Origin of the sequence: Nostoc sp. XA010 (genome assembly GCF_020829625.1) — a bacterium.
Classification (GTDB): domain Bacteria; phylum Cyanobacteriota; class Cyanobacteriia; order Cyanobacteriales; family Nostocaceae; genus Nostoc.
The window spans coordinates 115,343-230,685 of record NZ_JAIVFX010000006.1 but is presented as its reverse complement, the minus strand read 5'-3'; the positions used below and the strand labels follow the sequence as shown (position 1 = coordinate 230,685).

The window sequence follows — 115,343 nt, the reverse complement described above, 5'->3', positions numbered from 1 at the left end:
GTTTTGTATGTGTTGCTTTCCTGGACACCGATCCCCAAAGTAGCTAGTGCCATTGAGGGAGTTTGGTATTTAGCCCAAGATGAAGAAGCTTTTGATCAAAATTTTAATCTGGGCAAGTCAGCAACAAGAAACTCACAAAAGGCGAGTAATCAGGTAGGAGCGATCGCTGAGGCAATGCGGGAATTAGATGCTTTGCGCCAGGATGGGCTAATTTCAGAGTATGAATTTGAGCAAAAGCGCCGCCAATTGCTAGACCAGATTTCTTGAGGTAAGCGACAACATGAATAACTGGCTACCTTTGAACCCCAGGCTGCAAAAACTCCGGGTCAAGCTCCTCAACGATCCCTACTATCGCCTACAATCTGGGGAAGAAATTCAGCTAGCGGCTAAATTAGGTATCCGCATTGATGCTAATCAAGCAACTGTAGATGATTGGTTACGCTTACCAGGTTTGTCAATTCACCAAGCGCGATCGCTTGTAGAACTTTCGCGTTTGGGTGTTAAATTTTACTGTATTGAAGATATCGCTGCGGCTTTGGCTGTACCAGCGCCGCGCCTGGAACCATTAAAACCTCTGCTGAATTTTATTTACTACGATCACGAATCTCTAGAAAGTCCGGCCCATTTAATCAATCCAAATACAGCAACAGTTGAAAAGTTAGCCCAAATTCCATTTATAGATTTGTCCCTAGCGCAAGCAGTGATTCAAAATCGGCAATCAGCCGGGCCTTACCGTAACCTGGCTGATTTCCAACGGCGCTTGGAGTTACCTGGTGATGCGATCGCTCAACTGATGTATTATTTGAGGTTTTAAGTTAGAAGTTTTAAAATAACTCCTAACTCCGCCAATTTTAGATTTTGAGTCGCACCTTTGATGCGTTTACAGTACAACTTGGATTTTCGATTGAAGAAAAAATCTAAAATCTAAAATTAATTAAATGAACCCGATGCGATTAAGAGGCCAAAAGCGAAACGCTGCTCGACCGATGACATTTTCTCTCGGTAAAAAGCCCCAATAACGAGAGTCATTACTATCGTTGCGGTTATCTCCCATGACAAAAAACTCATCCCCTGGAACTTTCACTGGCCGATATGGCTGATTTGGCGGTTCAGCGATGTAGTCTTCTGCCAAAGGTTGACCGTTGAGATAGACTTTGCCAGAAGCAACACTAATTACCTGACCAGGCTGGCCAATAACCCGCTTGATGAAGGCTTGGTCTTTGGGATATCCTCGACGTTGTAGTTCTGCGGGTGGCTGAAAAACAATAATATCCCCAGTTATGGGAGGGTGAAAATGGTAGGATATTTTTTCAACTACCAAGCGATCGCCTGTATGTAAGGTAGGCAGCATCGAATCAGAAGGTATATAGCGAGGTTCGGCGATAAAAGTCCTGATTATAAATGCCAAACACAATGCGATCGCAATTAAAATCAGATTTTCTTGCCAATTACGCCATACTTTTAACGACGCACGCTCTTCTTTTGCATCACTTTCGTGAGGAATCATAAAAGTTTCTAGCCAGTTTAAGAAGTGGAACAAATACCTTGATTATTTTGACTCAAAAGGTATACTAATAAAAATGATGGATTCTGCATAAATCCATACTAAATATTAAATAATACAATTATCGCATCTACCAAAGACAAGCAAAACTACTGTAAATCAACTATGACCTGTTTAAGGCAATATAAGCTGATGATTAGGATTTTTAGATAGATAATTAAAAATCTTAATTTTAATTGCTGCCATTGTAAGGCAAGTTATCAGATGATTTTCAATTTTGCTTCCTACTGCTAAAAAAGCAATTACCGATTGGTAGAGCGATACAACCAGTCGGTTTTTTCTTTGAGCAGAAAATTGCTAATTGAAAGGCAAATACAGTTTAGGGACTTCCAACAAATAAATTACCCAATCTTGTGGGGTGGGCGACACGAGCGCCCGTAGCCCAAGGCGGGCTTTTTGGCTCACCCCACAACAAAGAGTCAAGTATTTTTTTATTTGGAAGTTCCTTAGCGAATGCCTTAAATATAGTAATCCAATTTGATTGCGTGAAAAAATCTAAGTAGATGTAGTGGCGTAGCACAGCTAAATTAGAGCAATAAATTTTGTAGCTTGGGTCGTTAGCGTTACCGCCGCGCAGCGAAGCATGAGATCCAACACCCCAATGAATGTTGGGTTTCGCATTGTATCATTTTATCTGTATCACGCGAATACGTGTATTTCAAAAATCTTGCATATTCTGAATTTTACGTCAACTGATTCTACTGAATTATTATTTTAGTATAGATATATACTATTCAACAACTGCTTTAACAGTATGGCTATAAAAATGTGAATAAATTGCGTAATTTTACTGTGACAGTATATACTAGATTGTACTATTAATAATATATATCTCCCTTACTATCAAGAAGAAGATTAACAGACAAAAAGCTACTAGTAATTTAGGCTGAAGTATCAGCATCAAAAACAGAGTTAAGCTGCTGATAAAATCATTTTTGCTGAATGATTTAAAAGTATCTAGATTAACGAATAAATGCCCCTTGGCAATGAGAAACTATATTTAATCAATTTTCGTCTGTCTATTTCATAGAAAGTTCAAGGCAACATTCTGTAAGTTAAAAATTTAACTTTTTCTTAAAAAGGAAGGAATGGCAGCAGGCAGTAAGATATATCTTATCAAGAATAGAGGTAATAGTTTATTAGACTCTTTTCTGACAGCTACCCTGCTCCTTGTAAGTAGTTTTGTATATTAATTAAATAATCTACTCAGCTACAACTTATACAGCTTTCCTGTCAGAAAGTCTTGCTATAAAAATTTCAGCTCACAAAAAATGCAAATTGTAGGCATGAGAGTTGAGCTACATCTTTTTTGCAAAGTTATAAAACTTAAAAGGATAATGCTGCCTTAGCCGTGAAGTGAAATACAGAAACTAATTCAGAACTTCGATAAAGAGGATTTTGGGGTGTCATTAATTATTCGATTGTGCTCCTTCTTAGAGCTAGCGGTCAAAATGTGCAAGTTCACACCTCGCCTTTTATAAATGGATTGACATTAAACAGTATCAATTATTGTATAAGCGTTCGTCCAAATCTAGACCATCTAGATTTCAGTTAAAGCTGTATAGTCTGTCTTCTTGATTTTGAATTGTCGTTATTCCCAATTCCAATTTTCAGGATTACTAGAAAGCAGATGGTATCTAAGATATCTAAAAAAATGTGCTATAACGTACCGTCATAACGTGGTTGAGGGTTCGATATTTGAAGGAGCTATGAGGTGGAAAAGAATAAGTCGTTTCTTTGGCCAGAAGGAATATTAATTGCACTGCTTGCCTTATGCGGTGTTTTTAGCCTTGCTTTCATGATGCTTCTAAGGCCAAATCCTTCGGAGGCTCAGAGTAGACAGAGTATAAATGTCAAGCATGTAGCTGCAAACGCAGGAACTCAGCAGCGCATTGAGAAATTAAAAGCGGCAATGCTTACAAGTTGGCAGCAAGAAGCACAAGTAAAGGGACTAGGCTACTCTCTACCATCGCGTTTTCAAGGGGCAATAATTAAGGCTGCAAAACTTACTAAAGGGGAGAAAGTAATTGCTCTCACCTTTGATGATGGCCCTTGGCCACAGACCACAGAGCAAGTGCTAGATATTCTGAAATCAAATAATATCAAAGGGACGTTTTTTGTCGTTGGGCAGAACCTAAAAAATTATCCAGAATTAGGAAAGCAAATTGTAACTCAAGGTCACGTCATTGCCAACCATACTTGGCATCACTGGTATCACTTCATGAATCCACAAGCTGCTGCTTTTGAAATAGATCGCACAACAGACCTCATTTATCAAGTTACAGGTGCTAAAACAAATATCTTCCGACCGCCTGGTGGCATCCTGCACAATGGATTAGCTACTTACGCGAAAGGCCGAAAATATGTTGTGGTGATGTGGTCAGCTGACTCTACAGATTACAAATTGCCAACTGTACCAAAGTTGATAAATAACGTGATTAGAGATTCAAAACCAGGTGGTATTGTCCTAATGCATGATGGTGGCGGTAACCGTTCCAGAACTGTGCAAGCTTTACCAGAAATTATTAGCAACTTTAGAAAGCAAGGCTATCGCTTTGTTACTATTCCAGAGCTTTTAGAAATGGAAGATGCAGACCAAAAGTTGATTGCTAACAAAAACAAAAAGTAATAATTATTAATTATAGGTAAATAGTCAATAGTAATTGGCTAAAAACTAAAATTATATTTTTTGCTTAGAATGCATTATTTATTTATGACTGTACTTTAGACTCGTTGCAGGTCGAAACTAAATAGGACTTACGCAAAAACCCTTTCAAACTCTCATTCCTCCGTGATCTCTGCGCCCTCTGTGGTAGCCTGCGGCAAGCCGAAGCGTCTACGTTTTCCGTTACCCGTGCGTAAGTCCTACTAAAGAAAAAATCAATTTAAAAGTTTATGAATAATCTTGGCTATTAAGTAGGTAGGCATAATTAAACATAAGATCAAACCTCACCATCAATCCCTCTCCGTGAGTTCGGAGAGGGAAGCCGGAGGCAGGGTAAGGTTTTATAGTTAATTTGACCCTCTTACTTAAAATGACGGTTTAGCTTAGTGATGGAGAGGCAATAACTGTCCAAGTTGCCATATATGTTCCAGCGTACTTATTGGAATGCTCAGTAGTGCTATCGGGAACAAACCAGTCAGGAGTTGTCTTCTGCTGCCGAACCTTTTTGTCCAAGCCAATTTGTAGGGAAATATTCTCGTAAACAATTTTTGCTTTTACTGTTTCTAGCAATTTTTCTATAAAGTTTTGTAGCCATTCTGCGCGAGCATAAAGATTATGCGATGGATGGTCACCATAAGCGAAAGGTACAATAAGTACCAAATATCCTTTGTCGCTTATTAGTTTGTCCAAACAGAATTGAACGAGTTCTTGATCGTTCTTTTGTTCTTCTGTTTCCTTATCGACATTGTGAAATAGCAAGCCAGCTAGGATAACGGCATCAAATTTTTTATTTTCTGAAGCCAATTCTGGCAGTATTACCGATAAATCTTTGGTAGTAAACTTTTTGTTAGGGTATAGCTTTGAACAATACTGAATTGCAGCTTCACTGTGGTCTATCCCAAGGTAGTGACATCGCTCAGGTAGATATTTGTTCAAAGCCCCATTGCCACATCCTAAATCTAATAAAGAGAATGAACGTTGCTTAAAAGCCTCATCAAGATACCAAACAGATGGTGTGTATCTGGTACTGTTTTCAGGAGATTCAAAGTATGAAAAATAATCATTTTGGAAACGTTCTTCTTCAGAACTTTTGCGTTCGGGAGCTTGCTGTTCTATAAGCATTTTGATAGAAAAATTCTACTTTTTAGTAAACATTTATATGGAAGTCTACCAGCATTTAGATAATGCCTTCTATAGCCAATTAGGTAGATTTCAGAACAGTGCTGATCTCGACTTTATTACCTGGACTTTCATAGGATCTGATTGCTCAGTCACTTTTGTTGGCTTAGTCTAAGAGGATGTTTTAAAAGTTATTTCGTAGGTAGCAAAGCGTTATTGATCCCCCCAACCCCCCTTAGAAAGGAGGGCTTTAATTCCGGTTCCCCCCTTAAAAGGGGGTTTAGGGGGGATCGATAAGTGCCTAAAAAAAATCACAGTAAACGACTTTTCAAACAATCTCTAAAGTCCAGTTATGAAAAATTGAGTGATATTCCCCCTAAAATAGGAGGAATATATTTTCTCTCTACAGCCTTCTTAAGGGTTAAATTCAGGCGACTGTTTGAGGTATCCAAAGAGGTTTTCCCAGAGTACTTGTTTGTGCAACTTCTCCGACGGGAGAATGGCTTAAGGCTGATTATGAGAATGTTACAGTTACTAATGACTGCTGACTAAACTGAACTCAGTTGTTTTTTGTTCAGGATTGGCTTCTGGACTATCAACTTCAGAAGGCGGAACTAACTGCCAGAATTTCGGCAAAAATTCTTGCCAGTTTTGCAGAATTTTCTTTGCCTTTGGTGAACCAGTGCGTTCCGCATGAGTTTTGATTAACTCTTGCAGTTGTTTTGCGCCTGCTTCTGTAATCACCCGTTGGATTTTGACAATTTCCGGGTTGACTAACTCACGAAATGAGTCGTCTTCATCTAAGAAGTACGCCAGTCCACCAGTCATTCCAGCTGCTACGTTACGTCCTACTTTGCCGAGGACGACAATCACACCACCAGTCATGTATTCACAGCAGTGATCCCCAGCGCCTTCAATGACTGCTATGGCTTTAGAGTTTCTCACAGCAAAGCGCTCTCCTGCTAAACCGTTGGCAAATAACATGCCACCAGTAGCACCATAGAGGCACGTATTGCCAACTATCACGTTTTCTGATGCGTTATAGGTAGCATCAGTTGAAGGTTTGATGATGATTTCACCACCATGCATTCCCTTACCTACGTAGTCGTTTGCCTCTCCTGCCAGGGACAGAATTATACCAGGGAGGTTGAACGCACCAAAGCTTTGCCCAACACTACCTGTGAAATTGAGATTAATTTGTCCTTCAAAGTCGCTGTCACCGTATTGAGAAGCGATCGCTCCCGCTAATCTTGTGCCTACTGTTCTGTCAGTATTGACAATAGGGTAAGTCTTGGTAACAGTGGACTGATCCCGAATGGCAGTCTGAATTTCGGGATCGGCAAGCATCTTGTCATCCAAAACTACGCCGTTACTGTGGACTTCTTCATGCACTAACCAACTACGATTGTCTCTGGTATCTGGTAGCTTAAGTAAACAGTCCAGGTTCAATGACTGCGTTTTGGTGAGTTTTGCCTCTGGGCGCAGTTTCAACAAATCTGCACGTCCTATGATTTCTGACAAAGAACGGTAGCCTAGTCGTGCTAACAAACTACGCACTTCTTCGGCGATGAAGTAGAAGAAGTTAACAACCTGTTCCGGCATTCCCGTAAACCGCTTGCGGAGTTCTTCTTTTTGAGTAGCAACACCCACAGGGCAGGTGTTCATGTGGCAAACTCGCGCCATGATACAGCCTTCAGCAATCATGGCGATGGAGCCAAAACCGAATTCTTCACCGCCCATCAATGCACCTATTACCACATCCCAGCCACTCTTGAGTCCGCCATCTACGCGCAAAATCACGCGATCGCGCAGGCTATTTTCCATCAAGACGCGATGCACTTCACTTAAACCCAGTTCCCACGGTGAACCAGCATGTTTAATCGAACTGAGTGGCGATGCACCTGTACCACCATCATGTCCAGAAATCTGGATAATATCAGCGTTTGCTTTGGCTACACCAGCTGCGATCGTGCCAATGCCAACTTCTGCAACTAGCTTCACCGACACCTTGGCTTTGGGATTAATTTGGTGCAGGTCAAAAATCAGTTGTGCTAGGTCTTCAATAGAATAGATATCGTGGTGCGGTGGTGGTGAAATCAGCGTCACACCTGGCTTCGATCGCCTTAACATCGCAATGTATTGGCTCACCTTGGGCCCTGGTAGCTGTCCACCTTCCCCAGGTTTAGCACCTTGGGCAATTTTGATTTCAATTTGTTTGGCGTTGACTAGGTACGCTGGCGTGACACCAAAGCGTCCCGATGCAACTTGCTTGATGGCACTATAGGCTTGATCACCATTCCGCAATCCTTTTAAATGAGGTAGGGTTGGCGAGTGACCAGACTCGTCTACATCATCTAGAACTGTATAGCGTACTGGGTCTTCGCCGCCTTCTCCAGAGTTAGATTTACCGCCAATGCGATTCATGGCGATCGCTAAAGTTTCATGGGCTTCTCTTGACAAAGCGCCTAAAGACATGCCACCGGTGCAGAAACGCTTGACAATTTCAGCTACCGACTCCACTTCTTCTATAGAAATTGGGGTGTGATCGCCTTGGAAGTCTAGCAAGTCACGCAAGGCTGTTACTGGCCTACCTTGAAGATGCTTTTTGTAAACTTCGTAGTGGTCGTAGTTTTTGCCATCTAAAGCCTTATGCAGCGCCTTAACCATTTCTGGGCTATTCATGTGGTACTCGCCGCCAGGACGGTACTGCACAAAGCCCAGGTTTTGTAACTTATTGGCCGTCACTTCTGGGAAAGCTTTGCAGTGGAAGGAAAGCACTTCATCAGCTAGTTCGCTAACACTCAAACCACCGATACGGGAAGTCGTACCACGGAATCCCAGTTCGATTAAATCTCCACCGATGCCAATAGCTTCAAAGATTTGGGCTGCTTGATAGCTGGAGAGCAGAGAAATCCCCATCTTGGAGAGAATTTTTAGCAAACCTGACTCTACTGCTTTGCGATAGTTTCCTAAAGCTTGTTCTAGGGTGAGGGTGGGAATTTTTTCTACACCCATTAACTTTTGAGTTTTGGGATCAGACCACCAATCACGCACCGTATCTAAAGCCATATACGGACAAACTGCACCAGCACCGTAGCCAATGAGACAAGCAAAGTGATGAGTACTCCAGCATTGAGCAGTATTGACAATTAGGGATGTTTTCATTCGCAACCCTTCCCGAATCAGGTGATGATGTACAGCACCCACTGCTAACAGGGGAGGAATGTATGTATCTTCTGGGCTGATACCGTCATTTGCCTTATCGCTTAAGATTAAAATCTTTGCACCTGCGCGGACTGATTCAGCTGCTTGTGCTTGTAAAGATTGGACTGCGGCCTTTAATCCTTCAGGACCGGTAGCGATCGCAAATCGGGTTGACAACTCAGCCGTGGCAAATCCTGACAGCTTAATTGCCTCTAACTCACCATCAGTTAACACTGGCGATTCCAGCTTCAATCTTCGAGCATATTCTGGCTTGGGTTCTAATAAGTTACCCCGTTCACCCAGTTCTACTTTCAAAGACATAACTAGCTTTTCCCGTAGGGGATCAATTGCCGGGTTCGTCACCTGAGCAAAGCGCTGTTTGAAATAGTCATACAGCAGGTGGGGTTTTGTTGACAGTACTGCTAAAGGAATATCATCACCCATGCAGAAAGTGGGCTCTGAACCTGCGATCGCCATTGGATGAATCACCATTTCCACATCTTCTGTGGTGTAGCCAAAGGCAGTTTGTAGCTGAAGCAATGTTTGCTTGTCAATTGTCACTTGTCCTTGGTCATTAGTCATTTGTCCTTTACCGTTGCCATTGCCATTTGCTAATGACGAATGACCAATGACTAATGACTTTAATTCTTGACGGTACTGTTGCAGCCATTCACCATAAGGGTGCTGCTTGGCGATGCGCTGCTTAATCTCCCAATTTTTCAGGACTTCATGATTTACTAAATCTACGGCAATCATTTGTCCTGGGCCGAGTCTACCTTTCTCGACAATATCGGCTTCTGGAAAGTCCACTACACCAGCTTCGGAAGCTACAACAATGTAGTCATCTTTGGTGATCACGTAGCGAGCTGGTCTTAAGCCATTACGATCTAGTGTTGCACCAACTTTTTTGCCATCACTAAATACTAAAAGTGCTGGCCCGTCCCACGCTTCTTGCAGACCACTGTAATATTCGTAGAAATCAACAATTTCTGGAGAGTCACGTAAAGAAGGCTGATTTTGGTAAGCCTCTGGAACCATAATCATTAAAGCTTCCAAAGGGCTGCGTCCAGAGCAGACCAGCAATTCCACAACGTTGTCTAAGGTAGCTGAGTCGCTGTTATCAATATGAACTAATGGCTTGAGTTCCTTGATGCGATCGCCCCATATAGGATGATTCAGGGTAGCTTCTCGTGCCATCATCCAGTTGATGTTACCCAACAAAGTATTGATTTCGCCGTTGTGACCCAAAAGCCGCATTGGTTGGGCTAGCGGCCACTTAGGCATTGTGTTGGTACTAAAGCGGCGGTGATAGACAGCAAAGGCACTTTTGTAAGCTGGATTTTTTAAATCGTCATAAAAGTCGCCCAATACGGCAGAACGCACCATGCCTTTATAGACAATTGTGCGGCTTGACAACGAGCAGATATAAAATTCTTCTGAGATGTTGGTTGCAACTTTACTAATTCGGCGGCGGGTAATGTACAACTGCCGTTCTAATTCATCGCCGCTTTTGTCAACAGAAGCTAACAAAATTTGTTCAATCTGGGGTTGATTTTCTCTTGCTTGTACTCCAAGTAAATCAGGTTGCACTGGCACAACTCGCCAGCCAAGTACAGTGAATTTTTCTTCAGCAGCTACCTGCTCAACTGCCGCTCTAGCTTTTTGTGCTGCTTCCTGGTCTTGTGGTAGAAAGATCATCCCAACAGCTATATTATTGATGGATGGAAGTTCCTTTCCACTTTCGGCAAAGTCTTGTTGGAACAACTCCCAAGGGATAGCTGTCAATACTCCAGCACCATCACCAGAATCCTGATCGGCGCTACAACCTCCCCGATGTTCTAAGCAGGTTAAAGCAGCTAAGGCTTTTTCAACAATTTCGTGGCTGGTATGATTTTGGCGATGAGCAATAAAACCTACACCACAGGCATCTCGTTCCTCTACTAACCACTTTTGCCCCTGATAGGTATCTCTTGAGTTGATATTCGCTGTGATTTGTTGGTTTTGATTCATCGATTTATTATTCATACCCTGTTCCTGAAGTATTGAGTTACCAATTTTGCCACTACGTTATGGGAAAAAATTTCTAAATTCAGCGATGGAAAAATATACAGACACCGAAATTTAGGGAAAAAAAATTTTAACTTCGGTTTTACTTTGTTAGTTAACCCGTGTTAAAATTTTTGCGTATTTCTTATGTATTTATGCGGTGTTAGACAACTTACCTCCGCCAAGACATCTTTTTTGCCCTGACAGTTTCTTTTTTATATTTTGAAGCTAAGTATTTTTTCAATTTCTTTTTCCAGATGCACGCTAGCTACTCATAGAGCCTATTTCGGCTCACCTGAAACAAAACTAAAACTGAACGCTGCACTATTTTTTAAAGCCAAAGTCAAAATAATTCGTAATTGATCGTGACAATAAAGACTCGCTCTAAGCGTTGGCGCAAGGTCTCCCTTTCTCCTAAAGGAAGACGCTAGCGCCAAGGGAGAAGAGAAGGCTTTAAATTACGCTACCTTAATTCGTAGTTGCAATCAGTGGGGGGTTGTACCCTCCATTGTCTTGTTAACCACTAAATCTTTAATTTAGTGTGGGCTGCTGTACCCTTCTAATTACGAATTAGTAATTATTTAGTTATCCTGATCCAGCAATAAAATCAGCGTATTACAATATATACCCATTTGACAATTCCCAAATATCTTTGTTGTCTAGAGTTTTGCCGCTTACCAGTTGGCACATGTATTACTATTAACTAGACCTTACTGAATTTGCAATATTCAGTCAGGGTTAAATATCTTAATCCAGTTTTGATAATCAAAACTACCGTGTATAGTGTGGTTAAATTCGTGCCAGTTAAAACACTTGATTGCAGTGGCTTTAGCGTCTAAATAAATTGATTAGTTTTTAAATAGAGATGACTAGCCAATATATATAATAGCATGTTTTTTCAAAAATAAACTCATGTTTTTTTTATATTTCCAAATAATTAGTTAGTTTATACCTTGGCTGATAGTTTTCAAAAAACCTAGTAAATTATGGTAAAAATGCCGAATAATTGCCAATCAGGGAATGGCGATCGCAAAGCCAACGCCAAGGGGAAACGCAGATTTTTCCGGGCTACTGTGTCACCAATATTTTTAATAACACTATGCTTAACTACTACCTGTGCTGCCAACGCCCAGGAGTCTCCAAAAAACGCCCAATCAATACCAAGGCTTATCTCCCAGTCACCTGCACCTGCTTTAACAGGCGTAGTATCCTCTGGTAATCAAATTTCCCTCAATGGTCGTACTTTACCAGCAACTTGGTTACAGCGAACTGGAAAAGCTGGTCGGATTACAACTCATCTGAGTGATGGGGCGTTTAGGCAGTTAATTGGAGTAAATTTCTTAAACAGTAGTAACTCAGCAAGGCAACCAATACAGTGGTTTTCATCGGTGACAAAACCACTGGTTTTAACCACCAGGCTACTAGGCGCATATCGCTATCTTGATATTACTAATTTTGCTCAAACATCTGGATGGGAAATCCGAACCAATGGCAATATTTTGGTGATTGCTATCCCAAAAGCACAAATTACAAATATTGTTCAGAGCCAGGAACGTCTAGAGGCAAGTGCCCCTTTGCAACAAACTCGGATTCTTGTCGATTTAAATCGTCCAACTCCCTGGCAAGTTGCACAAGGGTCAATTATTAAAAAAATTGAAACTCCATCCCTCGATCCAGACACGCCAACCCCAAAATCCACTGTACCGCCAAATAGAAAGTGGACAATTACCCTGGATGGAATAGCCGATCCCCTTTTGATAGAACGCTATACCCCCCAGCCACCAACAGTACCAGCAACACCACCAACATTGCTGCCAAACTTGCTCAAACAATTATTACCAGTTACACCAACACAACCAATACCACCACCCCCAGCTCCTGAACCACTGATTCAACAAGTGGAGGTGGTGAAAAACCAAACTATTATTAGTCTGAGCATTCCCTTTGGTTTATCGCCTCAAGTTAGGACTGTAGCTAACCCCAATCGCCTGATTATCGATATTCGACCCGATCCCCTAGAAGAGCGAGATATTACTTGGGTCCCAGGATTGCGCTGGCGCCAGCATTATGTCAACTTAGGCACAGAGCGCTTTCCGGTGGTTTGGTTAGAAGTTAATCCCCGTAAATTTGGGCTAACACTGAAACCTATGTGGGCTAGTCCTGATGGGCTTGCGGGTACTGCTCCCTTAATTCAAACAGCACAACGTTACTTAGCAGTAGCTGGAATTAACGGTGGTTATTTTAACCGCAATAACAAATTCCCTTTGGGTGCAATTCGTCGGGATGGTCAGTGGTTATCAGGCCCCATTCTCAACCGAGGTGCGATCGCTTGGAATGATTCTGGTCAATTTTACTTCGGTCGTCTCACCCTAGAAGAAACTTTAATTACGGCAAATGACCAGCGCCTACCAATTCTGTTTCTCAATAGCGGCTACATCCAGAGTGGCATTGCCCGTTACACCCCAGCTTGGGGATCAACTTATACGCCCTTGACGGATAACGAAATTATCCTAGTGGTAGAGAAAGACCAAATTACCCAACAGTTACCAGGCGGCAAAGTTGGTGAGACGCCCGTTTCCATTCCCCCGGATGGCTACCTACTAACCTTACGCGCCAAGGCTGCTAGTGGTGCCTCACAGCTACCTATTGGAACCACAGTAAGTATTTCCAGCGCCACTACTCCGGCTGATTTTAGTCGTTATCCCTACATTATCGGAGCCGGGCCGCTATTAGTCCAAAACCGTCAAATTGTCCTTGATGCCAAAGGCGAAAAATTCAGCAATGCTTTTATTGCCGAAAAGGCTATCCGTAGTGGTATTTGCACAACAGCAACAGGCACATTGATGATTACTGCTATCCATAATCGTCCAGGCGGTTATGGCCCTAATTTGGCAGAACATGCCCAATTGATGCAACAGATGGGCTGTGTGGATGCCCTAAATTTAGACGGAGGTAGTTCTACCAGCCTTTACTTAGGAGGACAACTACTCGATCGATCGCCTAGTACAGCTGCTCGTGTTCATAATGGAATTGGTATTTTCCTGAAACCACAATAATAAGGGAGTAGGGAGTAGGGAGTAGGTAAAAAACTCAATTACCAAGCACCACTCACTACTCCCCACTCATTTTTTAAAGTTTAGAACAAGCTGCTATTTTGCCTGATGAAGACTTAGTGTAGATGCAAGGGTTTTAGTAGTGATGATTTACACCGTCACGTTTGATTTTGCTATCTTTATCAAGGTGGGACAAAATTAATGATTTTCAACGTTGCAAGATAGCGCCAGATTTTTTATCAATACTAAGAGTATCAACGGTTTGTTATGTCTTCAAATGAGGTGACTATGGCTCGATATCAAGAAACTACACAGACTGAGACTCTACACATACCTTCAAGTATCATATCCAAAGGCGTTGCTGCAACTGAATTACGTCCTTGGGGTGCTTTTACAGTTTTGGAAGAAGGGCGCGGATACAAAATCAAGCGCATTGAAGTTAAGCCCGGACACCGCCTCAGTCTACAAATGCACCACCACCGCAGTGAACATTGGATTGTCGTATCTGGTACAGCTAGGGTAACTTGTGGCGAGAAAGAAGTTCTACTGAGCAATAATGAGTCAACTTATGTACCCCAATGTACATCTCATCGTTTAGAGAATCCTGGCGTGATCCCCTTGGTGTTGATTGAAGTGCAAAATGGCGAATACTTGGGAGAAGATGATATTATTCGCTACCAAGATGACTATGCCCGTACCAAAGATTAAAGCTCTAATCTAAAAAACTGAATACATTTATTTTTGTGCAAACCGTCTTTAGGAACCACCGCACCCCAGAAGTCCCTACCTAGTTAAGGTGGGGACTTAAGCATGTTGTGCTATAAATGTAGTAACAAGTAGTAATAGCGATCGTCCTCATAGCTTCGATGATTTGGAATTTTCAAGAAGCTAGGATTAACCCATCTTGTCTGTAAAATGAAGATAGGGTCTTCAATTACAAAAAACGAGTTCCATGATTCATCTGAGTCAAGCAGCCGCGAGTGAGATTGGGCGAATAAAGTCCAAGCAGCAGCCAAATGTCTTATTTCGATTGGCAGTAAAATCAGGTGGTTGTTCCGGGTTGTTTTATGATATGTCCTTCGATGAAGCAATAAAAGTTGGCGACCAGATTTTCAACTTGAATGAAATTCAAGTAGTCATAGATGCCGCAAGCTTAAATTACCTCAACGGGTTGAGGGTGGATTATTCAGAAGACTTAATGGGTGGTGGTTTTCGCTTCCAAAACCCTCAGGCGATCGCAACCTGTGGCTGTGGTAATTCATTCTCCACAACTAGTCAATAGTCCTTAATTAGCGATCGGTTACTAGTAACAAAGGAAAAAAGACTAAACTAATTAAGGAAAAATTAAAGGAAAAATTACAATTGACATAAAACCGTAAAAAACGATATAATTAGGATTTGTTAAAACTTAGACATATAAGCAGCTTTACGCGCTGTAACTCATGCCAACAATACAGCAGCTAATACGTAACGAGCGCGAACAAGCGCGTCAGAAAACCAAGTCCCCGGCTCTGAAACAATGCCCCCAACGTCGGGGAGTTTGTACCAGAGTATACACGACCACACCCAAAAAGCCTAACTCAGCTCTACGTAAAGTAGCGAGAGTCAGATTAACCTCTGGATTTGAAGTCACAGCTTATATTCCAGGTATTGGTCACAACTTACAAGAACACTCAGTTGTGATGATTCGTGGCGGTCGGGTTAAGGATCTACCAGGCGTGAGATACCACATTATCCGTGGCACCCTAGATACAGCCGGAGTCAAAGACCGTAAACAAGGGCGTTCCAAGTATGGAACCAAGCGTCCGAAAGAAGCGAAGAAATAGGATTAGGCGATTAATCGCATCCAACACGATTAATCGTCTAGCTTAGAAGCGCTTAAGGACAAAAAAACTATCAGGGTCTGTGTACTAAGAGCAGTTACGAAAGCTGCTCAAGTCTGTTAAAAAAATCAAGCAAGCTACACCTACACTAAGCGAGCAAGTGTAGAAGTTCAGAAGAGAACGCTGTAACCCACAGCAGAAATCTAATCTGGACGTTAAAGTTTAGAATCTTGTCGCCTTGAGTATTTAGTTGCAGCTAGCAAGTCAATGAATTTTAGATTTTAGATTTGCGGTTTTGGATTGGTCGAACCCACAAGGGGATGAGGCTTACAGAATTTTGATTTTTCCAATCCTTGTGGTCGGAACATCTACCAAAAACTCTAATCCAAAATTGGCAGTCAATAAGTCAGCCTTGCTGCAACAGTCGAAAACAAAATTGAGAAAGTCTGAGGGTTGAGTTCCACAGCTTTTAGTTTCCAGCGTCTGATAGCATATAATTTCGTTGCCAATTCCGAATTAAAGGTGAAGTATGTCTCGTCGTGGTGTTATTCAAAGGCGCCCAGTTCCGTCTGACTCTGTATATAATAGTCGCCTTGTGAGCATGATTATCAGGCGGATCATGCGTCATGGCAAGAAATCACTTGCCGCACGGATTGTTTATGATGCATTAAAAACTATTGAAGAACGCACTGGTGCTGGTGCCTTAGAAACCTTTGAAAGAGCAGTGCGAAATGCCACGCCTTTAGTAGAAGTAAAGGCTCGGCGAGTTGGTGGAGCAACCTACCAAGTACCAATGGAAGTGCGTACAGAACGCGGCACTACCCTAGCACTGCGTTGGTTAGTGCAATATTCCCGCTCCAGACCAGGCCGGACAATGGCAAGCAAACTGGCAAATGAGTTAATGGATGCTGCCAACGAAACTGGCAATGCGATTCGCAAACGTGAAGAAACGCACCGGATGGCGGAAGCTAATAAAGCATTCGCACACTATCGTTATTAAGTAGAAAAGCGATATATCGCCTTGCCCAAGCGGTATATCGTAGATTTACAAAAAGAAGACGGTTTTCCGTAAAAGTATAGAATCTTAACAAAGAGTAATATACAAGATATCATGAGGCAAAAACTATAGGAGGTAGCTGTGGCACGCACGATCCCGCTAGAGAAAGTACGCAACATTGGTATTGCGGCGCATATAGATGCGGGCAAAACAACAACAACAGAGAGAATATTATTTTACTCTGGGATAATTCATAAAATTGGCGAAGTTCATGAAGGAACTGCCGTCACAGACTGGATGGAGCAGGAGCGGGAACGGGGAATTACCATTACGGCTGCTGCTATCAGTACCAGTTGGAAAGATCATCAAATTAACATTATCGATACTCCGGGTCACGTAGACTTCACAATTGAAGTTGAGCGTTCCATGCGCGTTTTGGATGGTGTAATCGCAGTATTTTGTTCTGTGGGCGGCGTGCAACCGCAGTCTGAGACAGTGTGGCGGCAAGCAGAACGCTACAAAGTTCCTCGGATAGCCTTTATCAACAAGATGGATCGCACCGGAGCGAACTTTTATAAAGTTCACGAGCAAATCCGCGATCGCCTACGGGCAAATGCGATCGCCATTCAATTACCAATTGGTAGCGAAAACGACTTCCGAGGTATCGTTGACCTAGTAGGGCAACGTGCGTATATTTACGCCAATGACCAAGGTACTGATATCCAGGAAACCGATATCCCGGAAGAATTGCAAGCGCAGGTAGAAGAACACCGCACCAAGCTAATAGAAGCCGCAGCAGAAACCGATGATGCTCTGATGACTAAGTACTTCGAGGGCGAAGAGCTTACAGAGCAGGAAATTCGGACTGCCCTGCGTAAAGGCACAATTGCGGGGACGATTGTACCAGTACTTTGCGGTTCAGCATTCAAAAACAAAGGCGTGCAGTTGATGCTGGATGCCGTTGTAGATTACCTGCCAGCGCCAAGTGAAGTACCGCCAATTCAAGGCTTACTGCCCAATGGCGATACTATTGAGCGGCGGGCTGATGACAACGAACCCCTAGCAGCTCTGGCGTTTAAAATTATGGCTGACCCTTACGGTCGCCTGACATTTGTTCGCGTTTATTCTGGTGTCCTGAAAAAGGGCAGCTACGTTCTCAACGCTAGTAAGAATAAAAAAGAACGGATTTCCCGCTTAGTTCTAATGAAGGCAGACGATCGGCAAGATGTTGATGAACTGCGAGCGGGTGATTTAGGAGCAGCTCTGGGATTGAAAGACACCTTGACAGGTGACACCCTCTGTGATGATGGATCGCCAGTAATTCTGGAATCCCTATTCATTCCTGAGCCTGTGATCTCGGTGGCGGTTGAACCCAAAACCAAGAACGACATGGACAAACTGTCCAAGGCTCTGCAATCTCTCTCAGAAGAAGACCCCACCTTCCGTGTCCGCGTCGATCCGGAAACAAACCAGACCGTGATCGCGGGAATGGGAGAGCTACACCTAGAAATTTTAGTAGACCGGATGTTACGAGAATTCAAGGTGGAAGCGAATGTAGGTGCCCCACAAGTAGCTTACCGAGAAACAATTCGGAAGGCTGTGAACAAAGTTGAGGGCAAATTCATTCGCCAAAGTGGTGGTAAAGGTCAATACGGTCACGTTGTGATCAATTTGGAGCCTGGGGAACCCGGTACTGGGTTTGAATTCGTTTCCAAAATTGCTGGCGGTACAGTACCTAAAGAGTACGTTGGCCCCGCAGAACAAGGAATGAAAGAAAGCTGCGAATCCGGTGTTCTAGCTGGATATCCGTTGATTGACGTTAAAGCGACGCTAATTGATGGGTCATACCACGATGTAGACTCTTCAGAAATGGCTTTCAAAATCGCTGGCTCAATGGCGATGAAAGAGGCTGTGCTGAAAGCTTCACCTGTCATCTTAGAGCCTATGATGAAAGTTGAAGTTGAAGTTCCTGAAGACTATATGGGGAACGTCATTGGCGACCTCAACACCCGCCGAGGGCAGATTGAAAGCCAAAGCACCGAAAAGGGACTCGCTAAGGTAACATCCAAAGTTCCACTGGCGAGCATGTTTGGCTACGCCACTGATATTCGGTCAAAAACGCAAGGTCGGGGTACCTTCACGATGGAGTTCAGCCACTACGAAGAGGTGCCTCGCAGCGTAGCTGAAACTATCATTGCAAAAAGCAAAGGGAACGCTTAGTTAAAATAAGGAAATGAGCATTCATGGCACGCGCAAAGTTTGAAAGGAATAAACCCCACATTAATATCGGTACAGTTGGCCACGTTGACCACGGTAAAACTACCTTGACAGCAGCCATCACCATGACCTTGGCAGCTATGGGTCAGGCTGTAGCTAAGGGCTACGACCAAATTGATAATGCCCCAGAAGAAAAGGCACGGGGTATTACCATCAATACCGCTCACGTAGAGTATGAAACCGCAAGTCGGCACTATGCTCACGTAGACTGTCCAGGACACGCTGACTATGTGAAGAACATGATCACCGGTGCTGCCCAAATGGACGGAGGTATCCTCGTAGTTGCTGCTACCGATGGCCCTATGCCCCAAACCCGCGAACACATCCTGTTGGCAAAACAGGTAGGCGTTCCCAGTCTGGTTGTCTTCTTGAACAAAGAAGATTTGATGGATGACCCAGAACTCTTGGAACTAGTAGAACTAGAACTTAGAGAACTGCTTTCTAGCTACGATTTCCCTGGCGATGATATCCCCATTATCAAAGGCTCTGGTCTGCAAGCTCTGGAAGTAATGACCAAGAATCCTAAGACCCAACGCGGTGAAAATCCTTGGGTAGACAAAATCTACGAATTAATGGATGCTGTAGATTCTTACATCCCCACTCCTGAGCGGGATGTTGATAAACCCTTCCTGATGGCTGTAGAAGACGTGTTCTCAATTACAGGTCGTGGTACTGTCGCCACCGGTCGGATTGAGCGGGGTGTAGTCAAAGTTGGCGATAACGTTGAACTAGTGGGTATCAGAGATACTCGCGCCACTACCGTAACTGGTATTGAGATGTTCAAGAAGAGTCTCGACCAAGGTATGGCTGGGGATAACGCTGGCGTACTACTCCGGGGTATCCAGAAGGCTGATATTGAACGGGGTATGGTCATCGCTAAACCTGGTTCGATTAAACCTCACAATGAATTTGAAGGTGAGGTTTATGTCTTAACAGAAAAAGAAGGTGGTCGTAAGACTCCATTTTTTGCTGGCTACCGTCCCCAGTTCTACGTGCGGACAACTGATGTAACTGGTACCATCAAAGCCTACACTTCTGATGAAGGCAAAGAAGTAGAAATGGTAATGCCAGGCGATCGGATCAAGATGACAGTAGAATTGATCAACGCGATCGCTATTGAACAAGGAATGCGCTTCGCTATCCGCGAAGGTGGCCGCACCATCGGTGCTGGTGTCGTCTCCAAAATTATCAAGTAGCACCTTTTCGCTCATAACAAAGGAGCAGAGATGGTCTTTATTGTGCCTCTCTGCTCCTTTCTCTTCCTTTTTAATTAAAAGGAGTAGGGAATAGGAAGAAGCCAAGTAAATTTTGTCTCCCTTAACCCTCACTCCCCATTCCCCATTCCCCATTCCCCTAATTACGCAGAACCTGGAAAATTAAAGATGGCAACTCTACAGCAGCAGAAAATTAGAATTCGCTTACAGGCTTTTGACCGACGCTTATTAGACACATCTTGCGAGAAGATTGTAGATACAGCTAACCGCACCAATGCTACAGCCGTAGGCCCAATTCCTTTACCAACAAAACGCCGGATCTATTGTGTACTGCGATCGCCTCACGTAGATAAAGACTCACGGGAACACTTTGAAACCCGTACTCATCGCCGGATTATTGATATTTACCAGCCCTCTTCTAAGACTATTGATGCCCTGATGAAATTGGATCTACCATCGGGTGTAGATATCGAAGTCAAACTTTAATTTAGTCATTAGTCATTGTCATTTGTCCTTTGCTAATGACTAATGATCAATAAAATTTGTATAATTTTTTACATTGCCCTGAATAAATATATCTCAGGGCTTTTATTTAGCTAGGAAACAAATGATAGAATGTAGACAAAGAACGGGAAAAGCAGAGAAAAATTATTTTTAAGATTAAGTTTATACCAAAGTAACAATGACATCATCTTCTAAAATTGCAGTTCGTGAACTACCTCTGTTCCCGTTACCCGAAGTAGTTTTGTTTCCTACCAGACCATTGCCTCTGCACATCTTTGAATTTCGCTACCGAATCATGATGAACACGATTTTGGAGAGCGATCGCAGGTTCGGTGTTTTGATGGTCGATCCTGTTAAAGGTACAATTGCAAACACTGGTTGCTGTGCGGAAATCGTTCATCACCAACGGCTGCCAGATGATCGGATTAAGATGTTGACTTTAGGGCAGCAAAGATTTCGTGTATTAGAGTATGTTCGTGAAAAACCATACCGCGTTGGCTTAGTGGAGTGGATTGAAGACCAACCACCGGCTAAAGATTTGCGACCTTTATCAACTGAGGTAGAACAATTACTGCGAGATGTTGTGCGTCTATCAGCCAAATTAACCGAACAAAATATCGAACTGCCAGAAGATTTGCCTGACCTACCAACAGAGTTATCTTATTGGGTAGCGAGTAATCTTTATGGTGTCGCCGCAGAGCAGCAGTTATTGCTAGAAATGCAAGATACTGCAACTCGTCTTGAGCGGGAAGCGGAAATTTTAACCTCTACTCGGAATCACTTGGCCGCTCGCTCTGTTCTTAAAGACACGTTTAATGAAAAGTGAGGAGTTAGGAGTAGAGACGCGATTAATCGCGTCTGTACAGGAGGGAGGAGTGAGGAGTTAGGAATAAATAACAAAAAATAAAAGATTGGCAACTTATAATTTATATTCCCTACCTGATAACTAATAACTGATAACTCCTAAATCCTAACTCTTAACTTATAAAGTAACAGCGCTGATCGGCAAAACATTGTAAGCGCCAAGAATTTTTAAAATTTCTGTGTGCATAGCTAATTCTGCTAAAGCAGATTGCATTTGTGCTTCCTTGGCATCCGCTTCTAAATCCATGAAAAACAAGTATTCGCCTAGCGATCGCTTCGTCGGACGAGATTCAATCCGGCTAAGGTTAATTCCTAATTGAGCAAATATTTGCAAGGGTTTGAGTAATGCTCCGGGTGTGTTTGCAGGCATACTAAGAGCTAGCGATGTGTGGCTAGCACCTATTGTTGATGATCGGTATCCAGCGTCTCCTTCACCCTGACTTACTACCCAAAAACGAGTACAGTTTTCTGGATAGTCGTTGATGCCACTAGCTAGTATGGGCAGGTTGTAGAGTTGAGCTGCTCTACTAGAAGCGATCGCTGCTGTTGTTGTCTCTTGCTCCAATCGCTGTAGTGCTTCGGTTGTAGAATTGCTGGGAATAATTTGTACAGTCGGGAGAAACTGCTCTAACCATCCCTGACATTGTGCCAAAGCTTGCGGGTGAGAGTAAACAGTTGTAATTTTATCTAAGCTAGACGCGCAAGAAATTAACGTATGGACAATAGGTAATACCAAAGCCAACTGAATTCGCAAACTGTCTAACTGCCAAAGTGTATCCAGTGTTGTGGTAACACTCCCTTCAATAGAATTTTCCACTGGAACAACAGCTATGTGAGCTTTACCATCAGCAACAGCGTGCAGTGACTGAGAGATGGTGGGATAGGGACATAACGTAGCTTCAACTCCCGTACTTTTAGTTAGCCAGTTGACATAAAAAACAGCTGCTTGTTCTGCATATGTGCCGGGAGGCCCTAAATGTGCGATCAATAAAGTCATGCCTTTAGCCTTGAGTTGCAAGTTTAATCGGTAAACAGAGATTATGATATTTTGAGTTTGGCAAATATATCCAACATTTACTCTTATTAAACGAATAGACCGAAATATGTATCAGGAAAATAAGTTATGGAAATTAGTCTTCTAGCAGATAGATTTCCTGGCAGTTTTTTTGCTAAATTCCTCTGAAGATTTAAGAGCAATTATATTAGTTTCTGACCAAATAACAATTCATATTCTTGATTTTGTGTCAAGAATTAAATTTTAATACCAATTCAAAAAATGTTTGCAATAGATAGGACATTCAAAATGTAGTCATAACCAGTCAGGGAAGCAACAAGTTCTGGGGGAAGTAGGCGTATTAAGGGTTCAGAATTAATCGGTAACGCGATAGAGCCGGAGTTAGTGTTAAACTGAGTCGCAGTTAAAGGGGACTTTCCAATGGTTGAGCAACTTAGCTTAAACAATTACAAGGAAAAAATCGCTGATTTATACAACCGGAGAAGTCAGACCTATGACGATACGAATTGGCATTTGCAAATTTGTCGTCGTTTACTTGAATATTCACAAGTCAGTTCTGGTCATCAGATTTTAGATATTGGAACGGGGACAGGGCATCTTCTACTCGAAGCATCTCGAATTGTTGGAAACTCAGGTCGAGTCATTGGTGTAGATATTTCTGCTGGGATGCTAGAACAAGCAAGGGACAAAGCTGAAGCTTTAGATTTAGGCAACGTTGAGTTTCAACTGGCCGACGCTGAATTACTCAATTTTCCTGCCAACAGCTTTGACCGAATTTTGTGTGCCAACACATTCCCTTGGCTAGAAAACAAAGCAGCGACATTACGCCTCTGGCATCAGTTTCTTAAACCAGATGGACTGATTGGCGTTCATACTCCTGCTGAGACAGCCTATGTCGGCTATGTGGTGTTTCGGGAGGTACTTGCGAGGTATGGAGTAGTGCTAGAACCAAGTAATCGCCTTGGAACATTTGAAGAGTGTCGGAAACTGTTTTTAAGTGCGTGCTTTGAAGTGGTTGAAATCAAAACTGAGCAGCACGGTAGCTACCTGAGCTTAGACAAAGCAAAAGCAGCTTGGGGCGGCAATTCTTTTCCAACCCCCGGACAACCTGAAAAACCCTTATCAAGACTTTCTGAAGCGCAGTTAGAACAAGCCAAAGCTGAATTTGAAGCAGAGTTAGAGGCGCGACAAACAAAGCAGGGCGTGTGGGATGATGTTACAACTTGGTATGTGATAGGTCGCAAGCCAAAAAATAGCATCTTACATACTAGTTGATCGTACCCTTAATCTATATTTATTGAACTAAAGATAGTAATAAGCGTACCAACTTTTTGCTAGTGATGTATAGCTGACAAACAAGAATCATTTTTATGGTCAATAAGTTTTGTAATTTTTTAATAATCATATTTAATTTATTAAAAAATATTAAAATTAAGAAACAGATATTTTTATCCGCTCATGGCTACCCGGTTTACTGCCTCCCAATCGGTTGAAATCGCTGTTCCAGAGCAGCCTATTCCCATTCAGCACTACTTGCGCCAGCCTCAACGTGTAGTTAAGGCTTTGGCTGACAACAGTAGAATTGAGCAGCTTTCTGAAGAAGTATTTCGTTTGAAAATGCGTCCGTTAAGTTTTATGTCATTGAGTATTCAACCTACTGTAGACATGAGAGTTTGGGCAGAATCAAATGGAATAATTAATTTGCGATCGCTAGGCTGTGAAATCCTGGGCTTCGAGTATATTAACCAGCGTTTTGCTCTCAATTTAAAAGGACATTTGTCTCCCAAAGAGTTAAGCACTGGCACTCGCCTGCAAGGAAGGGCTGATTTAGAAGTGCTGGTGGATTTGCCACCGCCATTTTCTTTTACTCCCAAGCCGATTTTAGAAGCTACTGGTAATGCTTTGCTCAAAAGCGTACTGTTATCAGTCAAGCAACGGTTATTAAATCAACTTTTGGCGGATTATCGTTACTGGGTGATATCACAAACCAAAGATAAAGGACTTAGTGGTAATAGTACTGAATTGCCAATACTGAATGCTGAGTAATTATTTAATTACTCAGCATTCAGTATTTTGATTTGGCAAGGACGAAAAGACTGACGATGTAGGGGCGAGGGCCCATATTGTTGCAAAGCCAGCAAATGCTGCTGGCTACCATAACCCTTGTTACACTCCAAGTTGTACATAGGGTATTTTAATGCTAGACGCATTACCAGTTGGTCACGCCAAACCTTGGCAACAATACTAGCAGAGGCAATGGCAAGCGATCGCTCGTCCCCCTTAATTATTGTTTGTTGCGGTAATAGCAAGTCTTTGATTAACTGATTACCATCAACCAGGCAGAGTGCAGGCTGTACCTTTAATTTCAGCACAGCCCGCTTCATTGCTAACAGCGTCGCTTGCAAAATATTTATCTTGTCAATTTCGGCAGTAGAAGCAAACCCAATTTTCCAGTCTATAGCTAGCCCACTAATCTGCTGCGCTAGCTGAGTTCTACGATAACTAGATAACTTTTTACTATCTTTGATTTTAGCTGCCATCAGTATCGGCAAAGCATGATCTGGTAGGATCACTGCTGCCGCCACCACAGGGCCAAATAGAGCGCCTCGCCCTACTTCATCCACACCTGCAACCAACCCTGGAATCCCTGACAAGGTAGAAAACTCCAGCCAATTGGATTGTTCCAAGGGCGTTGGCGACGTTTCTACCATAAAGCAAACTAATTATCCTCGATTGCTGAGGAACGACGGCGGCGGCGACGGCTGGCAGTGGCGGCGCTGCTGTTTGCATCACTTTCATCTTCGTTGGCGGAAGCTTTCGCAGACAAGCTACCCGTTGGGCTATCAGTCAACTCAGATGGTTCAGTTGTGTCTTCTATCAAAGGTTTTGGCTCTGGCTCAATAAGTTTTGGTATTGGTATCTTGCTTGGGATTATTTCAGGTGTTGCTTTTTGGACAATAGTTGATTCTGAGGTTGATTCAATTGGAGTCGTTGGCTGTTGACCAGGTTGAATCACATTAATAATCACAGACTTGGGATTTTTAACCTCTTGCTCTAACTTCACCAAGGGAGATATTCCCATCAAAGCAAAAATATCCTGTTCCTGGAGGCTCATTTCTACAGTTCTAATCTCCGGTGGTTCTACCACTGGTTTTACTGGGTCTGGCTTGATAATTTTAGCGCGTTCTACAGTCCGATCTATAGTGCGATCTACTACAGTGCGCTCTACTCTTTCACTCCAACCTGGTTTACCAAGGGTGGGTGAGGGAATCTCTGGTGCAACTCCTAGTTCTGGTTCAATATCAAGGTCTAAGTCTGGCTCGTTGACAAAAGCCAGTGGATTGGCTACAACCCTAGCTTCATCTTTCCCGTTTAAGCCATTAATGGCAATTCGACTGCGGCGAGTGCGGGTACGACGCTTATTATCATTAAGGTCTTGATAACTAGGATGATTCATCAGATTTAAATTAGCCGATTCTAGATCGCCGTCAAATGCTTCTGAAAATCCATCATAAGTTTCTCGTGGTTCCGGGATGCGGGCAGATGGCTGACGTGGTTCTCGGTGAGGCAGGGATACAAAACGCTCACGCTCACGCTCTGGTGTTTCTGCTGGTATTGGTAATCGGTTTTCGATTTCTCCAGGCAGACGCACAGTATGTCCTAAACCGCCACAGGTGGGACAAGTATCACCAAACAATTCGTAAATGTTTTGACCTTGGCGTTTGCGGGTCAGTTCTACTAAACCCAGTTCGGTTAATTGAGCAATCTGCGGACGAGCTTTGTCTGCTTTGAGTGCTTTATTAAAGTGTTCGAGGACTTGCAGTTGATCGCGTCGTGATTCCATATCAATAAAATCAACAACGATCACCCCAGCGATATTCCGCAGACGCAACTGGCGAGCAATTTCTGTTGCAGCTTCGCAGTTTGTCCACAAAACTGTTTCTCTAGCTGTTGCCGATCGCGTGAAGGAACCTGAGTTAACATCAATTACGGTTAATGCCTCTGTCGGCTCAATGATGATGTAGCCTCCAGAAGGTAGGTCTACTCTCGGTTTGAGGGCTTCTCGAATGGCGGCACTGATGCGGAAGTACTCTAAAATTGGAGAGCGATCGCGGTGATGGTCAATCAACAATCCCTGCGGTGTTTGACCTCCGCTCCAGTTCTGCAAGTACTGCTTCACTCGCTTCAAACCAGTACTGGAATCCACGACAATCCGATTTACATCCGCGCCGTACATATCCCGCAATACGCGCTGAATGAAGTCATCATCCCGGTTGAGTAGTGCTGGGGCACGGGTGGAATGCGCTTCCTGCTGAATGGCTTCCCATTGCTTTTGCAGCAATTCCAAATCTTCCATAATCGCTTCTTCGGGTTTGCCTTCTGCTTCTGTACGCACAAGCAAACCCATTCCCGCCGGTTTGACCAAAATTGCTAGTGCCCGCAAGCGGTTGCGCTCACTTTCACTTTTAATCCGTCGGGATAAATTTACACCTCTCCCATAAGGCATCAGTACTACGTAGCGTCCGGGTAAAGTAATATTACCCGTAAGCCGGGGGCCTTTTGTTCCCGTTGGCTCTTTCATTACTTGCACCAAAACTTTCTGCTGTGGTGCAAGTAGTTCTGTAATTGCTGCTGCGCTACGCTTTAGCTTCAGTGGCCCTAAGTCGGTGACGTGAATAAAACCATTGCGCTCTGGATCGCCAATATTGACAAAAGCCGCATCTATCCCAGGTAATACATTTTCTACTACTCCTAAGTAGATATCACCTATTTGGTGATGACCCGTAGCAACAACTAGTTCCTGTATTTGATCTTCCGAAAAGACAGCAGCAATTTGGTGCTGCTCCGCGATGATAATTTGTTTTGGCATTCAATTTCCTCAAAATTGGCAGCACCAATAGGTCTGGAGGTTTGTTATACCTTTGTTGCCCCTGCAACCCTCAAAAGGCGCTGCTGATAATAAAAATCGCAAACCTGAGCTTCTAAATTAAATAGCTATTGGCGCTCTTAAGAGCATTTTTACGGCGGATTATTCCAGAACGGGTTGCATGTTTAAGCAATTAAATCAACCATCCGTGGTTGATTTGTGATGCAATACCCTCAATAAAGAGAGTTCTGAGCCAAAAGTTCTCAATCCTGAGTGAGTTTTTAACTCAGGAAGCTTTATTTGAGAGTAACCTACTGATGTCGTTAAGAAAAAGAAACTATTTCTATTTTCCATTCCCCGGATTTATCCTTAGGGTTATACTCAGCAACGCCAGCTGCTACCCTACTTTAAGCCGCGCTTTGCGCGTCTGATGAACGTCTGCAAATTCGACCTAACCGAGAGCAGTTGTTTAACCTACGGGAACGCCAAAGGCGAACAACTCTAGAAAAGTAGCTCACTAGCTCTTTGGCACTACTGGGGATTAAACATTCAGCAGCTGTTTAAAAAGCATGGATTTAGAGAATCTAAGCGAGCCTGCTGTTAGTTACTGATTCACAAGGTAGCTATAGAGAGAGTGTGTAGTTCTTTAATCTGCCTCAGTTTGTCTGGGATAAAATCCTAGAATTCGCACTCTAATATCTTTGCTTTCGCCCCCTGAGCACCAGGGTAGTGAACCAGCTAATTCAATGCAGCGCCAGAAAATTTCTCTTCACCCCATTCTAACGCAACCTTGCTAAAAATCAATTCCAACGATATAGCCATGTTAGGACAGCTACTAGCAAGCTGCCCTAAAGGGATTATACCCCTAAAATTAGCCGATTGCGGTGGATGTGCAGGAGTTGAAATTCTCCACTAGCCACCATCCCTAGCATAAACAGGATTTGTTCAGGACGCAATAGAAAACCATCTTGGCGATAGCTACCTACATAACGAATAACAGATATAGATTCTGCAATACTTTTGTAGTTTTCTACTAATTCCAGTTCAAACAAGCGATCGCGCAGATTTATTAACTGGCTCTTGCCTGACTTTGTTGTATGCTCGTACCACAGTTCGTCTTTTGCTTTGATGGTATCAATCCATTCTTGCCATTGTATAGGTGTTACTTCTTCGAGTGCTGCTACGGTAATTAAATATTCTGCTGTTTCTAGCAGTTGAGTCGCTGCCGGAGTTTTTAAATCTATCTGCTCCACATCATATATAGGTATGTCTGTGGGCATTTCCCGAACCAACTGTTCTCGAAAAGTATCGACTGCCACTGGTACAGTTAACTCAAAATCCGCAATTTCACCACTACTAGTAGCTCCTAGAGCCAAAGCAGTTGCTACAGAAATTCGCGGCATTGGATGAAATCCACCAGTGAAAGCGATTGGTAAGCCTGCTCGCCGCACAACTCGGTCAAACAGACGGATTAAATCTAGGTGGCTTACCAAAGCCATATTACCCTGTTTCCCAAACCAAACTCGTAGTCTTTGTACCTTAGTTGTGTTGGGGACAAACTCGCCAGCGAACTTCGGAATAGCTGGTGATTCAATCACAATATTATGGCCAAAGTCGGTTCCACATACGCCACAGTGGGAACAACCTTCAAAAGAGCAATCGGGTACAATTGCAGCTTCTAAGGCGCGTTGCAAGTCTTCTTTGAGCCACTTTTTGTCAATCCCGGTATCAATATGATCCCAAGGGAGGGGAGTATCGAGGGAGTGGGGAGTGGGGAGTGGGGAGTTGGGAGTTAGGAGTGAGGAGTTAGGAGTTAGGAGTGGGGTATTTTCCGCATCTGGCGATCTCGTTTGATCTTGTGCGTGAAACAAATTCCATTCGCCATTTTCTACTTGGCGGTATTTCCAGTCTAGATCGGCTTGAGCGATCGCATCTCCCCAAGCGCTAAAAGCCTGATCTAAATTTTCATACCAGGAATCCATACCTGCACCCAATTCCCAGGCACGCCGGACTACTTTGCTCAAATTGCGATCGCCTCGTCCCACAAAATCTTCCATTGCCGAAATGCGAACATCGGTAAAATTTACCTTCACTCCCTTTATTCGGCGGAATTCTTGCCGCAACAGGTTTTGTTTGCGTTTAAATTCAGTGGTAGAAACTGAGTGCCATTGGAATGGTGTATGCGGCTTGGGCGTAAAGTTAGAAATCGTCAGGTTAAAGTTTAGGGGTTTTCTGCCTTTGCCCCGACATTCTCGTTGTAGCCAACTTACTGTTTCGGCAATGCCTAAAACATCAGCATCCGTCTCACCCGGCAAGCCAATCATAAAATACAACTTGATTTTATCCCAGCCTTGCTCCCAAGCGGTTTTTACCCCCCGCAACAATTCTTCATTTGTCAAACCCTTATTCACGATGTCTCGCATCCGCTGAGTTCCAGCTTCTGGAGCAAAAGTCAGTCCACCTTGCCGCGTACCTCCAAGGATATTGGCAATATTTTCATCAAATCTATCTACCCGTTGGCTTGGTAGGGTCAGAGAAATATTTTCATTTTTTAAGCGATTTTTGATTTCCATCCCCACTGCTGGTAGGGACAAATAATCAGAACAACTCAGAGATAATAGAGAAAACTCATTGTAACCAGTTGCCCGCATTCCCTGTTCAATTGCATCTACAACCTGATCGGGTTCCACGTCCCGTGCTGGTCGAGTTAGCATTCCTGGTTGACAAAAGCGACAGCCACGAGTGCAACCACGCCTAATCTCAATGGTTAAGCGGTCATGCACCGTTTCCACGTATGGAACTAACCCAATGGAATACGCGGGTATGGGAGTTGCAACCCGTCGCAGAATTCGTTTGGGTACGTCTGGACGACTAGGATGAACTGAGCCATCCTCTGCCATGTCGTAAAACTGAGGGACATATACACCTGGTATCTGTGCCAAATCCAGTAACAGATGTTCCCGACTCAATCCTGCTTGTTTGCCTTCTTCCAATACCAAGCCAATTTCTGGCAGCAGTTCTTCTCCATCTCCAAGGGCGATAAAGTCGAAGAAGTCGGCATAAGGTTCAGGATTAGATGTTGCTGTTTGCCCACCAGCAAAAATCAATGGAAACTGGGACTGGAGATTCGTAAATTCTCCCCCTGCTTCCCCTGCTTTTTGCCGTTCTCGCCACGTCAAGGGAATTCCAGCCAAATCCAACATTTCTAGGATATTAGTTGCACCCAGTTCGTAACTGAGGCTAAAACCTAAAATATCGAATTCTGTGAGCGATCGCTTTGACTCTACAGCAAATAACGGCGTATTAGTTTCGCGTAGTTTGGCTGCCAGGTCTTTTCCTGGGAGGTAGGCGCGATCGCACAATTGACGCGGTTGGGCATTCAAAATGTTATAGAGAATGATGTGCCCTAAATTGGATGCACCGACTTCATATACTTCTGGATAACTTAATACCCAGCGTATTGCTGCCGTATCCCAAGGTTTGTGTACTGCTAAACGCTCATTACCCAGGTAACGCCCTGGTTTTAAAATATCCGATGTTATTAATTTTTCAACTGCAACAGCCACTGTGCTATCTTCTAGCTACCTTAATTACAGCTACTCAAACCCAACCTTAGCATTGAATTAGGTCTTCTAACCGAGTTTACCGTTGCAACTTATAACTCCTTTACATAAAGTCCCCTTCATACCCAAAACTTGGTGCTTTTATATAAAGTTATGTTGCAGCCAACTCAACTTCATCATCCAATATTTCAAACACCCTATCGAGTTGCGTTAATTCAAAAATAATTCTAATTGACGGAGCAACAGCGCAGAGTCGGAAACCCCTTTCTAAACTAAGAGCCAGCTTGTGTATAGATAACAATGCCATCAACCCAGCGCTGTCTAACGATTCTACTGCTGCGAGGTCTACTACCAAGATGGAAATATCATTTTGTGCTAACGCTGTGGTCATATCTCGTTCAAATTCCAAGGCGTTTGTAGCATTCAAAAAGCCTTGGGGGCGAATCACTGCAATCTTTGGATAGTTAAGCACTGCCTGCATAGTTACATCCTATTGAGAATTATTAAAGCGTCGAGCTAAGAATTATTTGAACATAAACTCTATTTTGTTGCATCGCCCATATGTCTTACTTCTCTTTGCTGAATCTTTATTGCTTTAGTATCTCTGTTTAAAGATTGTCATAATTTAAAGTTAAAATGTGCTTATATATACTTTTTTTTTATGCTAGTTCAAAAACAATCAACTATAGACAGCCGAGAAACGACAAATCATCAGTAAGTATGCTGAGAAAACTTGCTTAGTCTATAGCTAAAGCTAATTTAGCCAAGTCTTAACGGTAAGTTAAAACCCTCATTTTAGCGTTGCTGATGGCATCTGACATCCTCATAGCGAATTATTTCTAATTAATTAAAATGTGCTCTATATGACTCTTAGATCACTATTTATGCTTAGATAAATCGGGAATAATTAGTATCATATAAACTTAGGTTATTATTTATGAGAACTAAGTACGCTATTCGTAAATTAGTAGAAAAAGCTCTTGACATCAAAAAATTAACTCCTGAGATAGAAAATGAAATCAACTCAGAATTGACGGAACTGGGTTACATTTCTGACGTTGATTACGAAGCTCTGGAATTATTAATGGCAGAGATGGATGCTGGTAGAATTCAGTTGGTTCCTAACTTAGGATATTCCTAATTGCATAGGTATAGAAGCTTTTTGCCCATATCAAGTGAATTTGATTATGGCTGAAGCAATCAAAATTTCAAATAGGTAAAACAAGTTTTAGTAAGAGGATGTTTGAAAAGTATTTTTATTAACATCAAAGCTTCAAAAACATCTTCTCTACAAGGGAATGGGGAGTCGGGAGTGGGGGGATGAGGGAGCAGGGGAAGCAGGGGGAGCAGGGGAGAAGAATTAATAACCAATTCCCAATTCCCAATTCCCAATTCCCTATTGGTATGCTTGCCAAAGTTGGTGAATAAATTGATTGAGTTGCTGCTTGGCGGCTGAGTCAGGTTCCGTTTTCGGTTCTTTTGCTAAAACTTGGCTCAAGAAGGTAATTACTTCTGTGTCTAATGCTGGCCGAAATAAATTGGCAGGCCAAAGCAGGTCAGATGCATCTCGCAAATCGGTAATTAGCGGCGATTCTTGAATGAAAGTAACCATTAATAAAGGACGTACCCAGCACAACTGGCGGGAAACTACGAATTGAATGACTTCTGCATACAGATTCCTGTCGCCATGCTCTAAAGATACAATTTGTCCTGGTTGAAGAAAATTTAGGCTAATGTCCATCATTATGCAGTTTGGGCAGCGACAACGATTGTTTGGTAACTTGTTTTAATTTAAAAGTGAGAATGCGCTACTTTTAAAGGAACTTCTGTAACATTAGGGTAGCACTCTCACGGCAACCATGTCTTAAGACATGTGCCTCACAAGTGCCTACGCAAAACTAATACGACCAATCCTTGGCAGCAAAGGGTTTTCCTAGCATAGTATCTCAACAGAAATACTATAGAATAGGTAAATAACTGTTAAGCGATCGCTGGACAGAAACTTTGTTGTAGTGAATTAACGAGAAAGAGCAGAGAGCCGTGTCAGTTGAAACTATTGAAAAGCCTTCCACAACCCGTAAGCTCGCGCCTCGGTATCGCGTTTTGCTCCATAACGACGACTACAACTCGATGGAGCATGTTGTACAGTCACTAATAGCCACTGTACCTAGCCTTACCCAACCACAAGCTGTGAGCATCATGATGGAAGCCCATACTAACGGGCTAGCTTTAGTTATTACTTGCGCTTTGGAACACGCTGAGTTCTATTGCGAAACATTGAAAAGTCACGGTTTAAGTAGCACCATTGAACCTGATGAATAGTCATTAGTTATTGGTCATTGGTCAAAATTTAGAGTATTGACTGGTGATTGGTGACTTATTTAGTATGAAAAAAAACCTTGTCCGTTTAGCTGAACGCCCTGCCCCTATTAGGCTGGGTTCTTTTATTTTGACTTTATTGCTGCTATGGTTGCCATTGGCTGCACCAATATACTTTCTAGTGCATGATCTAAACTTAGAAAGTATATTGACATTGGTGTTGTTATATGCAATATTTATTTTTCTCCTGAGACTATGGGGCAAATATGTTTACCAACAGCCCCAAATTTTGCGGCATTATGGCTTAGAATTCACGCGGCAAAATGGTGTGGATTTACTGCGTGGCTTGGCTATGGGGATAATTAATATTCTGATACTTTTTGGAGTAGAAAGTTTATTGGGTTGGTTGGTGTGGCAACAACCGAAAGTTTTCTTGCTGAAAGTAATTTTAGAGGGTTTACTTGTTGGCTTGGGCATCGGTTTTGCTGAAGAATTGTTATTCCGAGGCTGGTTGTTAGATGAATTACAACTAGATTACAGTCCGCGTGTGGCACTGTGGACAGATGCAACTGCCTTTGCTACATTGCACTTTATTAAACCTTTGGAGGCAATTATTCATACACTGCCGCAATTTCCAGCTTTAGTACTGCTGGGGTTAACGCAAGTATGGGGAAAGCGTTGGCGGAGGGGACTCTTAGGTTTTCCAATTGGTTTGCATGGTGGTTTAGTTTGGGGTTACTACATTATTAATGTGGGTAAATTAGTGAAATATTCTGGTCAAGTTCCTGATTGGGTAACTGGTGTGAATAATAATCCCCTGCAAGGAGTGATGGGGGTGTTGTTAATGAGTGTACTAGCTTTGTGGATACGAGGGCGAACGGTGAAAAATTAAAAATGGCTAATGAACTTGTAGAAAAATAAAATATCGGCTAAAAAAAACTACATTAATATTCCATTTAGGCAAGGTGTCAGAGTGCAGCCAAAAAGCTTTTAGAGATTCAACATCAAACAAATATTGAGGGTTAAAAATAATGGATTGTAGTCGTCTGGAATATATCAAAAATGCCAATGATGATCAAGCTTGGGCGTATGAAGGCTATCCTATTGGAGCTTACTTTCGGTTAAACTTTAAAGAGAGTAAAGATACAAGTGTAGATACTCACACCTTTAAATTACCAAAAGGATCTCTGATCATCCTTTCTCAAAGACCACCTGGGAACGAGCGATACTTGACGCACGTAGTTGAATTAGTGAACGAGGGAAGTGAAGATAAACCTCAACGCGAAACAGGTACATGGGGTATTTTCCGATGGGTTAAGGTTTATTGGATTTCTGATTTCAAGAATCCCAACGGTATTCCTCTTGATCAGAAGGAAATGAAAGCCGATTGGGGTTGGTATGACACTAAAGCTAAATTGTTATCTAGTGAAAACTTGATGAAGCAGTGGGGTAGTATTGATAAATTAAGAGCGCACTTAGAAAAAGTCTTTAATTAATCGCCATAATTCACCTTGCGCGATCGCACCTAAGCCACATTTTTGACTGAGATAATTCCTTCACCAACCACTGGATCAGTAGCCATCTGTCAGAATCTTTATCCAGTGCTGGCTTGAGACGGAAATTAAAAACCTCTTACCATACCTCTACGCCATACTGGGATACAAAATTTGCCTCCAGTTCTTTAAACTGTTTCTATTGCCGATTTGCGATCGCGCTCAACATGGGAATGATCGCGGTGATTGAGACTTGTGCAGCGACGGGTGTCATTGTGGGTAGTCCTCAAAAATATAAATAATCGGCATAGGTGGCTTTTTGGTGCAATCTTTACGCAAGCGTCTCAACCACTGTCCCCACTACACACGCTTTATTCAAATTAACGCCGCTCAAATTTGCACCTTCTAACTCTGCACAGAGTAAATTCGCTCCCGTCAAATTCGCCCCTGCCAAATTCGCCCCTCGCAAATCAGCTTCTTCAAGGTTTGCTTCACTCAACAGAGCACCCTGCAAATCGGCGCGACTTAAATCTGCACCTTTGAGGTTTGCCCCAGTCAGGTTTGCACCACGCAAGTCAGCACCGCGCAAATCAACGCCTTGCAAGTTCACATTCATCAAATTGGCACCACTTAAAAAAGCACCCACCAATGACACATCACTGAGTCTGGCTCCCATCAAGTTAGCGCCACGCAAATTACTACCCCGCAAGTCAGCGCCCGTTAAATCTGCTTGCATCAGGTTCGCTCCCATCAAGTTCGCCCGCAAGTCCGTTTCTTGGAGGTTCGCCCCCATCAAATTTGCTCCCTCCAAATGCCCACCTTCGAGTTTGGAAGCAGCGAAATTAGTGCCAACAAGGGTAGCACCAGCAAGATTAATCCGGCTTAAATCCAGTCGAGAGAGTTCCTCGTCTTCTAAATTTGCCCCTGGAAGTTGTTTGAGTTTTCCTAATTTAATGGCTTCAATATTCATGTAAAGTAACTATCAATCTCCTCACTGATCTTGCTGTGGCTATCCCATTGGGAATCAAGTATCCAGATACCGGCGCTGACTTTGGGTGTCATGATGGGTAAGTCGAGTCCCTGTTGTAAACCCATAACTAATAAAGTTAGGGTATCTACAAGTTTAGGGTCAAAGCGGTTAGATTGTTGCTGTTTGCACTCATCTAAAGCTTGAGTAAATATCTGTTCCCGGCTTTGATTTGACGATTTTCGCTGATTGACTCGCCACTGAAAATCTGCTAATAATGACAAAATTCTCGACTCTAAGGGAATTTCATCTCCAGCCAAACCTGCTGGTTCCCCTGTACCATTCCACCACTCGGTTTGGTGAGTGATAATTTGGGCAACTGCTCGTAGTCGTGGCATAGTTCGCAATACTTGTGCCCCCGGTACTAAGGGACAAGTTAAGGGACTACTGGGGGCATCTTCTTGGTAGCGTGTGGATATACCATCTGTGAGAACGCTTTCTGCTTTTTGTAACGGATCTATGCGATGTAACAAAGCCGCTAGCCGCAATCTCTTAATCTGCCATGCGGGAAGATCCAAAAGTTGACCGATCGCTTCAGCAAGAACTACTACTTCCGCAGCTGCCATTGGATTGTTGACATCTGCCATATCCATCAGTTGTGCCATTCGCAAAAAGGCTTGGATTTCGTTAGAAACCAAGTTGCGATCTAGGGTTTGTTTCTGAAGCGCTGTGGGGATGGATAAATTATCTTGCCCAGTCTGGAGGTAATCTACTACACGGGAGACAACTGCACCTAAATTTTGGGATCTGTCCATTGACGGTACAATTTGTTGTTTATCGGCTGTGAGTTTTTCCGCCAATTCTGGGTTGTATTTTTTGATGTGAGCGATCGCTATTTCTGCTGTCTCTTGCACTAACTCTGGCTCAAATGTCCACAAGCCATAGAATTTACGCTCTAAGTCTGATGTCGGGACTCCAGTGCTGCCATAATCAGCCTCTGATAATTCTTGACAAATTACCATTGCTGTGTATTTAGGCGATAAAATAATTAAGTGCCACTCCTGAGCGACTGGATCGACTGAATCTAATGCCACTAAGTCTACATTGGGTAAAAGGCTTGTGCGATGTTCAGCAAAGCCGGATTCAGCAGCAGCCATAATAACAATTTCTCTGCTGCGCTGGGCGATATGCAGATATCGCCCGGCTTCTTGTAGATACCATTTACCCTGTTGGAAGGCTGAGATTACTAAGGGTGTACCGTCGTCGGTTAAGATATGGTCTTCAAGAGCATGACACAGGGCAACTAAGGTATTTTTGTAGTAAACACCAAATCGAATTGGCCTGGTGGTGTGGCGATGGGCTGCTTCTAGCTTTTGTAGGATTGAACCTTCTAACATGGGATTGGGTGAAAATAACCGCAGAGGGGGAGTGATTCGGGTAGGGGTAGGCGCGAGACAAGGAGATGAAATTTGCTCTTGTCTAATTCTGTAAATTTTATCAAACAGCTGCTAACTGTTTGTCTTTTGTCTCTATTGGTGCAGAAAGTGCTGCTTCTAAGTCGGCACAACCTAGTTTTTCTTCTAAGATTTTCATGACTTCGCGTCCGAAATCGTTAGGGTTTTGTTGCCAAGCTTGCAAGCAGACTTCTCCAAAGAATGAACCAAGAGGTTCGGGATTCCAGAGGAGTTTTTTGGCTGTCCACGGCATCAAACTCATTGGATCATACCCTGGTTTGAGGATGCCTTCTTTGAAAGCATATTCTTCTAAATGGGTATGGGGTTGCAATCCAATAAAGAAAATGGCAGGTTCGACTTTATCAGCACCAAAAATCCGTTCTAGTTCTCGGTGGTAGGCGATGGTTTGGCGGATGGTTTCGGGACGTTCGTCAATGACGTTAAAGGAGTAGTTGACGGAAACTAAATCGTTGAAACCAGCTGCTTTCAAGTCGCGGCAGTTTTGCAAAACGGTTCGCAGGTTATACCCCATCCGCATTTTCCGTACAAGTTCTTGAGAACCACTGGTAATGCCGATTTCAAAATAGTTCATCCCGGTTTTCGCCATCAAGTCGCACAACTCTGGTGTCAAATTGTCGGCTCTGATATATGCTGCCCAGTGAATGTCTGTCATACCAGAATCGACGATTTTTTGCAAGAGTTCTATGGCATCGTCGATAAATTTTCTGGCTGGGATGAATTGGGCATCGGTAAACCAGAAGTTGCGAATGCCGCGATCGTATAATTGGCGCATCTCAGCCACTACTTCATCTGCTGGGTTGATGCGGACTTGTTTACCTTCGACGACAGTGTAGACGCAATAGCAGCAGTTATGAGGACAACCACGCTTAGTTTGTACACCTATATAAAAGTCTTCTTCTTGCAGGTAAAAGTTAAATTCCGGCCAGATGCTTTCGATATAGTCGTAGTTACAAGCTGTTTTTTCTAGTGGAGTGGGTTGTTCGTGAATTAGCCGTTCCCGTGGTTGAGTTTCTCCGGCAACGTAACAGCGTTCATCTCGAAAATCTTTGCCACCTAAAAGTTTTTCTAGGAGAGTTTCCCCTTCACCCACAGAAATAATTGTCCCTTGGGGTAAGCTTTTGCCCAACTGTTGGTAAAATACACTGACTGCACCACCACCGACAACTACACGGGCATTAGAATTATATTTTTGGGCACGCTTTAAACCGCGTTTGATTAAGCCCTGATTGCGCCACAACTCTACATAGTAAGCGATGAAGATTCGTAAACCGCCCAATCCCCCACGTAGTTTTAATAAAGGATTCTTCGCGTAGTAAAATTCAAAGGCGTTTTGTAGTGGGTTGCCACCACGTCCGCCAACTGGGGCATAGATTTGAATATCACGCCACGAAAATACTAGCAGTGTCGGTTTAAATTCATCGATACAGCGATCTAGAGCAGAACTGTAGTCTAAAGGTGGCACTGTTCCTAAATCAAAAATTCGCTGTTCAATATTAGGAAACTGTTTGTGGACGTGATCGCTCAGGTAGACAACCCCAATGGGAAAGATAGGGTTACAAGGAAGGCGAACGTAAAGAATTCGATTTTCCATCATGGGTGTTTTGACTTCCATCTTGCCAATCTTTGGGGAAAGCGAGATAAATTCCAGTTTTAAAGGGTGTTTTTCTTTTGTCTACTAATCTCTGACAATCTTGCTTGACATTAAAGCAAATTATTGATATGCGTGAAACTTGTGTTCACAGATGTAAAAATCAATAAAATTGCTTTCTATACCAAACGCATGGCATCAAGAGAAGTTTTATGAAGACATTTTTCATATAGCTTTACGATAACATCGAGTTCATTCATTAAGCGATGATCCCAGGCTTTTAATCCTGCGATAGATGAAACACGAAAATACACTCCTGAACTAGGCTCAAGCTAAGGGGATCTTCACCATACCTACCCTGTAACTATCTGCCCTAAAGAAGTTAAAGATTTTTTGCCATATTAAAAATTAAAAGATGTTCATATAGTGTAAAATTGCAGACAAAGCAGAAATTTTTACAAAATTTTTAGAAACTGCGATATATATTATTAAGTTAAAAATAATCTATAAAAGTTCAGTTGGTAGTCGGAGCTACAGCAACTGGGGATCAGGCAATGCTAGGCTTGGCTAGTGTAATGTAAAATTGTGGCGTAAAGCTCCTCAGCAGTTATGGCTCAAATATTAGATCCTCTACCACCTGAGCAATCGGGAAAAATTCTCTGCTGCTACATTAATGCCACCAGCAAAATACAGATAGCTCGCATCTCCGATATTCCCAACTGGTACTTTGAAAGGGTTGTTTTCCCTGGGCAACGTTTAGTGTTTGAAGCTCCGCGAGAAAGTCAAGTGGAGATTCATACAGGGATGATGGCAAGTGCAATTTTATCCGATAAAATTCCGTGCGATCGCCTAATGCTCGACGAACCCAGCGTTTATGAGTTTGATACAGACTCATCAGATGAAAAAGACCTTATTAATACCAGGTCTATAGTGCAGCAAATTAATACAAAAATCGGAGATACTACAAAACCCTTACAAATCGTTGGTTTAGCATCGGTTGATTAAAAAAAAATTTACTACATTTAAGGGTTGCTAATTCAGCAGCCTTTTTTGTTTATTGAGAATTGGGCATTGAAAAGAGGCAGAGGGGCGGGGGGCAGGGGGCAGAGGGGAAATTCTTCTCCCTTGCTCCCTGCCTCCCCTGCTTCCCCTGCTCCCCCATCTCATTTACAATCAATCTTATGAATCTGCCTTCATTTCTTTGGTTGTGGAAAATAGCCGCCTGGTCAATGGGGTTGTCCCTGCTGGCATATCTGATGTTAGCAGTCACCGGCGTTTGGATGTTTCGGGCGAGAACTTCGCAGCAATTCCCTTTTATCACCCCATTTATGGGTGGAAATAAAGGGGTGCGATCGCTCCACTATACAATGGGCATCAGCATGGTAAGTTTAGTACTACTACTGCTAGCGATCGGCATTGTTGGAACTCTCGGTCATTTTGGTTCGTTGGGTCACTCATCACATTTAGTTGCTGGATTGATAGTAGTAGCATTAGTTTTACTATCTGCTTTCAGTGCGACGCAAATTAGTGCCGAACGACCTTGGGCTAGACCCTTACACATCGGCGTAAATATTATTCTATTTATAGGATTTGCCTGGGTATCCTTTACTGGTTGGATTGTAGTGCAAAAATATTTACCCTAAAAAATTACGAATTACGTTAGCGTAGCGGTAGCGAGTCCGCGTACCACTTCGTGGAAGCAAGCTACGCGCAGCGTCTCGTAGAGAGCGTCATTACGAATTACGAATTACGAATTACGAATTATTAAAGTGGCATAGCTTATATACGGCAGTCGAGGTATGACATAGACCTACCGTACAATGAAGAAAAGCATTGTAATTGAGCCGTGACAGCAAACTCAGCCAATATTTCAGCTTCTGTATTTCGTCTGTCTCCTTTGATTCGGATGACGCTACTGAGTCTATACATAGCACTCACAGTCCCATTACCCTTCTTATCGCAGGTAACAGCTGCACCAGTACCCCCAGGGTTATTGTGGATAGGAATTAGCATCGGCTTCGTTGCCTTGTATGCTGTATTGACTGAACGAGTAACGGTAGATGACCAGGGAATTCAGGTTACTTACCCCGCCTGGGTACCTAGCTTTTTTCGTAAAGGCTGGTTTTTACCTTGGTCAGATGTGAAAGAGTTAAAACCCCGCACCACTGGTCAAGGAGGAATAGTTTATTACTTTGTCAGCCAGGATGGGAAAGGTTATTTACTACCGATGCGTGTAGCCGGATTTGCCCGTTTCGTGCAAATTGTCCAAGCAAAGACGGGTATTGATACTACAGATGTTCGCCCTTTAGCGCAGCCGTGGATGTACTTAATTTTACTAGGATTCACACTGCTGTTACTATTGGTCGATGGCTGGGCGATCGCTACAGCATTAACTACCAAACAATTAACTTAAAATTGGGCATGGGATATTGGTTATTTCTTCCCCATCTCCCTACTCCCCGCTCTCCACTCCCTACTCCCCACTCCTTTGAATACAGCAAAAGCCACATTCAGGCTAGAGCAAATTAACCTGTTTACGAAGCTGAAAACCCAACTTCCAGGCAATCAGCAAGGATACCCCATATTGCAAGATATTTCCTTAGAGGTATTCCAGGGCGAACGCATTGCCATTGTAGGGCCAGTAGGTGCTGGAAAAACTTCGTTATTACGACTCCTCAACCGCCTCATTGAACCCACTACTGGCAAAATGTATCTAGAAAACCAAGAATATCGCCAAATTCCCGTCATCCAGCTACGCCAGATGCTTGTACTTGTATTGCAAGAATCAAAACTGTTGGGGATGACAGTTGGGCAAGCCTTGGCTTATCCTTTAGTTTTGCGTGGTTTGTCCAAACAGACAATTGAGCAACGAGTCAGTCACTGGATAGAACAACTGCATATTCCCAGTGAATGGTTGGGGCGAACAGAGGTGCAACTTTCTGCGGGACAACGACAACTAGTAGCGATCGCTCGTGCCTTAGTCATCCAGCCTAAAATATTATTATTAGACGAGCCAACCTCTGCCCTTGATGCTGGTACAGCTTCTCATCTAATGCAAGTCTTAACCCAGTTAAGTCAAACTCATCAAACCACAATTTTGATGGTAAACCACCAACTGGAACTAGCTCAGATGTTTTGTACTCAGTTATTACATCTACACCAAGGTCATTTATTGGCAAATCAAAAAGTCTCTGAAATAAACTGGGTTGAATTACGAGAAAGCTTAATTCAAGCAGAAGCTCAAGACGATTTTGGATTTTAAATTTCCATTAGTCAATCGTCATTGGGCATTAAGAGTGCTGAGTGCTGAGTTAGGAGTTAAGTAGTTAATAATTATCCCCTCATCTCCCTCATCCCCCACTCTTTATTCCCCACTCCCCATTCCCATCACACACTACTAAGCGTTGAACGTTGATTATTAAATCTCTCTCTAGCTAACTTTGTTGTTTGTGATTGTGAAATATTGGTATTCAAAATTTCCATGTTAAAACGGTATCCTACATTGCGGATAGTTTGAATCAAATTGGGTTGGCGAGGATCAAGTTCAACCTTTTTCCGCAGCGATAAAACATGAGTATCAATGGTACGAGGGTTATCGATAGCATCAGGCCAAGCACGACGCAGTAATTCTGACCTACTCAGAGGCACTCCCCCAGCTTGGGCCAAAACGTACAGCAAACTGAATTCTTGAGGCGTTAAGTCAATGAACTCCCCCTGGAAGCGGACACGGCGCTGAACTAAATCGATTTGCAAAGTGCCATAATCCAAATAAGCTGGTGCAGTAGGTGTGCGCTTCCGGCGAATCAGTGCCTCTACTCGTGCCAAAAACTCTTGCATGCCAAAAGGTTTGCTCAGATAATCATCTGCACCCGCCTTTAAACCTGCGACAATATCACCTTCAGTATTACGGGCAGATAGCATTAAGATTAGAGGCTGCTGCTGACGATGCAACCAACGGCAAAACTCAATGCCATCACCATCAGGCAGGTCTGCATCCAAAACTACCAGTGTTGGTTGATGGCTTAAAAATACTTCCCTTGCTTGATAAATGCTGGCAGCTTGATGGACACGGTATTCCAGTTGTTGCAAGTGCCAACCCAGCAACGACCTCAGATGGGGATTCCCCTCAATGATTTCTATACAAACCGAACCCACAGTGGCAAGACCCCTTAGCGTCGATGACTTTCAAAGTAACAAGCTCATCTCTAAGGTTTTGTAGCCTTTGTTACTTCAATAGCTATTAGCTTTACATTTCCTCATAAAAATAGTGGCAATATCTTTGAATTTATGCCTTGCCGAAGGCGATTAGAAATATTCTTAAATTTTTATTAAATTAATCGAAATATTTGTTAAACTTATTGAAAGTTGTTCTAGCTTAACATTCTGCTTTTAGATGGATATCATCTTGCCAAAAACTATAGCCTAAGCAGCTAGCTTTTACCACAACGGTTTTTTACCATGATGATAAAAGTGGATTCGGATCTTGCAGAAATTATTTCCTACACCCACGAATATATCACCAATACAATTGGGCTGAAGAGTTATGAAAATTATAAAAATAACTTAGCAGATAACTAGAATCGATGTTTTCTGGAATAGGATTAGAGTAGCTTGTAGCTGCTAGGGGGGTACTGTCCAAAGTACATGTGTTGACTTTGAGTTAATGCCAAAGTGAAATTACAGTTCACTTTTGAGCGTAAATCATTTACAATTCTCATTCCAAAGAGTTTAATACAGCAGTTATGCTCCAAGACACACAAACCATCCGCTATTACCAAAGACTCACCGACGCCTTCGTCGAGTTATGGAATCGCGGTTATCGCACGGATGACATGCGGATGTATTTGGATGGATATCTAGCCGCACTACGACATGGCAACATTCTTGAACCTATCCTGATTCATCGCTTAGAAGAGGAAGCCAGCCGCTACTTGTACGATGGATCAAATTTTGCAGTGCCGCAACCACAGCCACAACACGATTACTACTAAGTAGTATTTACCTAGTCGTTGATAGTAACCGTTAATTCCCGCAGATGATTATAGCATATTATCTGTATTGGTCAACTGGTGCCGTGGTGTGAGATTTTGGAAATATTGTATTGTATTGATAAAACCCATCCCCTCAGCCTTATATTGGTCTTGCCAATGCGACTGAGGGGATTGTTGAATACCCTTGCAATCAATTCCAACACAGATCAAGTATTTTTTTTATAAACCCATAAAAAACCCTTGAAAGGGGAGATACAAGTTCTCTGACCTTTCAAGGATATTAAAAATGGCAAATTGCCTTGATTGCAAAGCGCAAATTTAGCAGCATACCCTCTGATTTGCGTAAAGAAATATTACGAGGCTAAAGCTACTTCTACCTTTTGCTGCAATTCACCTTTTTGGTACATTTCAATCAAAATGTCAGAACCGCCAACGAATTCACCATTGATATACACTTGGGGAATTGTCGGCCAGTTAGAGTATTCTTTAATTCCTTGACGGATTTCAGAGTCTGATAGAACATCAACTGTCTCGAAGGGAACTCCCAAAGTATTGAGAATCTGCACAACGTTGTTGGAGAAACCACATTGGGGCATTAACTTGTTTCCCTTCATGAAAACCATAATCTTGTTCTGTTGTAGCAAGTTATCAATTTTCTCTTTGAGTTCTGGCGTCATGGTATTTCTGTTTCCTATGTTACATTCGACGATGACGAGTAAGAAGTTAAAAATTCATAACTCCTAACTCCTAATTCCTAACTCTATGTTTAGGAAGCTGGTGTTGCTTGCCAAGATTCAGGAGTATATGTTTTTACTGCCAAGGCATGAATTGCTTCAGTTGACATAGCTTGCCCCAAAGCACCATAAACTAACTGGTGTTGTTGCACTAGTCCCTTACCTGCAAAGTGCGATGAAACTACTGTTACCTGATAGTGGTCACCGCCACCAGTCAAGTCTTGCACCTGAACCTGAGCGTCTGGCAGTTCCGCCTTGATCATTGCCTCAACCTGCTGCGGACTAATCATCGCTATTCCTGAAAAAACTTACTTTTCTATTATTAACAGATATAGAGCAATGACTGTACCAAGTTCAGGTTTTGGCAAGGCTAGAGATAAACGCAGCTCTGAGGTGGATTTTTGAGGACGCTGCCTCAAAGCTACGGTAGATAATCCTATCCTAGCACTGGGAAGTTCTCAAGCTGCTGCTTAGGGAGATGGGGAAGCAGGGAGAGTAGGGGAAAAACAGACAAGAAAAATTTAATTTATTTTTTTGGCGGTGAGGAAGATGAAGCACCACCTTCTTTAGGATAGGGAGAATCAACAAAACCCAATTCAAACAACTGTTTATAGGCTTTCTTACCTAAATCGCGCGTCGGGTTTTGACTCTTAATTATTTGAATCAACAACGGTACAGCTAATTCTGGCTGATTTTGTGCGCGATGTACCAATGCTAGCTGAAAGGTGGCTTCATCTCGCTTTTGCGCTGTTACTAGAGCTTTCTGACGCTGAGAATCAGAAACTCTATTGTCAATTCCCGAAAAGCTAGAGTTTAATTCTTGATAAAAATTAGATAGCTGATTATAAACCTGACGCGCTTCTTGCAGTTTCTTGGCAGCTAAGGGGTAATTTTGAGCAGAAACAGCTTGGTCTGCCTCTTTTAGTAAGCGATCGCCACCTTCAATGCTCAAAAGGCTGTTACTTTGGGTTATGGGGCGCAGGTTATTGGGATCGTTGGGGTCAATGGGTTGTGGGCTAGTAGTGCCTGGTAACTGTGATACCTGAGCATTCACAGGTGATAGCAGGCTGAGGACTGCTATGACTGATAAAAGAGTACGGTGCATCAAGGTAACAGCGACAGCAGTGTTCATGGGGTCAAGTAGTGCAACGACTATACAGAAAATTTATGGAAACTTCGGGTATCTTAACTCTGTTTTGGTCTTGGACAAAGCAATGCCACATCCTAAGTTTCTCTGATTTAGACTGAAAATCGGTTTAATAGAGTTCCCATTGCCCCTGTATACTAATTAACTAAAATCGTCATTATGAGCGATCGCGTTAATTCCTCTGATTTTTTAATCATCGGTTTACCAGCAAGCAGCTTGGGAGTAGTTTGACAACGCCGTGATGAAGAGTTTTTTTGAGAAAAAATTTAGACTGCTTCACCATCCGTCCCGCTACCGACTTTCCTGTGCAATAATTATCTCAGGTTAAGTGGGATATTTGGCACGAGAATCTTTTCACGCTGCAAGAAGTATTTGCGATCGCTTCCAGAGGGGATGAAACTCATCGCTCCAAACCATTTAAACATGGCGATGTCCACAGTCGATGCTTCCCAAAATTTTGTTTTTACCAGTTATGGTTACAAAATCATGGAAAATCTCAAGACTTTCATTTAACTATTTGACCAAATAGTAAGAATATCTATCATCAACTAAGCTGACGCGCATCTAAATTTGATAATTTAGCGCCTGAACCCGTTTGCTGCCTTAGATTGCCCTGTCAAACTAGATGACGAACAGCTTAATTCAGTTGTTTCAAGACAATTATTAGCTATAGGCTCAAAAAAATGCCAATTTGGCTAAATACTTCATTAAAAGCGGGTACTCTATTATGTATACATCCTCAAAGGTTGCAAACAAGCCCTAATGTTTTGTGACGTACTCAGGATGAACATAGCCAGCAATCAATGTCAAACCTTGAAAACGTCCAGTTTCTTAATCATGCACGGTTAATACTCAATGGGTAAGAGCTAGTTTTGGGACATTTGACGTTTGACAATATCAAGAATTAGTAATTTCTGCAAATGCACGATTAGTAATTTTTGTTTCTTGATGGCTTAACTGTTGCAGTGCCTTTGCTAAATCAACTGTGATGCTTTTGGCATCTTGTTTTATACAGCCACTCATATAATCCTTGACTCTGATTGGGGAGCCAATGTTAATACTCACATCTGTACCCCAATTTGGATAAGGTTGGCTGTAATTGATGCCTATGGGTATAATTTTCACTCCCAGCCCCGAATGACTAGATTCCGCGCTCAAAGCAAGACGAGCAATTCCCGGCTTCAACTGGTGAACTTGACCATCACGAAAAATATTACCTTCTGGAAAGATAACCAGGGTTTTTTGTTGCTGAAGTAGCTCAACTCCATGTCGCAGCGTGCGGATTGACGGATGCTTAGAATTTACAGGGAACCCTCCCAAACGTCGGACAAACCAGCCTTGCAAACCTTGGCATTCGTCGATAGTCACCATAAACCGCAGATCTTGTTCTCTCCGACAATCAACGGTAGCGTAGGGTACGAGCAATGCATCCCAACGCGCCCGATGAGTAGGCGCGAAGATCACAGGCCCAGTTGTAGGGATGTTTTTTTGTCCGGTTATGCTAATTTGCCCAAAGAATAATGGTAATAGGCAGTGACGCCCTAATAAATATGCCAGAGGACTTAACCAAGGAGAAACCCTTGAGGTAGTACCAGTCACCTGATGATTTGCTGGTGTCTGCTGGCAGGTATCGGATGAAGAGTAAAATTCCATCATGACGAATGCAGCTGATTGACGGGTAAAATTTAACGAAAAGTCTGATTAGTTACACCGTAGATTCTCTTGCGTGACTTGTCTGGTACTAGATGGACAGTTTTACCTCTGTCCGTTAGTTTACACTACGCCGCCTAGTAGCAAACCAAGCCTGTAATTGTTGACGACAAGCTGACTCTAGAACGCCTCCGATTACCTGTAAGCGGTGATTAGAAGCAGCACTATCGGGTATGTTAATAACTGTACGAATTGCGCCAGTTTTGGTATCGTCTACTCCATATACAAGTAGTCCTAGACGCGCTTGGACGATCGCACCTGCACACATCGGGCAAGGTTCAAGAGTTACGTAGAGGGTGCATTCATTAAGATGCCAATTTTGTAAAGTTGTTGCAGCTCTTTTGAGAGCGAGAATTTCCGCATGAGCGCTAGGATCTTTGTCACGCTCTTTTCTATTTTCTCCTTGTGCTAGAAATTGGCCTGTTGAATCAATGATAACAGCACCTACAGGGACTTCACCTGCATCACCTGCTACTTTTGCTAATTCTAAGGCAGAACTCATCCATTGTTGATGTATAAGATATTCTGTGTATTTAGTTAGCATATACTTATCAATATAAAAATTTTAAAATTATGCTCGCCTTTGGACGGGCGAGACACTGATGCTACGAGAAAGAAAAAGTATATAGCGGTTCTCGGTTGAGCTTGAGTGGACTTTAGAGCTATTAGCCTAGAACTTAAGTTCTAGGCGGGATGTGCGTCACTGCAATACCTTAACTTTTACAAAAATGGGGTAATGACAAGGATTAGAAATCTGAAGCTAAATAGCGGCTTGGGCTAAAAGAGGATCGAGTTGACTTTGTGTGTCTAGTTGATAAAGATCATCGCAACCGCCAATGTGCTGATTATTGATAAAAATCTGCGGTACAGTACGACGTCCGTTAGCGCGTTCTGCCATTTTAGCTCTGGCTGCTTCGTCGCCGTCGATTTTATATTCGGTAAAATTTACACCTTTCCACCACAGCAGTATTTTGGCACGAATGCAGTAAGGGCAAGTTTGCCATGTGTAAAGTTCGACGTTGGCTTTGACTCGCTCTGGATGGCGATTTAAAAGGGGATTAAGAAAGTCCAGCATATTTTCTTAAGCAAGGTTTTAACTATTTCTCTAGCCTAGATCATTGCTGGCATTGATTACCGCATTGGGGCTGGAACCCATTTTTGAAAACCCTCTAAATGATTCCAGTAAGACAAATATCCAGTCAATGCCCAAATTAGAGCCGCTACTATCAGCACTGCTACGCCAATTAGCCGCCAAGTTCGGTTGGTTTTCCAATAGAGAGTTGGCGCTGCAAAAATACCACCTAATCCAGTTAAAATAAAGCCGATTCCCGATAAAAGCGGTTGCTTTGTCATATTCAAGTTGATGATGCGGATACCCACTATGATCGCAACTGCACCAGCAAAGAAGCCGTAAATTGCTATTGTCAATAAATCCCAACCTTGAGCAAGAGAAACCGCAGCCGCAACAAATAAGATTCCAAATAAGACACTTGTCTCACCAAAGGCAATATTGAAGCTACCCATTACTGGCCAGGTGAAGCTCATGTGTAAACCAGTTGTAAGTGCGATCGCACCTGTAATTCCGAATCCTGGAATCCACTGTTTTTGATTAGAACTATCTATACCACGATACACATAGTCAGCCAGTAGAAATAAACCAGCTACCATATTGATCAACATTAGTGTGATGTAGTCGATAAACACGATTAACCTCTGAATTTGACTAGCTTTTTACTCTACGCCTCGTTTTTCAGTTTTTAGTGAATCTACCAGCTTTTTTTCTTTATTATTTTATACCTAAAGATAAACACTGAATAAAAGCAATGTTCTAGATATACACTGCTACCTATTTGTGCTAGTCCTTAACTAGTTGCTTCTGAACAGGCTTTATACTGGAGTAGTTAGGAGTAAAAAATGAGGAATGTATTAACTGGCACTTTTCTAACGAGTTAGCAGTAAAACTTAACTTTCTTCCACGTGTATCCGCCCTTTGGTAGACTTGAAGACTGAAATAGCCAGATAAAGCGGCAGAAATTCAAGCAGTTGAGAGGGCAGACTCTGTGGAAAATACACTTGGGTTAGAGATTATTGAAGTAGTAGAGCAAGCCGCGATCGCTTCCTCGAAGTGGATGGGTAAAGGCGAAAAAAACATCGCTGACCAAGTAGCTGTGGAAGCTATGCGGGAGCGGATGAATAAAATCCACATGCGCGGTCGCATCGTTATCGGGGAAGGCGAACGCGATGACGCGCCCATGTTATACATCGGGGAAGAAGTTGGTATCTGTACCCAACCAGATGCCGCAAATTTCTGTAACCCTGATGAACTAATTGAAATTGATATCGCTGTTGACCCTTGTGAAGGTACGAACTTGGTAGCTTATGGACAACCTGGTTCGATGGCTGTCTTAGCAATTTCAGAAAAGGGTGGATTATTTGCTGCTCCTGACTTTTACATGAAGAAGTTAGCAGCACCTCCCGCAGCTAAGGGCAAGGTAGACATTAACAAGTCAGCAACAGAAAACCTGAAGATTCTCGCTGAGTGTCTAGAGCGCTCTATTGAAGAACTCGTGATCGTGGTCATGAAGCGCGAACGCCACAACGATTTAATTAAAGAAATCCGTGAGGCTGGAGCGAGAGTCGCCCTAATTTCAGACGGTGATGTGGGTGCGGCTATAAGCTGCGGTTTTGCTGGAACTAATATCCACGCGCTGATGGGTATCGGTGCGGCTCCTGAAGGCGTAATCTCGGCAGCAGCAATGCGTGCCTTGGGTGGACACTTCCAAGGTCAACTGATTTACGATCCAGCAGTCGTAAAAACAGGTCTGATTGGAGAAAGCAGAGAAGCCAATATCGATCGCTTAAAGTCTATGAATATCAATGACCCCGATAAGGTCTATGATGCTCATGAACTGGCATCGGGTAAAACTGTTCTGTTCGCTGCTAGCGGCATTACCAGTGGTAATCTCATGCAAGGTGTACGTTTCTTCAACGGCGGAGCCAGAACTCAAAGCTTGGTAATTTCTAACCAGTCGAAAACTGCTCGATTTGTTGATACAATTCACATGTTTGGTGAACCCAAGACTCTCCAACTGAACTAATTTTGAGGGAATGGGGAATGGTAAAAGTAGGGGTAAAGCATTTGGAAATAAATCTTTCTATAAAATGGAAAAATAGTCACCCAAATGCTTCATCGTTACACTAGTTAGTAGTTAGTATTTAGTGATTAGTTATTGTTTATTGGTTAGAAAAAGTATCAACCAATAAACAAAAATTCCCCATTCCCTATTTCTCACTCAATGCCCTATTCTCAACTACCAACTAGTAACTACGATTTAGCAAATGAATATAGCAGTGGTGGGGTTAAGCCATAAAACAGCCCCTGTAGAAGTCCGGGAAAAACTGAGCATTCCAGAACCACAAATTGAAAGTGCGATCGCTCAACTGGCCAGCTATCCCCATATTGATGAAGTTGCAATTCTTAGCACTTGTAACCGCCTGGAAATTTACATTGTTACCAGTGAAGCAGACCAAGGTATCCGGGAAATAACGCAGTTTCTTGCAGAATACAGTAAATTACCCGTGCTTTCTCTGCGACAGCATTTGTTTATGCTGCTACATGATGATGCAGTAATGCACGTTATGCGGGTAGCCGGTGGTTTAGATAGTCTGGTACTCGGAGAAGGTCAAATTCTGGCTCAGGTGAAAACTACTCACAAACTGGGACAGCAATATAACGGTATAAAAACCATTTTAAATCGATTATTTAAACAAGCGCTGACAGCTGGGAAGCGGGTTCGCACTGAAACTAGTATTGGTACTGGTGCTGTCTCTATTAGTTCGGCAGCGGTAGAGTTAGCGCAGATAAAAGTGGCAAATTTAGCAGCTTGCCGAGTGGTAATTTTAGGCGCTGGTAAAATGTCGCGGCTGCTGGTACAACACCTAATTTCTAAAGGTGCTGTGCAAATTACTATTGTAAATCGCTCTCGTGAACGTGCCCTAGAATTAACAAAACAATTCCCTCAACAACCGATCGAAATTCATCCGCTATCGGAAATGATGACTGTAATTGCCGATAGCGATTTAGTGTTTACAAGCACTTCGGCAACAGAGCCAATCCTTGACCGTGCCAAATTGGAAATGGTGTTAGAACTTCAGCGTTCTTTAATGTTATTTGATATTTCTGTGCCGCGTAATGTTCATGCAGATGTAAATGAACTGGAAAATGTGCAGGCGTTTAATGTAGATGATTTGAAGGCAGTAGTAGCGCAAAACTACGAAAGCCGTCGGAAGATTGCACAGGAAGCAGAAAGACTTTTAGAGGAAGAAGTGGAAGCTTTTGATATTTGGTGGCGCTCTCTTGAAACTGTTACCACTATTAGCTGTCTGCGAAACAAAGTCGAAACTATCCGCGAACAAGAGTTAGAAAAAGCTTTGTCGAGATTGGGTTCGGAATTCGCTGAAAAACATCAAGAGGTGATTGAAGCATTAACGCGGGGAATTGTCAATAAAATTTTACATGACCCGATGGTGCAATTGCGATCGCAGCAAGATGTCGAAGCCAGACGGCGCTGCATGCAAACTCTGCAAATGCTGTTCAACCTGGATGCAGAGGAACAATTTAGTTAAATTTAACAACAAAATCCCCGGCTTCTTGAAGGATACAGCTGGCGAATAGGGGGTAAAACCCCTCAAGAGAAAACCAGTTTCAGAATAACAGAGCTATAGGCAAGCTTACTAAAGGTGCTGTGCATTAAAGTACAGCACCTTTTTGAGCATGACAATTGAAGACCAACTAGTTCATGATTATTTTATACGAGCGCTGTTAATTAGGTTTTGTGGAGTTCCCCAAATCTTGATTTGTTTATCAAATCCACCACTGGCAAGAACTTTACCATCAGGACTAAAAGCGATCGAACTCACCCAGTCTGTATGTTCACTCAGTGTATTTATTAACTCACCTGTAGTTAAATTCCACACTTTAATGCCATCTCTACCGGCACTAGCAAGAGTTTGTCCATCGGGATTAATGGCGATCGCATTCACCCAGTTATTATGTCCTGTAAGGGTGCGGACTAATTCTCCAGTATTAATATTCCATAGTTTAATCGTGCGATCGCGGCTAGCAGTAGCTAATGTTTGTCCATCTGGTGTAAACATCACACTACTAACAGCATTATCATGAGCTACAAATTCGCTGATTAATTTACCAGTACTCAAATTCCACAGCTTGATTACACCCTTATTGTCACCACTAGCTAAAGTCTGCCCATCAGGACTAAGGGCTAGGGTATAAATCAAATTGTCAAAACGTACTAGAGTACCAAGCGGGCGCTGCTGTAGCAAATCCCATATCCGAATCCCATCTAAAGCTCCACTGATGAGAACTTTGCTATCAGGAGACACCGCTAAAGATAATACATTACTGGTATGTCCAACAAAAGATCGGGTAAATTTAAAATTTTTCAGGTTCCAGAGGTTAATCGTGTTGTCATCACTACAGCTAGCGAGGGTTTGCCCATCTGGTGAAATCACTAAAGATTCTATGGCTGTTTGGTGTGCTTTGTTAATATTCGCCAACTTTTTGCCGTTTGCTGGGTTCCACAGGCGAATTACACCCTCGTTTTCTGCGCCTCCACTCACCAGAACTTTGTTATCTGGACTGAAAGCGAGGGATTTAACGGTTCCGGTATGTCCTATGAGTGTGTAAAGTAGTTGGGCATTAGCAAAGCTGTTGGTAGTTTGGGAGTTTGGTGTTACCTCAATGGCAGCATGAGCTTCATGAATATAAAACCCTTGCCAGGTAGTCACTGGAAGGGCAACAGTTGCCATAAACGCCAGGATAATATACGGACGTAGAAAATTATTCCCACCTCTTCCCTCACTACTCACTCTTTTTCCTCACTTTTATAGATACGGTTAATCAAATCAATTTTGCAGAGTTATTTCAGTAATAACTCTGCACTTCCTAGAGAGGTGGTTTTTTCTTAGAAACGCTTAACATTGGTAAAGGCGCACTAGAAGAACGAGAGGGCAAATAATGTTGCACTACAGGTTCTTCTGGTAGAGGACGACGCTGCTGGAAACGCCACAACTTAAAAGCTAGCGCTATCCCTGTTGTTCCCAAACCAAAAGCGAACAACGACCAGCTATCATTCAATCCGCCAATCAGGGCATCTATAGCGCCCATCGTTATCAATACACTAATTAGTGGCTCTTTTCGGTAGGTTGACTTCAAAAAACGAGGTAATACAGCATTCATCACAGCTTGGTTGGTTCCAGTTCACCTTTTGTGTATATTTACCAAGAATACCTCACCCGTAATTTGCCTTTCTCATGTAAGGCAGATACAAATTATGATTTTCTTTAGTAGGGGAGGAAGTGGACTCATTAATCGCCTTGTATATATTAGTAGAGTGTGGCGGAACTTTGCTTACCTTTAACTATGGGATTTTACCCTTTGCCAAGTCTTTTTAATTGACATAGTAGCTGGATTTCCACCCTACTGTACTAGTTGCAAGTTTATAATATTTATATCACTGATAAATATTTCGATTCCTCTCTTGCTTACATTCTAGGGCAATAATTTACGAATAAGTTTAATTAAAGTATCTAGGGCGAAGTAATTGGCTATCAACTGCTAAAGTCAAACCAACTGGTTGTTCCAGCTGGTTAAAACTCTTTTAATTACTAGCTTACAACTTCTACCTTGTGCTTGTTAGTGGCACTACTTCAGACCCAGCCATGATAGCACCCCTTGATTGGTGACGTATTCAATCACCAGCAGCAAAGCGAAGCCAATCATTGCTGCTCGACCATTCAAGCGTTCAGCATATTCATTAAAGCCAAACTTAGGCTCCTCTAATTTAGGTGTAATCGTTGGTTGTGTTTGTGTCATTTTTAAATAAACCTTTTTTCGGCAAACGGGACTTGATATTAGACTTCGCAGGAGTTGTTGAAGATAAGCGGCAAAAGTTAAAAGAATAGACTTGTGCTTTTATCCTTAACTTTTACCTTAGACTTGGTAGCTTATCTGACTTTTCAGGGTCGAAAACCTCACTTCTATTTCTCTTTTCGTTTAAGGAGAGAGACTTTGAATTTTCCCCTTCCCCATCGGGAAGGGAGTCAGGAGGTTAGATTTTTCTTGTGCTTTTCCAGATAACGTGAAAAGTTAGGGTAGGTTAAAAGCTGATTGCAGTACTTGAATGTCAAGATAACTTGATAAATTCAGCAAAAACTTCCTAGTAGGGAGCTATACAATCGGTCTTTTAATAAATTGTTACTATTCTTTATATATTGTATAAATACTGGGGCAATAGTCAAGGGTAAGAGTTTGGAGCTACTCAGATTAAATTGAGAAACTTAGGACACAGATTAATTATCTCTAATCCAGCTATCTGTAATAGACCAGTCGTAAGACGAAAGTAGGAAGCTTGAAATTCGCAGGCTACAGTTAAACAAAAAAATTATCAGAGGCGATATATGGAAATTGGCGTTCCCAAGGAAAATAAAGATCAAGAATTTCGGGTAGGTTTAAGTCCTTCTAGTGTGCGGGTACTTCGGGAAAATGGTCATAGTATCTTCGTCGAGACGCAAGCAGGTAATGGTGCTGGATTTTCAGATGACGACTACAGAAGTGCTGGAGGCGAAATTGTCCCTACATCAGAAACGGCTTGGAATCGGGAATTAGTTGTTAAAGTCAAAGAGCCTTTGACATCTGAGTATAAATTTTTGCAGAAAGGGCAGATATTATTTACTTATTTACATTTAGCAGCCGATCGCAAATTGACTGAGCATTTAATTGATTGTGGCACAACTGCGATCGCCTACGAAACTGTAGAACAACCTGGTGCTAACAGACTACCCTTGCTCACCCCTATGAGCGTGATTGCCGGTCGGCTTGCAGTACAATTTGGGGCGAGATTCCTAGAACGTCAGCAAGGTGGTAGAGGAGTTCTTTTAGGTGGTGTCCCTGGAGTCCAACCAGGTAAAGTAGTAATTTTAGGTGGCGGCGTTGTCGGCACAGAAGCAGCTAAAATTGCTGTAGGCATGGGTGCTAGCGTCCAGATTTTAGATGTGAGTGTCGAGCGCTTATCTTACTTAGAAACCTTGTTTGGCTCTAGAGTCGAATTGGTTTACAGCAACTCTGCTCATATTGAAGCCGCAGTCATTGAAGCCGATTTGCTCATCGGTGCAGTTTTAGTACTGGGACGGAGAGCGCCAATATTAGTATCCCGCGAATTGGTCAAACAAATGCGTCCTGGTTCTGTAATAGTTGATGTAGCCGTTGATCAAGGTGGTTGCATAGAAACTTTACACCCTACATCCCACACCAATCCGGTATACGTTGAAGAGGGTGTGGTGCATTATGGCGTTCCCAATATGCCAGGAGCAGTACCTTGGACAGCAACCCAAGCATTGAATAACAGTACTTTACCTTATGTTGTCCAGTTGGCGAATTTAGGAATTAAGGCACTGGAAGTTAACCCAGCATTAGCTAAGGGTGTGAATGTGCAGAACCATCGCTTAGTACATCCTGCTGTGCAAGAGGTATTCCCTGATTTAGTAAATTAAGGTGTGCAAGGATTAGGCGATCGCTTATTTTGATAGAGGTAGCGATCGGTAATTAGACTAATTTTCTTGCTAAATGCGCGGATGGGTAGGTGTACAAAATGAGCAGGAGCAAAAAAAGGCTGTATGCTCCTTCTATACAAGACTTTGAGGGCGATAGTACTTTCAAACCATCCGCGCACCTTATGGGGACTGTTTTTCAGCGATTTACATCTTGTGGTATGACTATTCCCTGTGTTATGATTTCTTCATTCGCGCAATCGTACCTTGAAAACCAAATACAGCAGTGCTTTCAGACGCCAGCATTGCAATTCAATAAAATCCCTATTAGGGATTGAAACATCAAGCAGACACCCTCCTATGTGACAAAAACTGATTGCAATTCAATAAAATCCCTATTAGGGATTGAAACCTTTGGTTTCCTCCCCTGCAAAAAGCTGAGTTTATTGCAATTCAATAAAATCCCTATTAGGGATTGAAACTAGATTTTAAGCGTGAGTTTAAAGGGTGGAAACGAATTGCAATTCAATAAAATCCCTATTAGGGATTGAAACTATTTTGTATTTGGGAAGAGATGGACTTATGGCATTGCAATTCAATAAAATCCCTATTAGGGATTGAAACCGTAACGAGCAGGGTGATAAAGCCTTAATCGGATTGCAATTCAATAAAATCCCTATTAGGGATTGAAACAAAGCATATTTGTATGAACTACAAGAAAGAATTATTGCAATTCAATAAAATCCCTATTAGGGATTGAAACATTGAAAAGTTGCATTAGGGCTAGATATCCACTAGAATTGCAATTCAATAAAATCCCTATTAGGGATTGAAACAATATTTCTAGTTTGGCATCTGTAAATAACTGCAAATTGCAATTCAATAAAATCCCTATTAGGGATTGAAACAGGTAAACTAGCTGTGTGGTTGGTTGCTCACCTCCCATTGCAATTCAATAAAATCCCTATTAGGGATTGAAACAAATAAGGTACTGTAAGCCGATCTCACGATACGAGATTGCAATTCAATAAAATCCCTATTAGGGATTGAAACAGTCTCACAGATTAACTCTAATAAAAATGCACCATTGCAATTCAATAAAATCCCTATTAGGGATTGAAACGAAAAACTAGCGATCGCCACCACCAAAACTCATTGCAATTCAATAAAATCCCTATTAGGGATTGAAACTAAATGTTATTAATTTATTGCATTTCGATGGAATAATTGCAATTCAATAAAATCCCTATTAGGGATTGAAACCTTTGTCCATATTCCAGCTCTATTTTTAGATAAAAATTGCAATTCAATAAAATCCCTATTAGGGATTGAAACTAGAAATCTGGGCTGACGGTAGCGAGTATTGCATTGCAATTCAATAAAATCCCTATTAGGGATTGAAACGGAAAAATGGCAGAGGGAAATCTCAGGAAAACATTGCAATTCAATAAAATCCCTATTAGGGATTGAAACTCTATTTGCGGAAGCGTTGGGATGCTGGGGCGAATATTGCAATTCAATAAAATCCCTATTAGGGATTGAAACAATTTTAAAGCAATAATAGCTGTTAGCAGCACTAGCATTGCAATTCAATAAAATCCCTATTAGGGATTGAAACATATACAGCTTTAAGATAGGAGAACAATACCCGTATATTGCAATTCAATAAAATCCCTATTAGGGATTGAAACGCGACTTGCTAAGAAGGCGATTGGACACGCTAAAAATTGCAATTCAATAAAATCCCTATTAGGGATTGAAATTGACGCGCTCCTCGAAGCATGTTTTTTCTACTAGTTGCTCATCTACCCACTCCATTCCTTAAATCTATTTTTTAAAGCATAACTAAACTACCATCCACTTCTTCTTCAAGTTCACAACCATTAGCTAATTTTTCAATTGCTTGATCAATCATTGCTAAACCTTGATCTACTTTTTCAACCAAACTTAGCTGTCCTCGAAGTTCGGCAGCACCAACGAAACCTTTAGCATACCAAGTCATGTGCTTACGGGCTTGACGTACACCGCGATCGCCTTTATATTCCCACAAGGCTTGTAAATGATCTCTTGCACATTCCAAGCGCTGAATCGGGGTTGGTGATGCTAACATCTCTCCAGTTTTTAAGAAGTGATCAATTTCTCCCACCAAAAACGGATAACCCAAAGTCCCACGGGAACACATCACACCATCAGCGCCAGTTTGCTCTAAACATTTCACCGCCGCTTCAACGGAAAAAATATCTCCATTCCCAATCACTGGGATAGAAAGCACTTCTTTCACACGGGCAATCCATTCCCAACGGGCATTGCCATTGTATCCTTGGGCGCGGGTGCGTCCGTGTACTGTGATCATTTTTGCCCCGGCATCTTCCATCCGCTTGGCAAAATCGAGAATAGTAATTTCGTTATCATTCCAGCCAATACGGGTTTTTACTGTCACAGGTACATCAACAGCTTTTACCACTTCCCGGACAATTGCTTCTGCTACTTCTGGTTGCCGCAACAACGAAGAACCACCACCATTTTTAGTGATTTTATTAACTGGACAACCCATATTAATATCAACAGTATCAGCACCTTCTGCAACTGCTTTTATTGCTGCTTCTGCCAGGAAATCTGGACGACAATCAAATAATTGAACACTAATTGGGCGTTCATTTGGGTCTACCTCCATAATTTTGGGTAGCTGCTTGACATAATGCAACCCTGTAGCATTCACCATTTCGGTATACATCATCGAATCTGGCGCATAGCGACGCACAAGACGGCGAAATACCATATCTGTCACCCCAGAGAGAGGCGACTGGAGAACCCGACTTTTTACCTCAAACGAGCCAATTTTGAGGGGTTGGGAAAGTCTAGCTTGGAGAATGGGAGAGAGCGAAATCATACAAAAAATAAAAAATTAATGGGAATGGAAAAAAGCAGGAATATTTAGAGGTATCTGCGATAAATGCTAATTGTAGGTTACGTATCCTGACTTGGAGGCTGTTTTTGCATTTCTTGTTGAATCTCTTCTAGGCTCAAACCTAACTCTTTCGCTGTTTCTTCAAAACTCAATCCCAATCTCAATAACAAAGGTATCATTCTAAACTTTTCTTCACGCGCTCCTTCTTGCTTGCCTTCCTGCTTACCTTCTTGCTTACCTTCTTGTTTGCCTTCTTGATAAACTCGTGTTTGTTTCAAATCACTTAACCCAAACATACTTTCAATCTCCTCTCGACTCATCGTCGGAAACTTGTAAACTAATATTGTCTCTATTAATTCTAGTAACTGCCGCTGTTGTGGTTCAATGTTGATTTCTTGCTGGGTTCTGCCTATTAACTGCCTAGCAGATGTAATTGCTGTATCCTCTTCATCGACCACTAATTTCATCGTAGCAATTCCAACTGGTAATGATGCAGTTTCACCTAATTCATTAAGATAAATACGACTGATGCGACCGCTAGTGAAAAATTCACTGTAATTCTTGATATCTGCTGTATCTAAACTGCTATTGGGATAGATAACTACTCCTCGCCAAGAATTTTTAGGCTTATTTTGGCGTAAGTATAAAGAAATTTCTGAAAATAAGCGTGAATAAATTTCTGTGTCGGTTTTAAACTGGACTTCAACAAAGTAAATCGGATTTTCTTCGCCTTGGATTGGCAAAAAAACGCCATCTATACGGAATGCAGTTTGCTTGATTTCAATTGAGGAGAATTTATAAGTCTCTGCGGTTTGGGGCGAATTACCAATTAATTCAAAAAAGATGCCAGGAAGTTCTTGAAAAAGGCGATAAAAAATGCTGTCAGTTTTCACGCTTGATGTATTGCGGTGATTTAAACCGTTAGATTTTACCGTGAAATAACTAGTAACAGATTTTGTTTAATTAGATTTAATAAAATGGAGAGCAATTTTAGTTATATATATGTTATATCAATTTGTAGATAGTGTACTACGCCACTCTTTCAATACAAAACTAGACCACAGTAAAAAACTTATCAGTAACAGTCCCATAACTCCATCCAACCAAATTAGGCTATGCATTTTCAAAGACATGGGAGCAACCATTGTAAAGAGATAATGGACTGGACTGGAGATACTAGTGATTGAGTATAAGGCTAATAAAAAATACGCCGACCAAAACCTGCCTTTGGTGTAAAACCAATATCCTAATAATCCGACTGGAGTCATCACAATTACAGTACTAATTACTCCAACAGAAGTGAGCCACGCGGGCCCAGGATATCTACTTAAAAATAATGCATTGTCTATGTAGTGTAGCCAAGTAGAAATGAGGTTGAGTGTGATGACAACTAGCAGAATCGTCTGGCGAAACCTAGATGTATTGATCATCATGTAAATATGCAATTAAAATGCGTAATTAGCTTATTAAGCCGACTGCAAGAAGCAATCGGCTTAACAAATTCATGATAATTTAATTGCAATTTAGCCGTGAGTTGCACCTTGAGGAGGACGTGAGACAACTTTTTTGGCTAAACCCAAAGTCTGCAAAACTAAGATGCTCCACCAAGTAACATCAATCTCCCACCAAGAAAATCCAGATTTTGCCATGTGGGGATAAGTATGATGGTTATTGTGCCATCCTTCTCCATAAGTGACGATGGATACCCACCAAAGATTACGAGCGCCATCATTGGCATCAAAGGTGCGATAACCCCACAGGTGTGATGCTGAGTTCACAAACCAGGTTGAGTGCCAAAGCAATACACATCTGAGAAACACTCCGTAGAATACGAAAGGCCATCCTCCTAAAGCATATAGAAGCAGCCCGAAAGGTATTTGCAATAGCAAGAAGTAGCGATCTAACCAGCAATAATAGGGTTGTCTTGCTAGGTCAGGGGCATATTTTTTATAGGTGTCATAGTCAAAAAATTCTGGACGCGGGTAGATAATCCACAATATATGGCTCCACCAAAATCCTCTTTGGGCAGAGTAGGGGTCTAAGTTGATGTCTTCCGTGTGGGCGTGATGCTGGCGGTGTCCACCTACCCAAAAAATTGGCCCACCTTGCAAAGCCAACGCTCCTATGAGGGCGATCGCATACTCTAACCACTTAGGAACTTGGAAACTCCGATGGCTCAGTAGTCGGTGATATCCCAAGCAAATACCAATGCTCCCGAATAACCAGTGCAGAAACACTAGCAAACCTAATGCTGACCAGGAGAAAAACCAAGGAGACAGAAGTGCTAAGGCATGAAATGTAGAAAAAAATACTACATTCGTCCAACTGAGTTGAGGTGAGTTGCCTCTCTCAGGGGCGATGGCTTCGCCAACGCCTTTGGCGAACGCCCCAAAATTTGCGGTCATAAAAATTCCTGTTGATGGATCATGAAGCGATTTGCTTTTTATTGGGCATAATCCCACAAGGGAACTACCCACCCTGTACACTAGTTCGTTACAGTAGAGTAAAGCAAGTATCACTTACATTTGTTATGCTAGCAGAACTCTGATATCCGTGCAAGTGCCACTTGCATTTTTCTATGTCATCTCAACTCATTTCCACTCGTCAACGCCTGATTCAAGCTGCACTTGAGTTGTTTTCTGCTCAGGGAGTCAGCGCTACCACAACCCGCCAAATTGCTGAAAAAGCCGAAGTCAACGAAGTGACTCTATTTCGGAATTTTGGTAATAAGCATGGACTGCTTTTGGCTGTGCTGGAAGAGTCCGCAGCTTTCAAGGATTTAGGTGAATCGCTGGTGCGGCGGGCAACGCCTCCCGGCAATGTCTACCAAGCTCTTAAAGATTATGCAAGTGACACTTTACATACATTAGAACGAGTGCCAGAGTTCGTCCGGTCTGTGGTAGGTGAAGCCGACCAATTCCCGGCAGAAAATCGCCGCGCACTAGGCAGGGGAGTAACAGAGGCAAACCGCTATGTAGCTCAGTATTTAGCTACTGTAATCCAGCAAGGACACCTAAACACCTACTTACCGGCAGAAAAATTAGCCAGTTTACTAAATGGGATGATCTTGGGATATGCCGTGATTGAGTTCACCAGCGAATTTCACGAACTTTGGGAGGATCGGGATGATTTTCTGGAAAATTTGGTGGAATTGTTTTTACATGGAGCCATGTCATCTTCAGCAGAATCAGCAATAAACTCTTTACAAGGAGGGTTACACACCACAGAAGTAGCTGATTTGCCTGCTACTTTAGTTCACGAAATTCTGCAACAAGCAAGGATTTGGGGAGTACGAGATTATGCCTTGGCTTATCTGTTATTTGGGGCTGGATTATCTGCCACAGAAATAATTAACTTGGAGCGATCGCATCAAATCTACGATACTCAAGGGCACTTCTTACAAATCACAATTCCCGGATTTGTCCGTCAAGTACCTGTGAATCAGTGGATTTTGGGCAAACGTTACGGTTCTTTTACCAATAATCCTTTAATCAAATGGCTGAAAAGTCGTAAAGATGCTCAAACAGCCATGTTTTTGAATGAAACAGGCAAACCGCTTTCAGAATCAGAGCTTCAGACACGTTGGCAAATATGGAGTGATGGGCTGTTAACTCCCCAAGGACAAACGCCAGCCATAGCACAACCACAACAAACCTGGCGTGTAGAAATGTTAATGCGGGGGATCAGCTTGGAAAACCTGAGTATTTTAACAGGTTGCGATCGCACCCAATTGCAACCCTATGTCCGCCGAGCCAAAGAAAAAGCCGCCCTAGAGCAAGCGACTCGTTTGGATCATAAGCCGGGATAGGGGAGTGGGGAGATAAGAGGAATAACGGGACTTAAACAAAACTGAAGAATAAAAGCTAACCCTCGATGGAAGGAATATTGAGATTATGAATCCCTGGCTGTCTTCAGAGTGAGCCAAACCCAACTTACAATATTGGCGATCACCCGTTCACCATTTCAGCCATTGCGATCATACTAAGTTAAGCTAAAACTAATGTGAAACATAGCACCATGAGGGTTTAATCATGTTAAGTGGCATTAAACAGCAAGTGGTCGTTGGCAAGGATGGCAAAATCGAGATTCAAACGTCTGATTTAGCGGAAGGAACTGTTGTTGAAGTGATTGTTTTGGTTGAACAAGATGTTGTTGAGACAAATGCTAACCAATCTATTCAACAAGATGTGACAGAGTATTTGCTGTCTACTGAAGCCAATCGTTACCACTTGATGACCGCTATTCAAAACATTGAAACAAAGACCAACTTGGTCAGTTTTACGCCTGAGGAATGGAATGAAGAATATAACATTCGCTCTTGAGGCATTTGAACAATTCAACGACTGGGCAGCACAAGATAAGAAAATTCATCGCAAGATCATCACCCTGATTAACGATATTGTTCGTCAACCATTTATTGGACTTGGCAAACCTGAACCTCTAAAGCATGAACTGAGCGGATATTGGTCACGACGAATTACGGATGAGCATCGTTTAGTGTATGAAGTGACTGAAACTGAAATCATCATTTTGAGTTGTCGATTTCACTATGATGACTGAAGCAGTTAACGATCGCTCTTTAATTCATATCCAAACTGCGATCGCCAATCACCCAAAGTTGGTGAAGTCCAGAAATTAGATAATTTATTTTTTGGAGTTCCCTTACATCAAAATTCCAAATTGAGGAAAAAGACTGGAGGGGATGTAAGTCTTTCCCCTCCACCCCTTTTGCCCTATGCCCACTTGCCCTGAGCGTTCGCGTAGCGTCTCGTAGAGAAGCCGAAGGGATGCCCAATTAATTCAACGGCTCCATAATGGCTCTTAAACCTTTGGTATAGAGTGTTTTGAGCATTTCTTTAGCGTTATATTCACTGCTAAATACTCCTGCTTGCATAACTCTTTGACCTTGCCAAACTGTGGGAAACGCATCAGGAGCAAGGAATCGCACTAAATCTTGATCTTTATCAGTTGCTAATGGTACTACTACGCGATAACGTATACCAAATTGTGTCGCAGAGTTACCGCTATAAGGAATACTTGCAGAACTTGTTTGTATATTGCGAGTATTACCAATAGGGATATTGTTATCAGGAAGTGGTAAAAGTGCTGAAGCAGCCGGGGTAGAAGTTTCTAGTATTGGTAATGGCTGCTGTGTTTGATCCGTCATACTTGGAACTGGTGGCTGTGCTACTGAATTGGATGGGTACTCAGGAGCAGTAAACTCAATCGTATTAGGCTCAATCCGCACATAATTCAACTGTGGTGTATGAGGTGTCTGTGCTGGGCTGAGAGTTGCAACTCTTGAAGTGTTATTTGGTATTTGTCTAGCCGACAAGCTGCTAGGAGTAGGAAATCCGGCAACTTTAGAGGTGGGTTGCTGTTGATTGGATATAGACGTGGAAAGCGGCACATTGGCTGGCAACAATGGCAGCAATTGACTATTTAATTTTGTAGGAACACGATTATTTGCTGAAATGCTGTTGCTGGTTTGCCTATTAGTAGTTTCAGAGATTTCGGGAGCCGAGAAGGTGATTTCTCGGTTTGCTGGTATTTCTCGTAATACATTGTTAGAGACAGGGGTGGGTTGAGAATTTTGGGTTGCAAGTGCTGTTGTACCGTTGATATCTACCTTACCAGTGATGCGATCGCTCACAAGGTTGTTACCAGCAGCAGAAATCACCTGTTTAGCAGCGCTGGCGTTAACGTCGTAGCGAGCATTATTTTGAAATTGATTACCCCCAGGTTCGGATGCACTACCCAAATCTGGCATTGCTTGAGCGATCGCAACTAAACCATCTTCTTTATTATCTTGAATAATATTATTCCGTAAAATCGGGCGGGCATTTGCTTGCACCACAATTCCCGATCTATTGTTTTGAATTTGATTCCCTATGACTACAGGAGTGGCATTTTGGGCAATATTGATGCCAAAACCCGTTTCGTGAAAGACATTTTCCTTCACTTGGGGACTGGAGTTCCCAGCAATTGTGATGCCATTGGCTCCATTGCGAGCAAAAGAATTCTTACTAATAGTAGGTGCAGCATTACCACAGACAGAAATACCATCTTGGGTACTGCCAGTAAATGTATTTTCTGCGATTACCGGATTACTTGATTCAACCCACAAACCGTAACCACGGCGGTTTGGGTTCGTCACAGTCACCCCAGTAAGCAAGGTTTGGTTTGCTCCAACAATTGCGACATTTTGGCCAGCAAAGCTCCGGCTTAGGTAATCACCACCTCCCTGAATTACAATATCTTTCCCTTGATTGTTAGGGTTGCCTTGAATTGAGATACCCGGCTTCAATATTAAAGGAAATTCTTCTCCTGTCTCGGCGCTATAAGTGCCTGTAGAGAGCATAATTACAGTATTGGCCTTAGCTAATCGCAACCCTTGGGTAATCGTTTTCAAAGGAGCGGATTCGCTGCCATTGCCTGTGTCATCTCCACCATTTGGGTTGACAAACAGCATGTTCTGAGAATTTGTTTTCTCAAGCAGAGGCGCTGAATTTGGTGTCGATGGTATCTGAGCGATGCCTTCTCTACCAGAGGCTTCTCTTTCAGAGACGCTAACGGCCAGCTCCGCTAACGCACTACCCAGGAACGCCATACTTGTTGCTCCCATGCCTACGGTAAAAGATAATACTGATAAACTAAAAAATAAAAGCCTTGCTGATTCCAGAAACTTAAGCTTCGCAAGCATAATATCTACCCTATGGTACTTAGGAAACACACGATGGTGAATCATATTTAACACAACTCCTCGGAAGTAACCATCAATTCTTATACTCTCTCAGAGTATTATGTCGATAATATTACTCACATATTGACCGAGTGGCGATTGATTTTGAAGACAGGGTAATAAATGATATTGTGTCTGTTTAACAATACCTTGTCCTAAAGGACACGCTACGCGATCGCCAAAATACCCTCACTCTCAAATTTGTTGACCATCAGTGAGGCGATATATACTTTGAGCTTTAATAATCGGCTCAGATAATATTTTGGACGAGAAAGCGTTCTATTTAAAAGTTAAAATTTACTTTATAAATGCTCTCTAAATAGTATCCATGCAGTCTCAAATTTAATTTGCCCACTGTGGATTTTCCAGTGTATCCGCTCTGGCTAGTACGCCACGGCGTAAATAGAGCAACCATTTAAAATCCCTAAAAAGCCGATTCCATAATACTTTTGACTTTCGATTTTTGACTTCCGCCTTGCGGCGCTAGTCAGGGTAAGCTTGTCGTTTACCCTAAAATACTTGACTAACCTTAGTGCCAAACTGTAGCCTCATACCCTTATCACTGCCTATAAGAACATGGGATAATTTCCCATAACCCTCACTACTACGTTATTTTGCGTGTATTCTGCCAAAATTGAGTAAAAAAAAGCAATTAATTAACTATGGTTACTAGGATATATGATAATTCACACTTCGATGAAAGCACTAACGGGGTTGTTGTAATGGTCGAGCCATACAGCCAAAAAGAGCAAATACAACAAGTTGTCTACCGTATTTTAGATGCCAATTTAGATCGCGCTCGTGAGGGCTTGCGAATTATTGAAGAATGGTGTCGCTTTGGTTTGAACAATGCCCAGTTGGCTCTTGAATGCAAACGGCTGCGCCAAGAGGTTGCTAAGTGGCATACCCCAGAATTGCGGGCGGCGCGAGATACACCAGGCGATCCTGGGACTGAGTTAAGCCATCCTCAAGAAGAACAACGAGCTAGTATCAAATCGGTGTTGCAAGCTAACTTTTGCCGGATAGAAGAAGCATTGCGGGTGTTGGAAGAATACAGCAAGCTTTATCACCCAAATATGGCTAAAGCTTGCAAGCAGATGCGCTATCAGGTTTATACCCTAGAAAGTAGTTTAATGGGTCATCAGCGTCATCAATTGTTGTGGCGATCGCGTTTGTATCTTGTTACTTCCCCTAATGAAAGTTTGTTGAATAACGTCGAAGCTGCACTAAAAGGTGGATTAACGCTTTTACAATATCGTGACAAAACCGCCGATGATTCTTTGCGTCTAGAACAAGCCAGAAAACTCCGGCAGTTATGCCATATCTACGGTGCTTTGTTCATTGTTAACGATCGCGTGGATGTAGCTTTAGCTGTCGATGCAGATGGGGTGCATCTGGGACAACAAGATATGCCTATTGCTGTTGCTCGGCAATTACTCGGTTCGCAGCGTCTGATAGGTCTTTCTACCACAAATAAAGAAGAAATGCAAGCAGCAATTGCTGAAGGTGTAGATTACATTGGCGTGGGGCCAGTTTATGAAACTCCCACAAAATTAGGTAAGGTTGCAACAGGTTTACAATATGTCAGCTATGCTGCCAAAAATTGCTCAATTCCCTGGTTTGCCATTGGGGGAATAGATGCCAATAATATCAATGATGTGATCGATGCTGGAGCCGAACGTGTAGCGGTAGTGCGATCGCTCATGCAAGCCGAACAGCCTACCCTAGTGACTCAATATTTGCTCTCCCAACTCAATCGCATTAAACCAGAATTTTAAAAGAGTCATTTGTCATTTGTCCAAAGTAAGTAACCAATACCTAATTCCCCACTTCCCACATATTATGTCTAATGAGATTACCATTCAGGTAAATGGGGAAACCCATAACTGTTCGTTTCAAACTTCTTTACCTGACTTGCTCCAACAGTTGGGTTTTAACCCCCGCTTGGTGGCTCTGGAGTATAATGGCGAAATTTTACATCGCCAGTTTTGGCTGCAAACAAAAGTGCAACCAGGCGATCGCTTAGAAGTGGTAACTATTGTTGGTGGTGGTTAGTTGATTTGAGCTAGTAAGCCCAAATCCTTGAGGCTGCGTCGTGTAATTTCGATGCGGGCGGGTGCATCCTCTGCTTTATCCATATCAAGGGTTGTTGCGAAAAAGTAGACGTTATTATTTTGCTCTAAATAACCCACGAACCAACCAATATTTGGTTTGGTAGTTGTTAACCATCCCGTCTTCCCCCGCAGTATGTAGTCTGGAGTTTGTTCGCGTACCATAATGTCTTTAACAAGATTTATTGTCCTTTGGGAGAAAGGTAAATCGCCTTGATATAACCGTTGCAAAAACTTAATTTGCTCTTTGGGTGTAATTTGCAATATCTGCTGTTGTAGCCAAAAACGATCAATGTCTGCGGCTGTGCCAATTTGACGGTTCCCGTAACCTACTTTGTTAATAAATTGATGCATTCGTTCATATCCAGCCCTACGTGCTAGTACTTGATAGAACCAAACAGTTGAATCTTTAAAGGCTTGACGCAAATTCGTATCATGATTCCAGGCATCAATCTCTCGGTGAACTCCATCCCAAGTCAGAACCGCCACATCATCAGGAACTACACCTGTTTCTAAAGCTACCAAAGCGTTAAAAATTTTGAATGTTGAAGCTGGAGCGATCGCAGTTGCATTACGTTGAGGATTATGTTCATAAAAGCGGTTATTTTTTGAGTCGTAAATCAAGATTGAACCTTCACGCCCGAATTCTTGAAAGTGTCGCCCCAAATTTGGCGTTTTAACAGCGAGTATTGCTGGACGTTCAGATGAGGTTGAAGGAGGTTGAGCCACAACATACATTGCTCCAAAAGTAATCAAACTTAATACAATAAGACATCCAATAACTGTAAAGATAATAGCTTGCGTTCGGTAACGCCGAAGAGATGGCCATATACTAAACAAGATATTTTTCATTGCATATTTCATAGAATCACCAGCAAGATTCTACACTGCAATATTGCTCATTTTCAAAGCTATTGATTATACAATTTAAATTGAAGAATCATACAAATGAGTTGGTAATGGCATAGCAATGCCATTATAATATATATGTATCAGGCTTTTCGGGAATTAGTATTAATAAGTTATTTATCAATAGCACTTGTATTAATCTTACACAGAGGCGCAGATAAAAGCGGTAATTGCTTTGGCAGGCTGCTGTATTCTTGCCACAATTAGTTAAAGCAGCGTGTAAAGTTTTTTAAAATACTCTCATCAAATAAAATTAAAATCCCTATTTTAGCATTAGTGCGCGGAGGCAGAGTTTGCTTAGATAGAATCGATTTCCAGTCGCCTATATTATTCTTTTTAGAAAGTTATTAAACAGTTTTAAGGTGAATGACAAAATTTGTCTGGTTAATTGACATGATAGCTGGATTTAACCCGTGCTTTAGTGATATTAGCTTTTGGCATTCGCTCAACGTGAATTAATTTTGCAAAATTGCGTTTATCCCTCTGATTTATACAGCGATCGATGAAGGGTTCTACGCTTGGCTAATTCTTTACCTTTGCGGCCGAGTTGCTCACGTAGTTGCTGATCTTTACACAACCGATTGAAAGCTTGAAACACTTCATAACCAGAATTGGGATTAACTAGTATGCCATTCTCTTCATGCTGAACTGTGTCTAGAACACCGCCTAAGCGAGGAGCAATTACAGGCTTACCGAAGTAACTTGCTTCTAAATAAACCATACCAAAACCTTCCATACTATTAGATTTAGTATCCAATAAAGTCAGCATGGCAAATATATCGCAAGCAGCATAATAACCTGCTAATTCTCGCTCAGGCACATATCCGGCAAAGTGGACGCGCTTATCTACCCGCAAACGATGCGCCAGAGATTTCAGTTCCGATTCGCTTGACCCTTGACCGCAGATTATATAGTGGACATCCACCCCAAAAGTTAGCAATAGTGGGATGTTATCAATTACTCGGTCGAAACCTTTCTGTTTTACTAGCCTTCCTATGGAGAGAATTACTATTGCTGAATCGGGAATATTGTACGCCTGACGCACCCGAACACGTAAATCATCCAGGCTGCTGGGACTCGCTACATTATTACCAAATTTTTCTGGTCTGATGACTGGGTTAATGACATGGGTAGGAGTATCTAATCGGAAAGCAGTTCTGAGGTAGTCTCTTGTATAAGAACTATTACAAACAATACCTTCAGCGCGTTTGAGTGTTAATCTAAATAGCGATCGCAGCACGGGATTGTGTAAAGTACCATGAAAATCATCGCCGTGCAGATAGATAAAATAGCGAATAGGTAAGAAATAGCTCAATAGCAACAGCGAAGGGAAATCATAGCCGTGGCCCCACTCTATATAACGGTAGTGATAGCGAAAATAAAGTCTGATTGCTAGGACAAATGAGCAGACGATATTTACCCAAGGCTTCAGGATACTTCCCACAAAGCCACTACGCCAGTATCTAGGATAAAACCAGCGATACACCGGAAACTGTTGACCTTGATCAAATACTTTATCTCCTGAGCAACTAGCCGCCAGCACAATCACTCGTTCTGGATCTTGGAGACAGCGATTATAGATATATTCCCCAATTACAGCTTCTTTCGGCAGAAATATCCGGGATATGACTAGGATATCTGGGTATGCAGCTTTGTCTCTGATTTCGGCTGTTAGTTGAGAAATATGTTCCATAATAAAGCTGATAACTTTACTTCAAATAATTTTTAATTTATTTACAATTAGGATTATTTTCAAAGCCTTAATTCTTATTTTATTTCTTTTAAAACGAATGTGGGAGACAAATTTGAAGCCGATTTTACAAAATTAGCCAGGAAGATTGTTTTTTTATTGTGTTGATTTTATTTTTGCTCTAAATTTCTCACTACTTGAGAATTTCTGTGCATCATGAACAATAAATCAAAGCTAAGACTTGTATATAGCTAAGTTAATCAGTAAACAAATGTTGCGAAAATTACGAAATCTAGCTACGTTCAATAGAATATCCTGAATCTTCTAGGCTGTTGTGCCAAAATACCAAAAAATTTGATCAGTACTTGAGAGTTATCTAGCGTCTGGCTGCGTTTAATGATGAGCATTATGGACACTTTTTTGCCTATTGTATAAAAGTAAGTTTAAGGTTATTGAATGTAATAAATACTACTTTTAATTAAAAAATATCCTCCCACCTTCGATTAAATAAGTAGGGTGAAGTATTAAAAAATTAGTCAAAATAATCATTAAAAATTAAAAGCATCTGTATAATTCCAGACTGGAGCCTGAAAGTGCTATTCCAAAACCTAGCAGCAATAGTTTCTGTAATTGTGAACATATCTTAAGGTACGGTTCCCCAGTCGAGAAATCCCCCCTGCGATCCCTGCCTACCGAACAGAAGACGCGGTAGATTGAATATGTAGCCTTTAAAAGTGAATGCTACGTGAATGCTACAAAGCAAGCTTTTACGAGCTGGCGTTAACGACAGATTGAAACACTCCTACCAGCATGGGGAGAAATCATAAATAATTCAGTTTTCCAAGCGATTGTATTATGCGTAAAAAACTACAACAAACCATCAAACCACTGTTAAAAAGCTTGTTAGCGCTAGGACTGGTGTTAACTTTGGCTCTTAGCCACGCCGATGGAGCATTAGCGGCCCGCAGTGGGGGTCGAATCGGTGGTGGCTCCTTTAGAGTACCTTCCAGCCGCACCTATACACCGCGCACCTATGCACCTCCTGGCGGAGGCGGATACTATCCTGGTGGTGGTTTTGGTGGTGGTTTTGGCTTTCCCTTCCTACTTCCCTTCTGGGGTATTGGGGGAGGATTTGGTGGTCTATTTAGCATCTTAATCTTCTTTGCGATCGCTAATTTCATATTGCAAACTTTCCGCCGCGTCTCTGGCGGTGAAACTGGAGAAGCAGATTACACCAGTAATTCTGCGGTTTCTGTGACTCGTTTGCAAGTAGGTTTGTTAGCTCAAGCCCGTGAATTGCAAAATGAACTCAACCACATTGCTGAAACTGCTGATACCAACACCCCAGAGGGGAGAGCAGAAGTTCTACAAGAAGCCAGCCTAGCTTTACTCCGCCATCCCGAATACTTTGTATATGCAGGTGGTGGCACTCAACAAGCCAGTTTAAATTCAGCTGAAAGTCAGTTTAATCGGCTGTCACTGGCAGAACGCAGCAAGTTTAGCGAAGAAACTATTTCTAACGTCAACAACCAGCTAAGAGCAGCCCTTGCCAAAGATGCTTTACCTCCGGCTGGTGAACTCGACAACCCCACTCGCCTGTTTACCGAAGGCCCTGGTGAATATATTATCGTCACCTTGCTGGCGGCGACACTAGGTAAGTTTGAAATCCCCACAGCGATTAACAGTGCTGATGATTTGCGTCAAGCTTTGCGGCAAATTGGTAGTATCCCCAGTGAGAAACTTCTGGCAATTGAAGTTCTTTGGACTCCGCAAGCTGAAAATGATACTTTGACATCTGATGATGTACTGGCAAATTATCCTGATTTGAGACTTGTTTAATTTCTAAAAAATTTCGCGCTTTAGTGCGAAGAAAGAACTTAGCATCTTGGCGCAACAAATAAGTTACCCTTTGAGGGCAATAATTAGAAAACCGTTTGTCATTGACAAGCGGTTTTTTGTATAACTTAGATATAGAAGGAATTACGCACTGAAAACTGAAACCTAGATCCCCAAATTCCCTTTAGAAAGGGGAGAACCCTAAAAGCCGCCTTCTTGAGGGTGTTGAGGTATCTCTGATACCTAAGTCTTATATACTTTATTTTAGAAAAATTATTCTTAGCTAAGACTTTGATAGTATTATCAAAATGCATTATACGTAAAGTGTTATTTTATGCCTAGTGTTGAAGCCGACGAAAACCGAGAGCATCGCATTAAAACAGAGATCATTGTAGATGCTGAAGATAAAGAAGACCGGGCCATGGGTTGGTACTATTACCTCGAAGAGGCTCTGAATTTTCCCTTTATGGCTAAATGGACTAAGAAGGCACGCAAATCAGGTTCTACCGAGGAGAAACAAGTGGAAGTGCTGGGAATGGCCCCAGATGATGAGTGCTTGAAAGATATGCTTGTAGAAGTGGCTTACATTAATGGTAAGGATGATGATGTATATTCTGCAAAGTTATCTGAAATAATAGCCATTGATGCTGACAGCGAAACTGAAGAAGCGATCGCAGATTGGCTCTATTGGATTGCCAGAGGATATAAATTTTAAATTCTTAGGATAAATATCGAATGACGCGGCAAGGATTGCCAGCAGCGACAACATTCTCAGGTATATCTTTGACAACTACACTGCCAGCACCAATGGTTGTGTTATCACCAATAGTTACACCTGGACAAATAATTGCACTGCCACCAATCCAGACATTATTACCAATGTTTATTGGGGCAGCTAATTCTCTCCCAGAAAGACGAATTTCTGGCTCTGTTGCGTGATAAGCAGTATAAATTTGCACATAAGGAGCGCATAAAACATTCTCACCAATATGAACTGTATTGCAGTCTAAAATTACACAGCCATAGTTCATATACAATCTGTCGCCAGCAAAAATATTACTGCCATAATCACAGTGAAAAGGTGGCACAATTGATCCTTTGTCACCAAGCTTTCCAAATAATTCTTGCAAAATTTGCTGCCGTTGCTCTTGCTGTTCTTCGGTTGTAGAATTGTAACTTCGCAACAGACGACTAGCCCGCTTAGTTTCGGCAGCCAATTCTGGATCATCCGCCAGATATAATTCGCCTGCGATCATTTTCTGTTTTTCGGTTTTTTCCATGACAGACTTATGTAGCTTCTCGATTGCGATCGCTCCTCTAAATTTGTAGGTTAAAGGATTCTTTATTAATGAGGATATCGTTTTCAAATCTAAGTGTGACACTCCAGTATGGATTGATATCTCTTCTTTGAGATTCGTAATCAGTCAAATAAACATCTTGATTGTTCCACTGGTAAATCTTTTCATGTATTTGTCCATTAGGGGAATCGATATTGTTTTCATAAATCAAGATACCATCCCAACCTAGAATGGAACGAACTTCATCATAAGACATGCCTGTAGATATAGAGTTATATAAATTTTCCCTGATTTCAGATGACAAATTTATCTGTTTAATCTGTATAGTCTCATTAGTATTTTGCTTAAATACTTTGAACATAGAGTTTATAAAAAAGGTAGGCATCGGAGTCATAGAAAAAACTCTATGGGAATAGATAAACGCAATCCATGTCAATAAAGCAACAGCTAAGAATATTGAATATTTCATAAAAAAAGGGTGGATTAACCACCCTACAGCTTTCTGCAATAATATCAAGTAGGATAATAACTAACGAATCCCTGCACTACTTTCGTGGGTACTGGTATATGAATTCATAATACTATTGATCGTACCCCATACTCTAGCTGTCCTCTCTTCATAAAAACTACCATTTAGTTCACCACCAGCATTCTGAACAGTAAAATTTTTAAAAAATCCCCCGACTTTACTATTGTTGTACTCGGCTTCAACCTTACTATCAATATAAATATTATTAGACGAAGAGTTATAATCTTGGGTTCGAGTTGAATTGGTTACATTATCGATGTTGAAATTAGTCTCTGTTCTGCTTTGCTGAATTGTCCACTGGTTCAACACAAAAGTCTCACCTGCTAAAACAGGACTAGCCAAAAAATTAGCAAGAATAGCTAAACCGAGAACTTTCTTCATTACTTTGCCCTCATTATAAATTAGTTGCCTTTGTCAAAGAAACTAATCTTGCCAAAGTAACAAAAATAATTACCAGGGTGGATTAACCACCCTATAATTTAGAATCTTTTCAAATTGCATCAAGCACTATCAATAACTAACGAACACCTGCGCTGGTTTCGTGACTATTAGTATATGAGTTAGTTATACTATTAATAGTACCACTAAGGTTAGTCAAATTAGTTTCACTATATTTACCATATAGCTCGCTGCCTGCTGTATTATTGATAAATTTATCAAAGGAAATATCTGCACCACCAGCAGGTGTGCTGATATCAATATCACCATCGACGTAATCCTTCTCAGCCCAAGAACTGTATTTTTCGTTACGTTGTGAGAAAGTCTTAGAATCAAGCATTAAGTTGGTCTTTGTTACACTGTTACTCCATGAACTTTCGTCACGCACAAATGTTTCACCAGCAAAAGCAGGGGTAGCTAAGAAAGTAGCAAGAATAGCCAAACCAAGAACTTTTTTCATGAGTTTATCCTCGTTATGAATTAGTTGTCTTTTCCAGCCTCATTTTTAGGTAATTCTTGAGACTGAAACTTAGGAACTTTGTTAGGTTCATTTGTATTAGTTCTGTTTATAGCAACCCCTTTACAGACAGCAGAAATAGTAGGAAAGCTGTCGGCGGTTAGTTGAATACCAGCGCTGATTAATTCAGCACAGGCACGAGCATTGATAATCTCTACATCATATTGAGTCTTACGAGAAATAGTTTCAGCCATTTGCTTGCAAGTACTCTCTAGGCTTCCACCCAGAGGGAAAACTATAGCAGCATTCATAGCATAAGAGGCGTTATTAGATAAACTAATCCCGTCATAGGAACTCAAAGAAGTCCCTAATATTAAAGATGGCCGCGGACACACAACATTTATTCCAGCTACTCCTTGAATTTTATAAGTAGCCGATTCACCAAGGTTGTAAACTCCTGTTTGATTAATTGCAGCAGAGTTCCGTTGTTGATTATCAAGAGTCTGTTCTTGATTAGGCTGAGATTGAGAATTAACAGAGTTGGTGACAGATTGTGCTTGGACTTCGAGGTTTATACTAACTACTCCGAGTAGACATAGTAAGGAATGGGTAGTAAATAGTCGTAGAGTTTTTTTAAACATTTGAAGTTTTTTAGATATTGCAAAGCAAGGGCATTAAGAGTCATAGATTAAGTAAATTGACAGAATAAAACCAAACTCTGTTAAGAAAGATAAATTCAATAAAAATTGTCTTTCTTCTTACCTCCTACCTCTTGCTTCCTGCTTTATCCCAACGACAAATTTTTACGTTGGTCTACTCGGTTTACTAATTGGGTGCTTTACCTCATTAAAACAATAATGGGTATCATGGCTGTAGCACTTGATTTACTCTTTAAAGTGTTGAGGTTTTTGAACTTTTGCTGTTCGTTATTCAATCATGAACTAATATTCTCAACGATCCACAAAAACCGCGAGGGGGGTTTTGTGGGATTAAGTGGGAAATTGGCAAATATTAATATTTATAGAGCGAATATTGGATTAGCTATAAAAGAGAAGAGAAAAAGCCAAATTTTTAAAGCAATGATAATAAAAAATTAAAGATAAAATAAAGCTTAAATAAACTTTTTGAAAAGTTAGTCAATATAAGCGCATTTTTTAAAGATCAAATAAACTTCATCATAAATTAGTTCATACCTTGTATCATTACAAATACTTAGATAAAGAATATTTCAATCATTTCAAGTTCATAAATTTTATATGGCTTTTATATGGCTTTTGAAAAAACGTCCTACTCCTCTACCTCTGTTCTCCTGTGTTCCCTGTCTTCACGAGTAAATTAATAGATCAAATCAGATTGCTATATAAACTATTAATAATTCAAAATTATACCGTGCGCCTTGCTTGTCATAACCTCTCATGCCACTTGCTACAAAGGGCAATACCCGACTTGTTCAGACAGCGTCTCCGACAGGAGAAGGAACTGCCGTGAGAACCCTGGCAACGCAGTAGCTCCCTTTGAGAGAAAGGGTCTTAAACCCTTTACTTTACGATAATTAAGCATCTACATCAAATTCATCAGATTAGTTTGACCTATGAACATCCAAGAGTTATTAAATATTGCGGATAAAGTGGTATCGAAATCATCTGGCAGACACTTGACTGATTTACAAAGTGATTTGTTAAAAGCATCTTCTGAAAATCAAACATACGAACAGTTTGCTAACGAGCGCGGCTACTGCCTCGATTATATAAAGAAGGATGTAGGGTCTACGTTATGGCAATTGCTATCTCAAGCATTAGGAGAGAAAGTTACAAAAAAGAACTTTCGGCAAGCGTTAGAACGATATCAACAGGCTGAAAAATTTGTGACTTATGACGAAAGAGAAAAACAGCAATATTTTGGCATCTACTTGATGTTTTGGCTTTTTAAGGAAGCACAAAAGAATTCGACAACCTTTGAGAACCGATACTACAGCATAGATGCCGAGTAATACTGCTGTTTTGGAATTCAAAACTTTACTAGTTGAAAATTTCAAATACTTATGTCAGATGCTTTTCAGCCATATCAAGAAGGATGAAAATAATCGTAAATTTCTTGAGCCAAACGCGGGCCGATTCCTGGAACCTCAGCAAGTTGTGTGGGTGCAGCTTGCCGAATATAATCAACTGAGCGAAAATGCCCTAGTAGCTGCTTTTGTCGATGATGTCCTAAGCCAGGAATTTCATCTAAACGCGATCGCTTCAATTTATCACTGCGTTGCTGACGATGAAAAGTTACTGCAAATCGGTGCGCTTCATCTCGCAACCGCCGCAACAACTGCACCCCTGATTGTTCTGAATCAGTTGTTAAGGGTTTAGATTCTCCCGGTAAAAAAATCTCTTCTCGCTGCTTCGCCAGACTCACAACTCGCAAGTCTTCTAATAAATTCATCTCTTGCAAAACGGCGACAACTGATGATAATTGACCTTTACCACCATCAATCATGATTAAATCAGGCCAATCTGGATTACCCAAACGTGACAACTGTGGATCGTCGCCATACTTACGGAACCGTCGCCCAATAACTTCAGCAAGACTAGCAAAATCATCTGAATGTCCCGCCGTCACCGTGGGATTTTTAATTTTGTAGTGGCGATAATGCTGTTTGGCGGGTAATCCGTCGATAAACACGACTTGCGAAGCTACTGCATTTGATCCTTGAATATGGGAAATATCATAACCTTCGATGCGGTGGGGTACATCTGGTAAATCAAGAATGGCTGCTAAATCTTGCATTGCTTGGTCGTTGCGATCGCTTAGTTTTTGCATTCTTTGCAATTCATACTGGGCATTTCGCTCTACCATCTCAATTAATTCTGCCTTAGTTTGCCGTAAAGGAGTCAAAATTGTGACTTTTTTACCTTTACGTTGAGTTAAGACATCTGCCAATATCTCGCTATCTGGTAAATCATGCTGTACCAAAATCTCTAAAGGTATTTCCACTGAGTCAGCAGTTTGGTAATGTTCCTCTAAAGCTCGTTGTAAAATAGCTCCCGATTCTGCATGAGCATCCGCCACAAAGGCCAAGCGCCCTACCAATTGTCCAGCGCGAATCTGGAATAGTTGAATGCAGGCGTATTCTTCGTTGGCTGCCAGTGCGATGGCATCCCGCGAAACTGTATCATCTGGTAAGGAAACTTTTTGATTAGCTGTCAGCGACTTTAACCCAGAAATTTGATCCCGAATCCGCGCTGCTGACTCAAAATTCAAGTTTTCAGCTGCTGCGTTCATCTGTTGAGTCAAAATATCAATCAGTTCCTGAGTTCGCCCTTGAAAGACCATCGCTATTTTTTGTACAATTTTGCGATATTCTTCTGGTGAAATCATCTGTTGACAGACACCCGGACAACGCCCTAAATCATAATTTAAGCAAGGACGGTCTTTGAAAAGTGGTTGAGGTCGTTGTCGCTGTGGAAAGATCCGCTTGCACAGGCGGACAATTTCTCGTAAAAGACCAGCATCAGTATAAGGCCCGTAAAATTTATCCTTTTCCTTGCCAAATTGACGTTTACGGGTAATAAAAATTCGCGGATAATCTTCTGACCAAGTGATGCACAGATAGGGATATTTTTTATCATCTTTGAGCAGCACGTTAAAGTATGGCTGGTGCTGCTTGATCAAATTTGCTTCTAGGGCTAACGCTTCGGCTTCGGTATCAGTGACGATGAATTCAATTTCTGTCACCAACTTCACCATCGTGGCGATGCGTTCACTCTTGTTGTAGCCATCCCGGAAATAGGAACGGACACGCGATCGCAACTTACGTGATTTACCTATATATATAATGCGATCGCTACTGTCCCGCATGAAATAAACCCCCGGTTCCGGTGGGATTTCGGCTAGACGATTTTCCAGTCGTTCTGGCTCTTTAACCAGTGGTAATATTTGAGTAGATATTGTCACAACCAAAATTAGGTAATCTTTCTCTATTTTAAGAAAAATTATTTTTTCGTGCCGATTTAAAAAAGTATTTATCAAGTAAATGTAAAGTAATTAGGCTTTTAGTCTGCACATAGAGAAGTATGTAGGCACTTCTGCGGCTTCTTGCAGGGTGGCTTAGTTTCCGACGATAGCGGGTGCACCATCTCAATTAACAAGACTTGGGGAAAAATCCCCTTGTTAAAGGTAGACAACACTACTGATAGTGGTTCATGTCATTAAACTTGATTAGTTGATTTGTCATCAAAACCCTGTAAACACGCATTAGCGCAGTGGCACGTTAGCGTAGCGGGACAAAGCCCAGTCCAATTTCGTGTTTTTTTGGAGTTGTCAGAATATAAACTTGGCTTTTTGAATTTATAATTAGCATTTTAAAATCAACAGTTATTTATTATTCCAAAATCATTTATTATAAAAACTATTTTTTCTTCATCTTGCCAAATTTATATTTTTATTATTAAAAGTAATTAAAATTTTTACTATTGCTTATATAAATATTAGACAAAACTAGACAAATTTTATTCTTAAACAAGATTTTTGGATTTTATTTGAACTGATGATATTAAGCGATTTAACGGATTTAGGAAGTTAAATTTACGAATATCATTAGAAATATAGCCACTACCATAATTTCAGGAAAAAGTTTAACTATGAATCTGCAAGAGTTTGAAGGGCAATACCGGGAAGCTATGGCTGAAGCCCTCAATGATCTGCAAACAGCAGTTTTATTGTTAGCGCAATTACAAAATAAAATTTTAAAAGTTGGCAATTCTGTGCAACATATTAGTGAGCGAGTTGAAGAGTTCATTGCAGACCAAAAAGCTGAATAAAGACACGCCCAGTAGAAAAGTTTATTTGTGACAGCAAGTCAACTCTTCTTCAATCGTAAGTATAAGATCCTTGAGTTTTATAGGTTTGACAAAATAACGGCGTGCGCCCAAACTTAGAGCTAGTTCTTGATCGGCTTTAAAAGCAAAAGCTGAAACCACAATAATAGGTATTTTTGACAAATCAGGTTTTTGCTGGACTTGTTTTAAGAGCGAATAACCGTCAATATCCGGTAATTTCAAGTCTAATAACATTAAATCTGGCTGAAATTTTTCTATAGTAGAGAAAAAAATAGAGCCTTCTGATAAGCTTTCGACATCGTACCCAGAGTAAATTAGATAGTCACTCAGTAACAACCTATTGAGATAATGGTCTTCGACTAGCAAAATTCGTCTAACTTTCTGTGGCCGCAATGGCTGATCTATATTGAATAATTCTGCTGTCATTGCTACCTATTATCTGATTATATTAAGTAAAAGCCAACTATGATTACCGTTAACGAGAATGCTAGTACATTTAAACTGTAAAATTAATAAAAATTTGACTTATGTAATCTAGTCAAAGATATGAATAAATTAAGCTACAGTTTAACACTTCAAAAATAGTATAATTAAATAAAAAATTAAGCTTTTATTAGATTTTTTTCCATCATAGTTTAAATAAACAGCTACTTTTAAAAATTGAATTGCCCAACCCTTATTGTTAAAACTACTTAAATAATACTATAAATAACGGTATGATCAGCCATACCCATTCAACTAAATATCTATTACAAATCCATTGGTAGAGGCATATAGATGTAAACTCTTATGACCGATTAATTTGCGTACAAATATTTTTATAAACAGTATAACCTAGAAGCTTAAATAATCTTATAATTTGAAGGAAGTATTCATAAAAAAAGGGAGGTGTTAGCTCCCTTACTTATTTGTAGTTTTGAACCCGCAATCTTAAATAGATGCTTTTTTAAACTTCCGTTGGGTAGCAAACACACCAGCAACACCCAACAGACCAAGCATTACGGATGGTTCTGGGACTGCTGCGGGAGGTACAACTTCATAATTACCACTATGGGATATTCCATCGCTTAGTTCGAGTAAACCAGACTTGGTAGCTTTAAAGCTATACAAGTAATCAGTTTTGCCGCCATAAGTGTATTTGACAATTTCACTTGCTTGTAATGGAAAGAATTGGTTAGACGGCAGCCCTAGAAGGGGTGCGGCATCAAAGTGACCTGCTAAACCAATACTAATTAAACCACTAGTGTCATCTTGATTGACATAGGAAATATTCGGGTCACTAAAGCGTTGAAACCCCCCCTTTGTAAGAAAGCTGTTAAACAAAGTCTGTTGAGTATAGCCGAACGCAGTGAGTAAAGGACTAGTGATACTATTAGAACTTAGAGCCTGGTTAAACCAGGTGTTAGCTAAGTTATTTAACCCATACGTCGTAGTTGTTTGGCCGACTCCAAACCAGTCATCAGAAGTGAGGCTGCTTAGAGTCAGGGTTTTCCCACCGATTGTACCTGTCAAGGTGGTGTTTTTGGTAAAATCAAAACCAGCTTGTTCACTACTAGCAGCTAGCTCCACATTTCCAGTGGGACTCGCGGCGTTACCACTTAGAACTTTTTGGACATTTTCACTAGTATTTGCTACTTTGAAGGTATTTGTAGCATTGGAATCATAGACTAAATAATCACTGGCTGCTGTTCCACCAATAGTAGCACTGGTGAGGGTTCCAGCCTGTGCTGGTACAGTGGCAAGATAGCTCACACCAATAGCCATTGAGGCACCAATTAAAAGTTTCTGAAAAGTCATTTTCATTTTTTCAAGTCTCTATCAGTTTGAAAGTTAAGTTTTAAACTACTGCCGTTTCTAAGCTTGGGCTGTCTTGACTAAAGGTTTTTTGGCAATACGACTCCTTAAAAGCGATACCTGCATTGTTAGCAATTTTTGGTATCTGAGCGTACAAACCAAGTTTAAGAAACGGGGAGACTTGATTGGGTAAAGTTCCTGCTGTTATTAATAAAAAGATGATGAATATTTTGATATTATATTACGTCTAATTACGTAATATAATAACTTTCAATAGTTTTAAAAATAACTTCAGGATGGTACGGTTGTTCGTAGGGACGCAAAAATATGCGCCACTACCTCTAGGGCGCGTGTTCTATCCATAGACTTTGCTGCAAAAAATTTTTAGTGTTTAGCTTGAGAAGGAATTCAATAAAGGAACTGGGCAATTCTTTCCACAGCAGTTTCTAACAAAAGTGGCTCATGCACCAAGGCAAAGCGGACATATCCTTCTCCAGATTTGCCAAAGCCAGCACCTGGGGAAGCTGCTACACCAGTTTGTTTGACTAGCTGGGTACAAAATTCGATGGAGTTTTGACTCCAATGTGAGGGCAGTTTTGCCCAGATGTACATTGTGGCCTGGGGAGTAGGAACATTCCAGCCAATGCGATGTAAAGCAGTAATGAAAGCATCACGGCGCTGCTGAAAGGTAGCAACAGCAGATTTTACCCCAAGTTGAGGGCCAGTTAGGGCTGCGATCGCACCATTCAAAATCCCCCGATACTGATTAAAATCAACGACGGCTTTTACCTGGCGTAAAGCGTTAATTAACTCGGCATTACCGATAGCGTAGCCAATGCGGAAGCCGCCCATATTGTAGGACTTGGAAAGGGTGAAAAATTCAATAGAGACGCTTTTATTTGGATCAGCTTGCAGAATTGAAGGAACTAGGGATTTTCGATTGGGAGAATAATCTGCCGACTCCCCAGTTTCCTGAAATACCAAATCTACGTAGGGGAAATCGTGAACCAACACAAGATTGTGTTGCTGACAAAAGGCGACAGCTTCTTGGAAGAATGATATTGGAGCGATTGCAGCAGTGGGATTGTGAGGATAACTTAGTACCATCATCCGCGACTGAGCCAAGACTGGGGCAGGAATATCAGCAAACACTGGTAAAAAATCGTTTTCTGCCCGTAGTGGCATCGGGTAAATTTGACCACTGGCTAGGTAGACTCCCCCCGCATGGGACGGATAACCAGGATCGAGCAATAGGGCAAAATCTCCTGGATTGAGTATTGCTAGGGGTAAATGGGCAGTACCTTCTTGAGAACCAATTAGAGGTAATACCTCAGTTTGAGGATCGACTTTAAGACCAAATTTTTGTTCGTACCACTTGGCCGCGGCTTCACGAAACCCAAGAGTTCCGTTAAACAACAGATAGCCGTGGGTACTGCGATCGTGGAGAGATTGGGTGATCGCCTCAATGACATGTGCCTGGGCGGGTAAATCAGAAGACCCCAACGACAAATCAATTATTTGTTGTCCAGCGGCCAAAGCGATCGCTTTGGCTTTGTCCATATCGGCAAATACATTAGATTGCAGGGGTTGTAAACGCTTTGCAAATTGCATGTTAGTCATTTGTCCTTTGTCATTTGTCCTTTGTCATTTGTCCTTTGTCCTTTGTTCTTTGTCAAATGACCAATACAACTCTTGGAGAGGCTGCACCAAGGGCAACGCTCAGTACAAGTGACCAATGACCAATGACCAATGACTAATTACTATTTAAGTGGGTATCTAAAAGTTCCAGTAATTTATCTTTGCCGATAACTCCCTCAGTAGATATCAAAACTTCCTGGCCTTGAAATAGTCTGAGGGCGGGTACACCTTCCACTTGGTACTGCTTAACAGTGAGTGGGTTGGGGTCAATTTCCATTTTAACGACTTTGAGGCGATCGCTATATTTGGTAGCAGCTGAGTTAATCAGGGGGGACATCAATTGACAAGGGCCACACCAGGAAGCCCAAAAGTAAACTAATACAGGCTGTTCAGCTTTTAATACTTCTGTTTCAAACTCAGCATCAGTTATGGTGATTACAGCCTTACTCATTGCAGTCTCCATCAGGTGGCGATCAAAGTTGGCACACACAATACTTTATCCCAAAGTAGTCAATAGTTTATAGTCAATAATTCATAGTTATTTTGACTCTTAACTATTGACTAATGATGTAAAATCCCACAGCCAACAGGCGTGGGACTAGCGCAAACAAATTTTCTAACAATTTTACAATTGATCCAATTGCTTGCGTAGAGAATCTAACTCGGCATCAACCACTTCATTAGACTTTGGAGCAGTAGTTTCTTGTTGCGGTGGCAGTTGTGCTTGATTTTGTGGAGTAGCGGGTGGTAACATTTGCGCTTTCAAAGCTGCCAATTCATCATCAACATCGCTACCACCTTCCAATTGGGCAAATTGGGTTTCTAAATCTGTACCTGCTAACTCTCCTAGTGCCTGGGCCCGCGATTCTTGTATCAGGACTTTTTCTTCCATCCGCTCGAAGGCAGCCATTGCACTGCTGGTATTCATCCCACGCACCATGCCTTGAAGTTGCTCTTGGGCTTTGGCAGTGGTGATCCGAGCTTTAAGCATTTCTTTCTTGGTTTTAGCTTCAGAAATCTTGCTTTCCAGCTGGATTAAGTTGCGCTTGAGGGTTTCAACTTGAGTGCTTTGGGTATCTAAACTAGCTTTGAGGGCGGCACTGGTGTCCGTATAAGTCTTTTTGCGCTCTAGAGCTTGCCTGGCTAGGTTTTCATCACCTTTTTGCAGCGCCAGTTGGGCATTGCGTTGCCACTTATTGATTTCATTTTGGGCATCATTATACTGTTTCTCACTACGTTTTTGGGAGGCGATCGCCTGGGCTACTCCCTGACGCAGCTGCACCAAGTCTTCCTGCATTTCCAGGATGGCTTGTTCTAGCATTTTTTCGGGGTCTTCGGCTTTGTTAACCAGGTCGTTGAGGTTAGAACTAACTACTCGCTTAATGCGATCGAATAATCCCATAACTTTGTTTTCCTTGTTTGGTTTACGCTTTTTGTTGGACAGTTAGCTTTTTATTTTTAATAGCTACCTATTTCAATGTAATCTTTCCGGTTTGAATCAGTATCCTCTAACAAGTCTTAATTGTTAAGATATCTCCAAAGAGGGGTAATTAGCCGAACTTCAACCAAGAGGCAGGGGGCAGGGAGCAGGGAGTAGAGAGCAGGGGCAGGGGGCAGGGAGCAGGGGAGATAGAAAAGAATTGGGATTTGCCCCCACCTGTTGCGTTAGCTTTCCGCTCTTTACGATAACCACACTTGCTTGAGTGGGAAATTCAGACCCATGTTCTCACTCTTATTCCACGACAGTTCTTGATGGGGTAATTTCCCCCTGCCCCCTGCCCCCTGCTCGCTTGCCTGTTTTTCAAGAGTCCTGAGTTTTGGGTAACTGCTGTTGGGGGGGGTGTGTCTTTTGGCTCTCCTGGGCGAGGAGATAGTTGTGCTGTGTGTTTTCTGCCCCATTTAAAACCTGCACCTTCATCGCTGCCAATTCGGCATCTACATTATTAGTAGATTCCAAGGAAGTAAATTGTGTTTCTAAATCGTCGCTACTGAGTTGAGCGATCGCTTCTGATTTAGCTTCTATTTGCAAAACTTTTTCTTCCATGCGCTCAAAAGCACCCAGACTGCTGGTGGCAGAAACTCCGCCAAGCATTTCCTGGAGGCGATAAGACGCTTCGGCAGAACGGGCGCGAGCGATATACATATCTTTTTTTGTTTTCGCCTCGGAAATTTTTAACTCTAGCGATCGCATATCCTTTTTTAGCCTAGCGACTATCTCGTTTTGCTGCTCTATCTGGGAAGAAAGGGCTGTAGCGGTTTCTTTATAAGCTTGGCGCTTAGTCAAGGCTTCCCGTGCTAGAGCTTCGCTGCCTTGTTGCAGGGCCAATTGGGCGCGGCGATACCATTCTTCTGTTTGAGACTGGGCGGCTGCTGCCTGCCGTTCGGTGCGTTTTTGGGTAGCGATCGCTTGTGCTACACCCTGCCGCAACCGCACTAGATTTTCCTGCATCTCTAGGACAGTTTGCTCCAGAATCTTTTCTGGATCTTCTGCACCACCGATCAAACTATTGAGATTAGCTCGAATCACCCGCAGGATACGCTTGATTAATGCCATGTCGGCTCTCCATTCACTAAACCCAGTAATGAGTGCTGTTAGCGGATAGCTAAAGTTTAGCCCGTGCTGAGTGCTTAGTTAAAGTCCTGAGTATAATATTATTATTTTTTGTCATAGGGTAGTTTTGGAGTGCTGAGTGCCTAGTTAAAGTTTTGAGTATAATATTTTTTGTTTTAGGGGCAGTAAACAAACAATATTTTGTTTCTACCACTTAGCACGGGCTAAACCCTAGCTATCCGCTAACAGAACTCAGCACTCATTGACTCAGGACTGTTATCTCATGGTATCGTAGATTTTTGCAACTTATGGCTGCTGAACCCGTGCCTTGATTCCCCTTGCCTGTAACAATTTCAGATGTTGTTGTACTTGCTCTTTAGTCTTAAAAGCACCCAAATAAACTAATTCTTTGTTGGGTGATAAATAAGCATCGGGAATTACTTGCCGTGCTGATGCTAAAGCTGCATCTTTATTATCTATCACTACATGATAGAACCCATCTGTTGCTGGTTTGATTTCAGCATCAGGCTTGGGTGAGGTTTTTGCCGTCAAAGTAGGAGGTAAATTCAGGGGAGGCAATGGCTGTACTGTCGGTACTGGTGCTAAAGTGATCGGATTTGTCGGTTTTAGGGCTGTGTTGGGGTCAGGCAATGCCGATTGAGGATTTGCGGGGTTTTGGGGAACGACCGGATTAGGTACTACTGCGAGGGTTGGTTGGACTTTGGGTTTTAAGCCAACTACATCATTGGGGTCTCTCACCTCAGGAAATTCTTGGGCAGCTAGATTGGGATACTTGGGTATAGATGTGCTTTGTGGTTGGATCTGAGGTTGGACATTACTCCCAACTTCCTGAGTATTTTCTGGTGCAGGAGACGAGTTCCCGTTAAACAACTTGCCTAAATTCCATTCTGGCAAGCTTTTAGGATTTAAAACTACATAACCCAAGGTAAGACTCGCTACCAATAGCAGCAACATTGAACCGATACCCAAAGGTGATAGCAGACTATCGCTAGAATTGCTTGGTTTCTTGGTTTCTAGTTGTTCTTCTGTCAGACTTCGCAGCAGTGCTTCACTAGATTCCAAATAGTCATCTGGGTGCTTAGGAGTGTCATCTGGCTCCAAGAGATTTTGGCTTTTAGTATCTTTAATTATTACTGGCACGATGCTGCTACTAAAGTTGGGCGGTGGCGGGGGAAGTTGAGTTTGTGTTTTAGCATAATCAGAGATGGAGGGCACATTAAGATTATTTAGTTCCTCAGTTTTTGCCGTAGCTGACGCTGCGTTCTTTTGAGGATTCACAGTTAGAGAAGATGCTGTTGGTACGTCAATTTTTGCCGTAGCTGGCGTTGAAGTTCCCTGAAGATTAACGGGTACAGATGTAGGTGACACATTAGGTTTAATTACCGTGACTGATGACTGAGTTGTGCCCGATGTTGTAGGGATGGCAGTTAACGGCTGAGATTGACTGCTCATGTAAGTTGCAACACGAGGCTGCTTGGATGCCACCAAACCAGTTCGCGTGCGTCGGTATCGAGCTAACTCTTGATCTAGCGGCACTTCTAAACTCGCTAGCGCTGCTGCTAGTGCTGGTTTCAACCCAGGTGTTTTAGACGATTGAGTACCGGAATCATTCAGGGGGTTTTGAGTCATGGTCTCTGTACCTCAAACGTAGATTGCTGGAATTAACTTTAGATATATTTGTGACAATAGTAGCGAAAATTATCTAAATAGATAGATTGGGAATTAAGCATTGAAAAGAGGTAGAGGGGAAAACTCTTCTCCCTTGCTCCCTGCTCCCCTGCCTCTTCCCCACTCCCCACTTTTAACGATGTCGTTGAAATCAATTAATGATATTTTGGGCGTTCTAGAAAAGCAGGCTAAATGGCAAGAGCAACCATTTCAACGCTTGCTCAAGTTTTGGCCTGAAGTTGTTGGCCCAGTGGTTGCCGCAAATACTCGACCATTGTCGATTCAGCGCGATGTTTTGTCGGTAGCAACTTCTAGTGCTGCTTGGGCGCAAAACCTGACTTTTGGTCGCTCGTCTCTGCTTTTAAAGTTGAACAAAAACTTACCAACACCTCTGGTTGATATTCGCTTCTCTACTGCTAACTGGCAAAATCCATCGGTGGAGAGAAAAGAGCAACAAACGATTTCGCCCCATGAGCATCCCAGTTATCTTGGTGATGAGATTAGCCGCCCTGATGTTACACCCACTAAGGATGTAAATGCTGCTTTTGGGCATTGGACGAAGATCATGCGATCGCGATCGCATAGCTTACCTCTTTGTCCCCAGTGTCAATCTCCCACCCCACCCGGCGAACTCCAGCGCTGGGAAGTCTGTTCTGTCTGTGCTGCTAAACAGTTTTAAATTGAAAGTAAAATAGTTTAGCGATTATTCTTTGAGCAGAATTTATCCTCAAGTAACTTGCTGCTTCACATAAATATAGTTTTAATTCTTTAGAAAAAATATTTTTTACTGCTAAAATATTCCTAATGTGGTAAGAAAAGCAGACTGTTTATCTGAAATAATATGCCTTTAGCTATCCTTAAGCAGGAAGTTAAAAGGCTAGATAAATCGAAAGCTTTAGTTTTAGTCTTGATCCCTAATAAGTTTTAGCGAAAAATCATAGGTAACCACTCTAGGCATTATTGAAAAATATAACAAGAATATAAAAATATCCTAAAGTTTATTTTTTCGTCGGGATCGCTGAAACCTATAGAAAATAATGGCTTTTTGGCTTTTATCTGTCTTTATATATAGAAGCAAAATATAAGGATGAAATACAGCCGGAAACGGCACTAAAGATGAATCCAAATGAAACCCATTAAATTTTTAGCATCTGCCTGTAAATATTGCCGTCATTACCAGCCAGAGGGTCGCCGTGGCGGAACGTGTCAGCAATTGGGAGCGCCAGTTCAGGCAAGTTGGAAGGCTTGCTCTTTGGCGCTTCCACCTTTTGCACCTTCTTGGGAAACCTTGGAAGATGCTTGGAGTTTGCCAGATGTATCCCCAGTTTTAACATCTTCTCATTCTTTAGTCTCAGATTTAGACAATGCTGTTCTTGCTCCTGTAGAGGAAATAGCTGCCTGTATATCTGAACAGCTAAAGACTAAAGCAGTCGTTATTTAGTCATCCATTATTACTGAACTAATTTTGTAGTTTGCTTAAGATAAGACTTTTTTTTAAGATTTTTAGTGCTGTAAACGTTGATATCTATAAAAATCGCACCTTGGTAGAGGGTGCGATTTTTGCAATTTTAAGGTAACCAAGGAAAAGAGCGAAAATCTGGTGGACGCTTTTCGAGAAAGGCTTGTTTGCCCTCAGATCCTTCTTCTGTCATGTAGTAAAGTAGGGTAGCATTACCAGCGAGTTCTTGTAAACCAGCTTGTCCATCACAATCAGCATTGAACGCAGCTTTGAGGCACCGAATTGCGATCGGACTTTTTTCTAAAATCTCCTGTGCCCATTGAATACCTTCTGCTTCTAGTTGTTCGACTGGGACGACACAATTAATTAAGCCCATTTCTAGGGCTTGTTGTGCATCATATTGACGGCAGAGAAACCAAATTTCTCTAGCTTTTTTTTGTCCTACAACGCGGGCGAGATAGCTGGCTCCAAAACCACCGTCGAAACTGCCGACTTTTGGGCCAGTCTGTCCAAAAATAGCGTTATCGGCGGCAATGGTAAGGTCGCAAATTAAGTGTAGGACATGTCCACCACCGATCGCATATCCAGCTACTAAAGCAATCACCACTTTCGGCATGGAACGAATCAGGCGTTGTAAGTCCAACACATTCAAGCGAGGGATGCCAGTATCGTCTACATAACCCGCATGTCCCCGCACACTTTGATCGCCACCTGAACAGAAGGCATATTTTCCATCAGTGTGTGGACCATAGCCGGTAAATAGCACGACACCAATAGTAGTATCTTCACGAGCATTAGAGAAAGCGTCGTACAATTCAAAGACTGTTTCAGGGCGGAAAGCATTGCGTTTATGGGGACGGTTGATGGTGATTTTTGCAATGCCATCAGTTTTTTGATACAGAATATCTTCGTAGGTTTTGGCAGTTTGCCAGTTAATTTGCATTGGTATGGAGTGCGCTGTTGTGCTTGAGAATTTTATCGCGGACGTAGGGACATGCGATACCTGCGGTGGGCTACGCCTACGCTAAAATTGGTGTCTCAAGCCTTTACAATCTGGTAATTGTCTGCGTGTTGAGGAATAAAAATGCGGCGCGACTCCATCTTCTACAAATTATTTAAGCAATTTCCCGGTTTGCTGTTTGAATTAGTAGATGAACCACCCCCAGAAGCGGAAAACTACCAGTTTGAATCGGTTGAGGTGAAAGAAACCGCGTTTCGGATTGATGGAGTCTTCTTACCTCCCGCGAATGCAGTTTCCAAAACCGTCTTTTTTGCTGAAGTCCAGTTTCAGAAGGACGAAGACCTGTATCACCGCTTCTTTAGCGAATTGTTTTTGTTTCTCTACCGCAACTCTATTCGTTACGATGACTGGTTTGGAGTCATAATTTTTGCTTCTCGCAGCCTGGAACCTTCTTCCTCTTCGATTCACCGCGCTTTGTTGGAAAGTGGTCAAGTCAGACGGGTTTATCTAGATGAGTTGGGGGATTTGCGACAGCAACCTTTGGGATTAGGTTTGATGTTGCTGACAAATGTTACTTCTGAAATAGAAGCAGTGGAAGGGGCGCGGTTTTTGCTGGAACAAGCACAGCAACAATCGGAGCAAGCGATAATTGATTTAATTACGACGATTATTGTTTACAAGTTTTCTACCTTAAGTCGAGAGGAGATTCAAGCGATGTTGGGACTGAATTTGGAAGAACCACGGGCGATTCTGGAAGCGAAAGAAGAAGGACGAGAGGAAGGAAAGATCGAGGGAAAGGTTGAAGGAAAGGTTGAAGGAGAAAGAACAATCATTTTACGACTATTAAATCGGCGTGTGGGTAATATTCCTGATACGCTTCTGTCTCAGATTCAAGGGTTATCGTTGGAACAGTTGGAAGCTTTAGGTGATGCTTTGTTGGATTTCTCTACTTTTGGTGATTTGGAAAGATGGTTACAAGGTGAAGTAAGGGGGTAAGTTTCACTCAGAGGCGCAGAGAAGAAGGGCGATACCTGCGGTGTACGCCTACGCACTCTGTAAAATAATCATGCTTACAAATAAAGTTTCTTGAAGTGAAGAAGCATTTGTAGACGCGCAGGTATATCAGAAGCGGTGGAAGAAAAAGTGCGATCGCTCCTCTTCCAACTAGTTAAAACGACTATTTGGTGAAATTGCTGAGGAACTTTTAGCCAAAATTCAGTTATTATCGCTGGAACACTTGGAAACGTTAGCTTTGGATTTGTTGGATTTTTCCTCTATGGCGGATTTGGAAGAGTGATTACAAGGTCAACCTAGAGGGGAAATCTCACGCAAAGGCGCAAAGAATAACGTAAGAGTTTGGTCTATTCAAGTGCAAACTGCTGTAAATACAATTAGTAATTATTGAATGTTTAGTGATTTTGATTTTTTGCTACTTGATGACCCAAGTTTTAAAGAAGATTCTGTTCGAGAGGAACTCATTGTTCCTTTACTAAAAGCCTTAGGTTACTCAGCCAGTGGCCCTGGAAAAATTATTCGGAGTAAAACGCTTACACATCCTTTTGTATATATAGGATCAAAAAAATACCAAGTAAGCATTATTCCAGATTATTTATTAATTGCTGATGAAAAAAACTGTTGGATCTTAGAAGCTAAAGCTCCGAGTGAGCAAATTCTTTCTGGAAAAAATACGGAGCAAGCATTTAGTTATGCTATTCACCCTGAAATTAGAGCATTTCGCTATGCCCTATGTAATGGGCGACAACTAGTTATTTTTGATGTAAACCGAACTACACCAATTCTAGCTGTAAATATGAGTGAAATAGATGTTCATTTTCAATATATACAACGTTTATTAAATCCACTAGCCTTTACCAAACCAAATATATTTGATTACAAACCAGACTTTGGACTTTATTTGCATAAGCTAGGTTTTAAAACTGAAAGCCTACATCAATTTTTACCAACTTTTATGCCTTTAATCACTAAGGTAGAAGATGATTTGTACACGTTTGTTGTTAATATTAAGTATGGGGATGACTTTCTAGCTGCATCATTTGATTTTGACGAGGTTCTTTTCCAACAACTCTTGCAAGCATTACCTGCTAGTAAAGCTCAGGAGGTGAGAAATTCTCTTCGCAGGCAACCGTTCAGTATTTGCTTTAAGAACAATACAGCGCCGGAGGTGAATTTGCTAGCTAAACTAGGAGAAACAGTTTATTCCAATAATAATGAGGATTACTGTCCTTTAATTGTAGAGAAATTTTTTGCGATTTAATAATAGTGAGAAACATCAGCATTTGAAACGCTGGGAGTAAAGCAATTTTAACTTTATTCCACAATTTTATCACTTAATAACCATATTTTATCCTTAATTTTGTAACAGATAAAGAGATATTTAAATCGTAATATCTGCGGCAACTTTTCTTAAATTATCCTGTCGCCATTGAGCGTCTTTTTTGCGATTTGTCTGCACCTCTAAAACCCTAATCCCATGATTTGGAAGTGGGTTTAATCTTTGCTGCAAATGTTTCCACGAAGTAATCAATTCATGCTCTACATTATAAGTAGCACATAATTGAGCAAAATCAATATCCTGGGGAGTGCCGAAAAACTCTTCAAATGGCGGGTCAAATTTGGCAATGGGTAACATTTCAAAAATACCACCGCCATTGTTGTTAATTAACACAATCGTCAAATGTCCGACAAACTTATTGCGGATTAAAAAACCATTGGTGTCATGCAACAGCGCTAAATCTCCCGTTAACATAACACTACTTTGCTGGCGATGGGCAATTCCTAAAGCTGTGGATAATGTGCCATCAATGCCATTTGCACCCCGGTTAAAGTGCGATCGCACTCCTAAATTATTCGGTTTCCAGAAATATTCGACATCCCGCACAGGCATACTATTGGCAATAAATAGAGGCGTTCCTGGCGGTAAAATCTGAGAAATTAACCAAGCTGCTTTACTCTCAATAATTTCATCTATTTTCCCCATTGTCTGGTCAACAACTAACCTGGCCTTAGTTTCCGCATCACACCATTGCTGCAAATAGTCTGAGGAGAAAGATAGATTTATCTCCTCTGCTTTTATATCTTCTACAGATATCCGTAAATGCGTCGTTCTCCCGTGCAAAGGGTCGAGGTTTTGGTCACTCTTATCAATTACCCAACGTCGCGGTTGCGTTGTATCTATCCAGGTACGCAGTTCTTTACTTGTAGGCATTTCACCCACCTGAATCACCATTTCGGGCGCTAGCTGCTTTGCTAGTTGCTGATTTCGCAAAATCAGGTCATAAGTGGAAATCAAATAAGGGTTGAGTTCGGCATAATTTCTCACTGGGGAGAGTCCCTCAGCTAGCACAGGCCATTTGAGAGTTTGGGAAAGTTGCGCGATCGCTCTACAATATTCCTGTGGTTGCGACGGTTGGGCAACACCTGCGATAATAATGCCGCGATCGCATTCTTTCCATTCTTGGGGGATGGGGAGTAGGGAGTGGGGAGTAGGGAATGGGCTGGTGTTTGCTATTCCTGCGAAAAAGTCTTCTGGATGAAACTGGGACTGTAAATAACTCAAGTCTGTTCCATCAGGAAGAGGCGCTAAGGGATCGCGAAAGGGAATATTCAAATGTACTGGCCCCTTTGTAGGAGTTTGCGCCCTTTCCCAGCTATGAATTACCGTTTGTCGCAGATAAGCTAGCATTCCCATATCAGCAGAGGGTAAGGCTAACTCTGTTTGCCAATTTGGGTAGTTTCCATATAATCTCAATTGATCTACAGTTTGCCCAGAGTGACAATCTCGCAATTCTGGGGGTCTATCGGTGGTTAATAGCAACAGTGGGACGCGACTATATGAGGCTTCAATGACTGCTGAATAAAAATTTGCTCCTGCTGTACCAGAGGTGCAAACTAGTACCACAGGGCGATCGGTTGCTTTAGCTTGTCCCAGAGCGAAAAAGGCGGCGGAACGTTCATCGAGAATGGAAATCGCTTCAATCTCAGGTGCTTGTTGAGCAAAGGCGATCACTAAGGGTGTAGAGCGCGATCCAGGACAAATAATAGCACAAGTCAATCCCAACCGCTTTAGCGTCTCTGTTAAGATATAAGCCCAAAGTTGATTAACATTTTTAAAGGCGATCGGCATTAAATCAAACATAGCTTTGACACTCCCCGCGATAAATCGACGGGGATTCTTGGTTCAATGAGACCACTTAAACTAGGTTCCTTGCGTTACCTAGCCAAGAGGTGGGACTCTCCCCAAGCGTTAACTTTCCGAGTGCCCCTCGGTAGTTGCATTGCTGAGGCAGTGCGTTGGGCGGCTATGCCGACTTGAAGCAACTGCCGTGCAAGTCCTGTTTAACTTGAAACGATTTGTTTCAAAATTCTGAGTCGTCTAGCTCCTATGAATCTTTTACCTACTGCTAGGAGGAAACTAGAACAATGCAGTAGAACCGCATAGATTCAGTTGTCAAGGTACAGATTGCTGTTAGGCAGTTAGGTTTTTATACAGGTTGATTACCATTCCTGTTAAAGACAATATAACACAAAATGTCACTGGGGGATAAATCCCCCGCACGGCTTTCATCCACGACTTAAAAGACATTAGAAACTAAAAACTTTTTGGGTTTTTAGTTTCTAATTTCGGGATTTTCAGCCATAATTTTGATAAAACAATCTTCAATTTTAGATTTTGTCTAGGGAAATTCAATTTAAAATCCATTAGGGAAAGTTGGGTTGCAAGCTAAACCTGACAAATGCGGTGATGAACCCAATACCCCCACGCGAGTTTGGAGGAAAGGAAATCTCCAAGCAAACTTGCTCCAGTTTCTACAAAATGCACAATTTGCTCTCAAACATTTATGGACTGCATTCATTTAACGGGAATTCGCTGCTATGGCTACACTGGGTATTTAGCAGAAGAACAGGTGTTAGGACAATGGTTTGAGGTGGATGTGAGGTTATGGTTGGATATCTCCACAGCGGCCAAGACTGACGCGATCGAAGACACTTTAGATTATCGCAGCGTCATTAGCTTGATACAACATCTGGTCAAAACGTCTAAGTTTGCTTTAGTAGAAAAGTTGGTAACAACGATTGCAGATTCTATTCTCCAAGAGTGCGATCGTGTAACAAAAGTCCAAGTCACTCTCAGCAAACCTGCCGCACCTATTCCAGACTTTGGTGGCAAAATTAGCATTGAAGTGACTAAAAGTAAGTCCAATCTCTAAAACACAAAAGGTGTTCTTTTCTCAATATCTATTCTTGATGACTAAATACACTCAAAAATCTTTAGTCTACTTCAGTAAACTTTAGCTATTAGCCTGGAACTAAAGTTCCAGGCGGGTGAGTCAGCCTACAGTTAACCTATGTTTAAATTGACACCAATGCAAAGATGTGCGTCCTTACGAGTATATGCGTCTATTTGCCGTTAATTTTTTTCTGTACCCTCTCTGTGCGGAAACTGCTCTCAATAGTTTTAAATAATACTATTGCGCTTACCATTTAAAATTTAAGACAGTTTCAGACCGAAATTTAGACTCCGACTGAGACAAAAGCTATTTGTAGACAAAGCGCTATTAAAGTTTTTAATTCCAGACAATGATTAATTTCTAGTAATATAATAGTGAGTGAATACTATTATATTAAATATTACACACTATAATATTTTTACTTACATAAAAGTCCTATGTTGTTATTTGATGATTTTTTGTCTTGATTAATTTATACATAAATACTATTCGCAGTATTTATTTTTTTGAAAAAATATTACATAATTTATGAAAATCGCTTTTTGATTGCCGATAATTACATGGGAATTTATGTTTAATGGTAATAGCTTGATATTAGCTACATGAAATTATCAGAATTAGCTTTGACAAGTACAGAAATTATTGGAGCTTAATAAAATGATGTTATTTGATCGTGACTCAGTATTTATATCAAGCAAGAATACAGAATAGCTAGAGATTGTTTATGATAGGATAATGAGATTTTACATGAGTTGATACTCATAGCAAAAATCTTAACCTTAGCAAACAGGTTACTGTAACATGTTCGCCCGCAAAATCCTAGTTGTTGAGGATGAGAAAATCCTAGCCTCAAATATTAAAATTAGTTTGCAAAAATTAGGTTATTTAGTTTCAGAAATAACTAAATCTGGTGAAGAGGCAATAAAAAAGGTAGCAGAAACTCATCCAAATTTAGTGTTAATTGATATCTGCCTAGCTAGGGAAATTGACGGTGTAAGCGTAGCGGATATTATCCAGAATCATTTCCATGTTCCTGTAATATATATAACAGAGAGTTCAGAATATAAAAAATTACAAAAAAATCAGCTAAGTGAACCTTTTAGTTACATAGTTAAACCATTCCTGGAAAGTGATTTACATTTAGCGATTGAAATGGCTCTGTACAAACATCAGAGCAAAAAGATATTATACGAAGAAAAACAGAGGCTGGCGGCAATTATCAACAGTATGGGCTGTGCAGTGATTGTGACTTATGCTAATAATTGTATTGAAATAATGAATACCAAGGCAGAACAAATCACTGGCTGGAAGCAAAGTGAGGCATTTGGGAAAGACTTAGCAGAAGTAGTTAGCTTAGTTGACAAAGATGTAGGAGAAATAATTGAAAATTTAGCTAGATACGTAATCGAATCAGGTGAAATTTTCAATTTACCAGAAAACTGTACATTGATTGCCAAAGATGGCAAAGAAATAGCAATTGGGGATAATGTCGCACCCATCCGCGATCAAAATGGCAAGATTACTGGCGCAGTTTTTGTTTTTCAAGACATCACCAAATGCAAAGAGACAGAGGCGCAACTTATCCGCAATGCCTTTTATGATGGGCTTACACAATTACCAAATCGGGTTTTATTTTTAGATCGGCTCAGACAAACAATTGAACGTAGCAAACGCAGAAACGATTATTATTTTGCAGTTTTATTTTTGGATTTAGATGGCTTCAAGGAGATTAATGATCGCTTTGGGCATGGAATAGGGGATGATTTTTTAGTAGCGATCGCTAGACGTTTAGAGTCGTGCTTACGGGGTGGCGATACTGTAGCACGATTTGGTGGTGATGAGTTTACAGTTCTTCTAGAGGATATTAAAGATATTACCGACGCTACCAATGTTGCTAAACGGATTCAAGACTCCTTACGATTGCCACTTAACCTGAATGGATATCAGTTATCTACTACAGCTAGCATTGGTATTACTTGGAATTTTAGTCATTATGAGGAGCCAGCAACTCTGCTGCGAGATGCTGATATTGCTATGTACCGAGCTAAAAGGCAGGGAAAAGCCACTTATGCCATCTTTAACCCAAGTTGCAAGTTACAGCAGAATTCAGAATACAGAATTCAGGAGTAAAACACCGTTTATACCTGGGTAATAGATTTAGCTTGTGTACCTCATCAACTTGAAATCTGCTGTATATCTTGCCTGGAGGTTAAGAACTTGCAACTTGGGTTAGTACTTCGTAATAGTTCACCATGCTTATAAACATTACATTGCTAACCCGTTGCGAGAAATCTTCTTGCACAGTCAAAACCTAATCAACAGTTTCATGCTTAGTAATCCTGGCAGAACCTCTTCCCCAACCCTATAAGAGTTGGAGGGTTAAGTCTTGATTACTGAATTGATATCACACGCTAAGAGAATCTTGAGCGGATTTTGAAGTTCTGCTGCGAACGAAAAAAGCCGTTGCTTTAGAAGTTTACTAGTTTTAATCTTATTAATCTTGTCAACAAATATTAACTAAATCTTAAGATAGATATTTTGTGACTAAATATACAGTATTTTTCGGTATTTAATTTTTGAATACAAGAACGGCTTTTTTTGGATTTGTCTGAAATGCCTGTAAATAAGTCTCTCTCAAGGCATTCGTCATAGGGATCAGTAAATCTCTAAGCAGTATTTAATTAAAAAACAATTTATGTATCTAAAGTGGGAGGGTAAAATCACCTAAATGTTAGGATAATATACAAAGATATCCTAAATGTTTCAAATCTGAAATTTTGTTTAAAATAATCAGTCAATATTAAGACAGTTTGTTAAGTTGGGTCAAATCAAAAATTTCGCTAGTTTCACTGGCAGTTTTCTCAAATAAAAAATAGTTACAACCAGGGGTTTTAAAATGCAGATAGTACAAAAAATTTACTGCCCAAATTGCGGCTGCCAAGCTGAACGCTATTACATTTCTGATAGTCAATTAACTCGAACACAATGCTCTAGTTGTGACTATTTGATGATTAGTTGCACTCGCACTGGTAAAGTGATTGAGGCTTACGCCCCAGGTATTTATGCACAGCGCTAGTCATTAAAAATTAAAAAAAAATTAGAGAAAATTTTCTCTAATTTTTAATAATAAAGTTACTTGTCAACAATTTCGAGCATTTCACAAGTTGTTATTCTGTTGTCGGAGCTGTTGCTGTCGTATCTGTTCTTGTAATCTGAATTGTTGCTGTTGTCTAATTTGTTGATCTTGTCTGAGTTGTTGCTGTTGTATTCTTAATTGTTGCTGTCGTGTAAAGTTTTGCGATTGTTGTCTAAATTGTTCTTGTTGTAGTCTCTGTTGTTGCTGGCGTATCACTTGTTGCTGTTGTTGTGTAAATTGTTGCTGTTGTAATCTCAGTTGTTGTTGTAGCTGTGGTTGCTGAAACTGTTGCCGAAGCAATGTTTCATTAAATTGCTCTTGTGTTCGCTGAGTTTGCTGCTCCTGTTGTTGTCTCATTCTTTCTTGAAAAGACTCAGGTTGCTGAGGATTCGTCTGAATTATTTGTGCATAGGCAGGAGAATTAATTGATAAAGCTTTTGCAAGCACAATCAATAGTAGCCATGCTTTAAGCATTAATAAGCGATTCAACATGCAGTTATTTCCTCAATTGTTACAGGTTGGGTTGAGCGATCGCTAAACCCAAAAAATGTCAACATTATTTATAATTGCCTTATAGAACCTCACCCCCAACCCTCTCCCCGCAAGCGATGAGGGGGCTATTATGTACCTTGTATCATTAGGAAAAGACTATAAATGCAGGGGCTTGAAATAGCTAACTAAAGCTAATGCTTGATTTACCGTTAGGGCTTGCGCGATGCCTCTAGTGGGTTAGGCTAACACACTTGTATTCTTTAGCCCATAACGTTCTCTAAATATTCAGTGCATTATCTTGATTTTGCATAAAAATATCCTTTTTTAGATATTCATCTTAATTAAATTATACATTCACATTTTTTAGATGGGTTGCCGGATTTCCGTAATTCATGTATCTCCGGCGAATAGGTTTAAAAAGAAATTTCAGGCGGTTTTATACCATAGATAAACAGAGATAATTCTCAGGATACATCTGCGTTTATCTGCGGTTCTATATTTATTCATAAAATTGACTACAAGAGGTTTAATTCTTACTTGCTCTGAGTTGTCCACAAGCAGCATCAGCTTCTAAACCACGGGAATAACGCACACTAACGGCAGTATTTTGTTGCTTAAGGACGTTGACAAATGCTTGAATGCGATCGCGGTTGGGGCGTTTGTAATCTACTTCTTGAATGGGATTATAAGGAATCAAATTCACATGACTTTGGAATCCTCGCAAGCATTTTGACAGTTCCAATGCATGTTCTGGTAAATCGTTGACACCAGCGAGGAGAACATATTCAAAGGTAACGCGGCGTCCAGTAATTTCCACATATTCTCGACATTCAGTCAGCAAATCTTCTAGAGGATAGGCGCGGGCGCTGGGGATAAGTTTTTCCCGCAGTGCTTGATTAGGGGCGTGGAGACTAACAGCGAGGGTGATTTGCAAATTATTTTGCGCGAACTGACGGATGCGATCGCGAATCCCAACTGTAGAAACTGTAAGCGATCGCTGCCCAATACCGACATCTTGATTCAGGGATTTTAGCGCCGCTAGGACATTTTCAGTATTCAACAACGGTTCACCTAGCCCCATAAACACCACATTGCTAACCCGTTGCTGAAAATCTTCTTGCACAGTTAACACCTGATCGACAATTTCATGCCGTGCTAGGTTGCGCTTGAAGCCTCCCTTACCAGTAGCGCAGAAATCACACGCCATTGGGCAACCCACCTGAGTAGAAACGCAAACTGTCAAACGGGATTTTGGCCCATCTCCGGCTTCTGCGAAGGTGGGGATGCCAACAGTTTCAATAATTTGATCGTCTGCTAATCGTAAAAGATATTTGACTGTGCCATCGGGAGCCACAGAGCGGTAATGTAAAGTTGAGCGTCCAATGGGGATTTCTGCTACTTCCTTCCGCCATTGCTTGGAGAAGACAGAAATATCAGCTAGCGATCGCACTCCCTTGTCATAAATCCATTCATGCAGCTGCTTTCCTCTGTAAGCAGGCTGTCCCTGCTGCTGCACCCAAGTGGTTAAATCCGCAAGAGAAGCGCCGAGAAGGGGAGGAATTAATTCTGATTTTACTTGGTTGTGTAACTCAACTTGAGATACAAGAGGCGTAGCAGACATAAAAAATCAAGAGTTGATGTAGGATCTCTATCCTACACCTGCTAGATTAACTTAGGCTTGACCAAAGAAGGAGGGGAATTACCCAAAAGTTGTGCCGTTCCAGCCCCACATTGCACCCTTAGCGTCTGCAAACTCTATATAAATTCGATTTTTCGGCACACCTAGAGTTTGGTTAATCTGCTGGCAAAATTCCTGACTCATTGCTGCGGTTTGGTCTGGTTTCATTGTGCCAACGCTCTTAATTTCAATATAGCAAACTGGGTCTGTATTCCCTGCAAAAGTCATGGGAATTTCTGGCTCAAAAGCAGTCATTACATAAGATTCTGGTTTTCCCAAATGTTTCGCTAATTTAGCTGATAGGTTTAAAAGCATTGATTCAATTTCAGCTTTTTGAGGAGCAGATGCAGAAGTTTGCACTTTAATTAATGGCATAATACCGAATTGGATTTGAGTTTTTATTCACATTGTTAAGTTTATCGAACCGCAAAAGAGATGAGGCAGATGAAGGAAGAATTAATCACCAATGCCCAATATTTAGTTATGAGATGAGCGAAATAGATGACTATGTTCGGGATGATATAAACGCGATCGCCCTTTATTTGCTGAGAGGGCTGGACTGATTATATAAAGTGTAGTGCGAATTAGTTTTTCTTTATGAGTGCAGTCTGCCATTTCATTCAGGGGGACAACCTTGATTTTTTCATCGGGCCATCCGATGCGAAAGCAAATTGCAATGGGGGTTTCGGCTGGGTAATGTTCGAGTAGTTTAGCTTGGGCATTTTCGACGTGACGCGCACTCAAATACAGGCAGAGGCTAGCCTGATGTGCCGCGAGAGAAGCTAATTCTTCAGTAGCGGGGACTTCTGTACGTCCACTGATCCGCGTCAAAATGATGGTTTGGACTAAACCGGGGACAGTCAGTTCTACTTTGAGTTTGGCAGCTGCGGCTTGAAAGGCGCTAATACCAGGTATGACTTCAAAAGGGATATTTGCCTCAGCGAGGAGGTGCATTTGCTCGTGGATGGCGCTGTAGAGACTAGGATCGCCAGAATGGAGACGGACTAGAGATTTGTGTTGCGATCGCACTCTATCGATCATAATCGCCAAAATCTCTTCTAAAGTCTGATTCGCAGTTCTAATTATCTCCGCATCTTTTCGGCAAAGTTCTAAAATCTGTTCGGGTATTAAAGAATCAGCAAATAAAATCACATCAGCAACAGCCAGTAGTTTCTGTGCCTTCACCGTCAATAAATCAGGATCTCCAGGGCCTGCTCCCACAATGTACACAGATGGTTCTATGGCATATAGTGTTTTTTCATAACTCAGATTTTCACTTTTAGAAGAAGACACGGCAATCCCTCAAAAAACTTTTTTGATATTTTCTCAGTATCTTTCCGGATTCACCCTCTTTCCCTAGTAGAGAGTAATGGTAGATGCACCCTGGTTAAGCCCTAGAGAATACTCTGGGGCATTTTTTATTTTTTGGGCATTGGGAATTGGGCATTAGTTATTCTTTCTCCCCCTGCCTCCCCTGCTCCCTGCTCCCCCTACTCCCTCATCTCCCCATCTCCCTTAGGAGTAGGAACTACATCAGGTAAAGGCCGTTTGAGTAAGTAAAGCCAAGCTAATCCAACTAATCCAAATAAAATTCCTAGACTACTGACTACTTGTGCCATCCGTAACGGCCCTAGCATCAGGCTATCAGTGCGAAAACCTTCAATCCACAAGCGTCCTAAGCTGTAGGCTGGCCAGTAAACTAGAAACAGCGTGCCTACCTTCAAACGTGGCTTACCGGACAAAGACCGGAAAAACAAAGTTATTAGCAATGCAAACACCGCTAAATCCCACAGAGATTCATAGAGGAAGGTGGGATGGAAGTAATCGAAACTCGCATACTCTAGAGGACGATGATCTGGTGGAATATAGAGCTTCCAGGGTAAATTTGTAGGATCGCCAAAAGCTTCAGAATTAAAGAAATTGCCCCAACGTCCGATCGCTTGCCCTAAAATCAGCGAAGGCGCTACTAAATCTGCCAGTTGCCAAAAAGAAACCTGCTTGATTTTGGCAAAGATTAACGCAGCCAAAACGCCACCAAGAATTGCTCCATGAATGGCAATACCTCCTTCCCAGATAGCAAAGATTTTCCCTGGAGTTGGGGCATATTTTGACCACTCAAAAAAAACGTAATATAACCGTGCGCCAGGAATCGCCCCAATCAATAACCAAAAGAATAAATCGCCTAACAACTCAGGATTAACATTACGACGCTTTGCCAATTCCTGGGAAAGGATAACGCCAATTAACACTGCTGTGGCAATCAATAAGCCATACCAACGGATACTGAGTGGCCCTAATTTCACCAGAATCGGTCCTGGAGAAGTAAATTGAAACGCCAAGGGCAAGGTGGAAAAATCCAGCGCCATGAAAAATTACCTAGAATAGTTCGTTAACTACCCGCGCACTTTGCTAAGTACGGAGTTTTTTGGGTGTTGAATGCTGGAACTGTACTTAAATACTCCACAATTTCGTGGGGATACAAATAGAAATCCAGCATCCATATTTAGGAGTTTATAGCGGTTTTGTTCAACCTCATCCCCAACCCCTCTCCGATGCTTTGAAGAGGGGAATATTTGCTTGACTTAAATGCGGGGTGAGTTTCAGGCTATATTGCACCGCTATAGTTCCTAACGCCTAGTTGAGCATAACTTGTACCAGAAAAACAATTGAGTAAAGCATCCTTACTCAGAGCGCAAGATGGTAAATTTGAGTAAGTTACACAAAAGAGCTTCGATATAATCACCTAAACAACTTTGATATATCTAAAATTGTGATTGCTATTTATCCTGGTAGCTTCGACCCCATCACCTTGGGACACCTTGACCTCATCGGGCGCGGTAGTCGGCTGTTTGAGCGGGTAATTGTCGCTGTACTGCGGAACCCTAATAAAATGCCACTTTTTAGTGTGGAGCAACGGCTAAATCAGATCAGTCTTTCTACACAACATCTACCTAATGTAGATGTAGACAGCTTTGATGGTCTTACCGTCAACTATGCTCAAATGCGACAAGCACAAGTTTTGATCCGGGGTTTACGGGCTGTGTCAGATTTTGAAGTGGAACTGCAAATGGCTCACACTAATAAAACTCTTTCTACTCAAATAGAAACAGTTTTTCTTGCAACCTCAAATGAATATAGTTTTTTAAGTAGTAGTGTGGTAAAAGAGATTGCAAGGTTTGGTGGCTCTATCGATCATCTCGTTCCCCCACACATTGCCCTAGATATATACCAATGCTACAATCAGAACTCTCCAATGTTGAACCCAATCTCAACGGAAGCAATCCCCCCCCTCAAGAGTATCTCGGTGGAGAGGGAAGCATAGATATTCAGCAGGAACTCAACCGTCTAGAGGAAATGGTTCTCTCTAGTCTCAGGATTCCTTTGACAGGACGCACTCTCATAGATGAAGAAAAGCTGCTAGATCAGCTTGATTACATCAGGCTTGCTTTACCATCGCTTTTTCAAGAAGCAGCAGCTATTCTCAACCAAAAGGACGAAATTCTGCTGGAAGCGGAAGAGTATGGACAGCAGGTTGTTGAGGCCGCGCAAGCAAAAAGAGCGCAAATTTTAGCTGAAAGCAATATTATTCAACAGGCAGAACAAGAAGCTGAACAACTGCGGCGACAAGTACAACAAGAGTGTGAGGGAATAATGCAAGAAACCCTCGCCGAGATTGACCGCAAGCGGTATGCTTGTCAGCAAGAGTTAGAGCAAATGCGACAAACTGCGATCGCTCAGGCTCAAGAAATTGAAGATGGTGCTGATGCTTATGCTGATGGCATCCTGGAAAATATTGAGCAGGATCTCAAGCAGATGTTGCGAATTATCACTAACGGACGGCAACAATTGCAAATTGATAACCTCACTCAGCGCAATTCACCTCCAGGTAAGAAAAAATAAATTGTAGTTTTTAGCATTTACCAGTTTGGGCTGACGGGGTTGTAGAAAGATGGTTTGATGCATTTTTCTCATAGAGACGCAATGTACACATCGCGTTTGTACAAAACATGGTTTGCTAGAGGCGCGATAGCTGATTGAGCTAGTCGCAAGTATCAGGATATAACCAGGTTTTATCCAACCAGACCCAAAATTTCTCAGGTTGTACAGTCAAACTAGAAGAAGGTGGTCTACTCTGTTTGTGAGCCACATCTGCTTGGCACATTTACAATTTTTTCTGCCAACAGAGGAATATTATGCTAACTAGGTTGAAAGTTTCTGGTTTTAAGAACCTCGTCGATGTTGATGTCCGCTTCGGGCCATTTACCTGTGTAGCAGGGGCTAACGGGGTTGGTAAATCTAATTTATTTGATGCTATTAGGTTTTTGAGTGCAACTGCGGATATTCAATTAATTGAAGCTGCCTTATCTGTGCGAGATGAAGGAGGTCGAACAGCTGATGTACGTAGTTTGTTTCACCGGGTTGGTGACAAATATGCAGATGAAATGTCCTTTGATGCTGAGATGATTGTACCAGAAGAGGGTGTAGACGATCTAGGGCAAAAGGCGGAAGCTAGTATTACTTTTCTTCGCTACTCTATCATCCTTGCTTATAGATCAGATGATGGCTTGCGGTCTTTAGGTTCCCTAGAAATCATTAAAGAGGAGTTAGTTCACATTAATCTTGGTGATGCCAAAAAAAACTTATTGTTTCCTCACAGTGTTGAGTGGCGTAAATCAGCAGTTAAAGGGCGACGAACTTCACCATTTATTTCAACCGAGGACGACAAAGGAAAGACAGTAATTAAGCTACATCAAGACGGGAGAAATGGAAAACCCCTGTCTCGCCTAGCCATGAATCTTCCCCGAACCGTGCTTTCTGTGGCTAACGCAGCAGAAAGTCCAACAATCTTGCTGGCGCGGCGGGAAATGCAATCCTGGCGGCTGCTTCAGCTAGAACCTTCAGCACTACGGCAGCCAGACGAATTTACATCGCCCACAAAATTAGACATGGATGGTTCTCACTTAGCTGCAACACTCTATCACTTGGCACGGTTCAATAAAAATCATCCAATAAATGGACTGTCAGATGATGAGGCGGAAGCACAGGTTTACAGCCAAGTTGCGAATCGGCTGGCAGAACTGATTGATGATGTGGGTGAAGTAGGAATTGACCGAGATGAACGACGTGAAATTCTAACGCTAATAGTTACTGGCAAAGACAGCACATCACATCCAGCAAGGGCACTATCAGATGGAACCCTGCGCTTTTTGGCATTAGCAGTTCTAGAATTAGACCCTCAAGCACAAGGTCTTTTGTGTTTAGAAGAACCAGAAAATGGTATTCACCCAGAGCGTATTCCCAAAATACTCCAACTACTTCAAGACATTGCTACTGATGTTGATGAACCTATTGGCATAGATAATCCACTGCGTCAAGTAATCATCAACACACACTCACCTTCTGTAGTTATGCAAGTACCTGATGACAGCTTATTAGTTGCCGAATTAAAGGAAACAGTAAATTTAGGGAAGCGATTTAAGCGAGTGTCCTTTGCTTGTCTACCTGAAACTTGGCGACAGAAAGATCCAGAAGGTGTCAATGATGTACCCAAAAACAAATTACTTGCGTACTTGAATCCGGTAGTACTTGGTGTATCAGAGCCTGATGGCAATGGAAAAATAGGAAATCTCCAGCAATCAAAACCAACACAACCCAAGAAACTTCGAGTTGTAGATAGAACTGATCTTCAACCACTAATTCCCGGTTTTCCTACTGAATAGGCATGAAAGAACTTTGCTACACTTTGCTGTCAGATGGCAGTTCAGATAAAGCACTAATGCCTATCCTGACCTGGTTATTACGAGTACATCAGGTTGAGTGTGCTATCCAGTCTAATTGGGCGGATCTGCGACGCTTACCCAAACCACCGAAAAAGTTATTACCACGTATCATCAACAGTTTAGAACTCTATCCTTGTGATCTCTTGTTTATCCACCGAGATGCAGAAAGAGAACCGCGCGAAAAACGTATAACGGAAATCCTAGAAGTGCTAGAAGAAGCAGTTAAAAAATCAGTACTAGTGCCACCTTATATTTGTGTGATTCCGGTACGTATGCAGGAGGCCTGGCTCTTATTTGACGAAACGGCGTTACGCAAGGCGGCAGGAAATCCTCGTGGGCGTCAGCCATTACAACTGCCAGATATCCGTAAACTTGAACAACTACCTGATCCAAAAGATATTCTCTATGGACTTCTGTGCGAAGCTAGTGAGTTGACAGGTCGGCGGCTAAAGCAATTCTCGGTTAACGAACGTGTACACCGATTAGCGGAACTCATTGATGACTTTTCACCACTACGAGCTTTGTCTGCTTTCCAATTACTGGAAACTGAAATTCAACAAGTTATAAAAACACAGGGTTGGTGTTTATAATAGGGATGGAAAATTTTGCACCCCCAGAGGCTCTTTGCAAGATATCACTATAAGGTATAGGTGAAATCATTTACCAGCATACCGGGAACTAAACTACCTCCTAGCTGACGACTTTCATAAGTACCTACTTCGGGTATAAACTCCTGAAAATTGGTCAAATCTACTAAGTTTTCTCCCCAAAAGCGATAAAGACTTTCATCAAAACGTAAGTTTTCAATGGGGGCAAGAATTTCTCCGTTTTCTACCCAAAAACAAGCATAACGGGTCATACCTGTGATTCTACCAGTTTGGCGATCGCTCCAATTCAAGTAATGCAAATTCGATACATATAATCCCGTATCTAAACTCGGAAGAATCTGTTCAAATATCAAATTTCCCGGACTTACTTCTGGCGCTCGTAAAGTCTCTGAACCATTAGCACCGTTGGCAATTTTGTGATATTCCTTAGCAGTCCGAGAATTCACTAAAGTATTTACCAAATGTCCTTTTTCTATTACGGGTAACTCCGGTGCTGCTATTTCTCCTAATTCATTAAATCGCGGCACTAATCCTCGCTGAAAGTTTTCTTTCAAACTAAATCTTGGGGAAAGTTGTTTTTCTTGACGCGATAAAGCAGCTAAAGCACTGTTTCCTTGTTGGATATCAGCTTCGCTGACTGCTCCCCAAGAAAGCATTAGTAATAAATCTGCAACAGCAGCAGGTGCAAAATAAGTTTTGTATTGTCCCCGTGGCAATTCTTTAGCTGGACGAGCAAGCAATTCAAGTTGCTTTTTGGCTTCGCTAATTTTGGCTATATATGCAGATATATCCCAGTTACTCCCTGCAAATGTCCCCTTAACTGCTTGTCCAGAGGTGGAAAATAGAGAATAATCTAAGGTAAAAGAATCAGTAGCAAACCAGTGTTTTTGCCCGTTGGAATCACCATAAGCTTTGACTACCAATCCCCCTGCATATATCCCTGTAAAATCTAATTCAGCAACTAGTTGTAGCACAGTTGTTACTACTGCCTCATCTGCCAATAAATTGCCGGAATGTATTTCCCGGCTAGTATTATTTCCTGATGGCAAAACTAGATATGGATCGATGGGTAGTAGAATAAGTTCGTCACGTAGTTCCTGCAAAGCAGTATATGCTAACTGCCAATCTACATCCCAATTTCCAGTAAATGGGAATTGCCGAATACTGCTGCGCTGGTCTGCCATCAAGGTCAGTTCGATCCAACCATCAGCAACACAACCAGTTTGTCGCACTTTCGCGTGATTTAAACGAGTAAATTGACTTCTTTCACTGCTGAGTTTTACAGTGAATTGTTCACTTTCAGATTTTTTAATCAGCAGAGTTTCAATCAGTTGATTAAAGCTGACTTCTAACGCAGATAATTCCTCAATTTTCATAGATATTAAATATTAATAGGGAGTGGGGAGGGGGGAGTGGGGAGTGGGGGCGCGGAGAATGAAAATGTCTCTGTGTCCCCGTGTCCTTTTCAAGTTCCTCCACCAAAAACTTCGACATTAGCAAATACACAAACAGGTGAACCATGTCCTACCCAAATAGCCTGATTTGGTTCTCCTTTACCACAATAAGGAGTACCATACATTTGCCAGTTGTCAGCATTTCCTACTTGGATTAGGCTGTGCCAAAACTCTGGTGTTGTGGCACGATAGTTGGGATTGCGGAGGGTTTTGGTGAGTTTACCGTTTTCAATTAATTTAGCGTATTCACAACCAAATTGGAATTTGTAGCGGCGATCGTCAATTGACCAAGATCGGTTAGATTCCATATAAACGCCGTGTTCTATGCCGCCAATAATGTCTTTAAAGCTAGCGTTTAGAGGCTCTAAATTTAAGTTTGCCATGCGATCGATCGCAGGTCGATTCCATGAAGAAGCACGGGCACAGGCAACTCCTGCTACGCCTGCTCTGGCTTGACTCTCTAGACTGCCTAAACCCCGTTGGAGTACTCCTTCTTTAACCAAATATTCCTTTGTTGCTACAGCACCCGTATCATCAAAGCCATAGCTAGAAAATTCACCAGGCACGGTGGGATCAAAGGTAATGTTCATCAGTGGCGAACCATATACTAGGTTACCAAAATCACTTTTATTAACGAAGCTGCCCCCAGCATAGTTACGCTCATCTCCCAAAATCCGGTCAATTTCTAGGGGATGCCCGACACTTTCATGGATTTGCAGCATCATTTGGTCTGGGGCTAAAACTAAATGGGTACGAGTCGTTGGGCATTCCTCTGCTGTTAATAGTTCTACTGCTTGTTCGCCAATTTGCCGCACCCGATGCCATAAGTTTTCTTGTTTTAAAAGTTCTAGTCCGCCTTGGTAATAGTTTGCGTGAGAACCGTTGTTACTGCGCTGCTGTACAACCGTACCATCTTGGGCGGTGGCTCCATAATGAGTGCCTATAGATAGAGTTTTTTGATAGACTTCTGAGCCGTTGCTGCTAATAAACCAAGACTCTCTCTCAATGGTGCTAGCACTGGCTATAGTTTGCACAATCTTGTCGTCAACTTTCAGCGTTTGGCAAATTTGAACCAGTAAATCGTTGATTTCTCCCGGACTCAGAGCATCCAATGGCTCAAGATATGGAGATTTATATTCACCAACGACTTTAGGGCGCTCACTTTCACGGAAGGGATGTATCCACCATTCACTAGCTGCTAGTGCCTGTTTATAGGCTGTTTCGGCAGCAGCTTTCAGGGAAGACGGTTCCATAGAGTTAGTTGCTGCATAACCCAGACAGCCATTTACCAAAACTTCCAGCATGGCTCCGACAGTGAAGGATTTGCCATTTACCTGGGGTAAGCTATCACGGACTGAACGGGTTGTAGAAGTCTCCTTTACGACTCTAATACCAATCCAATCAGCAGGAATATCGAAACTAGCGATCGCTTTCTTAAGTTCAGACCACATAATTTAAGGGAATGGGGAATGGGGAATGGGGAATGGGGAATGGGGAATGGGGAATGGGGAATGGGGTCCCCCCTACTCCCTACTCCTTAATTCCGGTGCCAGCGCGTGCCATCACGGCTATCAATTAGCGTAATACCTTCTGCTTGGAGTTCGTCACGAATGCGATCGCTTTCGGCAAAATTCTTGGCTTTACGTGCTTCTTGCCTTTGCTGAATTTTCGCTTCAATTTCCGCATCGCTTAAACCATTACTCTTGTCAGGTTCTGCTTCTATCTTGGCTTCTAAACCTAAAACTCCAGCCAATGTGACGAGAGTTTGCCATTGACGCTTTAACTCATCAGGGGAAGTTTCGGTTTTCCCTTCATGCACAATAATATTTCCCTCACGGCGCAGTTCTTTGGCTAATTCAAACAGCACTGTTAACCCACCAGGAAAATTAAAGTCGTTATTTACAACTTCTTGAAAGCGTTCAATATAGGGATTGGGTACTGGGTATTGGGTACTGGGTATTGGGATATTCCCAGTCCCTAGTCCCCAGTCCCCAGTCCCCACTCCCCAACCTAGTTTTTTGCCGTATTGGTAGCCGAAGAGTAAACCTTCTTTAATGGTGTGCCAACCGTTGGTTGCTGCGGCGATCGCTTCGTCGGTAAAATCTATGGGTGTGCGATATTGAGCGGTTAGCACAAACAACCGCACTGCCATTGGATCAACTCCTCGATCCAGTAATTCTCTAATAGTGATAAAGTTGCCCAAAGATTTGGACATTTTTTCACCATCTACCTTCACCATGCCGTTATGTAACCAATAACGCGCCAGGGGTTTTCCTGTTACAGCCTCAGATTGGGCAATTTCGTTTTCGTGATGGGGAAAAATTAAGTCAGCACCACCAGCATGAATATCTATGGTATCACCCAGGCGATCGCGTACCATTGCCGAGCATTCAATGTGCCACCCCGGACGACCTGCGCCCCACGGTGACTCCCAAGCTGGTTCTCCTGGTTTAGCTGCCTTCCATAAAGCAAAATCAAAGGGGTCTTTCTTTTTCTGATATTCTGGATCTTCTACATTGACGCGCTCGCTTTTCCCGGCTTGCATATCTTCTAACTTGCGTCCCGAAAGCTTGCCATACTCAGCAAACTGCCGCACTGCATAATACACATCGCCGTCAGCAGGGTAAGCAAAACCTTTATTTTCCAACTCATGAATTAACCGTTGAATGCCATTCATCGTATGGGTAGCACGGGGATATTCATCAGCTTCTTTGATTCCCAACCGCGCCATATCTTCAAAATATGCTTTGATAAAGCGATCGGCTACAGCTTCCATTGATGAATGTTCAACACAGGCTCGATTGAGAATCTTGTCATCAATATCAGTAAAATTTTGGATATATCGCACTTCATAGCCGATAAACTGGAGGTATCGGCGCACTACGTCCCAAACGATGCAAGCTCTAGCATGACCCAAATGGCAGTAGTCGTACACCGTCACGCCGCAGTAATACATCTTAACCTTGCCTGCTTCGACTGTTTCAAACGGTTCTTGACGACGGGTGAGGGTATTGTAAAGGGTTAGGGTCATAACAGAGTAATGCTGAAATAAGAAGATACGTAATAATAGGGTAAGCAGCTGGGATGACAGTCCAGCATCCCTATGCTAGTACGTCACGGCGGAAATCAACATACTATTGGACAAAATCTCGAAAGCCCAGAAATCAAGGGTTTTTGACTTTTGACTTTTGACTTCCGCGTAGCGGCGCTAGTGTTTTCTGGACTATCTGCGCTACATTACTATTTTTTGACTATTTAGATAACAGCGCTATGCAATCAGCAGTTACACCCGAATCTTCGGCAATGGATACGCCCAAACAAGGAATGCCAGTAACAATTATTACAGGTTTCCTCGGTAGTGGCAAGACGACTTTACTCAATCATATCCTCAACAACCAACAGGGTTTGAAAACCGCAGTTCTCGTGAATGAATTTGGCGAAATTGGCATCGATAACGAGCTAATTGTTTCCACTGGTGAGAACATGGTGGAGCTAAATAATGGTTGTATCTGCTGCACTATTAATAATGATTTGGTAGATGCAGTTTACAAAGTTTTAGAACGCCAAGAAAATCTAGATTATCTAGTAGTGGAAACAACTGGATTGGCAGATCCGCTACCAGTAGCTCTAACATTTTTAGGTACAGAATTGCGAGATTTGACTCGCTTAGATTCGATTATTACCGTAGTAGACGCGGCAAATTACAGCCTAGATTTATTTAACTCTCAGGCAGCATACAGCCAGATTGCCTATGGTGATGTAATTGTACTGAACAAGACAGATTTAGTTGATGAAGCCACATTGAATGAGTTAGAAACAAAAATTAACGAAGTTAAAGAAGGAGCGAGAATTCTCCGCACCACGCGATCGCAAGTGCCACTTCCGTTAATTCTCAGTGTTGGTCTGTTTGAGTCTGATAAATATTTTGACACAGTGGTGGATGAACACGACCATCACGATCATGAACATCACGATCATCATGATGATCATGATCACTCAACATGCGGTCACGATCATCACGACCATGACCACGAGCACCACGATCACCATCATTCTGACCATTTAGAAAATGATGGTTTTACTTCCATCTCTTTCCAAAGTGATAAGCCTTTTTCTATTAGGAAGTTTCAGTATTTCTTAGATAACCAGCTACCCTCAAATATCTTTCGAGCGAAGGGGATTATGTGGTTTGATGAAAGTCCGAAACGTCATATTTTCCACCTTTGCGGTAAACGCTTTACTTTGGATGATGATGAATGGAAAGGCCAACTGAAAAACCAAATCGTGCTAATTGGTCAAAATTTGGATCGTGAGGCTTTAATTAGTCAACTCGAAAACTGCATTTGTCTACCTTCAGCCTCTCGCGGTAAAGGATTTGGCAAATAAAAGTTAGGAGTTAGGAGTTAAGAGTTTAATATTCGTTCCCAGGTAGAACCTGGGAATGTATTCCCAATACCTCCACCATCGATTTTGAACAATGAAAATGAGAGAATAGCGTAGACCTAGCCCGTCGTATACATCGCTTCCTGACTCCCCTGTATTTACGCGCGAGTGTTTCGCCAATAATTACGTTAGTGCAGCGTTAGCGTAGCGGTAGCGGGGAACGAGCGTCCGTAGGAGCGTCATTACGAATTACGTTAGCGTAGCGTTAATGAGTCTTCGTACCACTTCGTGGAAGCAAGCTACGCGTAGCGTCTCGTAGAGAGCGTCATTACGAATTACGAATTAGTTAAAATGCGCGTTGTTATCCAGCGAGTCAAATCATCTCAAGTTGTAGTTAATGGTGAAATTGTCGGCAAGATTGGGCGGGGGCTAAATTTGCTCGTAGGCATAGCCAATACTGATACTGATGCTGAAATCGACTGGATGGTACGTAAGTGCTTGGAATTACGGCTGTTTCCCGACGATGAAGGAGACGACCGTTGGCAAAAATCTATACAAGAAATTGGTGGCGATTTGTTAATAGTCAGTCAGTTTACCCTTTACGGTGACTGTCGCAAAGGTCGCCGTCCTTCTTTTGACCGTTCAGCCGCTCCCCAATCAGCAGCAGATTTGTATAACCGTTTTGTTACCAAGTTAAAAGCTAGCGGTTTGCAGGTGGAAACAGGTCAATTTGGTGCAATGATGCATGTTACAATTGAAAACGATGGCCCAGTAACTTTGTTACTTGAAAAAGAATCAATTTAAGTATATACACTAAAAAAATGAATAACAGTAGCCTCTAGACCGTGGTGTTCTAATTGATGAGAGAATATTAAATTAACCATCACAAAAGTTTAAATTCAGTCATCATGGCGAAAATCCAGTTTTCTAGAGGTCTTGACGAAGAAGTAACTCCAGAGGTGCGCTTGACGCGATCGCGCACTGGTGACAGTGGCACAGCGACGTTTATTTTTACCAATCCAAAGATTTTAGATCAAGGTAGCACCGAAGATATTACCGGGATGTACCTGATTGACCAAGAAGGAGAGATAATTACCCGTGAAGTTAAGGCTAAATTTGTCAACGGTAAACCAGAAGCATTAGAAGCACTTTACGTGATGAAATCTCCCCAAGAATGGGATCGCTTTATGCGCTTCATGGAACGGTATGCTGAAGAAAACGATCTGGGACTGAGCAAGAATGAGGCATAGGGGAGCCAGTGCGTTGCGGAGGTTCCCTGCGTTAAAGCAACTGGCGTTATAGGGCATCGGGCATGGGGAATTGTCATGTTCAATGAATGCGCCATTTACCATGCCCAATTATCCATTAGTCAAAATTCATGAGTGACATATAATGCCACAACCCCACCCAGACTCGCCTAGAATTACGGTAACTTGTGCTGTGGTTACTGTCAGCGATACACGCACTTTTGAAACAGATAAAAGTGGCCAGCTAATTCAGCAGTTACTCCTTGATGCTAACCATGCTGTAGGAGCCTACACAATTATCAAAGATGAAGCAACCCAAATTCAAGAGCAGATAGAAAATCTAGGTAAAAGCTCAAATTTGAATGCTGTAATTTTCAGTGGTGGTACAGGCATTGCACCAAGAGATACCACTTATGATGCTATTGAAAAGTTACTAGAGAAAACCTTACCGGGATTTGGTGAATTATTCCGTTTTTTAAGTTATCAAGAAATTGGTTCGCGGGCGATCGCTTCTCGCGCTGTTGCTGGTGTTTATCAAAATAAATTAATATTCTCGCTTCCTGGTTCCACTAATGCTGTGCGACTGGCGATGGAAAAATTGATTTTACCCGAACTCACTCACTTGGTAAGTCAGGTTTCTAATTAGTCATTAGTCATTAGTCATTTGTAATTTGTAATTTGTATGAAAAATCACGAAGAATTGTGAATAACTACTAATAAATGATGACTCATGACTTCGATTTTCGCCTATGTCTAAAGCCATTGCCTTTCCACGGCGCAAGGGCTTTGGTAAAATAAGCAGCTCTGAGAAAGTTACTATAAAAACTTTTGTAAAACTAAGGCACAAGTTACAAAAATCATCCTTTGTCTACTTACATTTTGAAGATACCAGAATTATAGTGAAACGAATAAAATTTTAATATTAGATCAACAATGGAGCCTATTTACTGGAATTGCATAATTGCTCATGGCATCACTGCATTTTCATACTTTGGCATCCCCATAGTAATAGGGGTTTTCTTTGCCAAAACTAAGGCAACCATTCCTTCCAAGTTTTGGCTAGCCTTTTTCTTATCAGGTGGATTCGTACTATTTTGCGGATTTCATCACTTCCTAGCGATCTTTGAGTCACATATAGCAGTGTCGCTGCTGCACTTAGCTGTGCTCGACTCAATGGCGTTTATTTCTTTGTGTGCCTTACTCTGCCTGATGCCAACCGCTTATCAAATTGTACAGGCGATCGCCAAATCTCAAGAAAATACCCGCGAACTTCAACGCAGCCAGCAGATGCAACGCCTATTCCTAGATCATGGCCCCTTTCTAGCCTATATCAAAGATGAGCAATCTAGAATACTCTACTACAACCAGGAGCTACAGTCTAGATTTTTGGTAGATTCACAAGAATGGTTAGGGAAAACCGATAGTGAATTCTTGCCAGATCCAGAAGAGGGGCGGCAGGTAATGGAAAACGATCAAGTCGTTTTGAAAACTCTACGCCCCTTAAAGCTGATTGAAGAGGTAAAAATACCTGGTAACGAGCAGCCGTGCTACTGGCTATCGTTTAAGTTTCCTTTTAGCGATGGCGCAACGGGCGCTTGCCGCATCGGTGGGATTAGTATCGATATTACAGAATCTATTGAAGCACAGAGATCGCTCACCGATCTAAATCGGCAGCTAGAAGAAAAAACACTGAAATTGGAGGCAAAAAAACAG

Annotated in this window: 103 protein-coding genes, 1 pseudogene and 1 CRISPR repeat array (2 of these 105 running past the window's edge); of the genes and pseudogenes, 52 read left to right on the top strand and 52 right to left on the bottom strand. The window is 41.9% G+C overall.

Annotation, left to right across the window (positions count from 1 at the left end; translation table 11 throughout):
- Both LC608_RS11980 and LC608_RS11975 read left to right on the top strand, forming a co-directional pair.
- Positions 1-267 carry the 3' portion of an NINE protein gene (locus LC608_RS11980; RefSeq protein ID WP_229553750.1) on the top strand. 108 nt of this gene lie to the left of the window's left edge, so the window shows 267 of its 375 coding nt (coding positions 109-375); its start codon lies beyond the left edge, outside the window; it ends in the stop codon at positions 265-267.
- A gap of 13 nt (positions 268-280) precedes the next feature.
- On the top strand, positions 281-814 hold the full coding sequence (locus LC608_RS11975; protein ID WP_229553749.1) for a ComEA family DNA-binding protein: 534 nt from the start codon (positions 281-283) through the stop codon (positions 812-814).
- 120 nt (positions 815-934) lie between these two features.
- Here LC608_RS11975 and lepB read toward each other — a convergent pair whose 3' ends face one another.
- Positions 935-1,507, bottom strand: a complete 573-nt coding sequence (gene lepB, locus LC608_RS11970; protein ID WP_229553748.1) for a signal peptidase I — start codon at positions 1,505-1,507, stop codon at positions 935-937.
- Between the two features lie 1,771 nt (positions 1,508-3,278).
- Here lepB and LC608_RS11965 point away from each other — a divergent pair.
- A complete protein-coding gene (locus LC608_RS11965) occupies positions 3,279-4,193 on the top strand; it encodes a polysaccharide deacetylase family protein (RefSeq protein WP_229553747.1) in 915 nt (304 codons plus the stop codon).
- A gap of 414 nt (positions 4,194-4,607) precedes the next feature.
- Here the strand turns inward: LC608_RS11965 and LC608_RS11960 are convergent, their stop codons facing one another.
- Both LC608_RS11960 and LC608_RS11955 read right to left on the bottom strand, forming a co-directional pair.
- A complete protein-coding gene (locus LC608_RS11960) occupies positions 4,608-5,351 on the bottom strand; it encodes a bifunctional 2-polyprenyl-6-hydroxyphenol methylase/3-demethylubiquinol 3-O-methyltransferase UbiG (protein WP_229553746.1) in 744 nt (247 codons plus the stop codon).
- Between the two features lie 531 nt (positions 5,352-5,882).
- Positions 5,883-10,577 (bottom strand): glutamate synthase-related protein, encoded by a 4,695-nt coding sequence (locus LC608_RS11955; RefSeq protein ID WP_229553745.1) that lies wholly within the window; start codon positions 10,575-10,577, stop codon positions 5,883-5,885.
- A gap of 1,016 nt (positions 10,578-11,593) precedes the next feature.
- Here LC608_RS11955 and LC608_RS11950 point away from each other — a divergent pair.
- The 9 genes from LC608_RS11950 to LC608_RS11910 all read left to right on the top strand — a co-directional run bounded on the left by LC608_RS11950 (position 11,594) and on the right by LC608_RS11910 (position 21,292).
- Positions 11,594-13,654: a phosphodiester glycosidase family protein gene (locus tag LC608_RS11950; RefSeq protein WP_229553744.1), complete on the top strand. Its 2,061-nt coding sequence runs from the start codon at positions 11,594-11,596 to the stop codon at positions 13,652-13,654.
- Positions 13,655-13,939: 285 nt separating this feature from the next.
- The gene (locus LC608_RS11945; RefSeq protein WP_229553743.1) at positions 13,940-14,359 is read left to right on the top strand and encodes a cupin domain-containing protein; all 420 of its coding nucleotides are present in this window, start codon (positions 13,940-13,942) and stop codon (positions 14,357-14,359) included.
- Between the two features lie 244 nt (positions 14,360-14,603).
- The gene (locus LC608_RS11940) at positions 14,604-14,933 is read left to right on the top strand and encodes an iron-sulfur cluster assembly accessory protein (RefSeq protein WP_229553742.1); all 330 of its coding nucleotides are present in this window, start codon (positions 14,604-14,606) and stop codon (positions 14,931-14,933) included.
- A 160-nt stretch (positions 14,934-15,093) separates the two neighbouring features.
- On the top strand, positions 15,094-15,477 hold the full coding sequence (gene rpsL / locus LC608_RS11935) for a 30S ribosomal protein S12 (RefSeq protein ID WP_012410236.1): 384 nt from the start codon (positions 15,094-15,096) through the stop codon (positions 15,475-15,477).
- A 526-nt stretch (positions 15,478-16,003) separates the two neighbouring features.
- Positions 16,004-16,474: a 30S ribosomal protein S7 gene (gene rpsG, locus LC608_RS11930; RefSeq protein WP_069070112.1), complete on the top strand. Its 471-nt coding sequence runs from the start codon at positions 16,004-16,006 to the stop codon at positions 16,472-16,474.
- A 138-nt stretch (positions 16,475-16,612) separates the two neighbouring features.
- Complete coding sequence (gene fusA / locus LC608_RS11925; RefSeq protein ID WP_229553741.1) at positions 16,613-18,691, top strand: elongation factor G; 2,079 nt, start codon at positions 16,613-16,615, stop codon at positions 18,689-18,691.
- A gap of 23 nt (positions 18,692-18,714) precedes the next feature.
- Entirely contained in the window at positions 18,715-19,944 is a 1,230-nt protein-coding gene (gene tuf / locus LC608_RS11920) for an elongation factor Tu (protein WP_229553740.1), read from the top strand.
- A 186-nt stretch (positions 19,945-20,130) separates the two neighbouring features.
- Complete coding sequence (gene rpsJ, locus LC608_RS11915) at positions 20,131-20,448, top strand: 30S ribosomal protein S10 (RefSeq protein ID WP_017320518.1); 318 nt, start codon at positions 20,131-20,133, stop codon at positions 20,446-20,448.
- Between the two features lie 196 nt (positions 20,449-20,644).
- Entirely contained in the window at positions 20,645-21,292 is a 648-nt protein-coding gene (locus tag LC608_RS11910; protein WP_229553739.1) for an LON peptidase substrate-binding domain-containing protein, read from the top strand.
- 156 nt (positions 21,293-21,448) lie between these two features.
- Here LC608_RS11910 and pheA read toward each other — a convergent pair whose 3' ends face one another.
- Complete coding sequence (gene pheA / locus LC608_RS11905; RefSeq protein WP_229553738.1) at positions 21,449-22,327, bottom strand: prephenate dehydratase; 879 nt, start codon at positions 22,325-22,327, stop codon at positions 21,449-21,451.
- A 438-nt stretch (positions 22,328-22,765) separates the two neighbouring features.
- Between pheA and LC608_RS11900 the strand changes: the two genes are divergently transcribed.
- Together LC608_RS11900 and LC608_RS11895 are read left to right on the top strand one after the other, a co-directional pair.
- Complete coding sequence (locus LC608_RS11900) at positions 22,766-23,620, top strand: class I SAM-dependent methyltransferase (protein WP_229553737.1); 855 nt, start codon at positions 22,766-22,768, stop codon at positions 23,618-23,620.
- A gap of 183 nt (positions 23,621-23,803) precedes the next feature.
- On the top strand, positions 23,804-24,391 hold the full coding sequence (locus tag LC608_RS11895) for a DUF1997 domain-containing protein (RefSeq protein WP_229553736.1): 588 nt from the start codon (positions 23,804-23,806) through the stop codon (positions 24,389-24,391).
- An 8-nt stretch (positions 24,392-24,399) separates the two neighbouring features.
- Here the strand turns inward: LC608_RS11895 and LC608_RS11890 are convergent, their stop codons facing one another.
- The 4 genes from LC608_RS11890 to LC608_RS11875 all read right to left on the bottom strand — a co-directional run bounded on the left by LC608_RS11890 (position 24,400) and on the right by LC608_RS11875 (position 31,256).
- Entirely contained in the window at positions 24,400-25,056 is a 657-nt protein-coding gene (locus LC608_RS11890) for a ribonuclease HII (RefSeq protein ID WP_229553735.1), read from the bottom strand.
- A gap of 8 nt (positions 25,057-25,064) precedes the next feature.
- The gene (locus tag LC608_RS11885; RefSeq protein WP_229553734.1) at positions 25,065-27,215 is read right to left on the bottom strand and encodes an Rne/Rng family ribonuclease; all 2,151 of its coding nucleotides are present in this window, start codon (positions 27,213-27,215) and stop codon (positions 25,065-25,067) included.
- 854 nt (positions 27,216-28,069) lie between these two features.
- Positions 28,070-30,778: a TIGR03960 family B12-binding radical SAM protein gene (locus LC608_RS11880; RefSeq protein WP_229553733.1), complete on the bottom strand. Its 2,709-nt coding sequence runs from the start codon at positions 30,776-30,778 to the stop codon at positions 28,070-28,072.
- Between the two features lie 148 nt (positions 30,779-30,926).
- The gene (locus tag LC608_RS11875) at positions 30,927-31,256 is read right to left on the bottom strand and encodes an STAS domain-containing protein (RefSeq protein ID WP_229553732.1); all 330 of its coding nucleotides are present in this window, start codon (positions 31,254-31,256) and stop codon (positions 30,927-30,929) included.
- A 456-nt stretch (positions 31,257-31,712) separates the two neighbouring features.
- Here LC608_RS11875 and LC608_RS11870 point away from each other — a divergent pair, with 456 nt between their 5' ends.
- Positions 31,713-31,916: a hypothetical protein gene (locus LC608_RS11870; RefSeq protein ID WP_100899826.1), complete on the top strand. Its 204-nt coding sequence runs from the start codon at positions 31,713-31,715 to the stop codon at positions 31,914-31,916.
- 255 nt (positions 31,917-32,171) lie between these two features.
- On the opposite strand, the gene LC608_RS11865 is transcribed toward LC608_RS11870, so the two are convergent.
- Positions 32,172-32,516: a hypothetical protein gene (locus LC608_RS11865; RefSeq protein ID WP_181374237.1), complete on the bottom strand. Its 345-nt coding sequence runs from the start codon at positions 32,514-32,516 to the stop codon at positions 32,172-32,174.
- Positions 32,517-32,815: 299 nt separating this feature from the next.
- Here LC608_RS11865 and clpS point away from each other — a divergent pair, with 299 nt between their 5' ends.
- From clpS to LC608_RS11850, 3 genes are all read left to right on the top strand, one after another.
- Positions 32,816-33,097, top strand: a complete 282-nt coding sequence (gene clpS, locus LC608_RS11860) for an ATP-dependent Clp protease adapter ClpS (protein WP_100899825.1) — start codon at positions 32,816-32,818, stop codon at positions 33,095-33,097.
- A gap of 64 nt (positions 33,098-33,161) precedes the next feature.
- The gene (locus LC608_RS11855; RefSeq protein WP_229553731.1) at positions 33,162-33,986 is read left to right on the top strand and encodes a CPBP family intramembrane glutamic endopeptidase; all 825 of its coding nucleotides are present in this window, start codon (positions 33,162-33,164) and stop codon (positions 33,984-33,986) included.
- A 139-nt stretch (positions 33,987-34,125) separates the two neighbouring features.
- Positions 34,126-34,590: a hypothetical protein gene (locus LC608_RS11850; protein ID WP_229553730.1), complete on the top strand. Its 465-nt coding sequence runs from the start codon at positions 34,126-34,128 to the stop codon at positions 34,588-34,590.
- 328 nt (positions 34,591-34,918) lie between these two features.
- Here LC608_RS11850 and LC608_RS11840 read toward each other — a convergent pair whose 3' ends face one another.
- From LC608_RS11840 to LC608_RS11830, 3 genes are all read right to left on the bottom strand, one after another.
- The gene (locus tag LC608_RS11840) at positions 34,919-35,557 is read right to left on the bottom strand and encodes a pentapeptide repeat-containing protein (protein ID WP_229553729.1); all 639 of its coding nucleotides are present in this window, start codon (positions 35,555-35,557) and stop codon (positions 34,919-34,921) included.
- The gene (locus LC608_RS11835; RefSeq protein WP_229553728.1) at positions 35,554-36,951 is read right to left on the bottom strand and encodes a DICT sensory domain-containing protein; all 1,398 of its coding nucleotides are present in this window, start codon (positions 36,949-36,951) and stop codon (positions 35,554-35,556) included. Before LC608_RS11835 ends, LC608_RS11840 begins: the two co-directional genes overlap by 4 nt.
- Before the next feature lie 100 nt (positions 36,952-37,051).
- A complete protein-coding gene (locus tag LC608_RS11830; protein WP_229553727.1) occupies positions 37,052-38,641 on the bottom strand; it encodes a photosystem II high light acclimation radical SAM protein in 1,590 nt (529 codons plus the stop codon).
- Between the two features lie 585 nt (positions 38,642-39,226).
- Here LC608_RS11830 and LC608_RS11825 point away from each other — a divergent pair.
- The 4 genes from LC608_RS11825 to LC608_RS11810 all read left to right on the top strand — a co-directional run bounded on the left by LC608_RS11825 (position 39,227) and on the right by LC608_RS11810 (position 41,879).
- Positions 39,227-39,622: a DUF1830 domain-containing protein gene (locus LC608_RS11825; RefSeq protein WP_229553726.1), complete on the top strand. Its 396-nt coding sequence runs from the start codon at positions 39,227-39,229 to the stop codon at positions 39,620-39,622.
- Between the two features lie 176 nt (positions 39,623-39,798).
- Positions 39,799-40,260: a DUF4079 domain-containing protein gene (locus LC608_RS11820; protein WP_229553725.1), complete on the top strand. Its 462-nt coding sequence runs from the start codon at positions 39,799-39,801 to the stop codon at positions 40,258-40,260.
- 203 nt (positions 40,261-40,463) lie between these two features.
- Positions 40,464-41,030: a hypothetical protein gene (locus tag LC608_RS11815; protein ID WP_229553724.1), complete on the top strand. Its 567-nt coding sequence runs from the start codon at positions 40,464-40,466 to the stop codon at positions 41,028-41,030.
- Between the two features lie 75 nt (positions 41,031-41,105).
- Positions 41,106-41,879, top strand: a complete 774-nt coding sequence (locus LC608_RS11810; RefSeq protein ID WP_229553723.1) for an ATP-binding cassette domain-containing protein — start codon at positions 41,106-41,108, stop codon at positions 41,877-41,879.
- A 125-nt stretch (positions 41,880-42,004) separates the two neighbouring features.
- Here the strand turns inward: LC608_RS11810 and LC608_RS11805 are convergent, their stop codons facing one another.
- Positions 42,005-42,772, bottom strand: coding sequence for a response regulator transcription factor (locus tag LC608_RS11805; RefSeq protein ID WP_229553722.1), 768 nt, complete (start codon positions 42,770-42,772; stop codon positions 42,005-42,007).
- A gap of 587 nt (positions 42,773-43,359) precedes the next feature.
- On the opposite strand from LC608_RS11805, the gene LC608_RS11800 reads away from it, so the two are divergent.
- Positions 43,360-43,608 (top strand): DUF6761 family protein, encoded by a 249-nt coding sequence (locus LC608_RS11800; RefSeq protein ID WP_118168945.1) that lies wholly within the window; start codon positions 43,360-43,362, stop codon positions 43,606-43,608.
- Between the two features lie 353 nt (positions 43,609-43,961).
- Here the strand turns inward: LC608_RS11800 and grxD are convergent, their stop codons facing one another.
- The 7 genes from grxD to LC608_RS11765 form a co-directional block, all read right to left on the bottom strand.
- Positions 43,962-44,285 carry a Grx4 family monothiol glutaredoxin gene (gene grxD, locus LC608_RS11795; protein WP_229553721.1) on the bottom strand — a complete coding sequence of 108 codons (324 nt, stop codon included), beginning with the start codon at positions 44,283-44,285 and terminating at the stop codon, positions 43,962-43,964.
- 89 nt (positions 44,286-44,374) lie between these two features.
- Positions 44,375-44,632, bottom strand: coding sequence for a BolA family protein (locus LC608_RS11790; RefSeq protein ID WP_100899811.1), 258 nt, complete (start codon positions 44,630-44,632; stop codon positions 44,375-44,377).
- 236 nt (positions 44,633-44,868) lie between these two features.
- Positions 44,869-45,474, bottom strand: a complete 606-nt coding sequence (locus tag LC608_RS11785) for a hypothetical protein (protein ID WP_229553720.1) — start codon at positions 45,472-45,474, stop codon at positions 44,869-44,871.
- A 912-nt stretch (positions 45,475-46,386) separates the two neighbouring features.
- Positions 46,387-47,145 carry a 1-acyl-sn-glycerol-3-phosphate acyltransferase gene (locus tag LC608_RS11780; RefSeq protein WP_229553718.1) on the bottom strand — a complete coding sequence of 253 codons (759 nt, stop codon included), beginning with the start codon at positions 47,143-47,145 and terminating at the stop codon, positions 46,387-46,389.
- 112 nt (positions 47,146-47,257) lie between these two features.
- Positions 47,258-47,743 carry a tRNA adenosine(34) deaminase TadA gene (gene tadA / locus LC608_RS11775; RefSeq protein WP_229553716.1) on the bottom strand — a complete coding sequence of 162 codons (486 nt, stop codon included), beginning with the start codon at positions 47,741-47,743 and terminating at the stop codon, positions 47,258-47,260.
- A 216-nt stretch (positions 47,744-47,959) separates the two neighbouring features.
- A complete protein-coding gene (gene grxC, locus LC608_RS11770) occupies positions 47,960-48,274 on the bottom strand; it encodes a glutaredoxin 3 (protein WP_099102680.1) in 315 nt (104 codons plus the stop codon).
- A gap of 56 nt (positions 48,275-48,330) precedes the next feature.
- A complete protein-coding gene (locus tag LC608_RS11765) occupies positions 48,331-48,903 on the bottom strand; it encodes a DUF981 family protein (RefSeq protein WP_229553715.1) in 573 nt (190 codons plus the stop codon).
- A gap of 356 nt (positions 48,904-49,259) precedes the next feature.
- Between LC608_RS11765 and glpX the strand changes: the two genes are divergently transcribed.
- Complete coding sequence (gene glpX / locus LC608_RS11760; protein ID WP_229553714.1) at positions 49,260-50,297, top strand: class II fructose-bisphosphatase; 1,038 nt, start codon at positions 49,260-49,262, stop codon at positions 50,295-50,297.
- Positions 50,298-50,538: 241 nt separating this feature from the next.
- The gene (locus LC608_RS11755) at positions 50,539-51,825 is read left to right on the top strand and encodes a glutamyl-tRNA reductase (protein WP_229553713.1); all 1,287 of its coding nucleotides are present in this window, start codon (positions 50,539-50,541) and stop codon (positions 51,823-51,825) included.
- 177 nt (positions 51,826-52,002) lie between these two features.
- Here LC608_RS11755 and LC608_RS11750 read toward each other — a convergent pair whose 3' ends face one another.
- From LC608_RS11750 to LC608_RS11740, 3 genes are all read right to left on the bottom strand, one after another.
- Positions 52,003-53,028, bottom strand: coding sequence for a WD40 repeat domain-containing protein (locus LC608_RS11750; RefSeq protein ID WP_229553843.1), 1,026 nt, complete (start codon positions 53,026-53,028; stop codon positions 52,003-52,005).
- 136 nt (positions 53,029-53,164) lie between these two features.
- Entirely contained in the window at positions 53,165-53,458 is a 294-nt protein-coding gene (locus LC608_RS11745) for a hypothetical protein (protein WP_100899725.1), read from the bottom strand.
- Positions 53,459-53,923: 465 nt separating this feature from the next.
- Positions 53,924-54,094, bottom strand: coding sequence for a chlorophyll a/b-binding protein (locus LC608_RS11740; protein ID WP_094331136.1), 171 nt, complete (start codon positions 54,092-54,094; stop codon positions 53,924-53,926).
- A 584-nt stretch (positions 54,095-54,678) separates the two neighbouring features.
- Here LC608_RS11740 and ald point away from each other — a divergent pair.
- The gene (gene ald / locus LC608_RS11735; protein ID WP_229553712.1) at positions 54,679-55,770 is read left to right on the top strand and encodes an alanine dehydrogenase; all 1,092 of its coding nucleotides are present in this window, start codon (positions 54,679-54,681) and stop codon (positions 55,768-55,770) included.
- Between the two features lie 301 nt (positions 55,771-56,071).
- Positions 56,072-57,530: a CRISPR direct-repeat array (repeat unit 37 nt; unit sequence ATTGCAATTCAATAAAATCCCTATTAGGGATTGAAAC).
- A 71-nt stretch (positions 57,531-57,601) separates the two neighbouring features.
- Here the strand turns inward: ald and dusB are convergent.
- From dusB to LC608_RS11720, 3 genes are all read right to left on the bottom strand, one after another.
- Positions 57,602-58,657, bottom strand: coding sequence for a tRNA dihydrouridine synthase DusB (gene dusB, locus LC608_RS11730; protein ID WP_229553711.1), 1,056 nt, complete (start codon positions 58,655-58,657; stop codon positions 57,602-57,604).
- 77 nt (positions 58,658-58,734) lie between these two features.
- A complete protein-coding gene (locus LC608_RS11725) occupies positions 58,735-59,568 on the bottom strand; it encodes an Rpn family recombination-promoting nuclease/putative transposase (protein ID WP_229553710.1) in 834 nt (277 codons plus the stop codon).
- Between the two features lie 630 nt (positions 59,569-60,198).
- On the bottom strand, positions 60,199-61,080 hold the full coding sequence (locus LC608_RS11720) for an acyl-CoA desaturase (RefSeq protein ID WP_229553709.1): 882 nt from the start codon (positions 61,078-61,080) through the stop codon (positions 60,199-60,201).
- 173 nt (positions 61,081-61,253) lie between these two features.
- Between LC608_RS11720 and LC608_RS11715 the strand changes: the two genes are divergently transcribed.
- The 3 genes from LC608_RS11715 to LC608_RS11705 all read left to right on the top strand — a co-directional run bounded on the left by LC608_RS11715 (position 61,254) and on the right by LC608_RS11705 (position 63,235).
- Entirely contained in the window at positions 61,254-62,483 is a 1,230-nt protein-coding gene (locus LC608_RS11715) for a TetR family transcriptional regulator (protein WP_229553708.1), read from the top strand.
- 223 nt (positions 62,484-62,706) lie between these two features.
- Positions 62,707-62,997, top strand: a complete 291-nt coding sequence (locus LC608_RS11710) for a hypothetical protein (protein WP_229454068.1) — start codon at positions 62,707-62,709, stop codon at positions 62,995-62,997.
- Entirely contained in the window at positions 62,972-63,235 is a 264-nt protein-coding gene (locus tag LC608_RS11705; RefSeq protein ID WP_229553707.1) for a Txe/YoeB family addiction module toxin, read from the top strand. Before LC608_RS11710 ends, LC608_RS11705 begins: the two co-directional genes overlap by 26 nt.
- Positions 63,236-63,470: 235 nt before the next feature.
- On the opposite strand, the gene LC608_RS11700 is transcribed toward LC608_RS11705, so the two are convergent.
- Positions 63,471-65,378 (bottom strand): DUF1565 domain-containing protein, encoded by a 1,908-nt coding sequence (locus tag LC608_RS11700; RefSeq protein ID WP_229553705.1) that lies wholly within the window; start codon positions 65,376-65,378, stop codon positions 63,471-63,473.
- A 761-nt stretch (positions 65,379-66,139) separates the two neighbouring features.
- Here LC608_RS11700 and LC608_RS11695 point away from each other — a divergent pair.
- A complete protein-coding gene (locus LC608_RS11695; RefSeq protein ID WP_229553704.1) occupies positions 66,140-67,195 on the top strand; it encodes a thiamine phosphate synthase in 1,056 nt (351 codons plus the stop codon).
- A gap of 64 nt (positions 67,196-67,259) precedes the next feature.
- Positions 67,260-67,472: a sulfur carrier protein ThiS gene (gene thiS, locus LC608_RS11690; protein ID WP_229553703.1), complete on the top strand. Its 213-nt coding sequence runs from the start codon at positions 67,260-67,262 to the stop codon at positions 67,470-67,472.
- On the opposite strand, the gene blaOXA is transcribed toward thiS, so the two are convergent.
- Together blaOXA and LC608_RS11680 are read right to left on the bottom strand one after the other, a co-directional pair.
- A complete protein-coding gene (gene blaOXA / locus LC608_RS11685) occupies positions 67,469-68,380 on the bottom strand; it encodes a class D beta-lactamase (RefSeq protein WP_374108393.1) in 912 nt (303 codons plus the stop codon). The two genes, thiS and blaOXA, sit on opposite strands and share 4 nt — an antisense overlap.
- Positions 68,381-68,912: 532 nt before the next feature.
- A complete protein-coding gene (locus LC608_RS11680; RefSeq protein WP_229553702.1) occupies positions 68,913-70,130 on the bottom strand; it encodes a glycosyltransferase family 4 protein in 1,218 nt (405 codons plus the stop codon).
- A gap of 852 nt (positions 70,131-70,982) precedes the next feature.
- Between LC608_RS11680 and LC608_RS11675 the strand changes: the two genes are divergently transcribed.
- Together LC608_RS11675 and LC608_RS11670 are read left to right on the top strand one after the other, a co-directional pair.
- Positions 70,983-71,966, top strand: a complete 984-nt coding sequence (locus LC608_RS11675; RefSeq protein WP_229553701.1) for a DUF1517 domain-containing protein — start codon at positions 70,983-70,985, stop codon at positions 71,964-71,966.
- A 331-nt stretch (positions 71,967-72,297) separates the two neighbouring features.
- Entirely contained in the window at positions 72,298-72,678 is a 381-nt protein-coding gene (locus tag LC608_RS11670) for a calcium-binding protein (RefSeq protein WP_229553700.1), read from the top strand.
- 4 nt (positions 72,679-72,682) lie between these two features.
- On the opposite strand, the gene LC608_RS11665 is transcribed toward LC608_RS11670, so the two are convergent.
- The 5 genes from LC608_RS11665 to LC608_RS11645 form a co-directional block, all read right to left on the bottom strand.
- Complete coding sequence (locus LC608_RS11665; RefSeq protein WP_229553699.1) at positions 72,683-73,243, bottom strand: sugar O-acetyltransferase; 561 nt, start codon at positions 73,241-73,243, stop codon at positions 72,683-72,685.
- Positions 73,244-73,280: 37 nt separating this feature from the next.
- Positions 73,281-73,655, bottom strand: coding sequence for a hypothetical protein (locus LC608_RS11660; protein WP_229553698.1), 375 nt, complete (start codon positions 73,653-73,655; stop codon positions 73,281-73,283).
- 135 nt (positions 73,656-73,790) lie between these two features.
- The gene (locus LC608_RS11655) at positions 73,791-74,171 is read right to left on the bottom strand and encodes a hypothetical protein (protein WP_229553697.1); all 381 of its coding nucleotides are present in this window, start codon (positions 74,169-74,171) and stop codon (positions 73,791-73,793) included.
- A 136-nt stretch (positions 74,172-74,307) separates the two neighbouring features.
- The gene (locus LC608_RS11650) at positions 74,308-74,688 is read right to left on the bottom strand and encodes a hypothetical protein (protein ID WP_229553696.1); all 381 of its coding nucleotides are present in this window, start codon (positions 74,686-74,688) and stop codon (positions 74,308-74,310) included.
- 20 nt (positions 74,689-74,708) lie between these two features.
- On the bottom strand, positions 74,709-75,326 hold the full coding sequence (locus LC608_RS11645) for a hypothetical protein (protein ID WP_229553695.1): 618 nt from the start codon (positions 75,324-75,326) through the stop codon (positions 74,709-74,711).
- Positions 75,327-76,276: 950 nt separating this feature from the next.
- Here LC608_RS11645 and LC608_RS11640 point away from each other — a divergent pair.
- Complete coding sequence (locus tag LC608_RS11640; RefSeq protein WP_229553694.1) at positions 76,277-76,675, top strand: hypothetical protein; 399 nt, start codon at positions 76,277-76,279, stop codon at positions 76,673-76,675.
- A 74-nt stretch (positions 76,676-76,749) separates the two neighbouring features.
- Here the strand turns inward: LC608_RS11640 and uvrC are convergent, their stop codons facing one another.
- Entirely contained in the window at positions 76,750-78,627 is a 1,878-nt protein-coding gene (uvrC, locus tag LC608_RS11635) for an excinuclease ABC subunit UvrC (protein WP_229553693.1), read from the bottom strand.
- Positions 78,628-79,313: 686 nt separating this feature from the next.
- On the opposite strand from uvrC, the gene LC608_RS11630 reads away from it, so the two are divergent.
- Positions 79,314-79,493 carry a hypothetical protein gene (locus LC608_RS11630; RefSeq protein WP_229553692.1) on the top strand — a complete coding sequence of 60 codons (180 nt, stop codon included), beginning with the start codon at positions 79,314-79,316 and terminating at the stop codon, positions 79,491-79,493.
- 21 nt (positions 79,494-79,514) lie between these two features.
- On the opposite strand, the gene LC608_RS11625 is transcribed toward LC608_RS11630, so the two are convergent.
- From LC608_RS11625 to LC608_RS11595, 7 genes are all read right to left on the bottom strand, one after another.
- The gene (locus tag LC608_RS11625) at positions 79,515-79,937 is read right to left on the bottom strand and encodes a response regulator (RefSeq protein WP_229553691.1); all 423 of its coding nucleotides are present in this window, start codon (positions 79,935-79,937) and stop codon (positions 79,515-79,517) included.
- A gap of 504 nt (positions 79,938-80,441) precedes the next feature.
- Positions 80,442-81,308 carry an NF038130 family PEP-CTERM protein gene (locus tag LC608_RS11620; protein WP_229553690.1) on the bottom strand — a complete coding sequence of 289 codons (867 nt, stop codon included), beginning with the start codon at positions 81,306-81,308 and terminating at the stop codon, positions 80,442-80,444.
- Positions 81,309-81,713: 405 nt separating this feature from the next.
- On the bottom strand, positions 81,714-82,916 hold the full coding sequence (locus LC608_RS11615) for an LL-diaminopimelate aminotransferase (RefSeq protein WP_229553838.1): 1,203 nt from the start codon (positions 82,914-82,916) through the stop codon (positions 81,714-81,716).
- Positions 82,917-83,058: 142 nt separating this feature from the next.
- The gene (locus LC608_RS11610) at positions 83,059-83,394 is read right to left on the bottom strand and encodes a co-chaperone YbbN (protein ID WP_118168824.1); all 336 of its coding nucleotides are present in this window, start codon (positions 83,392-83,394) and stop codon (positions 83,059-83,061) included.
- A gap of 174 nt (positions 83,395-83,568) precedes the next feature.
- On the bottom strand, positions 83,569-84,345 hold the full coding sequence (locus tag LC608_RS11605; RefSeq protein ID WP_229553689.1) for a PspA/IM30 family protein: 777 nt from the start codon (positions 84,343-84,345) through the stop codon (positions 83,569-83,571).
- A 399-nt stretch (positions 84,346-84,744) separates the two neighbouring features.
- Complete coding sequence (locus tag LC608_RS11600) at positions 84,745-85,497, bottom strand: PspA/IM30 family protein (RefSeq protein ID WP_229553688.1); 753 nt, start codon at positions 85,495-85,497, stop codon at positions 84,745-84,747.
- 303 nt (positions 85,498-85,800) lie between these two features.
- Entirely contained in the window at positions 85,801-87,144 is a 1,344-nt protein-coding gene (locus LC608_RS11595) for a hypothetical protein (protein WP_229553687.1), read from the bottom strand.
- 178 nt (positions 87,145-87,322) lie between these two features.
- Here LC608_RS11595 and LC608_RS11590 point away from each other — a divergent pair, with 178 nt between their 5' ends.
- Both LC608_RS11590 and LC608_RS11585 read left to right on the top strand, forming a co-directional pair.
- Complete coding sequence (locus LC608_RS11590) at positions 87,323-87,862, top strand: DUF721 domain-containing protein (RefSeq protein ID WP_229553686.1); 540 nt, start codon at positions 87,323-87,325, stop codon at positions 87,860-87,862.
- Between the two features lie 447 nt (positions 87,863-88,309).
- Positions 88,310-88,624 (top strand): hypothetical protein, encoded by a 315-nt coding sequence (locus tag LC608_RS11585; protein WP_229553685.1) that lies wholly within the window; start codon positions 88,310-88,312, stop codon positions 88,622-88,624.
- Between the two features lie 127 nt (positions 88,625-88,751).
- Here the strand turns inward: LC608_RS11585 and menB are convergent, their stop codons facing one another.
- The gene (gene menB / locus LC608_RS11580) at positions 88,752-89,585 is read right to left on the bottom strand and encodes a 1,4-dihydroxy-2-naphthoyl-CoA synthase (protein WP_100899754.1); all 834 of its coding nucleotides are present in this window, start codon (positions 89,583-89,585) and stop codon (positions 88,752-88,754) included.
- 141 nt (positions 89,586-89,726) lie between these two features.
- On the opposite strand from menB, the gene LC608_RS11575 reads away from it, so the two are divergent.
- The 3 genes and pseudogenes from LC608_RS11575 to LC608_RS11565 all read left to right on the top strand — a co-directional run bounded on the left by LC608_RS11575 (position 89,727) and on the right by LC608_RS11565 (position 91,878).
- Complete coding sequence (locus tag LC608_RS11575; RefSeq protein ID WP_229553684.1) at positions 89,727-90,599, top strand: Rpn family recombination-promoting nuclease/putative transposase; 873 nt, start codon at positions 89,727-89,729, stop codon at positions 90,597-90,599.
- Positions 90,600-90,783: 184 nt separating this feature from the next.
- A pseudogene (locus LC608_RS36835) lies at positions 90,784-90,900 on the top strand (DUF4351 domain-containing protein); the annotation flags it as partial.
- Between the two features lie 108 nt (positions 90,901-91,008).
- On the top strand, positions 91,009-91,878 hold the full coding sequence (locus LC608_RS11565; RefSeq protein ID WP_229553683.1) for a type I restriction enzyme HsdR N-terminal domain-containing protein: 870 nt from the start codon (positions 91,009-91,011) through the stop codon (positions 91,876-91,878).
- A gap of 120 nt (positions 91,879-91,998) precedes the next feature.
- On the opposite strand, the gene menD is transcribed toward LC608_RS11565, so the two are convergent.
- Positions 91,999-93,759: a 2-succinyl-5-enolpyruvyl-6-hydroxy-3-cyclohexene-1-carboxylic-acid synthase gene (gene menD / locus LC608_RS11560; RefSeq protein WP_229553682.1), complete on the bottom strand. Its 1,761-nt coding sequence runs from the start codon at positions 93,757-93,759 to the stop codon at positions 91,999-92,001.
- Between the two features lie 703 nt (positions 93,760-94,462).
- Here menD and folB point away from each other — a divergent pair.
- The 3 genes from folB to LC608_RS11545 all read left to right on the top strand — a co-directional run bounded on the left by folB (position 94,463) and on the right by LC608_RS11545 (position 97,928).
- Positions 94,463-94,831, top strand: a complete 369-nt coding sequence (folB, locus tag LC608_RS11555) for a dihydroneopterin aldolase (RefSeq protein WP_229553681.1) — start codon at positions 94,463-94,465, stop codon at positions 94,829-94,831.
- Between the two features lie 822 nt (positions 94,832-95,653).
- The gene (locus LC608_RS11550) at positions 95,654-96,982 is read left to right on the top strand and encodes a diguanylate cyclase domain-containing protein (protein ID WP_229553680.1); all 1,329 of its coding nucleotides are present in this window, start codon (positions 95,654-95,656) and stop codon (positions 96,980-96,982) included.
- A 766-nt stretch (positions 96,983-97,748) separates the two neighbouring features.
- Positions 97,749-97,928 (top strand): replication restart DNA helicase PriA, encoded by a 180-nt coding sequence (locus tag LC608_RS11545; RefSeq protein WP_229553679.1) that lies wholly within the window; start codon positions 97,749-97,751, stop codon positions 97,926-97,928.
- A gap of 81 nt (positions 97,929-98,009) precedes the next feature.
- Here LC608_RS11545 and LC608_RS11540 read toward each other — a convergent pair whose 3' ends face one another.
- From LC608_RS11540 to lgt, 5 genes are all read right to left on the bottom strand, one after another.
- Positions 98,010-98,480: a hypothetical protein gene (locus LC608_RS11540; RefSeq protein ID WP_229553678.1), complete on the bottom strand. Its 471-nt coding sequence runs from the start codon at positions 98,478-98,480 to the stop codon at positions 98,010-98,012.
- A gap of 526 nt (positions 98,481-99,006) precedes the next feature.
- Positions 99,007-100,101, bottom strand: a complete 1,095-nt coding sequence (rlmN, locus tag LC608_RS11535) for a 23S rRNA (adenine(2503)-C(2))-methyltransferase RlmN (RefSeq protein ID WP_229553677.1) — start codon at positions 100,099-100,101, stop codon at positions 99,007-99,009.
- Between the two features lie 78 nt (positions 100,102-100,179).
- Positions 100,180-100,533: a phenylpyruvate tautomerase MIF-related protein gene (locus tag LC608_RS11530; protein WP_229553676.1), complete on the bottom strand. Its 354-nt coding sequence runs from the start codon at positions 100,531-100,533 to the stop codon at positions 100,180-100,182.
- A gap of 102 nt (positions 100,534-100,635) precedes the next feature.
- Positions 100,636-101,451 (bottom strand): precorrin-4 C(11)-methyltransferase, encoded by an 816-nt coding sequence (cobM, locus tag LC608_RS11525; RefSeq protein ID WP_229553675.1) that lies wholly within the window; start codon positions 101,449-101,451, stop codon positions 100,636-100,638.
- A 197-nt stretch (positions 101,452-101,648) separates the two neighbouring features.
- Positions 101,649-102,524, bottom strand: a complete 876-nt coding sequence (gene lgt, locus LC608_RS11520; protein WP_229553674.1) for a prolipoprotein diacylglyceryl transferase — start codon at positions 102,522-102,524, stop codon at positions 101,649-101,651.
- Positions 102,525-102,928: 404 nt separating this feature from the next.
- Here lgt and coaD point away from each other — a divergent pair, with 404 nt between their 5' ends.
- The 4 genes from coaD to LC608_RS11500 all read left to right on the top strand — a co-directional run bounded on the left by coaD (position 102,929) and on the right by LC608_RS11500 (position 106,528).
- The gene (gene coaD, locus LC608_RS11515) at positions 102,929-103,480 is read left to right on the top strand and encodes a pantetheine-phosphate adenylyltransferase (RefSeq protein WP_229553673.1); all 552 of its coding nucleotides are present in this window, start codon (positions 102,929-102,931) and stop codon (positions 103,478-103,480) included.
- Positions 103,390-104,058: a DivIVA domain-containing protein gene (locus tag LC608_RS11510; RefSeq protein ID WP_229553672.1), complete on the top strand. Its 669-nt coding sequence runs from the start codon at positions 103,390-103,392 to the stop codon at positions 104,056-104,058. Before coaD ends, LC608_RS11510 begins: the two co-directional genes overlap by 91 nt.
- Positions 104,059-104,351: 293 nt before the next feature.
- The gene (locus LC608_RS11505) at positions 104,352-105,878 is read left to right on the top strand and encodes an AAA family ATPase (RefSeq protein WP_229553671.1); all 1,527 of its coding nucleotides are present in this window, start codon (positions 104,352-104,354) and stop codon (positions 105,876-105,878) included.
- Positions 105,879-105,880: 2 nt separating this feature from the next.
- Positions 105,881-106,528 carry a DUF4276 family protein gene (locus LC608_RS11500; RefSeq protein ID WP_229553670.1) on the top strand — a complete coding sequence of 216 codons (648 nt, stop codon included), beginning with the start codon at positions 105,881-105,883 and terminating at the stop codon, positions 106,526-106,528.
- Between the two features lie 47 nt (positions 106,529-106,575).
- Here the strand turns inward: LC608_RS11500 and LC608_RS11495 are convergent, their stop codons facing one another.
- The 3 genes from LC608_RS11495 to cysS all read right to left on the bottom strand — a co-directional run bounded on the left by LC608_RS11495 (position 106,576) and on the right by cysS (position 111,031).
- Positions 106,576-107,922 (bottom strand): TldD/PmbA family protein, encoded by a 1,347-nt coding sequence (locus LC608_RS11495; protein ID WP_229553669.1) that lies wholly within the window; start codon positions 107,920-107,922, stop codon positions 106,576-106,578.
- A gap of 89 nt (positions 107,923-108,011) precedes the next feature.
- On the bottom strand, positions 108,012-109,451 hold the full coding sequence (locus LC608_RS11490; protein ID WP_229553668.1) for a TldD/PmbA family protein: 1,440 nt from the start codon (positions 109,449-109,451) through the stop codon (positions 108,012-108,014).
- A gap of 86 nt (positions 109,452-109,537) precedes the next feature.
- Positions 109,538-111,031, bottom strand: a complete 1,494-nt coding sequence (gene cysS, locus LC608_RS11485; RefSeq protein WP_229553667.1) for a cysteine--tRNA ligase — start codon at positions 111,029-111,031, stop codon at positions 109,538-109,540.
- Between the two features lie 239 nt (positions 111,032-111,270).
- Between cysS and LC608_RS11480 the strand changes: the two genes are divergently transcribed.
- From LC608_RS11480 to LC608_RS11460, 5 genes are all read left to right on the top strand, one after another.
- A complete protein-coding gene (locus LC608_RS11480; RefSeq protein ID WP_229553666.1) occupies positions 111,271-112,386 on the top strand; it encodes a GTP-binding protein in 1,116 nt (371 codons plus the stop codon).
- A 348-nt stretch (positions 112,387-112,734) separates the two neighbouring features.
- On the top strand, positions 112,735-113,187 hold the full coding sequence (gene dtd, locus LC608_RS11475) for a D-aminoacyl-tRNA deacylase (RefSeq protein WP_229553665.1): 453 nt from the start codon (positions 112,735-112,737) through the stop codon (positions 113,185-113,187).
- A 104-nt stretch (positions 113,188-113,291) separates the two neighbouring features.
- Positions 113,292-113,633, top strand: coding sequence for a photosystem II reaction center protein Psb28 (gene psb28 / locus LC608_RS11470; protein WP_229553664.1), 342 nt, complete (start codon positions 113,292-113,294; stop codon positions 113,631-113,633).
- 139 nt (positions 113,634-113,772) lie between these two features.
- On the top strand, positions 113,773-114,276 hold the full coding sequence (locus tag LC608_RS11465; protein ID WP_229553834.1) for a molybdenum cofactor biosynthesis protein B: 504 nt from the start codon (positions 113,773-113,775) through the stop codon (positions 114,274-114,276).
- Between the two features lie 287 nt (positions 114,277-114,563).
- Positions 114,564-115,343, top strand: partial view of a diguanylate cyclase domain-containing protein gene (locus LC608_RS11460; RefSeq protein ID WP_229553663.1) — the beginning only. 984 nt of this gene lie beyond the right edge of the window; only the first 780 of its 1,764 coding nucleotides appear in the window; it begins with the start codon at positions 114,564-114,566; its stop codon lies beyond the right edge, outside the window.

What these genes read in the sequence shown, in the direction of transcription:
- LC608_RS11975 (WP_229553749.1), top strand. Translation starts at nt 281, where the DNA reads ATGAATAACTGGCTACCTTTGAACCCCAGGCTGCAAAAACTCCGGGTC.
- lepB (WP_229553748.1), bottom strand. Translation starts at nt 1,507, where the DNA reads ATGATTCCTCACGAAAGTGATGCAAAAGAAGAGCGTGCGTCGTTAAAA.
- LC608_RS11960 (WP_229553746.1), bottom strand. Translation starts at nt 5,351, where the DNA reads ATGCTTATAGAACAGCAAGCTCCCGAACGCAAAAGTTCTGAAGAAGAA.
- LC608_RS11955 (WP_229553745.1), bottom strand. Translation starts at nt 10,577, where the DNA reads ATGAATAATAAATCGATGAATCAAAACCAACAAATCACAGCGAATATC.
- LC608_RS11950 (WP_229553744.1), top strand. Translation starts at nt 11,594, where the DNA reads ATGCCGAATAATTGCCAATCAGGGAATGGCGATCGCAAAGCCAACGCC.
- LC608_RS11945 (WP_229553743.1), top strand. Translation starts at nt 13,940, where the DNA reads ATGGCTCGATATCAAGAAACTACACAGACTGAGACTCTACACATACCT.
- LC608_RS11940 (WP_229553742.1), top strand. Translation starts at nt 14,604, where the DNA reads ATGATTCATCTGAGTCAAGCAGCCGCGAGTGAGATTGGGCGAATAAAG.
- rpsL (WP_012410236.1), top strand. Translation starts at nt 15,094, where the DNA reads ATGCCAACAATACAGCAGCTAATACGTAACGAGCGCGAACAAGCGCGT.
- rpsG (WP_069070112.1), top strand. Translation starts at nt 16,004, where the DNA reads ATGTCTCGTCGTGGTGTTATTCAAAGGCGCCCAGTTCCGTCTGACTCT.
- tuf (WP_229553740.1), top strand. Translation starts at nt 18,715, where the DNA reads ATGGCACGCGCAAAGTTTGAAAGGAATAAACCCCACATTAATATCGGT.
- rpsJ (WP_017320518.1), top strand. Translation starts at nt 20,131, where the DNA reads ATGGCAACTCTACAGCAGCAGAAAATTAGAATTCGCTTACAGGCTTTT.
- LC608_RS11910 (WP_229553739.1), top strand. Translation starts at nt 20,645, where the DNA reads ATGACATCATCTTCTAAAATTGCAGTTCGTGAACTACCTCTGTTCCCG.
- pheA (WP_229553738.1), bottom strand. Translation starts at nt 22,327, where the DNA reads ATGACTTTATTGATCGCACATTTAGGGCCTCCCGGCACATATGCAGAA.
- LC608_RS11900 (WP_229553737.1), top strand. Translation starts at nt 22,766, where the DNA reads ATGGTTGAGCAACTTAGCTTAAACAATTACAAGGAAAAAATCGCTGAT.
- LC608_RS11895 (WP_229553736.1), top strand. Translation starts at nt 23,804, where the DNA reads ATGGCTACCCGGTTTACTGCCTCCCAATCGGTTGAAATCGCTGTTCCA.
- LC608_RS11890 (WP_229553735.1), bottom strand. Translation starts at nt 25,056, where the DNA reads ATGGTAGAAACGTCGCCAACGCCCTTGGAACAATCCAATTGGCTGGAG.
- LC608_RS11885 (WP_229553734.1), bottom strand. Translation starts at nt 27,215, where the DNA reads ATGCCAAAACAAATTATCATCGCGGAGCAGCACCAAATTGCTGCTGTC.
- LC608_RS11875 (WP_229553732.1), bottom strand. Translation starts at nt 31,256, where the DNA reads ATGCAGGCAGTGCTTAACTATCCAAAGATTGCAGTGATTCGCCCCCAA.
- LC608_RS11870 (WP_100899826.1), top strand. Translation starts at nt 31,713, where the DNA reads ATGAGAACTAAGTACGCTATTCGTAAATTAGTAGAAAAAGCTCTTGAC.
- LC608_RS11865 (WP_181374237.1), bottom strand. Translation starts at nt 32,516, where the DNA reads ATGGACATTAGCCTAAATTTTCTTCAACCAGGACAAATTGTATCTTTA.
- LC608_RS11855 (WP_229553731.1), top strand. Translation starts at nt 33,162, where the DNA reads ATGAAAAAAAACCTTGTCCGTTTAGCTGAACGCCCTGCCCCTATTAGG.
- LC608_RS11850 (WP_229553730.1), top strand. Translation starts at nt 34,126, where the DNA reads ATGGATTGTAGTCGTCTGGAATATATCAAAAATGCCAATGATGATCAA.
- LC608_RS11840 (WP_229553729.1), bottom strand. Translation starts at nt 35,557, where the DNA reads ATGAATATTGAAGCCATTAAATTAGGAAAACTCAAACAACTTCCAGGG.
- LC608_RS11835 (WP_229553728.1), bottom strand. Translation starts at nt 36,951, where the DNA reads ATGTTAGAAGGTTCAATCCTACAAAAGCTAGAAGCAGCCCATCGCCAC.
- LC608_RS11830 (WP_229553727.1), bottom strand. Translation starts at nt 38,641, where the DNA reads ATGGAAGTCAAAACACCCATGATGGAAAATCGAATTCTTTACGTTCGC.
- LC608_RS11825 (WP_229553726.1), top strand. Translation starts at nt 39,227, where the DNA reads ATGGCTCAAATATTAGATCCTCTACCACCTGAGCAATCGGGAAAAATT.
- LC608_RS11820 (WP_229553725.1), top strand. Translation starts at nt 39,799, where the DNA reads ATGAATCTGCCTTCATTTCTTTGGTTGTGGAAAATAGCCGCCTGGTCA.
- LC608_RS11800 (WP_118168945.1), top strand. Translation starts at nt 43,360, where the DNA reads ATGCTCCAAGACACACAAACCATCCGCTATTACCAAAGACTCACCGAC.
- grxD (WP_229553721.1), bottom strand. Translation starts at nt 44,285, where the DNA reads ATGACGCCAGAACTCAAAGAGAAAATTGATAACTTGCTACAACAGAAC.
- LC608_RS11790 (WP_100899811.1), bottom strand. Translation starts at nt 44,632, where the DNA reads ATGATTAGTCCGCAGCAGGTTGAGGCAATGATCAAGGCGGAACTGCCA.
- LC608_RS11785 (WP_229553720.1), bottom strand. Translation starts at nt 45,474, where the DNA reads ATGAACACTGCTGTCGCTGTTACCTTGATGCACCGTACTCTTTTATCA.
- LC608_RS11780 (WP_229553718.1), bottom strand. Translation starts at nt 47,145, where the DNA reads ATGATGGAATTTTACTCTTCATCCGATACCTGCCAGCAGACACCAGCA.
- tadA (WP_229553716.1), bottom strand. Translation starts at nt 47,743, where the DNA reads ATGCTAACTAAATACACAGAATATCTTATACATCAACAATGGATGAGT.
- grxC (WP_099102680.1), bottom strand. Translation starts at nt 48,274, where the DNA reads ATGCTGGACTTTCTTAATCCCCTTTTAAATCGCCATCCAGAGCGAGTC.
- LC608_RS11755 (WP_229553713.1), top strand. Translation starts at nt 50,539, where the DNA reads ATGAATATAGCAGTGGTGGGGTTAAGCCATAAAACAGCCCCTGTAGAA.
- LC608_RS11750 (WP_229553843.1), bottom strand. Translation starts at nt 53,028, where the DNA reads ATGGCAACTGTTGCCCTTCCAGTGACTACCTGGCAAGGGTTTTATATT.
- LC608_RS11745 (WP_100899725.1), bottom strand. Translation starts at nt 53,458, where the DNA reads ATGAATGCTGTATTACCTCGTTTTTTGAAGTCAACCTACCGAAAAGAG.
- LC608_RS11740 (WP_094331136.1), bottom strand. Translation starts at nt 54,094, where the DNA reads ATGACACAAACACAACCAACGATTACACCTAAATTAGAGGAGCCTAAG.
- ald (WP_229553712.1), top strand. Translation starts at nt 54,679, where the DNA reads ATGGAAATTGGCGTTCCCAAGGAAAATAAAGATCAAGAATTTCGGGTA.
- dusB (WP_229553711.1), bottom strand. Translation starts at nt 58,657, where the DNA reads ATGATTTCGCTCTCTCCCATTCTCCAAGCTAGACTTTCCCAACCCCTC.
- LC608_RS11720 (WP_229553709.1), bottom strand. Translation starts at nt 61,080, where the DNA reads ATGACCGCAAATTTTGGGGCGTTCGCCAAAGGCGTTGGCGAAGCCATC.
- LC608_RS11715 (WP_229553708.1), top strand. Translation starts at nt 61,254, where the DNA reads ATGTCATCTCAACTCATTTCCACTCGTCAACGCCTGATTCAAGCTGCA.
- LC608_RS11710 (WP_229454068.1), top strand. Translation starts at nt 62,707, where the DNA reads ATGTTAAGTGGCATTAAACAGCAAGTGGTCGTTGGCAAGGATGGCAAA.
- LC608_RS11705 (WP_229553707.1), top strand. Translation starts at nt 62,972, where the DNA reads ATGAAGAATATAACATTCGCTCTTGAGGCATTTGAACAATTCAACGAC.
- LC608_RS11700 (WP_229553705.1), bottom strand. Translation starts at nt 65,378, where the DNA reads ATGCTTGCGAAGCTTAAGTTTCTGGAATCAGCAAGGCTTTTATTTTTT.
- LC608_RS11695 (WP_229553704.1), top strand. Translation starts at nt 66,140, where the DNA reads ATGGTCGAGCCATACAGCCAAAAAGAGCAAATACAACAAGTTGTCTAC.
- thiS (WP_229553703.1), top strand. Translation starts at nt 67,260, where the DNA reads ATGTCTAATGAGATTACCATTCAGGTAAATGGGGAAACCCATAACTGT.
- blaOXA (WP_374108393.1), bottom strand. Translation starts at nt 68,380, where the DNA reads ATGAAAAATATCTTGTTTAGTATATGGCCATCTCTTCGGCGTTACCGA.
- LC608_RS11680 (WP_229553702.1), bottom strand. Translation starts at nt 70,130, where the DNA reads ATGGAACATATTTCTCAACTAACAGCCGAAATCAGAGACAAAGCTGCA.
- LC608_RS11675 (WP_229553701.1), top strand. Translation starts at nt 70,983, where the DNA reads ATGCGTAAAAAACTACAACAAACCATCAAACCACTGTTAAAAAGCTTG.
- LC608_RS11670 (WP_229553700.1), top strand. Translation starts at nt 72,298, where the DNA reads ATGCCTAGTGTTGAAGCCGACGAAAACCGAGAGCATCGCATTAAAACA.
- LC608_RS11665 (WP_229553699.1), bottom strand. Translation starts at nt 73,243, where the DNA reads ATGGAAAAAACCGAAAAACAGAAAATGATCGCAGGCGAATTATATCTG.
- LC608_RS11660 (WP_229553698.1), bottom strand. Translation starts at nt 73,655, where the DNA reads ATGACTCCGATGCCTACCTTTTTTATAAACTCTATGTTCAAAGTATTT.
- LC608_RS11655 (WP_229553697.1), bottom strand. Translation starts at nt 74,171, where the DNA reads ATGAAGAAAGTTCTCGGTTTAGCTATTCTTGCTAATTTTTTGGCTAGT.
- LC608_RS11650 (WP_229553696.1), bottom strand. Translation starts at nt 74,688, where the DNA reads ATGAAAAAAGTTCTTGGTTTGGCTATTCTTGCTACTTTCTTAGCTACC.
- LC608_RS11645 (WP_229553695.1), bottom strand. Translation starts at nt 75,326, where the DNA reads ATGTTTAAAAAAACTCTACGACTATTTACTACCCATTCCTTACTATGT.
- LC608_RS11640 (WP_229553694.1), top strand. Translation starts at nt 76,277, where the DNA reads ATGAACATCCAAGAGTTATTAAATATTGCGGATAAAGTGGTATCGAAA.
- LC608_RS11630 (WP_229553692.1), top strand. Translation starts at nt 79,314, where the DNA reads ATGAATCTGCAAGAGTTTGAAGGGCAATACCGGGAAGCTATGGCTGAA.
- LC608_RS11625 (WP_229553691.1), bottom strand. Translation starts at nt 79,937, where the DNA reads ATGACAGCAGAATTATTCAATATAGATCAGCCATTGCGGCCACAGAAA.
- LC608_RS11620 (WP_229553690.1), bottom strand. Translation starts at nt 81,308, where the DNA reads ATGACTTTTCAGAAACTTTTAATTGGTGCCTCAATGGCTATTGGTGTG.
- LC608_RS11615 (WP_229553838.1), bottom strand. Translation starts at nt 82,916, where the DNA reads ATGCAATTTGCAAAGCGTTTACAACCCCTGCAATCTAATGTATTTGCC.
- LC608_RS11610 (WP_118168824.1), bottom strand. Translation starts at nt 83,394, where the DNA reads ATGAGTAAGGCTGTAATCACCATAACTGATGCTGAGTTTGAAACAGAA.
- LC608_RS11605 (WP_229553689.1), bottom strand. Translation starts at nt 84,345, where the DNA reads ATGGGATTATTCGATCGCATTAAGCGAGTAGTTAGTTCTAACCTCAAC.
- LC608_RS11600 (WP_229553688.1), bottom strand. Translation starts at nt 85,497, where the DNA reads ATGGCATTAATCAAGCGTATCCTGCGGGTGATTCGAGCTAATCTCAAT.
- LC608_RS11595 (WP_229553687.1), bottom strand. Translation starts at nt 87,144, where the DNA reads ATGACTCAAAACCCCCTGAATGATTCCGGTACTCAATCGTCTAAAACA.
- LC608_RS11590 (WP_229553686.1), top strand. Translation starts at nt 87,323, where the DNA reads ATGTCGTTGAAATCAATTAATGATATTTTGGGCGTTCTAGAAAAGCAG.
- LC608_RS11585 (WP_229553685.1), top strand. Translation starts at nt 88,310, where the DNA reads ATGAAACCCATTAAATTTTTAGCATCTGCCTGTAAATATTGCCGTCAT.
- menB (WP_100899754.1), bottom strand. Translation starts at nt 89,585, where the DNA reads ATGCAAATTAACTGGCAAACTGCCAAAACCTACGAAGATATTCTGTAT.
- LC608_RS11575 (WP_229553684.1), top strand. Translation starts at nt 89,727, where the DNA reads ATGCGGCGCGACTCCATCTTCTACAAATTATTTAAGCAATTTCCCGGT.
- LC608_RS11565 (WP_229553683.1), top strand. Translation starts at nt 91,009, where the DNA reads ATGTTTAGTGATTTTGATTTTTTGCTACTTGATGACCCAAGTTTTAAA.
- menD (WP_229553682.1), bottom strand. Translation starts at nt 93,759, where the DNA reads ATGTTTGATTTAATGCCGATCGCCTTTAAAAATGTTAATCAACTTTGG.
- folB (WP_229553681.1), top strand. Translation starts at nt 94,463, where the DNA reads ATGGACTGCATTCATTTAACGGGAATTCGCTGCTATGGCTACACTGGG.
- LC608_RS11550 (WP_229553680.1), top strand. Translation starts at nt 95,654, where the DNA reads ATGTTCGCCCGCAAAATCCTAGTTGTTGAGGATGAGAAAATCCTAGCC.
- LC608_RS11545 (WP_229553679.1), top strand. Translation starts at nt 97,749, where the DNA reads ATGCAGATAGTACAAAAAATTTACTGCCCAAATTGCGGCTGCCAAGCT.
- LC608_RS11540 (WP_229553678.1), bottom strand. Translation starts at nt 98,480, where the DNA reads ATGTTGAATCGCTTATTAATGCTTAAAGCATGGCTACTATTGATTGTG.
- rlmN (WP_229553677.1), bottom strand. Translation starts at nt 100,101, where the DNA reads ATGTCTGCTACGCCTCTTGTATCTCAAGTTGAGTTACACAACCAAGTA.
- LC608_RS11530 (WP_229553676.1), bottom strand. Translation starts at nt 100,533, where the DNA reads ATGCCATTAATTAAAGTGCAAACTTCTGCATCTGCTCCTCAAAAAGCT.
- lgt (WP_229553674.1), bottom strand. Translation starts at nt 102,524, where the DNA reads ATGGCGCTGGATTTTTCCACCTTGCCCTTGGCGTTTCAATTTACTTCT.
- LC608_RS11510 (WP_229553672.1), top strand. Translation starts at nt 103,390, where the DNA reads ATGCTACAATCAGAACTCTCCAATGTTGAACCCAATCTCAACGGAAGC.
- LC608_RS11505 (WP_229553671.1), top strand. Translation starts at nt 104,352, where the DNA reads ATGCTAACTAGGTTGAAAGTTTCTGGTTTTAAGAACCTCGTCGATGTT.
- LC608_RS11500 (WP_229553670.1), top strand. Translation starts at nt 105,881, where the DNA reads ATGAAAGAACTTTGCTACACTTTGCTGTCAGATGGCAGTTCAGATAAA.
- LC608_RS11495 (WP_229553669.1), bottom strand. Translation starts at nt 107,922, where the DNA reads ATGAAAATTGAGGAATTATCTGCGTTAGAAGTCAGCTTTAATCAACTG.
- LC608_RS11490 (WP_229553668.1), bottom strand. Translation starts at nt 109,451, where the DNA reads ATGTGGTCTGAACTTAAGAAAGCGATCGCTAGTTTCGATATTCCTGCT.
- cysS (WP_229553667.1), bottom strand. Translation starts at nt 111,031, where the DNA reads ATGACCCTAACCCTTTACAATACCCTCACCCGTCGTCAAGAACCGTTT.
- LC608_RS11480 (WP_229553666.1), top strand. Translation starts at nt 111,271, where the DNA reads ATGCAATCAGCAGTTACACCCGAATCTTCGGCAATGGATACGCCCAAA.
- dtd (WP_229553665.1), top strand. Translation starts at nt 112,735, where the DNA reads ATGCGCGTTGTTATCCAGCGAGTCAAATCATCTCAAGTTGTAGTTAAT.
- psb28 (WP_229553664.1), top strand. Translation starts at nt 113,292, where the DNA reads ATGGCGAAAATCCAGTTTTCTAGAGGTCTTGACGAAGAAGTAACTCCA.